The organism is Mesorhizobium sp. P2_E9 (genome assembly GCF_056403815.1).
In genome coordinates this window covers 113,451-227,278 of sequence record NZ_JBFUET010000006.1, presented here as the reverse complement: position 1 = coordinate 227,278, position 113,828 = coordinate 113,451, and the positions used below count along the sequence as shown (strand labels likewise).

Here is a 113,828-nt window from a genome sequence, read left to right as displayed (position 1 = left end):
TCGATCCACAAACCTCGAGCGTGAGCGCGAAAGAGATCAAGGTGGCCGCCAAGGGTGCTGCCACCTTCACCGTCACCGAGGGATTGGAGGCCGGCACGCGCGTCGTCACCGCGGGCGTCCACAGCCTGAGCGAAGGCCAGAAGGTCAAAGTGCCGGAGGGCGGCGTCTGATGAAGGGCTTCAATCTCTCCGACTGGGCGCTCAGCCACCGCTCCATGGTCTGGTATTTCATGCTGGTCTTCGTGGTGGCCGGCATCTTCTCCTACCTCAATCTCGGCCGCGAGGAAGACCCCAACTTCACCATCAAGACGATGATCATCCAAGCCAACTGGCCGGGCGCGTCGGTCAAGGAGACATTGCAACAGGTCACCGATCGCATCGAGAAGAAGCTCGAGGAGCTCGACAGTCTCGACTATACCAAATCCGTCACCACCGCCGGCCAGACCGTCATCTTCGTCAACCTGAAGGACACCACCAAGGCGCGCGATGTCGTGCCGAACTGGATTCAGGTGCGCAACATGGTCAACGACATCAAGGCGCAGTTTCCGCAAGGCGTGCAGGGACCGTTCTTCAATGACCGTTTCGGCGATGTCTACGGCAACATCTACGCCTTCACATCGGACGGGCTGACGCCGCGCCAGCTGCGCGACTATGTCGAGGATGTCAGGACCAGGATCCTGGCCGTGCCGAACGCCGGCAAGGTCGATCTCGTCGGCGCCCAGGACGAAGCCATCTATCTCGAATTCTCGACCCGCCAGATCGCGGCCCTCGGCCTCAACCAGCAGGCGATCGTGGCCAGTCTGCAGGCACAGAACGCCATCACGCCGTCGGGCGTCGTCGAATCCGGCCCCGAGCGCGTCAGCGTGCGCGTCGGCGGCCAGTTCACCTCGGAGGAGAGCCTGCGCGCCATCAATCTGCGCGTCAACGACCGCTTCTTCCGGCTGAGCGACGTAGCAACGATCCGGCGCGGCTATGCCGATCCGCCGACGGCGCTGTTCCGCTTCAACGGCCAGGATGCGATTGGGCTCGCCATCGGTATGAAGCCCAACGCCAATCTGCTCGAATTTGGCGCGGCGCTGGAAAAGGAAATGAAAGCGGTGCTGAGCGACCTACCGGTCGGCGTCGGCGTGCATCTGGTCGCCGACCAGCCTGTCATCGTCGAGGAAGCGGTTTCGGGCTTCACCCGGGCGCTGGCCGAGGCGGTCGCCATCGTGCTCGCGGTGTCCTTCATCAGCCTCGGCATGCGCGCCGGCTTCGTCGTGGCGCTGTCGATCCCGCTGGTTCTGGCCATCACCTTCACGGTCATGGCCTATCTCGGCATCTCGCTGCAGCGCATTTCGCTCGGCGCGCTGATCATCGCGCTCGGCCTGCTGGTCGACGACGCGATGATCGCGGTCGAGATGATGGTGGCGCGGCTGGAGGTCGGCGACAATTTGCGCAAGGCGGCGACGTACGTCTACACCTCGACCGCCTTCCCGATGCTGACCGGCACGTTGGTGACGGTCGCCGGCTTCATCCCAATCGGCCTCAACAACAGCGCCGCCGGCGAATACACCTTCACGCTGTTCGTCGTCATCGCGGTCTCGCTTCTGGTGTCATGGATCGTGGCGGTGCTGTTTGCGCCACTGCTCGGCGTCACCATCCTGCCGGCGACGATGAAGGCAAAGCATCACGACCAGCCCGGCCGCTTCACCGCGCTGTTCCGGCGGGTGCTTGTCGGCTCGGTGCGCCATCACTGGCTGACCATCATCGTCACGGTGCTGTTGTTTGCCGGCTCGATCGCCGGCTTCGGGCTCGTCCAGCAGCAGTTCTTCCCACCGTCGGACCGACCGGAGCTCATCGTCGACTGGAACCTGCCGCAGAACTCGTCGATCACCGAGACGCGCGACCAGATCGAGCGTTTCGAAGGGCGGGCGCTGGCCGGCAACCCCGACATCGACCATTTCTCGTCCTATATCGGCCAGGGCGCGGTGCGCTTCCTGCTCGCCTTCGACGTGCAGCCAGCCAATCCCTATTTCGGCCAGACCGTGATCGTCACCAAGAGCATCGAGGCCCGTAACCGGATCAAGCCGGTGCTGGAGAAATTGTTGCGCGAGGAGTTCGTCGGCACCGACGCCTTCGTCAAGCCGCTCGAACTCGGGCCGCCGGTCGGCCGCCCCGTGCAGTACCGTGTCGGCGGCCCCGACATTCAGATGGTGCGGGAGCTGGCGCAGCAAGTCGCCGGCCTGATCTCGGCCAATGCAAAGCTGGCGGCGCCGACTTTCGACTGGAACGAACCGCAGCGCGTGCTCAAGGTCGATGTGCTGCAAGACAAGGCGCGGCAACTCGGCATCACCTCCTCCGACATCGCCAGCGCGCTGAACAGCACGGTTGGCGGCGCCACCATCACCCAGGTGCGCGACGCCACCTATCTGATCAACGTCATCGCCCGCTCGCGCGAGGCCGAACGCGGTTCGATCGACACGCTGCAGAACTTGCAGCTGCCGACCAGCACTGGCGAGGCGATCCCGCTCGCGGCGGTCGCCAACTTCCGCTACGACCTCGAACAGCCGACTGTGTGGCGGCGCAACCGCATTCCGACGATCACCGTACGCGCCGGGCTGGTTGGCGATGTGCTGCCGGCCACTGTCGTCAACGAGCTGAAGCCATCGGTCGACGCCTTCATCGCCAAGCTGCCGGCCGGCTATTCCGTCCAGACTGCCGGCTCGGTCGAGGAAAGCGCCAAAAGCCAGGGACCGATCGCCGCCGTGGTGCCGCTGATGCTGTTCGTCATGGCGACCATCCTGATGATCCAGCTGCAAAGCTTCCAGCGCCTGTTCCTGGTGGTTGCGGTGGCGCCGCTCGGGCTGATCGGCGTGGTGGCGGCCCTGGTGCCCAGCGGCGCGCCGCTCGGTTTCGTCGCCATCCTCGGCGTGCTGGCCCTGATCGGCATCCTGATCCGCAACTCGGTCATCCTCATCGTGCAGATCGAGGACCTTGTCGCCGAAGGCAAGGACCGCTGGGCGGCCGTCATCGAGGCCACGGAACACCGCATGCGGCCGATCGCGTTGACCGCGGCCGCCGCCAGCCTCGCGCTGATCCCAATCGCGCGCGAAGTGTTCTGGGGGCCGATGGCCTATGCGATGATGGGCGGTATCATCGCCGGAACGGCGATCACGCTATTGTTCCTGCCGGCGCTTTATGTGACGTGGTTCCGGATCAAGGAGCCGAAACCGGTGCAAGATAGCGAAGGCGCACACGGGGAAACGGTGCAGGAAGGTGGGGCAGCCTGAAATCCCTTAACCCGTGCGGACGAACCCCTCGCTGGCCCTGAGCAGGTTGCGCGTATAATCCTCTGTCACCCGGTGAGCGACAAGTTGGGCCGCCGTCAGATTTTCCACCGCCTCGCCGCCCTGCATCACCATCAGCCGCTCGCACATATGGGTGACGATGGCGAGGTCGTGGCTGACCATCAGGAAGGTCAGCTTGCGCCGCCTGCGGACCTCTTCCAACAGGTTGAGCACTTCCGCCTGCACCGAGGCATCGAGCGCCGAGGTCGGCTCGTCGAGCAGCAGGATCGACGGTTCGAGGATCAACGCGCGGGCAATGGCGACGCGTTGGCGCTGGCCACCCGACAATTGGTGCGAGTAGCGGAAGCGGAAACCGTTGCCGAGGCCAACCTCATCGAGCGCCTGCTGGATACGCTTTTCGCCGTCGGCAAAGCCATGGATGGCAAGCGGTTCCTGCAGCAGCCGGTCAACAGTCTGGCGCGGGTGCAGCGAGCCATACGGGTCCTGGAAGACCATCTGCACTTCGCGGTAAAAGGCCTTGTCGCGGCGCGATCCAAGCTTCTTGCCATTGACGGTGATGTTGCCCGACGCGACCGGCGCAAGGCCGGCGATCGCCCTGAGCAGCGTCGATTTGCCGGAACCGGATTCGCCGACCAGGCCGAAGGATTCGCCTGACCTGACTTCGAGGCTGACGCCTTTCAGCGCGCGAAAGCGGTCGAAGATCACTTCCAGCCCGTCGACGGTGATCGCAGCCGTCATGCCGCCCACTCCGGCTTGCGGTCGAGCACCGGCAGAGGATGGCGTTCGAAGCCGATCCTGGGCATGCAGTTGAGCAGGCCGCGCGTGTAGGGGTGCTGGGCCTGGCCGAGTTCGGAGGCCTTGAGCTGCTCGACCACCTTGCCGGCGTACATGACGATGACGCGATCGCAGAAGGACGAGACCAGACGCAGATCATGCGAAATGAAAATCAGCCCCATGCCCCGATCGCTGACCAATTTATCGAGGATGCCGAGCACGTCGAGCTGGACCGTGACGTCGAGCGCCGAGGTCGGCTCGTCGGCGATCATCATTTCCGGTCCGGCGATCAGCATCATGGCGATCATGGCGCGCTGGCCCATGCCGCCGGACACTTCGTGCGGATGCAGGTCGTAGACGCGCTTGGGGTCACGTATCTGCACCGCTTCCAGCATGGCCAGCGCGCGCTCGCGCGCCTCTGCCTTGGAGACTTTCTCATGCGTACGCAGTGTTTCGACGATCTGGCGGCCGATGCTCATCACCGGGTCGAGCGAATATTTCGGATCCTGCAGGATCATGGCGATGCGGTTGCCCCGCAGCGCCCGGCGTTCGCGTGGCGAGATGCCGAGCAGGTCAATGCCGTCGAAGGCCAGTTTCTTGGCCGATATCCTGGCCTGCGGTGGCGTCAGGCCCATGATGGCGCGGCCGGTCTGCGACTTGCCCGAGCCGGACTCGCCGACGATGCCGAGGCGTTCGCGGCCAAGCGAGAAGGAGACACCGCGCACCGCCTCGATCAGCCCGGTGCGGGTGGGGAAGGTGACGCGCAGATCGTCGACGTCGAGAAGTGTCTTCGTCTCCCTGCTCATTGGTCACCACTCCGGGGATCGAGCGCGTCGCGCAGGCCGTCGCCAAGCAGGTTGAAGCCGAGGCTGACGATGAGAATGGCGAAGCCCGGCGCACCGGCCACCCACCATTGGTCGAGGACGAAGCGCCGGCCCGACGCGATCATGGTACCCCATTCGGGCAGCGGCGGCTGCGCGCCGAGGCCGAGGAACCCGAGGCCGGCGGCGGTCAGGATGATGCCGGCCATGTCGAGCGTCACCCTGACGATCAGCGAGGAGATGCAGAGCGGCATGATGTGACGCAGCACGATGCGGAACGGCGAGGCGCCCATCAATTGCACCGCCTTGATGTAATCGGAATTGCGCACCGTCAGCGTTTCCGCGCGGGCAATTCGTGCATAAGGCGGCCACGAGGTGATGGCGATGGCAAGCACGGCGTTCTCGATGCCCGGACCCAGCGCTGCGACAAAGGCCAGCGCCAGGATCAGCTTGGGGAAGGCGAGGAAGATGTCGGTGATGCGCATCAGGATGGCATCGGTCCAGCCGCCGGCATAGCCGGCGACGGTGCCGACCAGCAGGCCGATGGGGGCCGCGATGATGGCGACCAGGATGACCACATAGAGCGTCCAGCGCGAGCCGTAGAGGATGCGCGACAGGATATCGCGACCGAGATCGTCGGTGCCGAACCAGTGTTCGGCGCTCGGCGCCAGCAGCCTTGAATTCTTGAGATCGCCGAATGTCGGCGAATAGGGTGCCAGCACGCCGGCGAGGGCGGCGATGACCAGCAGGGCGATGATGATCAGCAGGCCAACAAAGGCCAGCCGGTTGGCGGAGAAGCGCCGCCACGCGACATAGGCGCGGCCGAGCCTTGCCTGCATGCGCGAGGCCGGCCGCTCGCTGAGCAGCCAGTCGCGACGGCTCTGGATCGCCTCGGCGCTCATGCGGATTTCGTCCTTGGATCGAGCACGCGGTAAAGCAGGTCGGACAGGAGATTGATGCCGATGAACACCGAGCCGATGACGATGGTGCCGCCGAGCACGGCGTTCATGTCGGCGTTCTGCAGCGAGTTGGTGATGTAGAGGCCGATGCCTGGCCAGGAGAAGACGGTCTCCGTCAGCACCGAACCTTCGAGCAGCCCGGCATAGGAAAGCGCGATCACCGTGACCATCGGCACCGCGGCGTTGCGCAACGCGTGTCCCCAGATGATGCGGGTTTCCGACAGGCCCTTGGCACGCGCCGCGACGATGTATTCCTGCGTCAGTTCGTTGAGCATGAACGAGCGCGTCATGCGGCTGATATAGGCGAGCGAAAAATAGCCGAGCAGCGAGGCCGGCAGGATGATGTGCCGGAAGGCGTCGTAAAAGACATCCCACTGACCCTGCATCGCGGAGTCGAGAAGGTAGAAGCCGGTGATCGGCGTGAAGGTGTATTCATAGACGACGTCGAGCCGTGCCGGAAAGGCCACCCATTGCAGCTTGGCGTAGAACAGCACGAGCCCAAGCAGACCGAGCCAGAAGATGGGCACGGAATAACCGATCAGGCCGATGACACGCACGACCTGGTCGATGAGGCTGCCGCGCTTGACCGCGGCCAGCACGCCAAGCGGTACGCCAAACAGCGCGCCGATCAGTGTCCCCAGCGTCGCCAGTTCCGTCGTTGCCGGAAGCGCGCGGCGGATGTCGCTCATGACCGGATTTGTGGTCAGCACCGAGGTGCCGAAATCACCGTTCAGGGCATTTTTCACATAGATGTAGAACTGCTCGATGAGAGGCAGGTCGAGACCCATCTCGCGGCGCGTGCGTTCGACGACATTGAGAGGCGCGCGATCACCGAGCACCGCCAGCACCGGATCGATCGGGATGACCCGGCCAATGAAGAAGGTGACCGCGAGCAGACCAAGATAGGTCGTGACCGCGATGACCAGGAAGCGGCCGATCGCCGATGCAAGGGCGACGGCGCGGGCGCTGCCGCGCCCGCTCTGGTTTTCAACCGCGCTCATGCGGCGCGTCCGACCGCATTATTCCTTGGAGACCGACCCGACGAAATTGGTGTCGAAACTCGGGCCGAGCGCGAGGCCCTTGAGGTTCTTGCGCAGGCCAACCACTTCCAGCTGCTGGTGAATGATCACGAACGGGCTGGTGTCGAGAATCTTCTTCTGCAGATCCTTGTACATGTCGGCGCGTTTGCCAGAATCCTTCTCCAGCAGGGCCGCTTCCGTTTCCTTGGTCAGGTCCGGAATGTCCCAGCTATTGCGCCAGGCGAGGGTGTGCGACTTGCCGGCATCCGAATTATCGGGGTTCGACGCAAACGTCTGGGCATTGGAGTTCGGATCGAAATAATCCTGGCCCCAATTGCCGATATAGATGTCATGATTGCGGGCGCGGTATTTGGTCAGCGTCTGCTTGCCGTCGCCCGGAATAATCTCCAGCTTGATGCCGGCCTGTCCCAGCGTCTGCTGGATCGATTCCGCCATGCCTGTGGTCGGCTGTCCCGTTCGCACGTCCATGGTGACGCTGAAGCCGTCAGGCAGGCCGGCCTTGGCCAGCAGTTCCTTGGCCTTGGCGACATCCAGCTTGAACGGATTGTCGTCCACGGCGCCGAGGTCGCCCTTGGGCAGGAAGGATTGGTGGATCTCGCCGATGCCCTTGAGGATGGTCGTGCTCAGCGCATCGTAGTCGACCAGATATTTGAAGGCCTGTCGTACCTCGGGTTTGGCGAGGTTCGGATTCTTCTGGTTGAGGCTGATGTAATAGACCGTGCCCTTCGGCGCGCTGGTGGTGGTGAGGTCGGCGTTCTTGGCAATGGCGTCGAGATCGTTCGGCTCGAGGTTGCGGGCAACGTCGATGTCGCCGGCTTCGAGCGCCAGGCGCTGGGCGGAGCTTTCCTTCATGTTGCGGTAGATGACGCGGGCGAGCTTGGCCTTCTCGCCGTAATAGTTGTCGTTGCGCTCCATGACGACGGCTTCGTTGGCGCGCCATTCGCGCAGCTTGTAGGCGCCGGAACCGGCATAGCCGGTCTTCAGCCAGGCATTGCCGAAGTCATTGTCCCATTTGTAGTCGGCGCTCGGTGTCACCGCAGCGACGTGTTCCTTGACCAGCTTGGCGTCGACCACCGAGGCGACCGTTGCCGAGAGGCAGTTCAGCACGAAGCTCGGCGCATAGGCCTTGTCGACGGTGAACTGGAAGGTGGCGTCGTCGACGGCCTTGGCCTTTTCGGTGACGTTGTCGCCGCTGATGCCGAACTGACCGATGATGAAGGCCGGGCTCTTGTCCAGCTTGACGGCGCGCTCGAACGAATAGGCGACATCGGCCGCGGTGATCGGGTTGCCCGAGGCGAATTTGAGGCCCGGCTTGAGCTTGAATGTATAGGTCAGGCCGTCATCAGAAACGGTCCAGCTCGCGGCGAGATCCGGCTTGACCTTGGAGGTGTCGCTGAGGTCGAGGCGGACAAGCAGATCATAGGTGTTGCCGGTGACTTCGGCGGTCGACAGCTCGAACGCCTCGCCCGGATCCATGGAGATGATGTCGTCGATCGCGAAGCCTTCGACCAGCGTGTCGGCGGGCGTGACCGCGCCAGCCGGCGCTCCGGCCAGAAGCAGTGCCGACATGGCGGCACCCGCAAGTAGGATGCGGGAGCGTAGAGCAAACTTTTCCATCATCATGGTGATTGTTCCCTGTTTTGTTGTTTGTTGACCTGAGTTCCCGGCTCAGGATTGCAGAACTCTTTTCGGGGCCTAAGGACGGCCCTCCGACCCCCTTACCGTTGCGGTTTTTGTCCAGTTGGTCAACACCATATCCGGCGGCCTCGTGGCCGGCAACGAGCATTTATACGACGACCCATTGGACCAGAATGGCGGCTAGCACGTCGACGCACAGGCTGGCCAATCGAGGCTGTGGAAAGGGAAAATCTGCTAGAGGCTCACCGTTTCGCGGAAACGGCGAACCTCTCTATCTCTTTGTTTTGACGCAATTCCTGACGGAAAACCGTTCACACTTTTCCTGGAATTGCTTTGATTTCAGCGCTATTTCAGCGCGGCGACCAGACCTGTGTCGGGAAAACAGGTCGCAGACTGGCCGTTCTTGGCCTGCCATTTGCCGATCGAGCGGCGGGTCTTGAAGCCGGGCAGGCCGTCGGCGCTGCCGACATCATAGCCCTTGGCTTCCAGCGCTCGTTGCAGGGCGGCAATGTCGGAACGGTGGAGATCGCCGACCGGCCCCCAGCTGCCGGAAAAATTCTGATCGCCATGCGCAATGCGGTCAGCGCCATGGCCGATGAAGAGCGCGTAGAGGTCGCTGGTGTTGTATTCCTTCAGCACGTAGAAATTGGGCGTGGTGATGAAGGCCGGACCACTGCGGCCGGCCGGCATCAAAAGGAAGCCCTCCGCCTTCAGCTCACTCGCCGGAAATGCTTTTCCGCCGACACGGCTGATACCCATCGCCGCCCACTCAGATATCTTCTTGCCTTGATCGGGGCCTTCCAGCGAGCAGGAGACGCCGTCGGGCACGGTCACCTCGAACCCCCAGCCACGGCCCCTCACCCAGCCATAGTGGACGAGATAATTGGCGATCGAGGCGAGCACGTCAGGCGTCGAGTTCCAGATGTCGACGCGGCCGTCGTCGTCGAAATCCACGGCATGCTTGAGGAAGGAGGTCGGCATGAATTGTGGCTGGCCGAGCGCACCGGCCCAGGACGATTTCATCGCGCCGACCGGCGCCAGTCCGCGTTGGACGATTTCCAGCGCTGCAAGCAGCTCAGTGCGGAAAAAATCCTTCTTGGTCGACATGAACGCCTTGGTGCCCAGCACTTCGAAGGCGTCGTAAGGCATCTTCGCCGCGCCGAAGCCGGTCTCGCGGCCCCAGATCGCCAGAACGATCTCGCCGGGCACGCCATAGCGTTTTTCGATTGCGGCCAACGTCTTGGCGTTGGTGGCTTCGCGTGCGCGTCCGCCTGACGTCACCGCACGAACCGTCTTCTCGGCGAAATAGGCGCCGGGCGAGCCGAACTCGGCCTGATGCTGCTTCTGTGGCGTCTTCGGCTTCTCGCCGGGCATGACAAGGTCGGGCAGCTTCACATTGGGTTTTATGCCGTCGAAGGCAGCATCGAAAGTCTGTTTGGAAATGCCTTTGGCTTTGGCCTCGGGCCAGAGGTCATTCTGCAGCCAGGTGCGGAACTGATCGTCGATCTTGGCGGCCGAGGCGGGCGCCGCGAAGACGGCGAGAAGCGTCGCGACAAAGGCGAAGGTGATCGTGCGAAGGAATGCAGTCATTTCAACAAACATCCCCGCCAATCTTGTCAAAACGCCGTCCGCGAGCGCAGCGCCGCGGCAAGCGTGCCCTCATCGAGATAGTCGAGTTCACCGCCGACCGGCACGCCATGCGCCAGCCTTGTCACCTTGATGTCGAAGCCGGACAGCTGGTCGGTGAGATAATGCGCGGTGGTCTGGCCCTCGACCGTGGCGTTGACGGCGATGATGATCTCCTTGACCTCGCCGCCGGCGACGCGGTCGATCAACGAGCGGACGTTGAGCTGGTCGGGGCCGATGCCGTCGAGCGGCGACAGCGTGCCGCCGAGCACATGATAGCGCACGTTCATCGCCGCCGCCCGCTCGAGCGCCCAGAGATCGGAGACGTCCTCGACGACGATAAGGGTGGTAGCGTCGCGGCGCGGGTCGGTGCAGATCATGCAGGGGTCGGATGTATCGACATTGCCGCAGGTCGTGCAGATGCGCACCTTGTCGGCCGCCTCGCCCATGGCGGCGGCGAGCGGCGACAGCAGCTGTTCCTTCTTCTTGATCAGATGAAGGGCGGCGCGCCTGGCCGAACGGGGCCCGAGCCCCGGCACCTTGGCCAGGAGCTGGATCAGGCGTTCGATCTCGGGACCGGCGATTCGCTTGGACATCGCCTTGATCTAGGATTTTTCGGAGCGCTTTGGAACAGTTCCCGTCCACCACGATCCATCATGCTGCCATGGCGGATCGTCGGAACGGATCAGTTGGCTTCGATCGGCCGACCCTGGCTGACGATCATCGCGCCAATGGCGTCGGTGTTCTCAGGCGTCGACTGGAACCCCATCGATGCCTCTTGCGGCTCGCCCTGAACCGATGAGATGACGCGGGTGTTCACTGTGCCGCCGAAACGGGCCGCATCCGGCTCTTCCATCGGCTCCTGCATGGCGACCATCGTCTGCTTCACTGTAACGCGCGCCGACTTTGCCGTCGGCGCCGCGGCTGCGGTCACATAGGTCTGCTGGGTAGGAGCGATTTTGGTCTTGGGCTGACGGGCAGGTTCCACGGAGGCGGTCATAAAGACCTGTTGTGCCGGCGCGGTGCGGGAGGCTTTGGCCGGGCGCACCGGCTCCGCCGAGGCAACCATCGTCACCGGCGCCGCCGGCTTGACCATTTCGGGCGCCGCCGAGGCAATCATCGGCTCGTCAGGCAGCGGCTGCCAGTTGCGGCCGCGCTTTTCGTAGAAGGCATTGCCGCCGGCGACCATGGTGTAGTGCATGTTCTTGTAGGGGAAATGCAAGCCGGCGGTGTGGAAATACATCGTGTTCTTGAGCTTGGCCTTGCGCTCGCCCTTGAGCACGGCATCGGCGGCTTCCTCGACATCGGGCATTGCGCGTGAATTCATCGGCCTGGTCATGACGCCCGGCGCGAACTGCCCGGGTTCACCCACCACGTCACAGATGGTGCTGCCGTGGTTGCCGGAGCGCAAGCGGTTCATCACCACCGTGCCGACGGCGATCATGCCGTCGCGGCTCGAGCGGTTGGATTCGAAGAACATCGCCCTTTCCAGGCACTCCCTGTCCTTCGGCGTGTGGCTGAAGGGCCGGCTGAGGAAACTCGGCGTGATGGCATCGGTCAGGCTGGCGACGGACATGCCATGCGAAGTGGTCTGGCTGCAGGCGGCCAGGAACAGGGGAGACGTGATGACGCCGAGCAACAGCGGCGCCTTCCATCGCGTAACAGTCAACAGGTTACCCTCTCACTTCGATGCCCGCCCCCAGGCTGCGGCAAGAATGAGACACTTTCAGGCAAAATGATGGCCAAAACGTTATTAACCACGTACTGTTGCCCAAAAGGCACAATTTCGAGGCATTCCAGATAGATCGAGCCGTCATTTCACAAAGGCGATGACCGCTCTCTCTTGGTTTCGCCGCAATTGCTTGGGGGAAAACCGCGTCCCGTTTTCCGGGAATCGCTACCGCACGGCCGCAATCGCGGCCGACTGACCCGGCTCGAGTTCCTCGACTGTCTCCGAAAACAGGCCGCGCCTGAGGAACAAAGCCCGCGCATCCCTGGCCGTCGGTGCGATCTTTCCCGGCCAGTCGCTGTCGATGAACTCGGCCTTGGTGAAATCAGGATTTGTTTCGGAGGCCGCCTCGAGGAATTCGGCGATTTCCAGCACGACCGCGCGCTCTCCCTTCGAAAGCGCCGATGTGCCGGCCTCGATCGACGGGCGGTGCACGAAATCCTCGAACAGGTAGAAGTAGCCCTTGATGCCGACGAGATCGACGCCGGCATCGCAGTCGGCAAGAATTTCCAGAATCTCGTAGATCCTGTTGCGGATACGCTGCTCGATCAGTCTTTCGGACGGCTCTTCGGTCATGGGCGCATCGCCGCTGAAGGTTAGAACGGCAGTTTCATTCCCGGCGGGATCGGCAGGCCGGCGGTCAGTGCCTTGGTCTTTTCCTGCATGATCTGCTCGACCTTGACCTTGGCGTCATTGTGGGCGGCGAGGATCAAATCCTCAAGAATTTCGACATCGTCCTCCTTGAACAGAGAAGGGTCGATCTTCAGCGACTTCATCTCGAACTTTCCGGTCAAGGTGACGTTGACCAAGCCGCCACCAGCCTGGCCGGATGCTTCCAGCGTGGCGATCTCGTCCTGCATGGCCTGGAATTTGGCCTGCATTTCCTTCGCCTTGCCCATCAGGCCGAGAAGATCTTTCATGGTCCGATCCTTGGTTCTTGGTTTGTCAGGGTTCTTGGTTTGTCAGGTCTCGTCGTCATCCGCCGGCGGCTCGACCGGCACTTCTGCCTCGGCCGTTTCCGCCTCCGGCGCGTCGGGGATGCGCACGTCGATGATCTTGGCACCGGGAAAGCGCGCCAGGAAGGCGGCAACCGTCGGATCGCTCTTGGCATCGAGGAAGGCGTTTTCGCGCTTGGTCGATTCCATTTCGGCCAGCGTCTGGCCGCCCTCTTCCTTCGACAGCGACACCAGCCAGTTGCGGCCGGTCCAGGCGCGCAGTTTCGTCGTCAGCTCGTTGAGCAGCAGCTTCGGCGCATCGTCGGTCAGGCTGACATCGATGCGGCCGGGCTCGAAGCGCACGGGACGGATGCAGCGCTTGACCAGCACCTTGAAGGCGATGTCGCGCTGCGCGTCGGCAAGCGCAACGATATCGGCCAGCGACCTGACCGGCACCTGCTGCGGCTCGGACACCGGCGCGGGAGGCGCGACGAAGGCGACCGGCGCCGGCGTGGCCTCGACCAAACGCATGGTCTGCGCGCCACCGGGCCCGGATGGCATGCGCGTCTGCGCGACCGCGCTGGCCCCACCGCCATTGCCGTTGCCGGAACCCGCAGGCGCGCCATTCGGGCGCGATGCGCCATTTTGTGCCGGTCCCGCCCCCTCGAGCGATCGCAGCGCCTCGTCCAGCGTCGGCAGGTCGGCGGCATGCGCCAGCCGGATCAGCACCATTTCGGCGGCACTGACGGGCCGGTTGGAGGACTGCACCTCGGGGATGCCCTTGAGCAGCATCTGCCAGGTCCGCGACAGCACCCTGACCGACAGCGCTCTGGCGAAGTCGGCGCCGCGCTCGCGTTCGTCCTGCGACAGCGAAGCGTCGTCCATGGCGGTCGGCACGAAACGCAGCCGGGTGACGAGATGGTTGAACTCGGCAAGATCGGTCAGCACGGCGGCCGGATCGGCGCCGGTGTCGTATTGGGTGCGGAATTCGGCCAGGGCCGCCGCCACGTCGCCCTTCATCACATGTTCGAACAGGTCGACGATGCGGGCGCGGTCGGCCAGGCCCAGCATGGCCCGCACCGCCTCGGCGCTGACGGAGCCTGCGCCGTGCGCAATCGCCTGGTCGAGAATGGAGAGCGAATCGCGGGCGGAGCCTTCCGCCGCGCGCGCAATCATCGCCAGCGCGTCGTCGTCGACTGAAATGCCTTCCTGGCCGGCGATCGAGGAAAGATGCGCGACCAGCGCGCCAGCATCGATGCGTCTGAGGTCAAAACGCTGGCAGCGCGACAGGACGGTGATCGGAACCTTGCGGATTTCAGTGGTGGCGAAGATGAATTTCACGTGCGGAGGCGGCTCCTCCAGCGTTTTCAGCAGGCCGTTGAAGGCCTGTGTCGACAGCATGTGCACTTCGTCGATGATGTAGACTTTGTAGCGGGCCGAGACCGGCGCGTAGCGCACGCGCTCGATAATGTCTCTTATGTCGTCGATGCCGGTGTGCGAGGCGGCGTCCATCTCGATGACGTCGACATGGCGGCCTTCCATGATCGCCTGGCAATGCTCGCCGAGCACGGCAAGGTCGACAGAGGGCTGGTCCACGGTTGGTGTCTTGTAGTTCAGCGCCCGCGCCAGGATGCGCGCCGTGGTGGTCTTGCCGACACCGCGCACGCCGGTCAGCATCCAGGCTTGGGCAATGCGGCCGGTGGCAAAGGCATTGGTGAGGGTGCGCACCATCGGCTCCTGGCCGACCAGCTCGGAAAAATTCGACGGACGGTATTTGCGCGCCAGCACGCGGTAGGCAGCGGACTTTCCATTCTCCAGGCTTTTCGGCCCCGAATTTCCGGCTTCGCTCATTCGCCCGTTAAGCTCCAAAAGGCCGCGCCCAAAGGCGCCGATTCCTGCGCATAGTCTCGCCCGCGCTGCAATGCGTCGTCAATGTCGCGAGGAGGGCCGATGAGGTGGGAGGCTGGAACAATGACCCGTTCCGGGCTCGTTAGGGCTGCTTCCTTCCGGACCTGACCCGGTTGGCGAGTGGATCGTCCACCACCAACCTCCCACCGTCCATATCGGCAATTGCGCGATGAAATGCAAGTGCGCAGGCGATTTGCTGCACCAAACCGTGAGAGCAACAATGATTCGCTTGCAGCCCCCGTGCCGCCGCTCTAGCGTTCATGGGTTTTAAGAAACCAAGAAAAGCAAGGGAAACGCCGATGCTGCCGGGCCTGAAGGCCGGATTCACGCTGGATGCCCGGCTGGAGGCGGACAGCGAGCAGTTGATGTGGCTTGGGCTGTGCGAATTGCGGGTGATGAACGATCGCCGCTGGCCGTGGCTGCTTTTGGTGCCGCAGCGGCCGGGCGCGGAAGAAATCCACGACATGACGCCGCTCGACCAGGCGATGCTGACCTTCGAGACCAATATGGTGGCACAGGCGCTGAAGAAAGTGAGCGGCTGCACCAAGATCAATACCGGCGCGCTCGGCAACATCGTGCGCCAGTTGCATATCCATGTCATCGCCCGGTCCGAAGGCGATCCCGGCTGGCCCGGCCCGGTATGGGGGCACGGCCTGCGCGAGCCCTATCAGCGTTCCGACCTGCGCCGGTTTGCCGAAACGATAAGGGCGGCGCTATAAGCCTTCCCTGAATTCATCCCGAACATGTCCATCCCAAAGCACCAGAGTCCGCATGAGCTTCAGCCTGTTTGACGCGCCCCTGCGCGAGCCAAGCCAGTTCGTCGGCTTTGCCGGCAACACGATCGACCGGCAATCCGAGAACCGCGCCGACGATTCGGTCGACAAGGCACTTGCCGATCCGACGACACGGCTGCTGTTGATGAATGGCGGTCGGCTCCACCTGAAGCTCGACGGCGGCGGCGGCGACCCCTGGTTTAGCGCCGCCGAGAGCGAGCCGTTCAAGCCTTCCTTCGCTGGAGGTGTCCTGCTCGGCTTTTCCGAGCAGGGGCCGGTGCTGGCGGTGCCAGTCGGAATCGACGCCGAACAGCTGCCCGAGACCGTCAAGGCGATCGACTACCGGTCCGTTTACATGCAAGGGCTGATCGACGAAGCGGCGGCCGGCGCGATGGCGCAAGGGGCCGCCTTGCTCGCCTGGCACGCAAGCCACCGTTTCTGCAGCAAATGCGGCACGCAATCGCAGATGCGGGCCGGCGGCTACAAGCGGCATTGCCCGAATTGCGGCACCGAGCATTTTCCGCGCACCGACCCGGTGGCGATCATGCTGACGGCGAGGCGGGAAAAATGCCTGCTCGGGCGCGGCCGGCATTTCGCGCCGGGCATGTATTCGGCACTCGCCGGCTTCATCGAACCGGGCGAGACGATCGAGGCGGCGGTGCGCCGCGAGACGCTGGAGGAAGCCGGAATCCGGCTTGGCCGCGTCGTCTACCATGCCAGCCAGCCCTGGCCGTTCCCCTACTCACTGATGATCGGCTGCTTCGGCGAGCCACTCAATGAGGACATCCAGGCCGACCTCAACGAGTTGGAGGACTGCCGCTGGTTCGGCCGCGACGAGGTGCGCCTGATGCTGGCGCGGGAGCATCCCGACAATCTGGTCACGCCGCCGAAAGGGGCGATCGCGCATCACCTCATCCGCGCCTGGGTCGACAGCGAATAGATACCGAAAGTCATTGCAGGAGAGACAAATGATCCGTCACACCGTCGTCTTCACGCTGAAACATGCACCGCACTCGCTCGACGAAAAGCGATTCCTCGTCGATGCCAAGAAAATCCTCACCGCGATCAAGGGCGTCACGCATTTCGAGCAATTGCGGCAGATCAGCCCCAAGAACGACTATCACTTCGGCTTCTCGATGGAGTTCGCCGACCAGGCCGCCTACACCAGATACAACGACCATCCGGACCATGTCGCCTTCGTGCGTGACCGCTGGGTGCCGGAGGTCGAGAAATTTCTCGAAATCGATTACGTGCCGCTGGGCTCGGTCGTTTAGTCAGCGACTTTCCACTGCTCACGCGACTCGCTGGCCGGATAGACGCCCAAAATCCGCACCTCGCGAGAGAAGAAGCGAAGCTCGTCCAGCGCCAGCTTGACCAGCGGGTCGTCGGGATGGCCCTCGATGTCGGCGTAGAACAGCGTCGCCGTGAAGGCGCCGAGCTGGTAGCTCTCCAGCTTGGTCATGTTGATGCCGTTGGTGGCGAAGCCGCCCATGGCCTTGTAGAGCGCGGCCGGCACGTTGCGGACGCGGAAGATGAAGGTCGTCATCATCTTGACGTCGGCCGAGGCGCGTTCGGCCCATTGCTTGCTCTTGGTCAGGACGACGAAACGGGTGACGTTGGAATCAGTGTCCTCGACATTCTCCTCGATGGTATCGAGCCCATAGAGCGTCGCGGCCAGCGCCGGCGACAGCGCGGCCATGGTGCGATCCTTGACCTCGGAGACCATTTTGGCCGCACCCGCCGTATCGCCGGCGACGACAGCTTTCCAGCCGTTCTTGCGGATGTATTTGCGGCACTGGCCAAGCGCATGGATATGGCTGTGCACGGTCTTGATCTCGTCGCGTTTGACGCCGGGCAGCACCATCAGCTGGAAATGGATCGGCAGGAAATACTCGCCGACTATGTGGAGCTTCGATTCCGGCAGCAGATGATGGATGTCGGCGACGCGCCCGGCGATGGTGTTCTCGATCGGGATCATGGCGAGGTCGGCTTTGTTGGTCTCGACCGCGTTGAAGGCATCCTCGAAGGTCGGGCACGGCAACGGCTCCATCGACGGGAACATGTTGCGGCTGGCGGTGTCGGAATTGGCGCCCGGCTCGCCCTGGAAGGATATTCTGTTGGTCTTTTCAGGCATGTCCGGGTCTCGATTCACGGTATCTCGGTTCGAAGGGATTTCTCAGTTTGCCAGGATCATCCTGGCGCGCTCAAGGTCTTCCGGCGTGTCGACGCCAAGCGGCAGCGACTGGACGATCTCGGCGTCGATGCGCATACCGGCTTCCAGCGCCCGCAACTGCTCCAGCCGTTCGCGGCGTTCCAGCGGCGACGGTCTTAGCGCGACGAAGCGCTCGAGTGCCGCGCGGCGATAGGCGTAGAGGCCGACATGGTGATAGAGCGGCCCCTCGCCCCAAGGTGCTGTGGCGCGGGTGAAATAGAGGGCTCGCAGCCGCGTGGCCGACAGCGGCGAACCGACGATCTTGACGACGTTGGAATTGGTCTTTTCCTCCTCGCGGACGATCTCGACGCCGAGCGTGGCGATATCCACGGCTGCGTCCTCGAACGGCCTGAGCGAGGCGGCGATGATGCCGGGATCGATGGTCGGCAGGTCACCCTGGACATTGACGATCGTTTCGACCTTGTGTCCGGGATCGAGCTCGAGCAGCGCTTCATGGATGCGGTCGGAACCCGACTCGTGGTCGATGCGCGTCATCACCGCCTCGAACCCATGCGCGCGCACCGCTTCGGCGACGCTTTGCGTGTCGGTCGCCACCACCACCCGGCCGAGGCCGGCTTCGGCCGCGCGGCGCGCGACATGGACGATCATCGGCGCGCCGGCAATGTCGGCCAGCGGCTTGCCCGGCAGGCGGGTCGAGGCCATGCGGGCCGGGATCAGGATCAGAGTGGACATCGGTATGGTGAGGCGTTCGAAAAGAGGACAGGGAAAAGTGGCAAAAGGTCTCACTGGCAGCGCCCTTATAGGTGTTGCAACGCCGCAGCAAAAGACCTAGTTTCCGCCCGATTTGACCGGCTCTGGAGGGCAGGTCTCGATACCGACGGACGGAGTGGACGGTTCGGTCCGCCGGAAAAGGGAGCAAGGGGCGTATGGATTCCAACGAAGTCAACAAACTGCTCGCCGGATTGCTTGGAACCGTATTCGTCGTTTTCTCGGTCGGCCTGGTGTCGGACGCGCTGTTTGCCTCGCCGGCTCCTGAAAAGCCCGGCTTCATCATCGAAGCCACGGAGCCCGCCGAAGGCGGCCCGGCCGCACCCGCCGCCGAAGCCAAGCCGATCGCCGATCTGCTGCAGACCGCCAATGTCGAGGCGGGCGCTGCCGTGTTCAAAAAATGCCAGGCCTGCCATTCCGGCGAAAAGGGCGGCCCCAACAAGGTCGGCCCCGATTTGTGGGACCTCGTCGACCGCCCGGTCGCCGAACATGAAGGCTTTGCCTATTCGGCCGGCATGAAGGAATTCTCCAAGGGCGGCACCGAGAAGTGGACCTACGACAACATCAACCACTTCATCACCTCGCCGAAGAAGTTCGTGAAGGGCACGGCCATGGGCTTCGCCGGCCTGCCCAAGGATGAGGACCGCGCCAACGTCATCGCTTATCTGCGCACGCTTTCGGACAATCCCAAGCCGTTGCCGGCACCTGGGGCTGCCGCCGACGCCTCGGCGCCCGCCAAGCCGGCCGATGCAGCCGCTCCGGCAAAGCCCGCTGACGGCGCCGCGCCGGCCAAGCCTGCCGCACCGGCAGCACCAGCTCTCGCGGCTCCGGCCAAATAACCAGATATCATCGCGACGATCTTGAAAAAGCCGGGTTCTGCCCGGCTTTTTTGTTAGGAAAAACGCATATGCGGCGACAAAGCCGCGCATGGCGGTTTTCACGCGCGCCAAATCATCTAGATTGCCCTTCTGGATGATCTGGCACGCATCGCGAAGAGGATAGTGCATGACGGTTGGCCGAACGCTTCTCAAGTCGCTGCTGGCGGCGGCCATGCTGGTAGCGGGGTTGCAGACGACCCGGGCCGACGAGTGGCGCACCACCTCATCGCTGATCGGCGACTCCAAATACGGCGACACTTTCCAGCACTACGACTACGTCAATCCGAACGCACCGAAGGGTGGCAACTACAACTCCGTCGTCCAGGGGACATTCGACAGCTTCAATCCCTACATCGTGCAAGGAGCGCCGGCCGCCGGCTTCCTGCCGTTCGGCGGCGGCCTGCTCTACGACACGCTTATGGACCAGGCGACCGACGAAGGCAGCGTCAGCCACCCGCTGATCGCCGACGCCTACAAATATCCGGCCGACTATTCCTCGGCGACCTACCGGCTGGACCCGCGCGCGAAATGGCATGACGGGCAACCGATCACCGTCGACGACGTGATCTGGTCGTTCCAGGCGCTGAAGGCGAACAGCCCGATGTACAGCCGCTATTTCGAGAACGTCACCGAGGCGGTGGCGATCTCCGACCGCGAGGTCGAATTCCATTTCAGCCAAAAGGGCAACCGCGAACTGCCCAAGATCCTTGGCGACCTCGTCGTTCTGCCCAAGCATTGGTGGGAAGGCACCGACGCCAACGGCAAGAAGCGCGACATCACCAAGGGGACGCTGGAGCCGCCGCTTGGCTCGGCAGCCTACAAGATCGCGAGCTTCAAGCCGGGCTCGGAGATCGTCTGGCAGCGCGTGCCGGATTATTGGGGCGCCAAGCTGCCGGTGAAGATCGGGCGCGAGAATTTCGACACTCAGCGCTTCACCTACATTCTTGACGACAATGCTGCCTGGCAAGCCTTCAAGAAAGGCGGGCTCGACGATATCAAGCCGGAAAACAGCTCGAAGAAGTGGGCGACGTTTTATGATTTCCCGGCGATCAAGGCCGGCGACGTGATCAAGCGGGAATTCAAGACCACTTCGCCGGAGCCGATGCAGGCCTTCATCCTCAACCAGAGGCGGCCGCTGTTCCAGGATCGCCTGGTACGCGAGGCACTGACCTATGCGTACGATTTCGAGACGATGAACCGGACGCTGTTCTTCGGCTTCAACACCCGTACCAGCAGTTACTTCCAGGGCACGGAGCTGGCATCGAGCGGCCTGCCGCAAGGCAAGGAACTGGAAATCCTGGAAAAGTACCGCGACAAGCTGCCGCCCGAGCTTTTCACCCAGGAGTTCAAGCTGCCGGTCTATGACACGCCGCAAGCCGAGCGCAAATATCTGAGGCAGGCGGTCGATCTGTTCGCCAAGGCCGGCTGGGTGATCAAGGGCGGCAAGATGGTCAACGCCAAGACCGGCGAGCCGTTCAAGTTCGAGATCATCGGCTCGAGTGAAACCGACCAGGTCCTTTCCGGCACCTACATCGCCAATCTGCGCAAGATCGGCGTCGATGCGACGCTGCGCATCATCGACCAGAGTCAATACATCAACCGCGTCAACAATTTCGATTACGACGTCATCACCAGCGTGCTGCAGCAATCGGAATCGCCCGGCAACGAGCAACGCGATTTCTGGAGCTCGAAGGCCGCCGACACACCGGGAGCGCGCAACTATTCCGGCATCAAGGATCCGGTTGTCGACGCCCTTGTCGACCGCATCATCTTCGCCACCGACCGCGACGATCTCGTGGCCGTCACCCATGCGCTCGACCGGGTGCTGCTGTGGAACTACTATGCCGTGCCACAATACTATCGTGCGGTGGTGTGGCTCGCCTACTGGAACAAGTTCGGGATTCCGGAAAAGCAGCCAAGCTACCGCGGCGCCGATATCGATTCCTGGTGGATCGACACCGAAAAGGAAAAGGCGCTCGCGGCCAAATACAGGGGTAGCGATTGATGGGGCAGCAGCCGATGCTTTCTCGTCGCGACTTCCTGGCGCTCGGCGCAGCGGCAACCGCGGCCGCGCTGTTGCCGGGCAAAGCTTTCGCCGCCAGCCCGACCGGCGTGAAACTGCACGGGCTGTCGGCCTTCGGCGATCTCAAATACAAGCCGGACTTCACCCATTTCGATTATGTCAATGTCGATGCGCCGCAAGGCGGCACCTTCAATTTCCTGCCGCGCAACTGGGGTGCCAACCAGACGCCGCTGACCTTCAACACGCTGAATTCGTTCGTTCCCAAAGGCGATTCGCCGCAGCGCATGGAGATGTGCTTCGATTCGCTGATGGTGAGAGCGCTCGACGAGCCTGACGCCGTCTACGGGCTGATCGCCGACGGCGTGACGATTTCAGACGACCGCAACGGTTTCACCTTCTCGCTGCGTCCGCAGGCCCGGTTCCATGACGGCACGCCGCTGACGGCCGAAGACGCCGCCTTCACCTTCAAGCTGTTGAAGGACAAGGGCCATCCGGACTATTCGCTGCCGCTGACGCATCTGAACGACGCGATCGCCATCGATGCCCACACGTTGAAGCTTGCCTTCTCCGGCAAGCAGACAACCCGCACCATCCTCAACGTCGTTGCGTTCCCGATCCTGTCGAAGGCTTTCTATACGGCCAACCCGTTCGATTCCTCGCAGATGAACCCGCCACTTGGGTCAAGCGCCTACAAGGTCGGTCGCTGGTCGGCAGGGGCCTGGATCGAATATGAGCGTGTGGCCGACTATTGGGGCAACGACCTGCCGATCAATCGCGGCCAGAACAATTTTCAGCGCATTCGTGTCGAGTTCTACCAGGACCGCAACGTTGCCTTCGAAGCGTTCAAGAAGGGAGAGATCCTCTACAAGGAGGAATTCGTGTCGCGTGTGTGGGCGACGGGCTACGACTTCCCCGCCTTCATTGCCGGCAAGGTGGTGAAGCACGAATTCCCGGCCGAAACGATGCCCTCCATGCAGGCCACCGCGGTCAATCAGCGGCGCGAGCAATTCCGCGACCCGCGGGTGCGGCAAGCGATCGGGCTCTGCTTCGACTTCGAATGGACGCGGCGCAATTTCTTTTACGGCTCCTATGAGCGCTCGCAATCCTGCTTCGAGCAATCCGATTTTCGCGCCGAGGGCGTCCCGTCGCTGCAGGAACTTGCCTTGCTCGAGCCACTACGCGGCCAGATTCCGGCCGAGGCTTTTGGCGAAGCCGTCACACAAGACGTGTCGAACGGCTCCGGTCGCGACCGACAGTTGCTTGGCAAGGCGGCCAAGCTCCTGACTGACGCCGGCTGGAAACGCTCCGGCAATTTCGTCGTGAACGACAAGGGCGGTCGACTGTCGGCAGAGTTCCTTGTCGATGATGAGGTCTTCGAGCAGGTTTACTCGCCCTGGGTGGAAAACATGAAGGCGGTCGGCATCGATGCCTCTATCCGGCTGGTCGACGCCGCGCAATATCAGTTGCGGCAGAATTCGTTCGACTACGACCTCGTCTCGGTTGCGTTCTCATTTCCGGCGACGCCAACCCGAGACGACCTCGAAACCTTCTTCCACTCGCGAACCGCCACCATATCGGGCTCGCGCAACCTGCCGGGCACATCGAACCCGGCCATCGACACGCTGATCGACACCGTTGGCGCCGCCAAGGACCGCGAAAGCCTGACAATTGCCATGCGCGCTCTCGACCGGGTCTTGCGCGCGCGGCGCGATTGGATTCCAAGTTGGTTCCTGGCGAATCACCGAAGCGCCTATTGGGACATGTTCGGCTTTCCCGAGCAGAAACCCGATTTCGGCTTTCCGGTCGAAGCGCTGTGGTGGGTCGACAAGGGCAAGGCGGCAAAAATTGGCAAAGCCTGACATGACCGTTCACGCGGGGCCGGCAGCCTGATGGGCGCCTATATTCTGCGACGCATCCTGCTGATGATCCCGACGCTGTTCGGCATCATGGCAATCTCCTTTGCCGTGATCCAGTTTGCGCCCGGCGGTCCGGTCGAGCAGGTGATTGCCAGCCTGACCAACCAGGGCGGCAGCGATCGCCTCGGCGGCGGCGGTGGCGACGCCGGCACCGGTGGCAATTTCGATGCGGCCGGCGATATCAGTTCGAAATACCGCGGTGCGCAGGGTCTTGATCCCGAGTTCATCAAGAAGCTGGAGAAGCAGTTCGGCTTCGACAAACCGCCGCTCGAACGCTTCGGCATGATGCTGTGGAACTATATCCGGTTCGATTTCGGCGACAGCTATTTCCGCGACATTTCGGTGCTCGACCTGATCCTCGAAAAGATGCCGGTGTCGATCTCGCTCGGCATCTGGATCACCATCCTGTCCTATCTGATCTCGATCCCGCTTGGCATCCGCAAGGCGGTCAAGGATGGCTCGGCGTTCGACATGTGGACCAGCGGCGTCGTCATCATCGGCTATGCCATCCCTGGTTTCCTGTTCGGCATCCTGCTGATGGTGCTGTTTGCCGGCGGCTCGTTCTGGGACTGGTTCCCGTTGCGCGGCATCGTTTCGGACAATTGGGACCAGTTGTCCTGGCCGGACAGGATCGTCGACTATATCTGGCACATGACCTTGCCGCTGACCGCGCTGGTGCTGTCGGCCTTCGCCACAACGACGCTGCTCACCAAGAACTCGTTCCTGGAAGAGATCCGCAAGCAGTATGTGGTGACGGCGCGCGCCAAGGGCCTGTCGGAGCGCAAGGTGCTCTACGGCCATGTCTTCCGGAACGCCATGCTGATTGTCATCGCCGGCTTTCCCGGCGCCTTCATCTCGGCCTTCTTCACCGGCTCGCTGCTGATCGAGAACATCTTCTCGCTCGACGGTCTTGGCCTGCTCGGCTTCAAGTCGGTGTTGGCGCGCGATTATCCGGTCGTGTTCGCCAATCTCTACATCTTCTCGCTGCTTGGGCTGTTCGTCGGATTGCTGTCCGACCTGATGTACACTTGGGTCGATCCGCGCATCGATTTCGAGCGGAGAGACATCTGATGTCCGAAGCCGTTGTCGAGAACACGCCGACACGCGCCAAACGGCCCTGGCTGTCGCCGCTGAACCGCCGGCGCTGGCAGAATTTCAAGGCCAACCGGCGCGGCTACTGGTCGCTGTGGATCTTCCTTATCCTGTTCGGTCTGTCGCTGTTTTCCGAATGGATCGCCAACGACAAGCCGATCCTCGTCTCCTACAAGGGCGAGATCCTGTTTCCGGTGCTGGTCGCCTACCCCGAGGAGAAGTTCGGCGGCTTCTATGCCGTCACCGATTATCGCGACCCGGTCATCCGCGACGAGATCAATGCCAATGGCTGGATGATCTGGCCGCCGATCCGCTACTCCTACCGAACCGTCAACAATGCAATTCCCGATGCCGCTCCTGCAAAGCCGTCCTGGCAATATGATGCGGACCAGCGTTGCAGCCAGTATCCGCAGAAGGCCGCCGATCCCGACTGCATTGTCGGCAACTGGAACTGGCTGGGAACCGACGATCAGGCGCGCGACGTGCTGGCGCGGCTTATCTACGGTTTCAGGATCTCGGTGCTGTTCGGCCTGATCCTGACTGCCGGCTCGTCGCTGATCGGCGTCGCCGCGGGCGCCATGCAGGGTTATTTCGGCGGCTGGACCGATCTTCTGTTTCAGCGCGTCATCGAGATCTGGTCAGCGATCCCGGTGCTCTATTTGCTGCTCATCGTCTCCGCCATCCTGCCGCCCGGCTTCTTCATCCTGCTTGGCCTGATGCTGATCTTCTCCTGGGTGGCGCTGGTCGGGGTGGTGCGGGCCGAGTTCCTGCGCGCCCGCAATTTCGAATATGTCAACGCGGCGCGCGCGCTCGGCGTACCCAACCGCACGATCATGTTCCGGCATCTGTTGCCCAACGCCATGGTGGCGACGCTGACCTTCCTGCCGTTCCTGACCAGTGGTTCGATATCGACGCTGACCTCACTCGACTATCTCGGCTTCGGCCTGCCTCCGGGCTCCCCGTCGCTGGGCGAACTCATGAAGCAGGCGCAGAGCAACCTGAACGCGCCGTGGCTCGGCATTTCCGGCTTCATCGTCGTCTCGCTGATGCTGTCGTTGCTGGTGTTCATCGGCGAGGCCGCGCGCGACGCCTTCGATCCGCGCAAGGCATTCAGATGAGCGAAATTCTGCTCTCTGTCCACGATCTTAGCGTCGCCTTCACCCAAGGCGGCAACCAGTCGATAGCTGTCGATCACATTTCCTTCGACCTCGCCAAGGGCGAGACCGTGGCACTGGTCGGCGAGTCAGGCTCCGGGAAATCGGTGTCGGCGCTGTCGGTGCTGAAGCTCCTGCCCTATCCGACGGCCAGCCACCCCTCGGGAAAGATCCTGTTCCAGGGCGCCGACCTGCTGGCCATGAACGAGAAGCAGTTGCGGCAGGTGCGCGGCAACAAGATCACCATGATCTTCCAGGAGCCGATGACCTCGCTCAATCCGCTGCACACGATCGAGCACCAGATTGTCGAAATCCTGAAGCTGCATCAAGGCATGGCCGACCGCCCGGCCAAGGCACGCACTTTGGCCTTGCTCAAGGAAGTGGGTATCCGCGAGCCGGAAAAACGCCTCGACGCCTATCCGCACCAGCTGTCCGGCGGTCAGCGCCAGCGCGTCATGATCGCCATGGCGCTGGCCAACGAACCGGAACTGCTGATCGCCGACGAGCCGACGACGGCGCTCGACGTCACCGTGCAGGCGCAGATCCTCGAACTGCTGGCGGGGTTGAAAAGCCGCAAGGGCATGTCGATGCTGTTCATCACCCATGATCTCGGCATTGTGCGCAAGATCGCCGACCGGGTCTGCGTGATGACCAAGGGCAAGATCGTCGAGACCGGACCGACCAAGGACATCTTCGCCAACCCGCAGCACGCCTATACCAAGCATTTGCTGGCGGCCGAACCGAAGGGCAAGCCGCCGGCCGCCAACGATGCCGCCAAGCCTGTCATGACAGGCAAGGACATCAAGGTCTGGTTCCCGATCAAGAAGGGGTTTTTCCGAACCACCGTCGATCATGTGAAGGCGGTCGACGGCATCGATGTCACCGTGCGCGCCGGCCAGACGCTGGGCGTGGTCGGCGAATCCGGCTCGGGCAAGACGACGCTCGGCCTGGCGCTGGCGCGGATGATCTCATCGACCGGAAGCATCCAGTTCAACGGCCGCGACATCAACCAGCTCACCTTCAACGCCATGCGACCGCTCAGGCGCGAATTGCAGATCGTGTTTCAGGATCCGTTCGGCTCGCTCAGTCCGCGCATGTCGATAGCCGAAATCATCGAGGAAGGCCTGAAGATCCACGAGCCGAAGCTGTCGCCCGATGAACGCGACGACAAGGTGGCCGCCGTGCTGAAGGAGGTCGGCCTCTATCCGGAGACCCGCAACCGCTACCCGCACGAATTTTCCGGCGGCCAGCGCCAGCGTGTCGCGATCGCACGCGCCATGGTGCTCAACCCGCGCTTCGTCATGCTGGACGAGCCGACATCGGCGCTCGACATGAGCGTGCAGGCGCAGGTCGTCGACCTCTTGCGCAGCCTGCAGGCCAAGCACGACCTCGCCTATCTCTTCATCAGCCATGATCTCAGGGTCATCCGGGCGCTTGCCAACGACGTCATCGTCATGCGCAATGGCAGGATTGTCGAAGCCGGCCCTTCCCAGCAGATTTTTGAAAATCCGCAAACCGACTATACTCGGGCACTGATCTCGGCCGCCTTCAAGATAGAGACGGCGCCGGTCGGCATCGTCAGCGAGTAATTTGCCTAAAGAGGGACTAGACGAACCGCGATGGAAAAAGGCCGTATCCTGCTTGCCGTCACCGGCTTTCATCCGCAGCGCTGGCGCGACCTGTTGTCGGCCGAGCGCGAGGTGGTGCTGGAGCCGGACGGCGCCAAGGATCCGTCGATCACCTATGCGGTGGTGTGGAAGCAGAAACCGAACCTGTTGTCGTCGCTGCCCAATCTGCGCGCCATCTTCTCGATCGGCGCCGGCGTCGACCATATCTTCGCCGACCCCGGCCTGCCCGACGTGCCGATCGTCAGGGTCGTCGCCGACAACCTCACCCAGTACATGACCGAATATGTCGTCTGGCGGGTGCTCGATCATCATCGCCAAGGCCTGCTCTACCGGCAGCAACAGCCCAAGAAGATCTGGCACGAGCCGCCGCAGAGGCCAGCCGGCGACATTTCCGTCGGCATTATGGGGCTAGGCAATCTCGGCCGCGCCGCGGCCTCGGTGCTGCTGTCGCTCGGCTTCGCCGTCAATGGCTGGTCACGCAGCGACCGGCCGATGCAAGGGGTCGCGACCTATTCCGGCGAGGCCGGTTTGATTCCCTTCCTCAAGGCGACCGATATCCTTGTCGTGCTGTTGCCGCTGACGCCGGACACGCAAGGCATCATCAATTACGGCGTGCTGAAGGAATTGCGCAAGCGCAACGGCCTCGGCGGTTCAGTGTTGATCAACGCCGGACGCGGCCGCCTGCAGAAGGACGCCGACATCGTGCGGGCGCTGGACGACGGCACGCTGAAGGAAGCGAGCCTCGACGTGTTCGAGGTCGAACCGCTGCCGAAGACCAGCCCGTTGTGGAACCATCCAAAAGTGTTCGTGACGCCGCACGCGGCGGCGACCTCCGATCCCATGCACCTGGCGCCGACCATGCTGCGCCAGATGGACGCCTTCGAGCGCGGCGAAAAGCTCGACAATCTGGTGGACCGCAAGGCGGGATACTAACCGGGAGTCTTACCTGGCCAGGTCCCACTGCCGGAAGCACTGCTTGATTGCTCTCACGGAGGACAGCCGCAGCTTTGGCAGGTCGAGCTGCTCGAACATCGCCTGGTATCTCTGGCGGTTTTTCGGCGTCGTCACGGCAATATGGCGGATCATGTCCCATTTGACGCTGTCGCGCCCGCCTTCCAAGGCACCGCGCCTCTCCTTCTCGAACAGGGTTCGCCTGAAATAGCGCAGCAAGCTTGCCGGCGTGGAGATATCCAGCAGGATCAATCCCGTCGCCCGCAGAAAGCGTTGCGGCATGCCGACCGAGTAATTTCCATCCATCACCCATCGCTCACCGGCAATCGCAGCGTCATGCAAGGCGATGAATTCGGCCTTTGGACGTGGTTCCCAATCGGTGTTGGGCAGATGATGAAGCAGATCGAGGTGAATGGACTCCAGGCCACGCTTGCGGGCAATCGCGTCGGCCAGGGTCGACTTGCCGCTGTTGGACGGCCCCAGGATGCAAATCCGGTCTCCCAGGTCCGAGAGCTTCATCCGATCGTGCCCTTGCCAGGACATAGCCAGCTGCCCGCGATAAATTCTCGACCAATGATTGTTTTGTATCGTCAACTGGGCAGAGCGAACTTCTTCTTCTGATTGTCCGGCTTACCGCAGTCGCGCCGCTCGATCGACCGGTTCATCGCATCGATGTCGCCTGCCGCCTTGTCGCTATCGCGCTGGGCCTTGGAGCGCATATCGGGCGTGAACGGGCCGAAACCCATTGCGGGATTGTAGAAGGTCGGCTTCGCGGTCACCGGAAGGTTGTTCTGCTGCGCCAACCCGTTGCGCTGCGCCAACAACTGATCGCATGGCACGGTGTCATATTGCAGGGAGGACTCGATGTTGGCGTCCTGCCGCTCGGACATCGAATTGCCGACGCAGCCGGCCGTTGCCAGGCAAGATGCCAAGATCATCATGTTCCAGCGCATCGAATATGCTCCCTCCTGATATTCCGCACGCGCGCCCCGTGTTACCCGCGCACGCGATTCGGGCTTTTTCGCAGCAGAAGCTTCACCGAGACAAGTGGGGCAGTACCCCTTTTGGGGTTGGGAGGATCACCGCATTGGCCCGATCGTGAACGCTTCAGGCTGCGTGGATTTTCCCGGCCACAACGACCAACCCGTCGACCGGTTCCCGACGATCCTGCCGGATCACGGTTGTTTCCAGGGACAGGATCGAAAATCCGTTGGCGGCCAGGATTTCACGCACATAGGTTTCAGAGTGCGCGTAGCGGCGCGATGGCAGCAACACGAAATCGCCACTGCCGCTCAACTTCTCGACGGAAAAGGCGAACAGGCCATCCCCGGCCAGCAAGCCGGCGATCGTCTTCAGCATGCCGTCGAGCGCGCCGACATAGATGAAGACGTCGGCCACTGTCACCAGCGCGGCTTTCGGGCCGGCATAGGAAAAATCCCGCAGATCGGCCTTGGCCAGGAAATCGTAGACGCCCTTGGCCCGTGCCTGTTTCAGCATTCCAGTCGAAATGTCATAGCCCTCCAGCCGGTCGGCAATCGGCCGCAGTCTCTGCCCCATCAGGCCGGTGCCGCAGCCGAGATCGAGCGCCAGCGGGAAGCGACCCGGCCTTGCCGTTCGAATGGCCTGATCCAGCAGCTCAGGCAGCCGGTAACCCAGCCTGTCGACCAGTGATTCATCGAAGCTCCCGGCGTAGTGGTCGAACAATGTCTCGACGAATGCGCTGGGGAGCGCGTCGGACGCCGACGCCTTGCCGATCAATTGCAGGTTCAGCGCTGCACCCTGACGATCCGTCGGATCGAGTTGCAGCGACACCGTCCATGCCTGCGCGGCCAGATCCGATGCACCCGCCGCCTGCTGCATTTCGCCGAGACGAAACCAGCCCATCGCCCATTGCGGCATCAATTCGAGTGCCCCGAGCAGCAATTCAGCCGCAGCGGCGTGATCACCATCGGCATAGAGCATTTCGGCATACTCGGCGCGGCGATCGGCGTTCAAGTCGCCGGACGAGGCCTGAAGCGGTTTCATGTCGTGGGTCCTATCGGCGCATGAGGCCGATGGTGCTGTATGCTGGAGTCAGCAGTCCGTGGCAACAGACTTCCCGTGGCGGAATTATATCCTATCTTGGGAACATGCGCGCCAGCGACCTGCTTCATCCCCGGCCCGAGGGCCTTTATTGCCCGCCGGGCGACTTCTTCATCGACCCGGTGCGGCCGGTGAACCGGGCGCTGATCACGCACGGCCATTCCGACCATGCGCGTTCCGGCCACCGCTCGGTGCTGGCGACGCAGCAGACGCTCGACATTATGGGCTTGCGCTATGGCGAGGATTTTGCCGGAACGACGCAAGCGGCACGGCTCGGCGAGACAATCGTCCTCAATGACGTCGGCGTCAGCTTCCATCCGGCCGGCCATGTGCTGGGTTCGGCGCAGATATCGGTCGAGCATCAGGGCATGCGTATCGTCGCCTCCGGCGACTACAAGAGGCGCAGGGATGCGACCTGCGCGCCGTTCGAGCCGATCCGCTGCGACGTCTTCATTACCGAGGCGACCTTCGGCCTGCCGGTGTTCCGTCATCCACCCGACACCGAAGAGATCGCCCGCCTGCTGAAATCGGCGGCGCAGTTTCCCGAACGCTCGCATCTCGTCGGCGCTTATGCACTGGGCAAGGCGCAGCGGGTGATGCGGCTGTTGCGCGACGCCGGCTATGACAAGCCGCTCTATATCCATGGCGCGCTGGCCAAGCTGAGTGAGTACTATCAGAACCAGGGCATCGACCTGGGCACGTTGGAGCCTGCAACGGTGGAGGGCGGCAAAGGGAATTTTGCCGGCGCCATCGTGGTCGGCCCGCCATCGGCCTTCGCCGATCGCTGGGCGCGGCGCTTCCCAGACCCGATCTCGTGCTTCGCGTCGGGCTGGATGCGCATCCGCCAGCGCGCCAAGCAAGGCGGCGTCGAGCTGCCGCTGATTATCTCGGACCATGCCGACTGGGACGAACTCACCGCCACCATCAAGGAGACCGGCGCCGGGGAAATCTGGGTCACGCATGGCCGCGAGGAAGCGCTGGTGCGCTGGTGCGAGCTGGAAGGCATCGCCGCAAGGCCGCTGCATCTGGTGGGGTACGAGGACGAGGGCGATTGAGGGCATGAACCGCTTCGCCGAACTTCTCGACCGCCTGGTACTGACGCCGTCGCGCAACGGCAAGCTGACGCTGCTGGTCGACTATTTCCGCAGCGTCGAGGATCCGGATCGCGGGCTGGCGCTGGCCGCCATCACCGGGGATCTCAACATAGCGGCGGTCAAGCCGGCGATGTTGCGCATGCTGGTCACCGAACGCATGGACCCGGTGCTGTTCGGCTATTCCTACGACTATGTCGGCGATCTCGCCGAGACGGTGTCGCTGGTCTGGCCGCAAACACCTGGCAAGATCCCCAACCGCGAGCCGACGCTTGGCGAGGTCGTGGCAAAACTGCAGGCGGCAAGCCGTTCCGACGGACCCAAGGTTCTGGTCGGCTTGCTCGACAGCGCCGGCATCTCGGCGCGCTTTGCCATCATCAAGCTGGTCACCGGCGGCCTACGTATCGGCGTCTCGGCTCGGCTCGCCAAACAAGCGCTGGCGGATTTCGGCAAGGTCGACGTCGCCGAAATCGAGGAGCTTTGGCACGGCCTGTCGCCGCCTTACACGGCGCTGTTCGCGTGGCTGGAAGGCAAGGCTGAGAAGCCGCGCAACACGGCGCTGGCGCTGTTCCGTCCGGTGATGCTGTCGAACCCTGTCGGCGACGGCGATCTCGAAAAGCTCGATCCGGCGGACTATGCGGCCGAATGGAAATGGGACGGAATCCGCGTCCAGGCGGTGGCGGAAGGTGGCATCCGCCGGCTCTATTCGCGCACCGGCGACGATGTCTCCGGCGCCTTTCCCGACCTTGCCGACGCCATGGATTTTTCCGCGACGCTCGATGGCGAATTGCTCGTCGGCGACCCACGAGAAGCGACAGGAACCTTCTCGGACCTGCAGCAGCGGCTGAACCGCAAGACGGTGACACTGAGGATGCAGCAGCAATACCCGGCCTTCATGCGCTGCTACGACCTGCTTCAGATCGGCGCCGAAGACCTTCGCGCGTTACCATTCCGGGAACGGCGTGGCCGCCTCGAAGCCTTCGTGAAAACGCTCGACCCGAGCCGTTTCGACCTGTCGCCCTTCGTCGACTTCGCGAACTGGCAGGCGCTCGAGGACCTGCGCCGCGCCCCGCCGCATCCGATCATCGAGGGCGTGATGCTGAAGCGCTGGGATTCGCCCTATGTCGCCGGCCGGCCAAAAGGGCCGTGGTTCAAGTGGAAGCGCGATCCACACACGGTCGACGCGGTGCTGATGTACGCCCAGCGCGGTCATGGCAAGCGCTCGAGTTTTTACTCCGACTACACGTTCGGCGTCTGGTCCGGAGCCGAGGGCGAGGAGGAACTGGTGCCGGTTGGCAAGGCCTATTTCGGCTTCACCGACGAGGAACTGAAGCAGATCGACAAATATGTCAGGGACAACACCGTCGAACGCTTCGGGCCGGTGCGTTCGGTGCGGGCGGATCGTGACAATGGCCTGGTGCTGGAAGTCGCCTTCGAGGGGCTCAACCGTTCGACCCGGCACAAATCCGGCGTCGCCATGCGCTTCCCCCGCATTTCACGGCTGCGCTGGGACAAACCGGCCAACGAGGCCGACCGCATCGAGACGTTGCAGGCACTGCTCGATCGCTAGGTTCTGGCCGACATCCTTACGGCTCGATCGAGACGCGGATCTCGTAGATGTTGACCGCCTTGCCCTGCTTGTCGAAATCGGAATTGACGGCGATGGTTCCGGCCGAGCCCGGATGCTTGTCAGGGAACTGCACGTCGAACAGATATTCATTGCGCTGCTGGCCGACCGCGTAGCGCTTGCGGCCGCAATCGCCGAGGTCGCCGAAATTGCAGTCGACGGAGATTTGGGTGTCCTTGCCGTCCTCGGCACGGGCGATGATATCGAACACGGCATGCTTGCCGGCGAGTTTCTCCAGCACGCCCTGGCCGACATCGAAGGCGACCGCCGAACCGGAAGGGCCGGACTGGATGCGCAGGAACGGACCGCTGTCGTCCTTCATCACCTCGGCCTTGGCATCCGACGGAGCGGCGACATGCGTCGGATCGGTCGGCGAAAACACATTGATCCAGTTGCGTGACTGGTCCGCGGCACCGGGCTTGGCCGGCGCATTGGCGCCATCGGCCGGGGTGAAATCATCGTCTTCGACGGTTGGTGGCGCCACCGGCGGCGCCGTATCGAGCTGTGCCGCCGTCTTGAACACGCCGGTCTGTATGGCGAAGAACACGCCGATTCCGATCGCCGCAAGCAGGGTCACGGTGAAGAAAATGGCGGTCAGCGGCAGGCGGCGTCCGCGAATGCGCCGCTCATCGCGATCGGGCGCCACTTCCGTTGCGGCGCCGGACGGGGCGGGAACCGACATGTCTATGGCCGGCGCACCGGGAAGCGTCGCGTCCGGCATGATGTCGGGAACGACCGGCAGCACACGCGAGCGCGGCGCATCGGATGCAGGCGGCGCGGGCCCGTCGACGGCGACAGCGGATGATGGCGTCTTGTCGCCGATCTCGATCGCGGGCGCCGCAGTGGCCGCAGGCTCGCCCGCCGGGGCGTCGACCTCCAGGCCAACATCCGGCACGGCCGGCAGGAACTCGGATTCGATTTCGGTGATCGTCGCCTGGATCGCCTTGCGGCGCTTGATGGCGACCTCCACGGTCACGCCGGGATTGGCCTGGAGCGCACGGTCAAGCGCGGCAAAGGCCGACCGATAGACCCTCTCGCGGAACGCGCGGTCCTCGGCATGGCCCTTTTCCAAGGCGTTCCGGATCGCTTTTTCGATCGCGTCCAAGCGGGATCCCTCTGCAAATTGCCCAAACTTCCGTGATGGTTAGCCGTAGGCGACCAATCAATCAACGGGCGGGCGCCGCATTCTGCCTCGACGGGCAGTCCAAAGTCCATCTTGGCGATGTTCCGGCAAAACAAAATCGGCATGTGCCGGCGATTATCACACAAACGGAGGTGCGAACCCCTGTTTCGGTGATCGCAGGCGCTCATGCATGATTTGGCAAGTCGCATCTTGAATTCGCCGCCGGTTGAGTCTATCACCCAGCCCATCTTGGAGGCCTCGGCCTCCCGGGCCGCTTTAGCTCAGTTGGTAGAGCACATCATTCGTAATGATGGGGTCAGGTGTTCGAGTCACCTAAGCGGCACCATTTTTCCCACATTCTCGACAGTCTCTGGCATTAAGCTTTGCACCCTCCGAGCGCTATATCGGTGCGCGCCTTGCACTGCGATGCTATGGCGATGTTGCCGGTTGGGGAATTGCTTGCCCTGGTCACGCGGCGCTGCTCTTTTTCAGATTGGCCGAACCCAGTGATCTCCCTTCCTCGGTGATAGCCTCGGCGATGTATTCCCTGAGGTCGCCGACCTCATCTTGAATGTCTTCGGCGGCGATGCCTTCATCCTGCGCATCGGCGATGCATTGGATGGCCAGTTCCTGCGCCACGTCGACCCCGGCGGGGACCTGGGTCGGTTGTTCGACGACATGCTCCTCGATCCAATCCTCCACAAAGTGGCCGGTTCGGTTGACGATGAGGTCGGCGTCTTCGGAAAGGTCCGCCTCGGTTTTCAGATCATCCTTGGTTAATGCCTTCATGGGACTCACACCTCACAATGGACTTGCTTCCAACGTCCACGGGGTGCCAAAAGATGCATTGAGCTGACGAGAAAGTCGCTGTCTGTCGGGTCGAGCCCTCGATCCTAGGGTTTTCAACGCTGTATCGTGGGAACAGGTCTCCCTTCCGCTGCGTTACTGAGCACGCGTCGCACGCGTCGGACGTCGATCCGGGCAAAGGAGGCGGGCCATGAAGGACGAGGCATTCAGCACCCCAGTCAAAGTGCGTCTGAGTGATGGAGCCGAAATCCAGCGATTCGCCTCTGCTCAGGAGGCGGCCAGGGAGGCCTTTGCCGCTCTGGCCGACCACGCAGGCATCCTGATCGAACGTGGCGCCGCGTAAGGTGCCGCCAGTGGCTTCGAAAGCGAAACGGAGCCCGCAGCCGGCCGGCAAGCAATCCTCGTTGATCGACGAAGCAGCGGCCAGTCGTGCCGCGTCAACGACACAGGACAGCAAGGCGACGCTGCGGTTGGAGCATGGCGAGCGTGGACGCGACGCGGCCTGGCCATCACAGATACCTGCGCTCGGCTGGAAGGATATCTTCTGGCGGCTGTGGGAAGAGTTCAACAAGGACCGGGTTCTGCTCGTCGCGGCCGGCGCCACCTTCTACCTGCTGCTGGCACTGTTTCCGGCGCTGGCCGCGTTCATTTCGATCTACGGCTTTGTCGCCGACCCGATTGCGGTTGCCGACCATGTCGCCTATCTCGGCGGATTGCTGCCATCGGGTGGGCTGGACCTCATTCGCGGCCAGTTGCAAGCACTGGCCAGTCAGAAGCCGGGCGCGCTCGGCACCGGTTTCTTCATCGGCCTTGGCATCGCGCTGTGGAGTTCCAACAGCGGTATGAAGGCACTCTTCGATGCGATGAACATCGCCTATGAAGAGCGCGAGAAACGCAGCTTCCTCATGCTCAACGCGATGTCGATCCTGTTTACGGTCGGAGCGCTGCTGATAGGCATCGTGCTGTTGCTGACGGTGGGCGTGGTTCCGGCACTGCTGCGGTATTTCTATCTTGATGCCTGGACGGAAGCGCTTGTCGCGGTGTCTCGGTGGCCGATCCTGATCGGCGCCATGCTGACCGGCATTTCCCTGCTCTATCGCTTCGGGCCGAGCCGCGAACATGCGAAATGGCGTTGGCTGAGCTGGGGCGCCTTGATTGCGACGGTGGCGTGGATTGCGGCATCCTGGCTGTTCTCGTTCTACCTGCAGCATTTTGCCAATTACAACGCCACATACGGGTCGTTGGGCGCGGTTGTCGGCTTGATGATGTGGACCTGGATTTCGGTCATCATCCTCATAGCCGGCGCCGCCATCAATGCGGAGATGGAGCATCAGACCGCCATCGACTCCACCACGGGGCCGGCTCGCCCGATGGGCAAGCGCGGCGCCGTCGTCGCCGACACGTTGGGCAAGATTGCGGATTGACACCTGGCATGATGGATCGCGACGCCGGCGACCCATATCCGCCATTGTCGCGACTCGGCTTTGGTGGGAAACTCGCGGGCCTCAGCATGGGAGGTCCAAATGCCCAACACTTTCAAGACCGGAGACGTCGTCAAGCTGAAGTCGGGAGGGCCGAAGATGACGGTCAGCGACGGCGCTGCTTCCGGCATGTATCTCTGCCACTGGTTCAACCGCGAGGGCGATGTTTGGATCCCGCAACATGCGGGCTTCAAACCGGACCAGCTGGTGGCCGCCGACCCATCGGTGTAGCTCCTGCCCGTTCGCCAAGGGGTGGTGGCCGGCCGGCGTGAATTCGGATGACGCCGATGAGGCGGCGTCGCCGAATCGAATGATCGGCACAGGCGACCGACGGATTTCCCCTGTCGCGGCGTTTAACGGTTGAAGCGTGACCACGGCATGGGCCGTGGCAGATGCGCCAACCGGAGACGCCTGAGCATGATACGCCGTTCGATCCTTGCCGCTGCCTTGAGCCTGCTGACCGTTGCGGCTCTCGCCCAGACGGTGACGCAGCCCCCGGCAACCGCACCCGCTGGCGCGCCGCCAGCCGCCGCCCCCGCCGCGCCAAAGGCCAAGTCCGACATCACGCTGGCCAAGTTCCAGAAGCGGCGGGAGAAGGCGATCATGGCCGCCGACACGGATGGTGACGGCAAGATCAGCCTGCTGGAATGGGAGGCCTTCCGGGCCAAGCGCAACGCCAAGGGCGACGCCGCCAAATCCTTCGCGCGCATCGATTCCAACCATGACGGCTTCATCGATCGCGTCGAGCTCGATGCGTTCTTCGCCAAGCGCTTTGCCAGGCTGGACAAGAATGGCGACGGCGTTCTGGGCGCTGACGAGATGCCAAGCCACAAATCCGCTCCCAAGCCGGAGCAATGACCAAGAGGCCATGACGCGTGATGAATATCGGGAGTGCGCCAGCCGATGAGCGCCGATCCGGACGAGGAGCTGGTTCGTCGGGTCGGCGCCGGCGATCCCGCGGCGGTGCAGGCGCTCGTCGCGCGCAAATTGCCCCGCATCCTTTCGCTTGCCGTGCGCATGCTGGGCGATGCGGCGGAGGCCGAGGACGTCGCGCAGGAAACCTTCCTGCGCATCTGGCGCCATGCCTCGAGCTGGCGGCGCGGCAATGCACGCTTCGACAGCTGGATCCACCGGGTGACGCTCAACCTCTGTTACGACCGGCTGCGCCGGCGCCGCGAGGTGGTGACCGACGATTTGCCGGAGGTGGTCGACCCCACCCCGCTTCCCGATGCACGCGAAGAGCCGCATCGGATCGAGCAGGCCTTGCAGGCAATCGCGCCACGCCAGCGCGAGGCGATCATCCTGGTCTATTATCAGGAGATGTCCAACATAGAAGCGGCCGCAACACTGGAGATCAGCGTCGATGCGTTGGAGAGCCTGCTCTCGCGCGGCCGGCGGGCCTTGCAGATGATCCTGGCCAGAGATGGCGTCCATGACTGAGAAAGGCGCGACCATGAATGGCGCACAGTCACCGCGCCTTGCGGGCGTCCAGCGGGGCTGCCTCGTTTCCAACCCGGGTCGGCACACGGCACCAAAGGGCAAGGGGAAGATAAATGGCTGAAGACATCGAGGACGACCCGGCAATGGACGCCCGACGCTTCGCGGCGCTCGCCGAAGCCTATGGCAGCGATTTGCGGCGCTGGCCGCAGGCGGAGCGCGAAGCCGCCTCCACCTTTGCTTCAAGCGAGACAGGGCAAGCCATTTCGCAAAAGGCCGGCACGCTTGACGCCCTGCTTGACAGCTACAGCGTCCCGCACCCCGGCAAGGCGCTGCATGATACGATCCTGCGGACCGCCGACCTGCACATCGTCCGGCGCCGGCGCCAGCGGTTCTGGTGGCTGGGGCTGGGGCTTGCCGGCATTGGCTTGGCCGGCGCCATCGCCGGACTGGCGCTGGTGACCGTCGTCACGCCCGAGGCTCAGACCGACCATTATGTGCTCGATGCCAATGCGACGGCGTTCGGCGATGCCGGGCCCGAGACGATCGAGGAAGACCTATGAGCACCGGCCGTAACCTCCTCATCGCATCGGTGGTGGCAAACGTCTTCCTGGCCGGTGCGCTTGCCGGCGGCGCCGTCTGGATAAGAAGCGGCAAGCCGGCCCAAGGCTACTCGCTGGAAGCGGCAGGCGGCCGGCTTCCCGACCAGCAGCGGACGCTGTTCCGCAAGGCACTGCGCGAAGTCCGCCGCGAGTCGCGCGACATCATCCTCGACGGCCAGCAGGCCAGGCGCGAGGCGGCGGATCTGCTGCAGCAGCCTGTCCTCGACACGGCGGCGCTGTCGGCCGCCCTGGAGCGGGCCCGCAATGCCGATGTCACCGTGCGCACGCGGCTGGAGCAGCGCATTATCGAGTTCGCGGCGGCGGGTTCCGCCGAGGATCGCAGCGTGTTGGCGGAGGGCCTCGCAAGACGCAGCGGGACACAGCCATCCGCCACGCCAAAAAAATCGCCGTGACGACCGACGGAAAATGCCGGCGGCGCCCGTTTAACGAGATGAAGGGCAGGACCTGCCGGACCGTGTGGTGCGGCAGGTTTTCAACCTCGGACAACTTCGGAGCATGGTCATGAACTCTCTGACAAAATATGCGATCACCGCCGCTCTTGCGGTGACCGGAACGGCGGCGACGGTTGCGGCCTCCTCGGCGATGCCGCAGGCGCCGCTTGCCGCCCCGGCGCTGGTCGAGCACGTCGCCTGGGGTTGCGGCCCCGGCTGGCATCCCAACCCCTGGGGCCGCTGCGTTCCCAATCGCGTTGTTGTCTACCCGCGCTATTACTACAGGCCCGGCCCCGCCTTCTACGTCTGGCATCCGCACCGCCACTGGCATCGCTGGCACCACTGGTAGGATCGCCCGGGCCGGCCGCAGCGCCGGCCCCACGATCTCAGTTGAACAGGCACGAAACGGCTCGAACGGGCTTCCGGCACCGCGCGCAGGAAGCCCAAGCAATGGAGAGCTGACTTGGCTATCCCGGCCTCCGATCCCCCGCCAGATCCAGCTCTCGTTGCTTTCAACCGCTTCGGCCTCGGCGCGAGGCCCGGCGACCGCGACACGATTGCCGGTGACCCGCGCGGCTATCTGAAGGCGGAACTGCGGCAGCCCGACATCGCCCTGATCTCGATTGACGATCCGGCCTATGCCAGCCTACCGGGGAGCACGCCGGCCATCCAAGCCAGCATGGCGGCAAATTTCCAACGCAAGCTCGACCGCGAGCATATGGCCGCAGCTGTGGCACAGCCGGCAATGGCGAGCACCCAGAGCATGCCTGCCCGGAATATGCCCGCCCAGAACATGGCTGCGAAGGCCACATCGGCCCCGATTACGCCTGCCCAAACCGTGCCCCCATCCTCAGCCCCGGCAAAGCCGGCGCCACCAATCGAGGCCACGCTGTTTCGCGCCGAAGCCCAGGCACGCTTCGACAAGGCGCTGCGGGCCGATGCCGGCTTTGTCGAACGTCTCGTCTATTTCTGGTCGAATCATTTCTGCGTTTCCGTGGCGAAGGACAACATCGTGCGCGCGAGCGCCGGTGCCTTCGAACGGGAAGCCATCCGACCCTTCGTGCTCGGCCGTTTTGCCGACATGCTGATGGCGGTCGAGCGGCATCCCGCGATGTTGTTCTATCTCGACAACCAGCAGTCGATCGGCCCGGACTCCCGCGCCGGCAAGAACCGCCAGCGCGGCCTCAACGAGAATCTCGCCCGCGAGATCATGGAACTGCACACGCTGGGCGTCGGCAGCGGCTATACACAAGCCGATGTCACCAGCTTCGCGCGCATCCTGACCGGCTGGACGATGGCAGGACGCGAAGGTCGGCTGGGCGAACCAGGCAGTTCCGTCTTCAACGCCAATGCCCATGAGCCGGGCGATGCGGTGCTGCTGGGCAAGACCTATCCGGCCGGCGGCATGGGCCAGGCCGAGGCGGCACTCAAAGACATCGCCAGCCATCCGGCGACGGCGCAGCACATCGCTACAGAGCTCGCCCGCCATTTCATAGCCGACGACCCGCCGCCGGCGGCGGTCGCGCGTCTGGCCAAGGTTTTCGCCAAGAGCGACGGCAATCTCCGGGCACTGGCGTCGACCCTCATCGACATGCCGGAGGCCTGGTCGACGCCCCTAGCCAAGATGCGCTCGCCCTTCGACTATATCGCCGCCATCCGCCGGGCGGCCGGCCCCGGTCCAGCGACCGATCCCGGCCAGTCGCTCAACTGGCTCAATGCGCTCGGCGAGCCGCTCTGGCAGCCGCCGGGACCGAACGGCTTTTCCGACCAGGCGGACAGCTGGGCCTCGGCCGAAGGCATGAAGATCCGCCTCGACATCGCCTGGCAGGCGGCCCGCCAGGTCAAGGATATCGGTAATCCCGACGACATGCTCGACGCCGTCATCGGCCCTTCCGCCTCGCCGGAGACGCGGCAAGCGATCGCCCGCGCCGAGTCCAAGCAGCAAGGCCTGGCGCTGCTGCTGATGGCGCCCGAATTCCAGAGACGATAGCGGAGCGACAGGTCCGGCGCCGACAACTCCCATGGAGACCAAGTCATGAGCCTGCTGTGTGAAACCCCCTCCCGCCGCGCCGTGCTGATGAGCGGCGGCGCGCTGTTTGCCTGGGCCTATCTGCCGCGTTTCGCCCGCGCCGCCGACAATCGCGATCCGCGCCTGATCGTCATCGTCCTGCGCGGCGCGCTCGACGGCTTGTCGGCGGTCGGTCCGGTCGGCGATCCCGACTATGCCGGCCTGCATGGCGACATCGCTCTCTCGCTCGCCGGTCCGCACGCGGCGCTGCCGCTCGATGGTTTCTTCGCGGTCAATCCGGCGATGCCGGTCTTTGCGCGGCTGTTCAAGGCAAACCAGGCGGCAGTGGTGCATGCGGCCGCGACGGGCTATCGCGAACGCTCGCATTTCGACGGCCAGGACGTGCTGGAAAGCGGTTTCGCCGGCCCGGGTCATGTCGCCACCGGATGGCTCAACCGGGCGCTGGAGAGCCTGCCGGCGGGCGACCGCGTGGCGACGCTTGGCGGGCTGGCCGTCGGCCCGTCGACACCGCTGGTGATCCGCGGTGCTGCCCCCGTGCTCGGCTGGGCGCCGCAATCCCTGCCGGCGCCGGCCGGCGACCTCGCGGCACGGGTTCTCGATCTCTACCAGCATCGCGACCCGGTGCTCGCGGTGGCCCTGCAGAAGGGCCTCGATGCCGACCGCATGGCGCTCGACGACCAGATGGGCGCAAAGTCGATGAAGCCGAAGGGCGGCCTCGACAGCGCCGCCGGCATGCGGCAGGCCGCGCAAGGCGCGGCCAAGCTGATCGCGGCCGATGACGGGCCACGCGTTGCCGCCCTTGCCTTCGACGGCTGGGACACGCATGTCAACGAAGGCGGCGCGACCGGCCGGCTCGCTACGCTGCTCGGTGGCCTCGACGGCGCCTTCGAGGAATTCGAGAAGGGGCTCGGCGAACGCTGGAAGGACACGGCGATCGTCACCATCACCGAGTTCGGGCGCACGGCGCAGATCAACGGCACGGTCGGCACCGATCACGGCACCGGCACGGTGGTGCTGCTCGCCGGCGGCGCGATCAAGGGCGGCCGCATTATCGCCGACTGGCCGGGATTGAAGCCGGCTCAGCTTTACCAACAGCGCGACCTCGCCCCGACCAGCGATGTCAGGGCGGTGCTGAAGGGCCTGCTCGCCGACCAGTTCGGCCTTTCGGCCGCCGTGCTCGGTGAAAAGGTGTTTCCAGAGTCCGCCGCGGTGAAGCCGATGGGGGATCTCATCGCATGAAGAAGACTGGTGGCGTCACAGGGGACGCCACCTCTAGAGCGGTTCGCCGTTTCATKGAAACGGCGAACCGCTCTAACTCTTTGTTTTGACGCAATTCCTGACGGAAAACCGCTCGCACTTTTCCTGGAATTGCTCTAGCGCAAACGCCCACACCGCTTCCAAGGCGGCGCCGCGTCGATCCGCTCCGTGATCACCAGTGGTGATGGTGCCGCCAATGTCCCGGCCCGACTATTATCACACGACGATGGTTGGGCACGCAACGCCTCCACGGGTTCATGTGCCAGCCAGGGCCGCATCTCCAGCCGACACTTTCGGCCTGCAGCGGAGCGGCGCTGGGCTTTGCTACGGGCAGCGCCTGCGAGCCGATGCTCGACAGCATCAACGTGCCTGCTGCGACTGCGATGGGCAAAATGTATCTGGCGAGCATGATCGCGTCCTCTATGGTTCACATTCCCGCGAACAGCATAGCATCGAGCCTGCTGAATGCCGGGTGGGTGGTCCGATCACATATTCGTTAGCGGCAAAGCGTTCGCCAGGCGACGCCGCGACTTTCTGCGCGGCGCCGTCGAGTATTTGGCCTTGATCAAGCGGCCTCGACCTTGCCGAGCGGCGCATCCTCCCCGCGCAGCAGTTTGGTCACGCCGGCGAAGTCGAGCTTGCCGGAGCCGAGCACCGGCACTTTCTGGACGACACGCACTTCGGCAGGCACCATCAGGTCCATGGCGCCATTCGCCTTGGCAAAGCTCAGGAACTCAGCGCGTGTGGCGCCGGGAGCCTCGGTGATGAGAATGAGCTTCTCGCCCTTGCGCGCATCCGGTACGGAAGCAACCGCCGACAACAATCCTTTCCACAATTCGCCAGCCAGCGCCTCGACGGCGGCGAGCGAAATCATCTCGCCACCGATCTTGGCGAAACGCTTGGCGCGGCCGCGAATGGTGATGAAGCCGCCCTCGTCGACCGAGACGACATCGCCAGTGTCATGCCAGCCGTCCGGCAGCGGCTCGAGCACGCCCGGCTTCTCGGCGCGCAGATAGCCAGCCATCACGTTGGGCCCGCGGACATGCAGCCGGCCGCCTTCGTCGACACCAGGCACCGGATCGAGGCGATACTCCATGCCGGGCATGATTTTGCCGACACTGCCGGAACGGTTGTACATCGGTGTGTTGATGGAGATCACCGGTGCGGTCTCGGTGACGCCATAACCTTCCAGGATGCGCACGCCGAACTTTTCCATATAGGTCATGCGCGTCGACGGCTTGACCGGTTCCGCGCCGGCAAAGCAATAGCGTATCGAGCGGAAGTCGTATGGATGCGCGGTGCGCGCATAGCCGCTGAGGAACGTATCGGTGCCGAAGATGATGGTCGCGTTGGAGGCGTAGATCAGTTCCGGCACGAGGCGATAGTGCAGCGGCGATGGGTAGAAATAGACCGGCACGCCCGAAATCAGCGGCAGCACCGTGCCAGCCGTCAAGCCGAAGGAATGGAAGATCGGCAAGACGTTGAACACCTTGTCGCCCGAGTGGAAGTCGATGCGCGAGGCCGCCTGAGCGGCATTGGCCAGGATGTTGCGGTGGGTAAGGACCACGCCCTTCGGGGTGCCCTCCGACCCCGAGGTGAACAGGATCACCGCCGGGTCGGTGGATTTGCGCGGCGCACGCGGCGTCGACTTGCGCAACAGGCCGAGCAGCTTGTCCTTGAGACCGATGGTTTTGCGCAGATCGTCGAGCCAGACGATGTCGACCGAGCGGCTGATTTCCTCGACCACCGCGCCGAGCTTTGCCTGCTCGACGAACGCGCGAGACGTGAGCACAGTCCGGACTTGCGCCGCCTTGCAAGCGGACAGGATGTTGGCAGCGCCAGCGGTGAAGTTGATCATCGCCGGCACCTTGCCGGCCGACATCACGCCAAGCAGCGTCGCGCATGAGCCATTGGCGTTGGGCAGCATGATGCCGAGCGTCTGCTGATCGGCATAAAGGTTCTGGAATTTCTCGCCAAGCACGGCGGCCGCCGTCAGCAGTTTGCCGTAGCTCAGTGAGCCGGTGACCGGATCCTGCACGGCGAGCCGTTTCATGCCGCGTTCATTCGCCGTCAGGATGATCTTTTCCAGCACCGTCTTGTCGATGTCCTGGGTGCGGAAGACGAGATCCGACATCACCTGATAGAGTGCCGCACCCGCCGCGGCGCGACGCTGGCGGCCCTTCAGTTCCTGCGGCACTTCGAGCTTGACCGGCTCCAGAATGGTCACCTTGACCTTCGGGAACAGGCGGCGGCGCACATGCTGCGACGTCAACCGCGAGAACGGGCTTTTCTCCAGCCCATCGATGCGGATCGGCACAACCATCGAGCCGGTCTTGTCGGCGACCATGGCGGCGCCGTCATAGACCTTCATCAGCCCGCCGGTGACGGTGATGCGGCCTTCGGGGAAGATGACAAGTGGATCGCCACCCTGCACGACCTTGATCAGCGTGCGGGTCGACATCGGCTTGGCCGGGTTGAGCGGCAGAGCGCGGGCAAGCTTCATGAATGGCTTCATCCACCAGGCCTGCGCGATGGTGTAGTCGATGGCGAAGACCGGCTCCTCGTCGGTCAGCGTCAGTGCCAGCGGACCGTCGAGGAAGCTGACATGGTTGAGTGCCAGGATCGGCGCCTCGCCGGCCGCCTTGAGGTTTTCCATGCCCTCGACCTCCAGGCGCAGGAAGGCGCGGAACAGGATGGAAACGAAATCGCGGAAAGCATTGGTCGGCAGGAATTTCAGCATCAGCCAGGCAGCAATCGCATTGGCCACGGCGAGACCGAACAGAATGCCGCCGGTCGACACTTTCGTCTGGATCGCGGCGACGAGAATGCCGCCGACGGTCATGAAGCCGGCATTGACGATGCTGACGGCAGCGACGACACGGGCGCGGCGCGCTTCGGGCGACCAGGCCTGCACGGCAGCGAAGGTCGGCACCACGAGGAAGGCGCTGGCGATGGCCATGCCGGCGAGGTCGATCGCGACACGGATCGTGTTTGGCCCGGCGAAGAACAGGCCAAGGGTCTCAGCCTTGGGCGAAGGCTGCATGCTCCAGATGGTCCAGGCCAGATGCAGGCCGAACAGCGCCAGCAGCGCCGTGCCGACAGGTGCCGGCAGAAGCACGATGCGCCCCTGCGACATCCATGCGGCAATGGCGGAGCCAATCGCGATGGAGACGGCAAACACCGCGAGATAGACGGTGACGGCGATCTCGTTGCCGCCGAGCGAATCCTTGATCAGCGTCGGCAGGATCGACAGCACGATGGCGCCGATCAGCCAGAACCATGACGTCATCAGCCCGGCGCGCCAGATCCGTGTGTCGGTTCGCAATTCGCTGACCTGGCGCCAGGTCGAACGAAAGATATTCTTGTCGATGACAAGATCGGGCGCCGCCGAACCGGTGGACGGGATGTAGCGGCTGACGAACCAGCAGCCGACGGCAAGGGCCATCATGATAGGCCCGAAGACCGTGACGCCGATGCCATCGGCCGAAACGACGCCGCCGGCAATGGTGCCGCCGAGGATGGCGGCAAACGTCGCCGACTCGATCCAGGCGTTGGCCTTGGGCAGTTCCTTGCGCTCGAGGTGATCGGGCAGGATGCCGTATTTGATCGGCCCAAACAGCGCCGAGATGACGCCGAACATCAGCAGCGCTGTCATCAGCACAGGGATCGACGACAGCGCGATGCCAACGACCGAGACTCCTGCCGCGGCGATCTCGGCGAATTTCAGCCGGCGCGCGATCAGCGCCTTATCGAAGCGGTCGGCGATCTCGCCGCCAAGGGCTGATAACAACAGGAAGGGGGCCATGAAGACGGCTCCCGCCAAAGTCACCAGCGAAGCCGCCTGACCGGCGGCCAGCGTGAACAGGATCAGGAACACCAGCGTGTTCTTGAGGAAATTGTCGTTGAAGGCGGACAGGAACTGCGTCCAGAACAGAGGCGCAAAGCGCCGGGACAACATCAGATGCGTGTTCATGGCGATTTCCATTTGGCGGGACCCTACGACTGTGCCGGTGGGCCCCGCGGGTTGAAGGCGCTGTTTCAATCTCAGTGATATCAGTGAGCTGATTAAACTTCCTTACTGTACTTGATGCCCATCCATGGCTTTCGGCCGTGAGAAATGAACATCGTTCATAATTGCACTCTATCACATCTTGAACATTGTTCAAGCAGAAAATGAACAGCGTTCACCACGGCCGAAACGGAGCCGGCAGCTGGTGAGCTCTGTCAGGGTCAGGGCGCCCTCAGTGACCGGTTGCCGGATCTGGTCCCAGCGTCGCCACCGTCTTCAGAGCGCCATCGAGCATGTCGCCCTTCTCGTCCTTCAGCGCCGCTTCGCGCAGGCGGCGGATCCAGTCGGCGGCATCGTCGCGGCCCTCGAGCATGGGAAGCGCCGAGAGCACGCGGTCGAATTTCGACTGGGCGCGGACATGGGTGTCACTGTAGCCCTTGATCAGCCGGCGGCAGTTGAGGATTTCGACCGCGAGCGCGTAGTCTTGGGGCACATGGCCGAGCGCCAGCGCGTACCAGCGATCGAGATGGGTCATCTCGACCTTGTGGCGCAGCAGGCTCCGGCGCCAGCGGCGCAGGCCGCCTATGAACCAGAGTGCAGCGAAGCCGGCAAAGCTGTCGGTGCGGATGCGCCGGCCATGGTTGATGCGGCGATCAAGGAAGGCGGCGAGTTTCGGCCGGTTCTCGATATAGCTGCCGAGGCCCGCCGGCAGCGTGCCGCAGAACTCCTCGATGCGCGGATGGAAATATTCGGTCACCTGCAGGATCGAGCCGTCCTTGACGCCGACCTCCTTGCGCACACGCCTGTCGCGCGTCGAGCGCGTCTTCAGGTCGGCGACGCGGATCATGTCGTCATAGCACAGGGCGTTGGCGAGATGCTTGGCGGCAGCAATAGACAGCGCGTGGGCATGGTCGGCGCTCTCCAGCGCGACGGCCTTGTCCAGCCGGTCGAGATACTCCCGCCCATAGGCGATGTCCTGATAATCGACGACCTTTCTCAGACCCCGGAGCGCCATGTCGCGCACGGCCACGGGCATCAGGTCGATACGGGCGGCCAGGGCCTGCCAGCCTTGCAACAGGTTTTGCGGACCGGTCACACGCCCCGCGCCCAGGGCAGATTCGACAATCACCGGCTCTGCCGGCTTTGGTGCAGGTGCCGCCGTGCCACGTGCGCGGTCACAGGCAGCGCCGAAGGCGGCAAGGCTGGCCTTGACGCCACGCCCCCCGGCACCGATCGCCTGCTCATAGCTTTCGCGCGTGAATGGCAGTGCGTCGGAACCGGCCAGCGCGCCAAGCAGGCTGGCCGAAATCATCGAACCGTTGTCGGCGGCGATCTTTTCCATGTCGAAAGCGATGAAGCGTTTGGATGCCGCTTCCGCCGTCGCATGCACCTTGGAAGATGAGGCGCGGCCGTCGCCCGGCTCGATCTTTTCCGACACGGCGGCAATGCGGTGCGAGGAAGCGATCAGCGTCGTGCGTTCCGGCGTGACGAAACCGCGGATGATGGCGCGGCCGGCTTCCATCAATTCGGCGGCGATCAATATATCGACGTCGCCTTGCGACGGTGACAGCGCGAAGACCGGCAGCCGGCCGGTGTCGCGGGCCGTCTCGATATAATAGATCGTGGCGCCGGTGCGTTGTGCCACGCCGGCGACCGAGGTCGATTGCGCGACGTAGCCATTGCGCTCGGCGACATCGGTGATCCAGTCGGCCAATACGCCGCCGCCCTGGCCGCCAACGGCCAGCACGGCAAGCTTTATGACGCGCTCGTCGTCCTGGGCGCCGGGCCGGGCGCGGAATGGCGGGACAGCGTCAAGCATCGGCGAAGGTCAGGCGCCGGCTTTCGCGGCGGCGCTGCAGCAGGCCAATGGTGGCGCGTCGCGCGGATTCGAGGAAGCGGTCCCAGCGGCTCGGATTATGCACGACATCGGCGCGGTAGAAGGAGGGGCACAGCACCGCCGCATCGGCGACCTCGCCGCAATTGCCGCAGCCGACGCAGCTCTGGTCGATACTCGCCACCGGGTCATCGCGCAGCGGATCGTCGAGCGACTTCACCGACAGCGACGGGCAGCCGGAGAGCCGCATGCAGGCATGGTCGCCGGTGCAGATGTCCTCGTCGACGCCGAATTTCGGCTTCACTACCCGCTCGCCACCCTTGATCGCTTTGTCGACCAGTGGCTTTTCGCGGCGCTGCCGGTTGAGCATGCATTCGGACGAGGCGACAATGACCTTCGGCCCCTTCTCCTCCGTCGTCAGCGCCTCGCGCAACGTGTCCTGCATCTTGGTCACGTCATAGGTGCGGTCGACATGGCGCAGCCATTTGACACCCATGCCTTTGACCGCCTCGGTGATCGGATGCTTCGTCGACTTGGTCTTGTTGCCGGCGCGCGACGACAGGATGTCCTGCCCGCCGGTCGCAGCCGAGTAAAAGTTGTCGACGATGACGATGACGCCGTCGTTCTTGTTGAACACCGCATTGCCGATCGACGAGGTCAGGCCGTTGTGCCAGAAGCCGCCATCGCCGACGAAGGAGATCGAGCGGCGCTTGGCGTCGGGTGAGTTGAACGCCGAGGCGGAAGCCGGCCCGAGTCCGTAGCCCATGGTGGTGGCGCCGAGCTCGAAGGGCGGCATGATCGAGAACAGATGGCAGCCGATGTCGGAGGCGATGTGGTGCTTGCCGAGTTCCTGCTCGACCAGCTTCGTCGCGGCAAAGATCGGCCGCTCCGGGCAGCCGATGCAGAAGCCGGGCGGGCGACCGGGCACGACATTGATCAGGTCCGCGGTGTCGACGCCGTCGCCAACTTTGTTGGGGGCGCGCACCTCGCCCGGGAGCAGATGCGGCGCCTCGGCGCGCAGGAAGGTGCCGATGCCGTCGAGCATGACCTGGCCGGTGTATTCGCCGGCCATCGGCAGATACTCCTTGCCGACCAGCCTGGTGCCGCGCCCGGCCTTGTGCAGCATCGCGGCAAAGGCCTGCTCGATGTAATTGGGCTGGCCTTCCTCGACGACGAGCACCGCCTGCTTGCCCTCACAGAAGGTGAGGAACTCATCGTCGATCAGGGGATAGACGGCGTTGAGCACATAGAGTGGCACATCCGTGTCGCCATAGGTGTCGGCGAGTCCGAGCCGCTGCAGCGCGCGGATGACCGAATTGTACATGCCGCCCTGCATGACGATGCCGACCGAGCCATGATCTGAGCCGAAGAACTCGTTGATCTTGTTCTTGCGGATGAAATCGACTGCAGCCGGCCACCGCTTTTGCACCTTTTCCTTCTCGTGCAGGAAGGAGGCCGGCGGCAGCACGATGCGGCCGGTGTCGCGGCGCGGCGCGTCGAGCGCATCGGCCACCGTCATGGGCGGGCGCTTGTTGTCCTTGGCGATGAAATGGCCATGGACGTGGCAGCAGCGGATGCGGACCTGCAGCATCACCGGCGTGTTGGAAATCTCGGACAGCTCGAAACCGTCCTCCACCGCCTTGACGATCGACGGCAGGTTCGGGCGCGGATCGAGCAGCCAGACCTGGCTTTTCATGGCGAAGGCATGGCTGCGCTCCTGCATGATCGAGGAGCCTTCGCCATAGTCCTCGCCGACGATGATCAGCGCGCCGCCGGTGACGCCGCCGGAGGCGAGGTTGGCGAGTGCGTCGGAGGCGACATTGGTGCCGACCGTCGACTTGAAGGTCGCGGCGCCGCGGATCGGGTAATGCACCGAAGCCGCAAGCATGGCGGTGGCGGTCGCTTCCGAGGCGCTCGCCTCGAAATGCACGCCGAGCTCGCCCAGAATGTCCTGCGCGTCGGCCAGAACGTCCATCAGATGGCTGATCGGCGCGCCCTGATAGCCGCCGACATAGCCGACGCCGCATTGCAGCAGCGCCTTGGTGATGGCGAGAATGCCTTCGCCGGCAAACTCTTCGCCGGCGCCGAGGCGGAGTTTTTCGACTTCCTTGGCAAAAGACCGTTCGGCCATTTTTGTCTCCTTCCGTTACCGCCTGGCCCGCTATCGCCTGGCATTGGCGGCGCGTAGGTCTAGATGTCGTGCTTGCGAATGTTCTTCAGCATCTTCAGCAATGTAGCGATCAGTGCCGCGTATTCGGCGTCGTCGATATCGTCGAACATCGCCTCGAACGCGTCATGCATGGCTGGCCAGGCGCGGGTGAACTCGGCGCGGCCTTCGTCGGTCAGGAACACATGGCGGATACGGCTGTCGGTGACGCCCTGCTCGCGCCGCACGAAGCCTTGCCCCTCCAGCGTGTCGAGCGTACGGCTCAAGGTGGACTGCTCGATAACCGTATAGACCGAGAGGTCGTTGACGGTGACGCCGTCGGTGACCGAGAGGACCGCAAGAGTACGCACCTGCGGAATGGTCAGCCCCTGTTTGCGGAAATCGTCGCGCAAGGTGGCGTTGTAGCGGCCCATGATGCGGTTCATCAGATAGGGCGCGAATTGCTGCAGGCCGATCTGGCCGAGGGTCGAAATGCGCTGGCGTTTTTCCGCGACCTTCTGTTCCATCACAGCCTCCCCGCCAGGAGAAAGCCGGAGCCGCCGCCGAGGCCCGCACCCGGATGGGTCGAAGCGCCGATATGGTAGAGGCCCTTGATGCCGGTCTGGTGGTTGCGGCTGGTCTTGAACGGCCGCCACAGGAAGGACTGGTCGATGGTCGAGGAACCGCCATAGGGATCGCCGCCGACCAGATTGATGTTCATCGCTTCGAGATCGGCCGGCGAATAGGCGCGGCGCGCAATTACGCTGTCCTTGAAGCCGTCGATGTGACTGGCGAGGATCGCCTCGGCCCGGTCGGCATAGGCTTCGCGCAGCGCGTCGGTCCATTGCCCGTCAGCGGGCGCCTCAAGCTTGCCGGCGGCATCGCCCTTGATGTGCCGGGGCGCCTCCGGCAGTTGCAGCCACAGGATCGCCTTGCCCGCCGGGCAGCGCGACGGGTCGAGCGCATGCGGCTGGCCGACACAGATGGTGGGCACTTCCGGCAGCATGCCGCGTGCCGCCTCGTTGCAGGCTTTCGACACACCGTCGAGCCCCGGCGTCAGATGCAGCAGCGCCACCTTGTCGAGACCATCGCCGCGCCATACCGGCGGCTTGTCGAGGGCATAGTGGATCTGGAAGTTGCCTTTGCCGTAGCGATATTTCTGCGTCGCCTCGACATCGGCTTTGGCAGCATCCGCGCCGAGCAGCCGGCCATAAAGCTGCGTCGGCGTGACCGAGCAGATGACGCTCTTGTTCGCCGCGATCGTTTCGCCTGAGGCCAGCCGCACGCCGGTCGCGCGGCCATTCGTTTGGACGATCGAGGCGACATCAGCGCCGGTGCGGATTTCGCCGCCGCGTTCCCGAATCAAGGCCTCGAAGGCGGCAAGCAGGTTCTTCGCGCCGCCCTTCACGATCGGCGCGCCAGCGGCTTCCAGCGCGAAGGCGATCACCTTGGCGATCTGGCCGGAGAATGCATCTTCAGGCCCAAGCCCGGCATGCAGCACCCAGGGCGCCCACAGCGCGCGGATGGTTTCGGACCGATAGGTGCTTTCCAACCAGCTACGCGCCGGCACCAAGGCCTCGCCGAGAAAGGCGGCAAGGCCACGCGGGCCACGCCGCCAGGCATCGCCGGCCAGCAGCTTGGCTGTCGGATAGGACCACAGGCTGCCACCGAGCAGGCCGAACAGCAGGCCGGCATCGCGCTCGATGCCGCCGACATCGTCCGCATGCCGGTCGCCGTCACCAGCGGCGATCGCATTGATTGCCGCGACATTGGCGGCGCGGTCGGTGCTGAGCACGGCGTGACTGCCGTCTGGCCGCAGCACGCCGGTCGGCGTGCCGGTGTGGCAGAACTCCAGCCCATGCCGCGCTAGATCGCCTCCCAACGACGCAAAGGCCGGCGAGGTGATGAACAGCACGAAGGTCGTCGCCATCACATCGTGGATGAAGCCGGGCGCAGTGATCTCCTCGGTGCGCATGCAGCCGCCGATGCGGTCGTTGCGTTCGAGGACGAGCACACGCGCCCCTTTGCCGCCAAGCATCGCCGCGCAGACCAGCGCGTTGATGCCGCTGCCGACGATGATGTGATCGGGCTGGCCCACCTCGGCGTGCCTTCGCTTAGCCTTTCGACACCAGCGCCAGCGCGCGGATCGGGCTGCCGGTGCCGTGCTCGATCTTGAGCGGTGCCGCGATCAGGATGGCGCCTTTCGGCGGCAGTTGGTCGAGATTGCAGAGGCTGGCAAGCCCATAGCGGTTGGCCTTGTGCATCAGCGTGTGGGCCGGAAATGGCGGCTCCATGCCGCCGGCCTTGCCGGCATCGGTGCCGATCGTCTCCGAGCCCCAGCCCTTGATATCCTTGCTGATCAGGAACTGGATGGCTTCAGCCGTCGGACCGGGCGTGTGCGGGCCGGTCTCGTTGGCGTTGAGGAACTCGGCTTCCGAACCATTGCGCTTGTACCAGTCGGTGCGCATCACCACCCATTCGCCGGCATTGATCGCGCCATGTTTGGCTTCCCACGCCTTGATGTGGTCGACGGTGAGCAGGAAATCATGGTCGGCGGCAGCTTCCTTCGAGCAGTCGATGACGTTGACCGGGCCGACGAAATTCTGCGCCGGAATGGTGTCGGTGGCGCCATCCGGATAGTCCTTGCCGCTGATCCAATGCTGCGGCGCATCGAAATGGGTGCCCGAATGCTCGCCGAGCTTCAGCCAGTTCCACGCCCACCACGGACCATTCTTGTCATAGCGGGAGATGTTGTGGATCTCGACCTTCGGCGTGTCGACGGCGAGTTCCGGCGGCAGCTTGATCAGGGGCGTGTCGGGACCGAGCGGCGCCGACAGGTCGACCACCTTGATGGCGCCTGAAAGCAGCTGGCCGGCGACTTCGCCGAGGAGTTTTTGGGTATCCATGGTGTCTGTTCCCTCTTTTCGATGATGATCAAGGCTCGTCTCGGCCCTTAATATCCTACTAGACGAAAACATATGCATCTGCAATTATCTTTAAGCATAAAGGAAATGGGAACGGGGCGTGAGCGAGTTCGACGCCATCTTTGTCGGGGCGGGCCACAACAGTCTGGCATGCGCCGCGCATCTGGCGCTCAAAGGCTGGAAAACCGGGATTTTCGAGCGCGGCGCAACAATCGGCGGCGCCGTCCAGACCCGCGAATTCACCCTCCCCGGCTTCCGTCACGATTTCGGCGCGATGAATCTGAGCCTGTTTGCCGGCTCGGCCTTCCACCGGAAATATGCAAATGAATTGAAAGCGCAGGGGCTGGAATTCGCCCCGGTCGCCGACTGTTTCGCCAGCGCCTTTCCGGATGGACGCTGGTTTGGCGTCAGCAACGATCTGGAAAAAACCGCGACACGCATGGCTGCCCTTTCAACCGCCGATGCCGCGACGTGGCGCAGGCTGGTTGCCGCCTTCCCGGCGGAGGCCGAACACCTGTTCCGGCTGCTGGGTTCGCCGATGAGCGCCCGCGCCCTTGTCGGCTCCGCCTGGAACCTGTGGCGCAAGAAGGGCATTGCCGGCGCACTCGACACCGGCCGGCTGCTGCTTTCCTCACCGCGCGCCTGGCTGGAGGAGACTTTCGAGTCGCCGCATGTGCGCGCGACGCTCGCGACCTGGGGCATGCATCTCGATTTCGCCCCTGATATCGCCGGCGGTGCAGTATTCCCCTATCTGGAATCGATGGCCAACCAGAGCTTTGGCATGGTGCTGGGCAAGGGCGGCGCCGATACCATTATCCGCGCTTTGTCGGGCATGGTCACATCGGCCGGTGGCACGATCATCACCGGGGCGGAAGTGGCCGAGATCACGGTTTCCGCCGGCAAGGCGACCGGCGTGCGGCTCGCATCCGGCGAGACGCATACCGCCACCAAGGCGGTCATCGCCGGCGTCGCACCCAAGGCGCTGACCGGCAAGTTGCTGCGGAACGGTTCCGGCGACGCCGGCTTCGACACTGCGATGAAAAAGTTCCGTTATGCGCCGGGCACGATGATGATCCATCTGGCGCTCGACGCCCTGCCAGACTGGCGCGCCGGAGCAGAGTTGCGGCAGTTTGCCTATGTGCATCTGTCGCCGTCACTCGATGCGATGTCGCGTACCTATCAGCAGGCGATGGCCGGCATGCTGCCGGACGAGCCGGTGCTGGTCGTCGGCCAGCCCTCAGCGATCGATCCGTCGCGTGCGCCTCAGGGCAAACATGTGCTGTGGGTGCAGGTGCGCATGCTGCCAGCGGAAATCCTGGGCGATGCCGCCGGCAAGATCGCGCCCGCGCACTGGGACCAGGTCAAGGATGTCTACGCCGACCGCGTGCTCGACATCATCGAGATCTATGCGCCGGGCTTGCGCGCGAAAATCCTCGGCCGTTCGGTGTTCTCGCCGATCGACCTCGAACGCGAGAACCCGAACCTCGTTGGCGGCGACCAGGTCTGCGGCAGCCATCATCTGGCGCAGAACTTTTTGTTCCGCCCGGCACGTGGTTTTGCCGGCTGGAACACACCGGTCGGCAATCTGCATCTCACGGGCGCCGCGACATGGCCGGGCGCCGGCACCGGTGCGGCTTCCGGCTTCATGCTCGCGCAACAGCTTGGCGGGAGGTAGGAGCCGAAGATTTTATCGAGGCTACGAGAGGCAAGGCGCAGCTGCCCACGAAGCCTGAACAAATGAAGTGACATTGCCGCGCGACGAAAACAGAAAACCAACAAGGGGAACGACCATGACAATCAACAGACGCGAATTGCTGGGATACAGTGCCGCGGCACTCGGTGTGGCCGCCGTCGGCCTACCGCAGATCGCCAAGGCGGCCGCCGGCGAACTGACCATCGCCTACAATGTCAACCTGCCGTCCTGGGATCCGACCACCGGCCCCTCGGCTGTCAACCCGACTATCCAGGGTCTCTACCAGTCGGTGTTCGACCAGTTCATCCCGCAAAAGCCGGACCTGTCCTTTGCGCCGGGCCTGCTTACCGAATGGGGCTGGAACGACGACCGGACCAAGGTGACGATGACGGTGCGCGAAGGCGTGAAATGGCATGATGGCTCGCCCTTCACGCCCGAGGACGTCGTCTGGTCGCTGCAGCGCGCGGGCGACGAGAAGACCGGCAACCCGATCCAGTTCGTCTGGAAGAACGTCAACAATTTCAAAATCGACGGCAACAAAATCACCGGCGACGTCGTGCAGTTCGACCCGGTCTATTTCAAGTGGATGTCGTTCTTGACCGGCTACATCCTGCCGAAGGCCTATTACGAGAAGGTGGGCGCCGAAGGTTTCGAGAAGGCGCCGATCGGTACCGGCCCCTACATGGTCGAAAAATTCGAGCGCAACGCCTTCCTGCGGCTGAAGGCCAATCCGAACTATTGGGGCGACAAGCCGGCTTTCGAGAATGTGACGATCAAGTTCGTCACCGATGCGGCAAGCCGTGTCGCCGAAATCGAGTCCGGCTCCTCGCAGGTGACGCTCGAAATTCCGTACGAGGAATATGATCGCCTGATCACCAAGAAGGGGCTTGCCGGCTCGTGCAAGAACGTCTCCGACATCGGCATGATCTTCTTCAACAACAAGGACGCCATGTTGGACAAGAATGTCCGCCAGGCGGCCGTGATGTCGGTGGACAAGGAGCTTCTGGTCAAGCGGCTGCTGCGCGGCTACGGCCAGCCGATCGCGACGCTGGAAACCCCAGAATATGCCGCCTACGATGCGTCGATCAAGGTCGAGCACAATCCGGAAAAGGCCAAGGAACTGCTCGCCGCTTCCGGCTATTCGCCGAAGAAGCCGGCCAAGATCACCATCCAGACCACCAAGGGCTTCAAGCCCAAGGACTACGAGATGGTGCAGGCGATCGTCGGCATGTGGCGCAAGGTCGGCATCGAGGCGACGATCGAGGTCTACGAGATCGCCAAGCACTATGAGCTGCGTGCCGCCCACAAGCTGGCGCCTGCGGCATTCTACAACTGGGGCAACGCCATCGGCGATCCGACCACCTCGACCGGTTTCGCCATGTTCGGCCCGTCGCCGCACTCGTCGTGGAAGACCGACGACCTCGACGCCAAGATCGGCCCGCTGTGGGGCGAGAAGGACGAGGCCAAGCGCATCGCCGGCTGGAAAGAGGTCGACAAATACATCGCCGAGCAGGCCTATGTGCTGCCGCTGCTGCAGTTCGCCCAGCCGATCGTGCATGCCAAGGGTGTCAACGTGGTCCAGCATATTTCCGGTGCGCTGCTGCCGGCCCTGATGACCCCGGCCTGATATCGGCCCGGAATTGCCGCGCGCCGTCGTCAGTGGCGGCGCGCATTTCCATCGGGCATACGAGCCCACGGGCTCCCGCAAAGATTTACATGCTCCTGCAACGATTCCTGATCCGTCTTCTGACGATGCTGATCACGCTGTTCGGCGTGGCCGTCGTCGTCTTCGTCGTGATCCGCGTCGCGCCCGGCGATCCGATCGCCATGATGCTGCCGCCCGGCGCGACGGATGCCGACATTGCCCGACTGCGCGCACTCTACGGGCTCGACAAGACCATCGTGCAGCAATTCTTCATCTGGCTGTCCGGCGTTATCAGGGGCGATTTCGGCACCTCGATCTCGCTCAGACAAGACGTGCTCGGCCTGGTCTTCAACCGGCTGCCGGCAACGCTGGAACTGGCCATCGTCGCGCTGATCATGGCGGTGGCCCTCGGCGGCACGACGGCGATCCTCGGCGCGCGCGAACGCGGCACGGCGGTCGAGGCCGGCATCGACATCGCCAGTGGTGCCACCCTTTCCATTCCCGATTTCCTGTGGGGCCTGGTGTTGATCCTTTTGTTCGGCGTGCTGGTGCCGATCTTCGACATTTCCGGCCGCGTGTCGCCGCAGCTCGACCTGCCCTTCGTCACTCAGTTCTACCTGTTCGAGAGCATTTTACGCCTGCGCCTCGACCTGACCTGGGATCTGCTGAAGCACATGCTGATGCCGGCGCTGGCGCTGGCGCTGCCGCTGGCGGCGATCATCTCGCAGCTGTTGAAACAGTCGCTTAAGGAAGTGCTCGACCTCGACTATGTCGTGCTGGCGCGGGTCAAGGGCTTTTCCGAGACACAGGTCATCCTGCGCGAGGCGCTGAGGAACGCCGCTCTCCCGACGCTGACCCTGGTTGGCGTGCAGTTCACCTTCCTCATCGGCGGCACGGTCATCGTCGAGCGGCTGTTTTCCTATGAAGGGCTCGGCAACATGGCGATCGATGCCGTCATCAACCGCGACCTGCCGCTGATTCAGGGCATCGTGCTGGTCTTCGCGCTGCTGTTCGTGCTGATCAACCTTGCCGTCGACATGATGTATGCGCTGCTCAATCCGAGGCTGCGACATGGATAGAGCTTCAAGACGCGGATTAAGCCCCAGGCTGTGGCTGGCCGGCGGCTGGCTGCTGCTGGCGCTGCTGGCGGCGATCTTCGCACCGCTGGTCGCGCCGCAGGATCCGCTGGCGCAGGATCTGATGCTGGAGCGGCTGCCGCCGTTCTGGATTGATGGTGCCGAGCCCGGCTATTGGCTAGGCACCGACAGCCTCGGCCGTGACTTGCTCTCCCGCCTGATCTTCGGCGGCCGCATCGCCTTCATCGTCGCCTTTGCCGCGGCAATCGCCGCCTGCCTAGTCGGCTCGACGCTCGGGCTGATCGCCGGCTATTTCGGTGGCTGGGCCGACCGCATCATTTCGCGCGTCGTCGACATCTGGATGGCGTTTCCGCCCGTGCTGTTCGCCATCCTGCTGGTTGCCGTGCTCGGCACCGGCTTGAGCTCCGTCATCCTTGCGATTGCCATCATCGACTGGACGCGGTTCTGCCGGGTGATCCGCGCCGAAGCGATGGGCCAGTCGCGCATGGACTATGTCGAGAATGCCCGCATCGCCGGCTATGGCCGCATCGGCATCATGCTGCGCGAAGTGCTGCCCAATGTGGTGCCGTCGATCGTGGCGCTGCTGTCCCTGGAGATGGGCATCGCCGTCATCGTCGAGGCGATCCTGTCCTTCGTCAATCTGTCGATCTCGACCGACGATCCGACCTGGGGCAGCATCATCGCCGAGGGCCGGCTGTCGATCCACCAGGCCTGGTGGGTGCTGGTGTTTCCGCTGATCACGCTGATCCTCACCGTGCTGTCGTTCAGCCAGTTCGGCGAGGCGCTGAAGGCGCGCTTCGACCCGGTGCTGCGATGAGCGCCTGTCTCGACATCGCCAATCTCAGCGCCGTGCTGCCGAACGGCGCCCGCGTGCTGCGCTCGGTGTCGCTCTCGGTGCAGCCCGGCGAGGTGCGCGCGCTGGTCGGCGAGAGCGGCGCCGGCAAGACGATGATCGGCAAGGCTGTGCTTGGCGTCCTGCCGTCCAGCGTGCGCATCGTCGAAGGCGATATGAGGCTTGAGGGCGAAGACCTCGGCAAGCTGCAGCCCAAGGCACGGCGCACGCTGATCGGTGCCCGCACGGCGCTGATCCCGCAGGATCCTCTGACCGCGCTCAACCCGTCGCGCCGCATCGGTCCGCAAATGACCGACCGGCTTATCCGCATTCTCGGCTGGAGCGGCGAGAAGGCGGATAAGCGTGTCCGGCAATTGCTGGACGAGGTGCAGATCCGCGACCCCGATCGCGTGCTCAGAAGCTATCCGCACGAGCTGTCCGGTGGCATGCGGCAGCGCGTGCTAATCGCCGCCGCCTTCGCCGCCGAACCACGGCTGATCGTTGCTGACGAGCCGACCACGGCACTCGACGTCACCGTTCAGAAGCAGATCCTGCGCCTAATCTCAGCGTTGCAGCGCGAGCATGGGACGGCGATCCTGTTCGTCACCCATGATCTCGGCGTCGTCGCCAAGATCAGCCAGAAGGTCTCGGTGCTCTATGCCGGCAAGGTGGTGGAAGAGGCCGAGACGGCTGCTCTCTTCGCCGCGCCGCAGCATCCCTATACGCGGGCGCTGATGGCCGCGACGCCGCGCTACACCGACCCGTTCGCCTCGTTGAAGCCAGTCGACGATGCCGTGCTGGCCGGGCTCGCCGCCGAGATCGCTGCCGCCGACCAAGCCTGGAGGCGGCCGCATGGCTGAGCCGCTCATTTCCGTGCGCGGACTAAAGGTCGCGCTGCCAGACATGACACGCAAGCCGCTGATCGGCCGCGCGCCTTTGGCCCAGATTCTGAAGGGGCTCGATTTCGACCTACCCAAGGGATCGGTGACCGGCATTGTCGGCGAATCCGGTTCCGGCAAATCGACGCTCGGCCGTGCCTTGGTCCGCCTGCTGGAGCCCAGCGCCGGCAGCGTCACTTTCGATGGCCGTGATATCACGCATCTATCGGAGGCGGATTTGCGGCCATTGCGCCGCGATATGCAGATGATCTTCCAGGATCCGATGTCGTCGCTCAACCCGCGCCGCACCATTGCCAGCATCATCGCGGCGCCGCTGAAGCTGAATGGCCTTGGCGACAATTTGAAGGCGCGCGTCGCAGAGGCCCTACAGCGCGTCGGCCTGCCGCAAAGCTTCGCCAGCCGCTACCGCCACGAATTGTCGGGCGGCCAGCGCCAGCGCGTCGGCATTGCGCGCGCACTGGCGCTGTCGCCGAAATTCGTGCTGGCCGACGAGATCGTCTCCGGCCTCGACGTATCGACGCAGGCGCAGATCCTCACCCTGCTGGAAAAGCTGGCGGCGGAGATGGGTCTGACGGTCGCCTTCATCAGCCATGATCTGTCGGTCATCCGGCGGTTGTGCCGGCAAGTCATCGTCATGCGCGAAGGAGTCATCGTCGAGGCCAGCGCCACCGACGCTTTGTTCGGCAACCCACAACAGGGCTACACACGCGATCTGATCTCGGCCATTCCGCTGCCCGAAATCGACGCCGGCTGGCTGGATATCCCTTCCGCCGCCAAGCCGCCGACATGAATGCATACGCATGCCGAAAAGCGGGTTTCGGACATGCGACCGCAAAGACCCAGGTCCCGCCAATGGAGAGGACTGACATGAAGGCGATACTTCGAAATGCAACGCTCGCCGCCGCTGTCCTTGGCAGCGCCGGCATGGCCTCGGCAGATTCGATCCCAGGCATGCGTGGGCACGATCATACCGGCATCACGGTTCCCGACATGAAGCAGGCGGTCGACTTCTTCACGGAAGTGGTCGGCTGCAAGAAGGCGATGTCGTTCGGCCCGTTCGCCGACGACAAGGGCACCTTCATGCAGGATCTGCTGGGCGTCGATCCCAAGGCTGTCATCGAGCAGGTCACCATGGTTCGTTGCGGCTATGGATCGAATATCGAGCTGTTCAAATACACCGCGCCCGACCAGAAGGATTTGACGCCAAAGAACAGCGACATTGGCGGCTTCCACATCGCCCTCTATGTCGACGACGTCGCCGCCGCGAAGGCCTATCTCGACGGCAAGGGCGTCAAGACGCGCATGGGGCCTTTGCCGGTCAAGGAAGGGCCGGCCGCCGGCCAGACCATTCTCTATTTCCAGGCGCCCTGGGGACTGCAACTGGAAGCCATCAGCTATCCCGACGGCATGGCCTATGAGAAGGGTGCCGAGACGGTGCTGTGGAGCCCGAAAAACCCGGAAAAGTGACATCAGGCGCGCGCTTGCGGGACGACACGCAAGCGCGCTGCCCGATGTCCGGATAATGATTTCGACATAAAACTTTAAGCTTGAAATATCCAGCCGCCGGCGCGATACTCGACGATGCAGCAAGCGAAGAGGAGATCGCAGACATGAAGGTTGCGGTTCTCGGCGGCGGACCAGCCGGCCTCTACTTTGCCATTTCGATGAAGCTGAGGGACGCGGCGCATGATGTGACGGTGTTCGAGCGCAACCGCGCCGACGACACGTTCGGCTGGGGCGTCGTGCTGTCGGCCGAAACGCTCGAGAATCTCGCTAAAAATGATCCGGTCAGCGCCGTCTGGATCAAGAAGCATTTTGCCTATTGGGATGACATCGCCGTCATCCATGACGGCGTGCGCACGGTCTCGTCAGGCCACGGCTTCTGCGGCATCGGCCGCAAGCGGCTGCTGGTCCTGCTGCAGCGCCGTGCTCGCGAGCTCGGCGTCAAGCTGATGTTCGAGACCGATATCGCCGACCCCAAGCCCTATATGGAAACGCATGATCTGGTCGTCGCCGCCGATGGCCTGAACTCCCGGGCGCGCAACACCTTCGTCGATGTCTTCAAACCCGACATCGACACCCGCAAATGCAAGTTCGTCTGGCTCGGCACGAACCAGAAATTCGACGACGCCTTCACCTTCATCTTCGAGAAGACCGAGCATGGCTGGGTGTGGGCGCATGCCTACCAGTTCGACAGCGAGACCGCGACCTTCATCGTCGAGTGCAGCGAACAAACCTGGGCTGCCTTCGGCTTCGGCGCGATGTCGCAGCAGGAATCCATCGCCGTCTGCGAGCGCATCTTCGAAAAACATCTCGGCGGCCATGCGCTGATGACCAATGCCAACCACATCAGGGGTTCGGCCTGGATCAACTTCCCGCGTGTGCTGTGCGAGCGCTGGTCGTACAAGAATTTGGCGCTGATGGGCGACGCGGCGGCATCGGCGCATTTCTCGATCGGGTCCGGCACCAAGCTGGCACTGGAAAGCGCGGTGGCGCTGGCCGAGTATGTCGAGACCGAGCCGGATCTCGAAGCCGCCTTCCGTAGATATGAGGATGCGCGCCGCACCGAGGTGCTGAAGCTGCAATCGGCGGCGCGCAATTCGCTCGAATGGTTCGAGGAGGTCGAGCGTTATCTCGGGCTCGATCCGGTGCAGTTCAACTATTCGCTGCTGACCCGTTCGCAGCGCATCAGCCACGAGAATCTGCGGCTGCGCGATGCCGAATGGCTGGGTGGTGCGGAGGAGTGGTTCCAGCGCCAGGCGGGCGCCGGCGGCAACAGGCTGCGCCGGGCGCCGATGTTCGCGCCATTCAAGTTGCGTGACCTCAGGCTCAACAACCGCGTCGTCGTCTCGCCGATGGCGCAATACAAGGCCGTCGACGGCTGCCCGACCGACTGGCACTTCACCCACTATGCCGAGCGCGCCAAGGGCGGCGCCGGGCTCATCTATATCGAGATGACCTGCGTCAGCCCCGAAGGGCGCATCACACCGGGCTGTCCAGGCTTCTACGCGCCTGAGCACGAGGTGGCGTGGAAGCGGCTGGTCGATTTCGTCCACGCCGAGACCGAGGCGAAGATCTGCGCGCAGATCGGACACTCCGGCGCCAAGGGCTCGACCCGGCTTGGCTGGGAAGGCACGGACGTGCCGCTCGCATCCGGCAACTGGCCCATCATGGCGGCATCGGCGGTCGCGTGGTCGCCGCAGAACCAGGTGCCGAAGGCGATGGACCGCGCCGACATGGATTTGGTGCGCGACCAGTTCGTGGCCTCGGCCGAGATGGCCGACCGCTGCGGCTTCGACATGCTGGAGATCCATGCCGCACATGGCTATCTCCTGTCGTCCTTCATCACGCCGGTCACCAACCGGCGCACGGATGACTATGGCGGTTCGCTGGACAATCGCATGCGCTATCCGCTCGAAATCTTCCGCGCGGTGCGCGCCGCCTGGCCGGCAGGCAAGCCGATCTCGATGCGCATTTCGGCCAATGACTGGGTCGGCATCGAAGGCGTCACACCGGCCGACGCGGTCGAGATTGCAAAGCTGTTGCATGAGGCCGGCGTCGACATCTGCGACGTCTCGGCAGGGCAAACTTCGGCGCTGGCCAAGCCGGTCTATGGCCGCATGTTCCAGACGCCGTTTTCCGACCGCATCCGCAACGAGGTCGGCATGGCGACGATGGCGGTCGGCAACATCTATGAGCCGGACCATGTCAATTCGATCCTGATGGCCGGCCGCGCCGATCTGGTGGCGCTGGCGCGGCCGCATCTGGCCGACCCCTACTGGACGCTGCATGCCGCCGTCACACTCGGCGACCGTGGCGTGAAGTGGCCGGATCCGTATCTGCCCGGGCGCGACCAACTCTACCGGCTGGCTGAGCGCGACGCTGCGGCGGGGCTGAAAGTATGACGGCCGCCACAACGATCTCCGGCAAGCATGCGCTGGTCACCGGCGGCGGCTCCGGAGTCGGCCGGGCCATCGCGCTGGCGCTGGCGGGCGCGGGTATCGACGTGACCATCTGTGGTCGCCGCGAGGCTGAGCTTGCCAAGATGACCGGCGAAAGCGACCGCATCTTCGCCATTGCCGCCGATGTCACCAATGAGGCGGCGATGGCCTCGCTTTACCAGACGGCGGAAGCCGCGCGCGGCCCCTTCGACATCATCGTCGCCAATGCCGGCACGGCCGGCAGCACGCCGGCGCACAAGACCACGCTTGCCGACTGGCAGCGGACGCTCGACGTCAATTTGACCGGCGCCTTCCTGACGGTAAAGCCGGCGCTGGCCGGCATGGCCGCGCGGAAATCGGGGCGGATCGTGTTCATCGCCTCGACGGCCGGGCTGAAAGGCTACGCTTACGTGGCGCCTTACGTCGCTGCCAAGCACGGCGTCGTCGGCCTGATGCGGGCTCTTGCCGCCGAGACGGCGAAATCCGGCGTCACCGTCAACGCGGTGTGCCCGGGGTTTGTGGAAACCGACATGCTGGAAGAGTCCATCCAGCGCATCATCGAAAAGACCGGCCGCTCGGCCGGAGAGGCGCGAACAAGCCTCGCCTCGACCAACCCGCAGGGCCGCTTTATCCAGCCGCAGGAAGTTGCCGCCGCCGTGCTGTGGCTGTGCGGCGATGCGGCAGCATCGATCACCGGACAGGCAATCTCGATCTCAGGAGGCGAAACATGGTAGCCGGCCCCCTGCCCGCGCCGTCAGGACCCGGCAAGGACCGCTTGCGTCTGTGGATCAGGCTGCTGCGCGCCTCGCGCACCATCGAAGCCGAACTGCGCGAGCGCTTGAAGAAAGAATTCGATACGACGCTGCCGCGCTTCGACGTGATGGCGGCCCTCTACCGCGTGCCGGAAGGCATGCTGATGAGCGACCTGTCGCGCTTCCTGCTGGTCTCCAACGGCAATGTCACCGGCATTGTCGACCGGCTGGTGTCGGAGGGATTGGTCGCCCGCGCGCGCCGCAATGGCGACCGCCGCACGTCCATGGTGCGGCTGACCGAGGAAGGCACCAAGTCCTTTGCCACCATTGCCGCGGCGCATGAGGGCTGGATCGGCGAATTGCTGGGCAAGGTGAGCGAAGAGGATGCCCGCCGGCTGACCGGCATGCTGACCTCGTTCCGCAGCAACTGGGAGGGACGCGAATGACCGCGATGGCCAACCTCAAGCCGAAGCATTTCCTGTGGGAGGTCGAAGGCCGGATCGCCAAGGTCCGGCTCGACCGGCCGGAGCGCAAGAACCCGCTGACCTTCGACAGCTATGCTGAACTCCGCGACACATTCCGCGACCTCGTCTATGCCGACGATGTCGACGCCGTGGTGTTCCTGTCCAATGGCGGCAATTTCTGCTCCGGCGGCGATGTCCACGACATTATCGGCCCGCTGGTCAAGATGGACATGAAGCAGCTTCTGGCCTTCACCCGCATGACCGGCGATTTCGTCAAGGCGATGCTGAATTGCGGCAAGCCGATCATTGCGGCGGTCGACGGTGTCGCGGTCGGCGCCGGCGCCATCATCGCCATGAGCTCCGACATCCGCATCGCCACGCCGGAAGCCAAGACCGCCTTCCTGTTCACCCGCGTGGGCCTCGCCGGCTGCGACATGGGCGCCTGCGCGATCCTGCCGCGCATCATCGGCCAGGGCCGCGCCGCCGAACTGCTCTACACCGGCCGCACCATGACGGCTGCCGAAGGCGAGCGCTGGGGTTTCTACAACCGGCTGGTCGATGCGGCGGCGCTCGAGGCCGACGCGCTCGACATGGCGGCGCGCATCGTCTCCGGTCCGACCTTCGCCCACGGCATCACCAAGACGCAGCTCAACCAGGAATGGTCGATGGGTCTCGACCAGGCGATCGAGGCGGAAGCGCAGGCGCAAGCGATCTGCATGCAGACGCGCGATTTCGAGCGCGCCTACAAGGCGTTCGTGGCCAAGGAAAAGCCGGTGTTCGAGGGCAATTGATGGCTGACAAGAGTTTCCTCAACTGGCCGTTCTTCGAAGACCGTCATCGCGAACTGGCCGAGGACCTGGAGGCATGGTGCGCACGCAACCTGCCGGTCGATCACCACGATGTCGATAGTGCTTGCCGTGAGCTGGTGGCGAAGCTTGGCCGGGACGGCTGGCTGAAGCCGACGGCGCTCGACACCGACAATCCGGCAGCGCTCGATGTGCGCACTCTGTGCATCACGCGCGAGACGCTCGCGCGCCATGACGGGCTCGCCGACTTCGCCTTCGCCATGCAAGGGCTCGGCACCGGCGCGCTCAGCCTGTTCGGCACACCGGAGCAGCAGCAATGGCTGGCAAGGACGCGCGCCGGCAAAGCGATTTCGGCTTTTGCCCTGTCGGAGCCGCGCTCGGGATCGGATGTCGCCAACACCGAAATGACGGCGACCCGTGACGGCGACAGCTATGTTCTCACCGGCGAAAAGACCTGGATCTCCAATGGCGGCATCGCCGATCTTTATATCGTCTTTGCTCGCACCGGCGAGGCACCGGGGGCCAAGGGGCTTTCCGCCTTTGTCGTGCCTGGTGACGTCAAGGGCCTTGGCATTGCCGAGCGCCTCGAAGTGATCGCGCCGCATCCGCTGGCGCGGCTTTCCTTCGACCAGGTCCGCCTGCCTGCTTCGGCCCTGGTCGGCAAGCCCGGAGACGGATTTCGTATCGCCATGTCGGTGCTCGACGTATTCCGCTCGACCGTCGGGGCGGCAGCGCTCGGCTTCGCCCGCCGCGCGCTGGACGAAAGCATTAGCAGAGTGGCCGAGCGCAAGCTGTTCGGCGCGCCGATGGGAGAGTTGCAGATGGTGCAGGGCCATATCGCCGACATGGCGCTCGACGTCGATGCGGCGGCGCTGCTGGTCTACCGCGCAGCCTGGACCAAGGACATGGGCGCCGCCCGCGTCACCCGAGAGGCGGCGATGGCCAAGCTGTTCGCCACCGACAAGGCGCAAGAGGTGATCGACAAGGCCGTGCAACTGCATGGCGGCGACGGCGTCCGCAAAGGCCATATCGTCGAGAGACTGTATCGCGAGATCCGCGCGCTGCGCATCTATGAGGGCGCTTCCGACGTGCAGAAGGTGGTCATCGCGGGGCAAGTGATGGGCGCTGCCTGATGGTGAAAATTTGACGGGCATTCGATTTTGAGACTTTGGTTTTTGGGAATACCGGGAGGCTAGAAATGCACGAGATTCTACAGCCGGAAGGCTGGGCCAAGCCGGTCGGCTACGCCAATGGCGTGGCGGCGCGTGGGCGGCTCATCTTCGTCGGCGGACAGGTCGGCTGGAACGGGCAGTGCCAGTTCGAAACCGACGACTTTGTCGGTCAGGTCCGGCAGACGCTCGAGAACATCGTGGCGGTGCTGGCCGAGGCCGGCGCCACACCGCAGCACATCACCTCGATGACCTGGTATTTCACCGACAAGGCCGAGTACCTCGCCAATCTCAGGGGGATCGGCGAGGCCTATCGCGAAGTGATCGGCCGACATTTTCCGGCAATGGCCGCCATGCAGGTGGTGGCATTGGTCGAGGACCGCGCCAAGGTGGAGATCCAGGCCACCGCCGTCATTCCAGACGAACTCGTTCGTCCGGAATAAAGAATTCGTTGCTCGCGGAATAATTTATGCGCGCAGGCCTGCTTGCTTCAAAATCGGCAGCACGCGGTCGCAGAAATAGGGCAACTCCCTGGTGTAATTGACGAAGGACAGCGCGATGCCCTGATAGCCGTGCCCGGCAATGGCGGCCATGTCGGCGGCGATGGTTTCCGGCGTTCCGATCAGCGGATAGGTGCCGGCACCGCCGGCGAAGCGCTGGCGGTAGCGGTCATAGGCATGCGGGTCGTGCGACTGCGAGAATTCCTTCTTGCCGGCCATGTGGGCATCGACCGCGTCGTGGTCGGCCATATCGACGGCATAGCGGGTGTAGTAAGCCTGCGCCTCTTCCATCGTCGGGCGGCAGACGACATGCGCCACGGTGTAGACACCGACGTCCCGGCCGACCTTGTCGGCGCGCTCGCGGATGTCGGCGACATGCTTGCCGGCATCGCTCATCTCGGAAAAGGTGGTGAACAGGTAATCACACCGGGCGGCGGCGAAATCGCGGCCCGGCCCGCCGAACGCGGCGTTCATGGTCACCGGTCGCGGGATCTGCAGGCTGGCCGGCCGGCTGACGGCCTCCTTAAGGCGATAATAGGTGCCTTCATAGTCGAGAGGCTCGGCCGACGCATAAAGCTTTTCGAGGATTTCGATCCATTCAGCCGCCTGGTCATAACCCTTCTCAACGAGCGGCGTGCCGAACATACCGAATTCCTTCGGGTTCCAGCCGCAGACGATGTTGAGGCCGGCTCGGCCCTGGCTGATGTGGTCGACCGTCGCCAGCGCCTTGGCGGCATAGAGCGGATGCACCAGCGGCACGTGCACGGTCATGAACAGGCCGATCTGTTCGGTGGCCACGGCAAGAGCCGCCGCCCAGGTGAAGGTTTCGAACGACCATTCGCGCACCTTGTTGCGGCCGCCAAAGCCTCGCCAGCGGGCGATCGGCAGCATGAACTCCAGCCCGGCGCGGTCGGCGATTTGCGCCGCCGTCAGATTGTCCTGCCAGCTTGCCGTCCAGCGCTCCGGCACATCGGTGATGGCAAGCCCGCCATCGGCGTTGGTCGAAAAGACCCCGAGTTTCAGTTTGTTGGAGCCGTGCAAGGGATGTGGTTTGTTCATGTCGCGACCTCCCGGCGAAGATCGCACGCTACGGCTCCACGAAAATATTTCAAGCATGAAATAGCTTCGCCTTGCGATGGTTTGCCGATATGAATTCGGCGGAATGAGAAAGGGATGGGCATGAGCGAATTCCGCCAGAAATGCATCGGCAAGGCAAACCTCGTCGGTTCCTTCGCCGCCATTCCGCATCCCGTCGCGGTTGAAGTGATGGCGCAGGCCGGCCTCGATTTCCTCTGCATCGACTGGGAGCATGCCCAGATTTCGCGCGACATGATCGAGACCATGGTGCGCGCGGCCGACGTCCATCGCGTGCCGGCGATGGTGCGCGTTCCCGGCCATGCGCCGGAAGCCATCCAGGCGGCTTTGGACAGCGGCGCGCAAGGCGTGCTGGTGCCGCGCGTCTCGACCGCCGCCCAGGCGGCGATGGCGGTGAAAGCCTCGCGCTATCCGCCGCTCGGCGAGCGCGGCGTCGGACCCGGCCGGGCCGCCGGCTACGGCTATCGCATTCCCGAATATCTTGCCGGTGCCAACGACAGAACCGTCGTCGCGGTCCAGGTCGAGACATCTGAGGGGCTCGCCAACATCGACGCGATCGCGGGTGTCGACGGCGTCGATTTGATCTTCGTCGGCCCCGGCGACCTTTCGGTGTCGATCGATGCGATCGGACCGCAAGGCGCCGACAAGCTCAATACGGCGATCCGGACGATCATCGGCGCGACGATCGCACATGGAAAAACTGCCGGCATATTTTGCGCCAGCCCACAGACTGTCAGCCGCTGGGCAGCCATCGGCGCGAATTTCTTCGTGCTGGCCAGCGACACGATGTTTCTTGGCGCCGGCGCCGCGGCCAACGCCGCCGCCGCGCGCGAGGAATTGGCATAGACGACCAGGCAAAAAGCGTATCGCGAGAGCAACAGGCCGGCCAAGCTTTTTAAGCTTAAAACTTTCGCCTTGAAAAGCGTCCCACTTTGGATAAGCATTCAAAATCGATGGCGACTGCCGTGCCGGAGGGGGTTGCCGGCCAGTCCATCGTGGTGTTCGGGTGGGAGGGGTTCAGTCCTTGACGTTCATGCTGCCCCAGTCGTCGTCCAGCGCGCGCTGTGCTTTCGATGGCGTGCGCGGCCAGATCCGCGACCTGCACACCGAAAACATTGCCACCGCGCACATCGTTGCGCCCATGAATTGACGCCCCGCTGGGAGGTGGGACGGCAAGAAACCGTGCGGGGCCAGCCCCGTCCGATCAACAACCAGAGGGAATACCCCAGAGGGAACTCCAATGAAGCTCAACCGCCGTAATCTCATGCTTCTTGCCGCTGCCATCGGCATCGCCGCCGGCCCTGCCACGGCTCACGCCGCCGATGTGCTCAATGTCGGCGCCTACCCGACCAATCCGCCCTTCGAATACAAGAACGAGAGCGGCACTTTCGAGGGCTTTGAAGTCGACATCGTCAACGAAGCGGCCAAGCGCATCGGCATGACCACCGACATCGCCGATCTTGGCTTCCAGGCGCTGTTCGCCGCCACCACGTCGAAGCGCATCGACGTCGCCATCTCGTCGATCACCATCACGGCGGAGCGGCTGAAGTCGCAGTCCTTCACCCAGCCCTATTATGATTCCGACATGGGCATCGCCACCAAGACCGACAGCGCTGTTAACACCGAGGCCGACCTCAAAGGCAAGATCGTCGGCGTGCTGTCCGGCTCGACCGGCGAGACCTGGGTCAAGGCACATCAGGAAGCCGACGGCTTCAGCGACGTGAAGGGTTATGACACGCAGCAGAACCTGCTGCTCGACCTCAGCGCCGGCCGCGTCGATGCCGCTGTCAGCGACATTCCGGGCATGGAATATTCCTTCACCAAGATGAAGGATTTGAAGGTCAAGGAGCGCATCAAGACCGGCGAACAGTACGGGCTGATGATGACCAAGGACCATCCGCTGCTCGGCAAGCTCAACGACGCGCTGACCGCGATGAAGAAGGACGGCACGCTGGCCGCGATCCACAAGAAGTGGTTCGGCAGTGACGCGCCGGCCGATTCCTCGACGGTGAAGGAAATGCCGCTGCCGAAGGCCTGAGTGGCGATGCACTGAAATCGTGCCGGCTTTTCCAGGCCGGCACGATTCATTTCGCGCTCCAGCGCCTGCTGCCGCACAGACCGCCTCACCGTAGGCGACGTCGTTTGGTTTTAATTTGAGCACCCTTTGCTCTGGCGTCGCGGGACACAAAACAGTTCGGGAACGCTCCCATGTCGCTGATCGACACCTTCTTCAATCCCGATGTCATCATGTCCAGCCTGCCGGCGCTGCTGCGCGGTTTCCTGAACACGCTGCTGCTCGGCATACTGAGCATCGGCATCGGCATTCCCATCGGCCTGGGGATCAGCCTGGTGCGGCTCTATGCGCCGAAGCCGCTGCGCTGGCTGGCGGTCGGCTATACCGACATTTTTCGCGCCCTGCCGGTGCTGGTCGTGCTGATCCTGATCTATTACGCGCTGCCTTTCCTCGGCATCCGCCTGTCGTCCTGGGCGTCCGCGGTGACGGCGTTTGCCTTCATCATGTCGGCCTATTCGGCGGAAGTGTTCCGTTCCGGCATAGAGAGCATTCCGAAAGGCCAGTTCGAGGCGTCGCAGGCGCTTGGCCTGCCGTTCCTTTTGACCTTGCGCAAGGTGGTGCTGCCACAGGCGATCCGTGTGGTCATCCCGCCGATGACCAGCAACTGCGTCTCCATGTTCAAGGACACCTCGCTCGCCTCGACCGTGGCGCTGCCGGAACTCTTGAAGGAGGCGACCAACGCGCAGTCGCTCTACGCCAACCCCTCGCCGCTGATCGGCGCGGCGCTGGTCTATCTCATCTTCCTCTGGCCGATGGTCCGCCTCGTCAGCCTGCTTGAAGACCGCTTCAAGACCGAGAAGACGCGCTGACCTCGCCAACCAATCCACTCGCCCAAGTCCTTTGTAGGAGCCTACCCCGTGAACAAGCATCAACCCGACACAGCGAACGCCTCGGCGTTCCCCGTCGACACCATCCGCGCCATGTTTCCCGCCCTGCAGCGGGCCGGCGATTTTATCTTCTTGGACAATGCCGCCGGCGCGCAGATCCCGCAGAGCGTGCTCGACGCGGTGACCAACCATCTGGTTTCGCACAATGTGCAGCGCGGCGGCCGCTATGGCCGCAGCGTCACCGTCGACCAGTCGGTCGCTGATGCCCGGACAAGCGTGGCACTGCTGATCAACGCTTATAGTCCGGCGGAAATCTGCTTCGGCATGAACGCCACCTCGTTCATCCGCCTGGTCAGCCTCGGCATTGGCCAGATGCTTGCCAGAGATTCACAGGGGGAGCGCGACGAGATCGTCATCACCGACATGGACCATGACGCCAACATCGCGACATGGCTGGCGCTTGAATCCGCCGGCGCCAAATTCAAGTGGTGGCGCATGCGCGAGGACGGCAATCTGCATGTGGATGATCTCCGCCCGCTAGTGTCCGATCGCACCCGTCTTGTGGCCTGCACGGTGACGGCACACTCGATCGGCTCGATCGTCGATGTCGCTTCGGTGGCAGAGATCGCGCACGCGGCTGGCGCGGAAGTGTTTCTCGACTGCGTGCATTACGGGCCGCACGGGCTGATCGACGTGCAGGCATGGGATTGCGACTACCTTGTCTGCTCCGGCTACAAGAATTTCTCGCCGCATATGGGCTTCCTCTGGGGGCGCTTCGAGACGCTGAAGCGGCTGCCGACTTTTCGCGAGGATTTCATTCCGGACGAACCGCCCTACAAGGTCGAGGCCGGCACCTTCATCTATGAGAACGTGTCGGGCATGGATGCCGCCGTGCAGTATCTGGAACTGATTGGCCGCAATCTGGCGCCCTCCAACAACCGCTCGCGGCGCGAAAACATCGTCGCCGGCATGGGCGCCATCCGCGACTATGAACTGCTACTGGCGCGCGAGATGCTTGGCGTGCTGAAAGGTTGCGGCGCGACCATCTATGGCGTTGCCGACGAGGCGCGCATCAACGAGCGCGTGCCGACCTTCTGCTTCAACATCGGCAAGCTCTCACCGCAGCGCATCGTCGAGGAAATGGCCGAGATGCAGATCGGCATCCGCGACGGCCATATGTACGCGCCGCGGCTGATGAAGCGCCTCAACCTGTCGATGGACAGCGGCGCCATCCGCGCCTCGCTGGTGCATTACAACACGGTCGAGGAAATCCACCGCTTCGGCGAGGCGCTGCGGGCGATTATCGCCAAACTGTCGTGACATGACTGGTCTTGGCGACGCCGATGATGAGAGCATGAACGGGGCGACATCTCTTGTTGTCCTCAGCGAACCCACGGCAGAGGACATTGTCGCCCTGGAAGATGGCCTTTATGGCTTCAACGTCGCTGCGACCGGCGTCGATGATGGCCGCTATTTGTCGATCTTCCTGAAGACGAATGACGGGACGATCTACGCAGGTCTGCACGGGCACAGTTGGGCGGGCGTATGCGAAATCAAGACGCTGTGGATCGCCGACAGCGAGCGCGGCAAAGGCCTCGGCTCACGCCTCCTTGCAGCCGCAGAACGGGAGGCTCGGCGGCGCGGGTGCCATGTCATCCATCTCGCGTCCTTCACCTTCCAGGCGCCGGACTTCTATGAAAAGCATGGATTTCAGCGGCTGGTGCAACTCGAGGACTTTCCGCGCGGCCACGCCAATGTCCTGCTCGCAAAAACGCTGATGCCTGAGGCGCCGGTCTAGAGCGTTTCACCGTTTCATGGAAACGGCGAACCGCTCCAACTCTTTGTTTTGACGCAATTCCCAAGGGAAAGCGCTACGCGCTTTTCCCGGGAAAACCGCTCACACTTTTCCTGGAATTGCTCTTGCTTGCCCTCGCCAGAAGGCAGCGACGTCCCGAGTCAGGCCGCCGCCTTCTTCTTGGCCAGTCTCGCCTTGATCGAGGCGACGTCGGCGCGCGGTGTCGCGGCGAACAATGTCCTGGTGTAGCTGTGCTTGGGATCTGAAAAGACCTCTTCGCGCGAGCCATATTCGACCGCCTCGCCGAAATACATCACCATCACATCGTCGGCGATGTAGCGCACCACGGACAGATCGTGGCTGATGAAGACATAGGTCAGCTGGAATTCGTCCTGCAGGTCGGCGAGCAGGTTGAGCACCTGCGCCTGAACTGACAGATCGAGAGCCGAGACCGGCTCGTCCAGCACCAGCAGGCTCGGGTTCAACATCAGCGCGCGGGCGATGGCGATGCGCTGGCGTTGGCCGCCCGAGAACATATGCGGGTAGCGATTGTAATGCTCCGGTCCGAGGCCGACCTTCTTCAGCATCTTCATGGCGAGATCGCGCCGTTCCTCGGCCGACTTGTCGGTGTTGATCAAAAGCGGCTCGCCGAGAACGTCGCCGATCTTCTGGCGTGGGTTCAGCGACCCGTAGGGGTTCTGGAAGACGATCTGCACCTTGCGGCGCATCTCCTTGGAGAGCGCATTTTTAGCGATGTCGACCTTGTTGCCGTCGATGAACAATTCACCCGAAGTCGCCGGATCGATCAGCGTGATGATACGCGCGAGCGTGGACTTGCCGCAGCCCGATTCGCCGACGATGGCCAGCGTCTTGCCCTTCTCGACACTGAAGGACACGCCCTTCACCGCATGCACGGTGCGCGCGCCGCGGAACAGCCCGCCGCCGACATGGTAGTCGCGCTTGATGTCCTTGCCTTCGACAACAATGGTCATGCGCTGGCTCCGGAAGGCGCCGGCTCGAACAGCATGTCGGAGACGGTCGGCAGCCTGTCGCCGACGGCATTTTCGGGCAGCGCCGAAAGCAGCGCGCGCGTGTAGTTGCTCTTCGGCGATTCGAACAGCGACAGCACGTCGGCCTCTTCCATCTTGCGGCCCTTGTACTGGACGATGACGCGGTCGGCGGTCTCCGCCACCACGCCCATATTGTGGGTGATCATGATCAGGCCCATGCCGTATTTGGCCTGCAGCGAGACCAGCAGGTCGAGGATCTGCTTCTGGATGGTGACGTCCAATGCGGTCGTCGGCTCGTCGGCGATCAGGAGCTTCGGATTGCAGGCAATGGCGATGGCGATCATGACGCGCTGGCACTGGCCGCCCGACATCTGATGCGGGAACGAGTTCAGCCGTTCCGCCGGTTCGGCAATACCGACCTGCTGCAGAAGCTCGATGGCGCGCGCCCGGCGCTGGGCCTTGTCCATGCCCATGTGGAAGCGCAGCACTTCCTCGATCTGGAAGCCGACTGTGAAGCAGGGATTGAGGCTGGCCATCGGCTCCTGGAAGATCATCGACATGTCCTTGCCGACGATCTTGCGCCGCTCGGCAGGGCCCAGTTTCAGGAGATCGCGCCCGCCAAAGCTCATCTTGTCGGCGGTGACCTTGGCCGTCCACGGCAACAGGCCCATCACGGCCAGCATCGACACCGACTTGCCGGAGCCGGATTCGCCAACGATGGCGAGCACCTCGCGTTCGTCGACATGGAGCGAGACGCCATCGACGGCGCGGAACGGACCGGCCGCGGTCTGGAATTCGACGGCGAGGTTCTGGATGTCGAGCAACGCCATCATGACCTCCTGAGCTTGGGATCGAGCGCGTCGCGCAGGCCGTCGCCGACAAGGTTGATGGCGAGCACGGTGATCAGGATGGCAAGGCCGGGGAAGGTGACGACCCACCAGGCGCGCAGGATGAATTCGCGCGCCGAGGCGAGCATGGTTCCCCATTCGGGCGTCGGCGGCTGGGCGCCGAGACCAAGGAAACCGAGCGCTGCCGCTTCAAGAATGGCGTTGGAGAACGACAAGGTCGCCTGGACGATCAGCGGCGCCAGGCAATTGGGCAAGATGGTGCGAAGCATCAGCCTGATATGGCCGGCGCCGGCGACCTTGGCGGCGACGACATATTCACGGCTATTCTCCGCCATGACGGCGGCGCGCACCAGCCGGGCGAAATGCGGCTGCAGGACGAGCGCGATGGCCAGCATCGCATTGAACAGGCCAGGGCCGAGGATGGTGACCATCACCAGCGCCAGCAACAGCGACGGGAAGGCCAGGATGAGGTCCATGACGCGCATGATCGCCACGTCGACCCAGCCGCGGAAATAGCCGGCCAGCAGGCCGAGCGTGATGCCGCCGGTGAGCGCCAGCGTGACCACGACCGCGCCGATCAGCAGCGAGAAGCGCGCGCCGTAGAGCAGGCGCGAGAGGATGTCGCGCCCGACAGGATCGGTGCCGAGCAGATATCGTGTCGAGCCGCCGTCCTGCCAGGCCGGAGGCCGCAGGAATGCGGTCTTGTCCTGGATGTCGGGTGCATAGGGAGCCAACAGAGGGGCAAACAGCGCCGCCAATACCAGCAGGATGAAGACGAACAGGCCGATGACGGCGCCGCGGTTCACCGAGAAATAATACCAAAAGGTCCTGAGACCGGTGAGGCGATCCGCGCTGCCGGCAGCCATCGGGGCGATTTCGGTCGACTGGCTCATCACGCCGCCCTTATGCGTGGGTTGATAACGGCATAGAGTACATCGACGATCAGGTTCACGGCCATGACGATAAGGGCGATCAAGAGCAGGCCAGACTGCACGACAACATAGTCGCGCTTGGATATGGATTCGACCATCCACCTGCCGATGCCCGGCCAAGAGAAGATCGTTTCGGTAAGGATAGCGCCGGCAAGCAGCGTGCTGACCTGCAGGCCGATGGTGGTGACCACCGGGATGAGTGCATTGCGCAGAGCATGCACACCGATGACTCTGGCCGACGAAAGCCCTTTGGCTCGGGCAGTCCGCACATAGTCTTCGCCCAGCACCTCGAGCATGGCGGAGCGCGTCTGGCGCGCTATCACAGCCAGCGGAATGGTGCCGAGCACAATTGTCGGCAGCACCAGATGGCGCAATACCGAGCGAAATGCATCCCATTTGCCGTAGAGCAAGGTGTCGATGGTCATGAAGCCGGTGATCGGCTTGAAGAAGTACTGCAGGTCGATGCGGCCGTTAACCGGCGTCCAGCCGAGATAGCCGGAGAAGAAGATGATCAGCAGCAGGCCCCACCAGAAGATCGGCATGGAATAGCCGACGAGCGCCGTGCCCATCAGCGACTGGTCGAACCACGAGCCACGCTTGATTGCCGCGAAGATGCCGGCCGGAATGCCGAGCACCATGGCGAAAATCATGGCGAAGAATGACAGTTCCAGCGTCGCCGGGAAGAGCGTCTTGAACTCTTCGAGCACCGGGCGTTTGGACGAAATCGAGACGCCGAAATCGCCAGTCACGACCTCCCCGACATAGCGTGCATATTGCTGCCAGATCGGCAGGTTGTAGCCGAACTGCTCCTTGAGCTCTTCGTAGCGCGCCGGCGCCACGCCGTGTTCGCCGGCCATGGCAAGGATAGGATCGCCGGGCAGCAGCCTGACGAAGGCGAAGGCGCAGATCGTGATGCCGACAAGCGTCGGGATCAAAAGTGCAATTCGGTGGAGGATATATTTGAGCATGATGTAGGGGGGCGGCGCTTCATTGCGCCGCCCCGCTCTATAGTCTTATTCGGCCTTGTCAACGCCGTCGAAGCGGTGAATGCCGAGCGGGTCCATCATGAAACCGCTGACATTCTTGCGCACGACTGCGTAGACTTGGCTATGCGCCAGCAGGAAGGCCGGAGCCTGCTTCTGGAAGACGACCTGCGCCTCTCCATAGAGCTTGGCGCGCTCGGCCTGGTCGCTGGTCTTCTTGGCCTTCTGGATCAGGTCTTCGAAGTCCTTGTCGCACCAGCTCGAGTAGTTCGACACGCCGATGGCGGAGCAGGCGAACAGGGTGGCGAAGAAGTTGTCCGGATCGCCATTGTCGCCGGTCCAGCCGATCTGGAAGGCGCCTGGACGGTCCTTCTTCTTGCCTTCCGAGCGATACTTGGTCCACTCGTAGTTGACGATCTCGGCCTTGACGCCGACCTTGGCCCAGTCGGCCTGGATCAGTTCGGCGGCGCGCTGGAAGTTCGGGTTGTAGGGACGAACGCGATCGGAAGCCCAGAGCTGGATTTCCGTGAGCCCGGCAGCGGCCAACACCTTCTTGGCTGCATCCGGATCGTAGGCGTCGGACTTCACATCCTTGTTCCACGACCACATGGTCGGCGGGATCAGGTTTTCCGCGGGCGTTGCGCCGGCATCCTGGAACAGCGACTTGATCAGCGATTCCCGGTCGATCGCCTGGTTGAGTGCATGGCGCACCTCAGGCTTGTCGAGCGGCGGGATGGTGGTGTTGTAGCTCATATAGCCGATGTTCAGGCCGGCCTGATCCATCAGGGTCACGTCCTTGTTGGCCTTGATGGTGGCGATGTCGGCCGGGTTCGGATAGGGCGCGATGTCGCATTCGCCGGCAAGCACCTTCTGGATGCGGGCGGTCGCGTCAGGCGTGATGGCGAAGACGAGATCGTCGATCTTCTCCTTGCCCTTGAAGTAGTCGGGGTTGGCCGCGTAGCGAATGACCGAATCCAGCTGGTAGTCGACGAACTGGAACGGACCCGTGCCGATCGGCTTGGTGGAGAAATCGGCCATCTTGCCGTCCTTCGCCAGCTGGTCGGCATATTCCTTCGACACGATCGAGGCGAAATCCATGCCGAGGTTGGCCAGCATCGGCGCGTTCGGCTCGGTCAGAGTCAGCTTGACCGTCAGGTCGTCGACCTTTTCCCACTTGGCGACGTATTTCGGCATGTCCATGCCGGTGTAGTAGTCCCAGGTCAGGTTGGGCAGATACTTGTCGCTGTTCCAGGGGTTTTCCTTGTTGAACTGGCGATCGAAGGAGAAGACGACGTCGTCGGCGTTGAGGTCGCGCGTCGGCTTGAAATAGTCGGTGGTCTGGAACTTCACGCCCGGATGCAGGTGGAACGTGTAGACCAGGCCGTCGTCGGAAATTTCCCACTTGTCGGCGAGGCCGGGCTCGACCTCGGTGCCGCCATGCTTGAATTCGACAAGACGCGAATAGACGGTACGCGACGAGGCATCGAAATCATTGCCGCCGGTCGTGGTACCCGGATCAAAATTGGCAGGCGACGCTTCCGAGCAATAGACAAGCGTCTTTGCATTGGCCATGCCGCCCAGGACGCTTGCGGCCAGCAACGCGGCCGCAAAAGCGAGTTTCTTTTTCATTGAGCACTCCCTGATGTTCTTCCAAGCCCCTCTATCAGGCTCGCGAAGCGCGCATATAAGCACCGTTTTTACGGCTTTGGAACACCCCGTTTGCTTACCCCTCGGGAAGCAGGAAAAAAATCCGCGATTTTGCTAAATGGCAGAAAAAATTAGCAGTTTTTTCCATTCACAATATTATTAACGACCGCATTTTTTTATTGATCTGGCATCTGGCGACATCAATGCCGCGTCCGGTCTTCATCCCGCCACGGATGTGGAAGAGACCGGTTCCAAGTGTCGCCGGCGGGGAAGATTTTCGACGCCAAATCTTTCGGCGCCTTGCCGCAAGGGCAAGACTTGCACCGCCGCCGATAGAGGCAATACATAGATGGATATGCTGGCGGCAGCGGAGGACGTCTCTGTCATTCGGAGGCGGGCGCGGCACAGGCGACCAAGAAACGGGCGAACAAGAATTGCTAGGGAGGAACGGGTGGCAAAAGCATCTAAGGCGCCGGTGAAAGCATCTGCCAAGGCAGTCTCGAAACCAGCCGCCGCCGACGGTCAAGGTAAAGCTGCTGCCAAGGCCGCGACCGCCAAGACAGACGCAAAGCCTGCCAAGCCGGCACCTGCGACAAAGGCAGCAGCCACAGCCAAGGCCGTCGCGAAGCCGGCGGCGAAAGCCGCCCCGACAAAGACTTCTCCCACGAAGGCTGGGGCAACGAGGGCCGCATCGCCGGCAAAGGCAGCGCCGACATCGAAACCGGCGCCGGCCGCCACCAAGCAGCTGCCGAAGGCACTCACGGAACTTGCCGCCGGCCTGCCCGAAAAGCCATGGCTCAAGAGCTATCCGAAAAACGTCCCGGCCGAAATCGGTGTGTTGCCCTACAGTTCGATCGGCGATTTCCTGGTCGGCGCCTGCAAGCAATTTTCCGCCCGGCCGGCCTTCACCTGCATGGACAAGTCCATCAGCTACGCCGATGTCGAGCAGCTGTCGGCGGCCTTCGGTGCTTATCTGCAATCGAAGGGGCTGCAAAAGGGTGCGCGCGTCGCCCTGATGATGCCCAACGTTCTGCAATATCCGGTGGCGATGATGGGCGTCCTGCGCGCCGGTTATGTCGTGGTGAACATCAATCCGCTGTACACGCCGCGCGAGCTGGAGCACCAGCTCAAGGATTCCGGCGCACAAGCCATCGTCATTCTGGAAAACTTTGCCAACACCTTGCAGGCGGTCATCGCCAGGACCGCGGTCAAGCATGTCGTGGTGGCGGCTATGGGCGACATGCTCGGCCTCAAGGGCACGATCGTCAACTTCGTGGTGCGCCGCGTGAAGAAGATGGTGCCGGCATGGTCACTGCCCGGGCATGTCAAGTTCAACGCGGCGATGAAGGCCGGAGCCGGCCTTGGCTTAAAGCCGGCCAAGGTCGCGGCCGACGATGTCGCCTTCCTGCAATATACGGGCGGCACCACGGGCGTGTCGAAGGGCGCCACGCTGCTGCACAGCAATGTACTCTCCAATGTCGCGCAGAACGCACAGTGGATGGAAGACGCCTACACGATCAAGCCGAAACCCGCGCACCCGAACTTCATCTGCGCGCTGCCGCTCTATCATATCTTCGCCCTGACGGTGAACGCACTGATGGGCATGCAGCAAGGCGCCCGCAACGTGCTCATTCCCAACCCGCGCGATATTCCAGGCTTCGTCAAGGAACTGGCAAAATATCCGATCCACATCTTTCCGGGCCTCAACACGCTGTTCAACGCGCTGCTCAACAATGAGGACTTCCGCAAACTCGACTTCAAGCCGCTGGTGCTGACACTGGGCGGCGGCATGGCGGTGCAAAAGGGCGTCGCCGAACGCTGGAAGGCATTGACCGGTTGCCCTGTCACTGAAGGCTACGGCCTCTCGGAAACCTCGCCGGTGGCCACCGCCAACAAGTTCAGTTCCGGCGACTTCACCGGCACGATCGGCCTGCCGCTGCCGTCGACGGAAATCGCCATCCGCGACGACGACGGCAACAATTTGCCGCTCGGCGAGGTCGGCGAAATCTGCATCCGGGGACCGCAGGTGATGGCGGGCTACTGGAACCGGCCTGACGAGACCGCCAAGGTGATGACCAAGGACGGCTACTTCAAGTCCGGCGATATGGGCTTCATGGACGAGCGCGGCTACACCAAGATCGTCGACCGCAAGAAGGACATGATCCTGGTCTCGGGCTTCAACGTCTATCCGAACGAGCTCGAAGAGGTCGTGGCCATGCATCCGGGCGTGCTGGAAGTGGCGGCGATCGGCGTGCCAGACGAGCATTCGGGCGAAGTACCGAAGCTGTTCATCGTCAAGAAGGACCCGGCCCTGACCGCTGAAGCCATCACCGCTTTTTGCCGCGAGAACCTGACCGGCTACAAGCGGCCCAAATATATCGAGTTCAGGACCGAATTGCCGAAGACACCGGTCGGCAAGATCCTGCGGCGGGCGCTGCGCGAATAGGGACTATCTTGGATAACGATCTTGCCGGCGATAGTGGGCCGGATCAGGGATTGCGCCTCGACCCAGCGGAATTCATCAAGGCGAACATGCGCCTTGTCCGGGCGCCCGCGCTTCCCGAAATCCGTTTTTACACGGCCCATCCGGGCAGCGGATTGAGGCGGCTCGTCGATCCTGAACACGATGATGATGCCGACGAGGGAACGCCCGAACCACAGCCGCCTTACTGGGCCTATGCCTGGGCCGGCGGCACCGTGCTCGCGCGCTACATCCTCGACCATCCAGTGAGCGTGGCGGGCCGCCGCGTGCTGGACCTGGGAGCTGGCTCCGGCGTTGTCGGGATTGCCGCCGCGAAGGCCGGGGCGCGTGAGGTGATCGCCGCCGAGATCGACCGCAATGGCGTCGCCGCGATCGGCCTCAATGCCGCGGCGAACGGTGTCTCCATAACCGTTTTCGGAGACGACATCACGAAAGGTCCGCCACCGGCGGTCGACCTCGTGCTCGCCGGCGATGTCTTCTACGGGCAGGACGTCACTGAGCGCGTCATGCCTTTTCTCGACCGCTGCCTCGCCGCCGGCATCGAGGTGCTGGTCGGCGATCCGGGCCGGGCCTATCTGCCGCGCTCGCGGTTGCGCCTGCTTGCCGAATACACGGTGCCGGATTTCGGCGACGCGAAAGACGCAGCCCCAAGGCCGAGCGGCGTCTTTCGCTTCGAGACCAAAGCTGGCGGTTAGAGCAATTCCAGGAAAAGTGTGAACGGTTTTCCGTCCGGAATTGCGTCAAAACAACGAGTCTAGACCGTCTCCCGAACTCGCGCCGAAAGAAAGTCCGGCAGGTCGGCAACCGAATCCAGGATGACGTCGGCGATCTCGGCCAGCGATTCGCGCGTGCCAGTGCCGGAGAGAACGCCGACCGCGAGGCCGCAGCCGCCGGCGCGCGCCATTTCGAGATCGTGTCTGTTGTCGCCGACCATGGCGATCTCCGACGCTCTCAGGCCGGTAAGGTCGCAAAAAGCCTGTATGGTGTCGGGCGCCGGTTTGGGATTGGCCACCGCGTCGTAACCGTAGGCGGCGTCGAACAGCTGCGCCACGCCCAGCGTGACCAAGGTCTTTTCCGCACCGCTGGTCGAATCATTGGTTGCGACGCCAAGCCGGTAGGATCTTTTGTGCAGCGCCGCCAATGTGTCGACGATGCCCGGCAGCGCCACCGCCATCGTCGAGCCTTGCACCGAGGTGATCTCGTTGAAGCGGGCGACCGCCAGCATCTGGTCTTCGTCGGACAGACGCGGGAACCACAGTTCGACGACGTCCATGTTGGTACCCGAGGCAAAGATCGAGTCGGGCTTGAAGCGGCGGTTGGCGAAATCGAAGCCGGCAGCCGCAAGCAGCCTGTCGGCCTTCCAGCGATCGCCGTCGGATGCATCCATGGCCATGAAGTCGGCGACGCCGAGCCAGGTCGCGTTGAAGTCGACAAGTGTCCCGTCCTTGTCGAACAATATCCCCTTGATGTCTGCCAAACTTTTCACTCCGAACTACGCAATTGGTGGATGTATCCCACAAGGCCAGCCGTCGATGCGTCCCGCTTGGCGGCACTTTCCTTGCCCTCAACGACAGGCAAAAGGCCCGTCGCCAGTTCCTTGCCCAACTCGACGCCCCACTGGTCGAAGGAATTGATGTTGAACAGCGTGCCCTCGACGAAGACGCGGTGCTCATAGAGCGCGATCAGCCGGCCAAAGGTGTGCGGGTCGAGCTTGCGATAGAGGATGGTCACCGAAGGCCGGTTGCCGGAGAAAACGCGATGCGGCGCTATCTTGTCGACATCGGCCGGCTTCATGCCCTTGGCCAGCATCTGCGCGCGCGCCTCGTCCAGCGTGCGGCCCTTCATCAGGGCTTCCGACTGCGCCAGGCAATTGGCGAGCAGCAAATCATGCTGGTGCTTGAGCTCCGGCTCATGGCCGACGGCCGCCGCAAGAAACTCGACCGGGATGAAATCGGTGCCCTGGTGCAGGAGCTGGAAGAAGGCGTGCTGGCCATTGGTGCCGGGCTCGCCCCAGACCAGCGGCCCGGTCGGCGTCGTCACCGGCGTGCCGTCGAGAGTGACGCCCTTGCCGTTCGATTCCATGTCGAGCTGCTGCAGATAGGCCGGCAGCCGGGACAGGCGCTGATCGTAGGGGATGACCGCGCGCGCCGGATAGCCGCAGATCACGCGATGCCACCAGCCGACCAGCCCCAGCAGCGCCGGCAAGTTCCCGGCAATCGGCGCGGTGCGGAAATGCTCGTCCATTTCGTGGGCGCCATCGAGGAAGGCGCGAAAATTCCTGGGACCGACGGCGATCATGACGGGCAGGCCGATCGCGCCCCAGACCGAATAGCGGCCGCCGACCCAATCCCAGAAGCCGAAGACGCGATCCGGCTCGATGCCGAACTTGGCCACAAGGTCGAGTGCCGTCGAGACGGCGGCGAAATGCTTGCCTACCGCCTGCTTGCCGAGCGCCTTCTGCACCCAGTCGCGCGCCGTCTGCGCATTGGTCATCGTCTCGACCGTGGTGAAGGTCTTGGAGGCGATGATGAACAGGGTGGTTTCGGCGGACAGGCCCTTCAGCGTGTCATGGATATGGGCGCCGTCGATGTTGGAGACATAGTGCGCGCGCGGCCCGTCATGATAGGGGGCGAGCGCCAGCGTCGCCATGGCCGGGCCGAGGTCGGAGCCGCCAATGCCGATGTTGACGATGTCGGTGATCTTCTTGCCGGTGGCACCTAGCGCCTTGCCGGAGCGGATGGCATCGGCAAAGGCGCCCATCGCGTCGAGCACGGAAAGGACATCCGCCTTGACGTCCTGGCCATCGACCGTGACACCCTTGCCGCTGAGATTGCGCAGCGCCGTGTGCAGCACGGCCCGGTCTTCGGTGATGTTGATCTTCTTGCCGGCGAACATGGCGGCGCGGCGGCCCTCGAGATCGGCGGCGCCAGCGAGCTTTTCCAGCAAGTCCATGGTGGTCGCGTCGACGGCGCATTTCGACCAGTCGAGCAACAAATTGTCGTCGGTGGCGGAGAATGTCTGGAACCGCTTCGGATCGGCGGCGAAGGCCTGGCGCATGCTGGCAGGTGCCGCGGCGCGATGGTCGCGCAAGGCGGCAAGCTGTTTCTGGAAGGCTGACTTATCCACTGGCGGGTAGCTCCTGGCGTTTTGGATGCACCATATCAGACCGGATGTTTCCGGCGCGTGTCGTCGCGGCACAACTATTGAGCCGAACTCCGTGCGGTCAATACGCGGCGATGCCGCATTGCATCACGATGCGATGACACAATGTGTCGCTCAGGGAGGTTGCAGCGCCCGATTTCGGCCGGAAGGATCACTGGCATAAATCCCAAAGATCAGAAAAATTGATTGGCGCAACCCCTTGTGCCACCGTTACATTCGACTGGTCCAGCCAAGCGAAAAAAGTTGGCCATCGAGGAACATCTTCCATGCCACAGAGAAACGACACGGCGATATGGTCCGGCCTGTTCCGGATTTCGGCTGAATCCGGCCAGACCCTGCAGGCGCAGATCCGCCAAGCCATCGTGGCCGCCATTCTCGACCGTCAGATTGCCGCTTCGATGCCCCTTCCCTCCTGCCGGATCCTGGCCGAAAAACTCGGCGTGGCACGCGGCACGGTGGTGCTGGCTTTCCAGCAGCTCGTCGACCAGGGGTTTCTGGTGGCGCGCGAGCGGCGTGGCCACTTCGTCAATCCCGACGTGCTGGCGACACCGGCCAAGCCGCACCAGAAGGCGCCCGACCAGGCCAACGAGATCGACTGGAAGGCACGCCGGCAGATCGCCGCCAGCGACATGCCGCCGCCGGCCAAGCACGAGAACTGGATCAAGTCGTCCTATCCGTTCGTCTACGGTCAGTTCGACCCGGCGCTGTTTCCGACCGCCGAGTGGCGCGAGTGCAACCGCATGGCGCTGGCCGTGCTCGAAATCCGCAACTGGGCGTCCGACATGGTCGACCGTGACGATCCGCTCTTGATCGAGCAGATCCAGGCGCGGCTGCTGCCTCGGCGCGGCATCTTCGCCAATCCAGACGAGATCATCGTCACGCTTGGCGCCCAGAACGCGCTCTACATGCTGGCGACGCTGCTGATGACCAAGGGCTCCAAGGTGGCGATGGAAGATCCCGGCTATCCCGATGCGCGCTCGATCTTCCGGCTTGCGGGCGCCGAGATCCAGCCGGTGCCAGTCGACCAGTCCGGCATCGTAACCTCTTCTATCCCCAATGATTCCGGCTTCGTGTTCGTCACGCCCAGCCATCATTGCCCGACCATGGTGCCGCTCTCGGCGGAGCGGCGGCAGGATCTTCTGGCGCGCGCCAACCGGCACAACCAGATCATCATCGAGGACGGCTATGACAGCCAGCTTCTCGACGAGGCGCCGCAGCAGGCATTGAAGAGCCTCGATCGTTCCGGCCGCGTCGTCTATGTCGGCTCGATGTCGAAGACGCTGGCTCCCGGCCTGCGGCTTGGCTACATCGTCGCCTCGGCTGGACTGATCTCCGAGCTCAGGGCACTGCGCCGTTTCATGCTGCGCCACCCGCCGGCGAACAACCAGCGCGCCGTCGCATTGTTCCTGTCGCTCGGCCATCACGAAGCGCTGGTGCGGCGTCTGTCGAGCGCCTTCGACGAGCGGCGCAAGCGTCTGGTCCATGCGATTTCCGCCTTCCTGCCGGAATGGCGCTCGACCGACTCGGCCGGCGGCACGTCGCTCTGGCTCGAGGGGCCACGCGGCACCGATTCCCGCGGTTTGGCCGAGGCCGCCGCCTCGCGCAGCGTCATCATCGAGCCGGGGGACCGCTTCTTCGACCGCACCGAAAAGCCTTCGCGTTTCATGCGGTTGGGCATTTCATCGATCGCGCTGCAGCACATCGAGCCCGGCATCCGCGAACTGGCCACGGCCGCTGGACGCCGGCCCGCCGCCGCCTGATCCCCTTTACCGGAGCCACCAGCAGTGGCTCCGGCTCCTTTAGCTCTGGCACATGCAACCGGACAGGCTGGCCCATAGGCTGTGCCAATGCCGGCGGCATAGTCGTGGCATAAAGGGGAAGAAGCAGCCGATGGTGGACCAACCGCCGCCCTGTTTCCGAGAGAAGGTGGAGTGTCTCCATGTCAGTGGTTCTTGAAAAGCAGGATGCGGCGGCGGATCAGCGCTCGCGCCGCTCCGGTGGACGCGAAGCGCGTCGCGCCATGCGGGCAGCGCCCCTGGCTGACGACATCAAGCCGGTGCGCGCCGGCCTCGAGGGCGGCAGCTACGGACCGCTGAAGCACAACGACCAGGAACGCATCCACGAGGCGGTTCTGACGCTGCTGGAGACCGTCGGCTTCGCCAATGCCATCCCCTCCTGCATCGACGCGCTGACCAAGGCCGGCGCCACCTATGGCGATGATGGCCGTATCCGTTTCCCGCGCGCGCTGGTGCTCGACACGATCAAGAAGGCGGCACGCAATTTCACCCTGCACGGCCAGGACCCGAAACACGACATGTTGATCCAGGGCAAGCGCGTGCATTACGGCACGGCCGGCGCCGCGGTCCATCTGGTCGATGTCGAGAAGCGCGAATACCGCGAATCGCTGCTGCAGGACATCTATGACGCGGCCCGCCTCGTCGAGGGGCTCGACAACATCCATTTCTTCCAGCGGCCGATGGTGCCGCGCGACATTCCCGATCCGCTCGAAATGGACTTCAACACGCTCTATGCCTGCGTGATGGGCACGTCCAAACATGTCGGCACCTCGTTCACGGTGCGCGAGAACGTGCAGCCGGCGCTCGAAATGCTCTATGCCATTGCCGGCGGCGAGGAGAATTTCCGCGCCCGGCCGTTCGTGTCGAACTCGAACTGCTTCGTCGTGCCGCCGATGAAATTCGCCGAGGACGCCTGCGGCGTGCTCGAAGCCTGCGTCGAGGGCGGCATCCCGATCCTGCTGCTTTCGGCCGGCCAGGCCGGCGCGACCGCTCCGGCGGCGATTGCCGGTGCCGTGGTGCAGGCCGTGGCCGAAGTGCTGGCCGGTCTGGTCTATGTCAACGCCATCAAGCCGGGACATCCGGCGATCTTCGGCACCTGGCCGTTCGTGTCGGATCTGCGGACCGGCGCCATGTCGGGCGGCTCGGCCGAGCAAGCGGTGCTGACCGCTGCCTGTGCGCAGATGGCGCAATTCTACGATCTGCCGGGCGGCTCAGCCGCCGGCATGACGGATTCGAAACTGCCCGACATCCAGTCCGGCTACGAAAAAGGCATCACCGACGTGATGGCCGGCCTTGCCGGGCTCAACCTCGTCTATGAATCCGCCGGCATGCATGCCTCGCTGCTCGGCTTCTGCCTAGAAAGCCTGATCATCGACAATGACATGCTCGGCCATTGCCTGCGCTGTGTGCGCGGCATCGAAGTGTCAGACGAATCGCTGTCGATCGACACCATCGCAGAGGTCTGCCTTAATGGCCCGGGCCACTATCTCGGCAACGAGCAGACGCTCAGGCTGATGCAGACCGAATATTTCTATCCGGCCGTCGGCGACCGGTTTTCGCCGAAGGAATGGAACGAGAAGGGCCGGCCCGACATCTTGCAGCGCGCGATCATCGAGAAGAAGCGCGTGCTTGCCGAGCGTTTCCCGCGCCATGTGCCAAAACTGCTCGACGACAAATTGCGCACCCGCTTCGGCGACATGATCAAGCTGCCGCGGGCCAATATGGGCGGGTAGGCCCGATTCTCGTCAGTCTGCGCCCAGCCCGTAGCGCTCGACGACCTCGGCATTGATCAGCTTGGCGTGCAGCGCCATCAGTACGATTTGCGCATCGAAACTGTCGCCGGCCTCGACCGCGGCCTCGATACGGCGCTCCACGTCCTGCCGCTGCTGCAAACCGTGGGAGCGGTCGAAGGTTTCCGGTCCGGCAATGCAATAGCTGAACAGCCGCGCCACGTCCGGATAGGCCTGGCTGGGCGGCTCGTCCGGCCAATGGTCCTTCATCAGATTGACGATGGTGAGTTTTACCCCCTCCGGCACAAGGGCAGGATGCAGGTCGGCGCCGCGCAGGGCGTCGTCCAGCTGCCTGAGATCACCCGAGCGTCCGAACATGCCGAGGAAGCCGAGTGAAGAGCGTCGTTGCGCCATGATGTTCCAATCCGTTTTTCAACCACTTAAGTGGTCGGCAAGCGGAATACAAAGGCGGGCGGTCTTTGTTTTATGCATGTCGTTCTCCCAAAACCGAGTTCACTTTTGGGCGACATGCATTAGCCACCTACCGCCAACAGCAAAACACCAGCCAGAGCCGATCCGGCGAGCGTTGGCAGCATGCCGATCTTGAGCTTCAGGATGGCGATCATCGCGGCACAGGAAAGCAGCGCAGCGCGCCAGTCGATCGACGAGAGCACCGGCATAGTCATGCCGAGGCTTATTGCGTGCACCTCACGGAAAACGACGTGCAAGGCAAACCACAGAGCGAGATTCATGATGACGCCGACAACTGCGGCGGTGATCGCGCCGAGCGCGGCCGACAAGGCCCTGTTGCCGCGCAGGGCCTCGATATAGGGCGCGCCAAGGAATATCCAGAAGAAGCACGGCGTGAACGTCACCCACAAGGTCAGCAGCGCTCCAAGCGATCCGGCAAGCAACGGGTTCAGTGAACCGGAGTGACGGAAGGCAGCGATGAAGCCGACAAACTGCAACACCAGGATGAGCGGGCCAGGCGTGGTCTCGGCAAGCCCGAGACCATCGACCATTTCACCGGGGGCCAACCAGCCAAAGGACTGGACGGCTGCCTGCGCGACATAGGCCAGCACCGCATAGGCGCCACCGAAGGTGACGACCGCCATCAGGCTGAAGAACCGGCCTATCTCGGTCCACACACTGGCAGAACCGGTAAACCACCAGATGAGCAGAACAGGCCCGAGCCAGATCGGCAGCCAGATCGCGATAGTGCGCGGTGCATGCCATCTGGTCGGTTTGACATGGCTCAGCTCACCGCGCTCGAACATCAGGTCGACTGCCCCCTTGATGTCGGCAACATCGCCCTTGCCATGCGCGGAGCCGGAAAACAGGCCGGGAGCAATGCGGTCTCCCAGCCATCCTGTCAGGCCCGCCAGCAGGATGATCAGCGGAAACGGCACATTCAACGCATAGATGGCGATGAAGGCGGCAACCGCGATCAGCACCATGGCCGGGTTTTTCAGGGCGCGCCGTCCGATGCGGATCACCGCCTCGATGACGATGGCAAGCACCGCCGCCTTCACGCCGAGGAAAAGCGCCTCGACGAGCGGTATGTCGCCATAGAGCATATAGAGGCTGCTCAAGATCAGCATGACGAGCGCGCCGGGCACGACGAACAGGATGCCGGCAACAAGGCCACCGAGTGTCTTGTGCAACAGCCAGCCGATATAGATGGCGAGTTGCTGGGCTTCCGGGCCGGGCAGCAACATGCAGTAGTTCAGCGCATGCAGGAAACGCTGTTCACCGATCCAGCGCCGCTCCTCCACCAATTCCCTATGCATCAAGGCGATCTGACCGGCCGGCCCGCCAAAGCTGAGCAGCCCGATCTTCGCCCAGACCTTCACGGCTTCGGCAAAGGTCGGCGCAGCCGGCGCCTCGACGTTCCCCGACCTATGTGCAGGCACAACAGCGCTCATGACGATTTACCTGCAGCGGGCCAGTTGTGCGTTTCCTCGGTGGCGTCGCGGCACCAGCGGAAGAACGCATCGTAGAGCAGCATGCCTGCTTCCAGTTGCTCCAAATCGTCGCGAAACATCCGCGACAGGCCAAGCGAGGCAGCCAGAAAGCCGGCGGCCTGAGGCACAAGGTCGAGGCTTGCGGTGTCGGCCGCGCGCACGATCACGGCAAGGCGATCGAGCGCTATGGATTCCAGCCCGAACTCTTCGATCATCGTATCGAAGGTGCAGCGATCGCCGCGATGGCTCCAGAACACAGTGTCGATGTCGAAAGGCACGGCCTTGAAGCGGTCGGCCACGGCAGGCACCTCAGACGCCTCGACAAACAGGAAGACGGCGTGCGGATCGACGAAACGCCGGATCAGCCAGGGGCAAGCGATGCGGTCGACCTTCGGGCGGGACCGCGTCACCCACACGGTGCGGCCTTTTTCGTCGCGCCCCGGCATGTTGTCGGTGCGGACCAAAAGCCCATTTGCGTCGCGCCAGGCTTCGAAGCCGCCTTCGAGAGATTCAGCGGAAATTCCTTCGTGCCGCAGCCATGCGGCCACGCCTTGTGAGAGTTTTTGACCTTTCTGACAGACGATCGAAACTTGCCTGCCGGCAAATTCGGGTCCCCAAGTCGAAACGGTTTTGAAATCACGCCGGCATGACGCCGGCAGCAGGCGCGGATCGGCGTCGAAATCCTCATCGATGCGAACATCGATGATGACAGGCGCGCCCGGCAGGCCGACCAGACGGGACAGTTGCGATACGGTGATAGCGGTTGTTGACGGCATGGCGTCCACCTCCTGATAGAGAAGCTTGGACGCGAACGTTGGGCTGACGCCTCACGGGGTCGTCGCGATGCACCCCTTGGTCATGATCGTGGATTTGTTGGCCGCGCTTGTCAAGGACGACAAAAGGCGGCTTGATCCGGATCAAGCCGCCTTTTGTCGGTAATGTAAGTACTTGCGCACAGATACTGCCCCTGAGGACAATCAGTGATTGTCCCTGGGAACGCCGCTGGTGTGGGCGACATCCTGGTATTTCACCGCCGGCTTCAGCACCATTCCCTGGTCGAACTGGTCGACCATACCGCGTTGGATTTCTTGCCACGGTGTCTGGTGCTTGGGATAGTGATAGCCGCCATTGTCCTCCAGCGCCGCGCGCCGCTTGGCGATCTCGTCGTCGCTGACCAGGATGTTGGCGGTGCCCTTCCTGAGATCGATGCGGACGCGGTCGCCTGTCTTGAGCAGCGCCAGGCCGCCGCCTATTGCGGCTTCCGGCGAGGCGTTGAGGATCGACGGCGAGCCCGACGTACCCGACTGGCGTCCATCGCCGATGCAGGCCAGCGCGTGAATGCCCTTCTTGATGAGATAGGCCGGCGGCTGCATGTTGACGACCTCGGCACCGCCGGGATAGCCGACCGGGCCGGCCCCGCGCATGAACAGGATCGTGTGCTCGTCGATGCCTTGCGCCGGATCGTCGATGCGGGCGTGGTAATCCTCGGGGCCGTCGAAGACCATGGCGTTGCCTTCGAAAGCTTCCGGATCCTTCGGGTTGGACAGATAGCGCTCGCGGAATTCCGGCGAGATGCCGCTCATCTTCATGATCGCCGAATCGAACAAATTGCCCTTCAGGTTGATGAAGCCGGCATTGGCCTTCAGCGGCTCAGCAACGGTGCGGATGACATCGGTATTCTCGTTGGCGACCCCCTTGCAATTGTCGCCGATCGACTTGCCATTGACGGTCATGGCTTCGGGATAAGGCAGCAGTCCCGCCTTCATCAGTTCGGCAACCACCGCGGGCACGCCGCCTGCATGATGGTAGTCTTCGCCAAGATACTCGCCCGACGGCTGCAAATTGACGATGAGCGGCACTTTGAGGCCAATCGCCTGCCAGTCGTCATTGTCGAGCGGCACGCCGAGATGGCGGGCAATGGCGTTGAGATGGATGGGCGCGTTGGTGGAGCCGCCGATCGCCGAATTGACGACGATGGCGTTCTCGAAGGCCTTACGCGTCATGATGTCCGACGGTTTCAGGTCCTCATGCACCATGTCGACGATGCGTTTTCCCGTCTCGTAGGCGATCTGGCCGCGCTCGCGGTAGGGCGCCGGGATGGCGGCCGATCCGGGTAGCTGCATGCCGAGCGCCTCGGCCAGCGAATTCATCGTGGTGGCGGTGCCCATGGTGTTGCAGTAGCCGGTGGAGGGCGCCGAGGAGGCGACGATGTCCATGAACTCGTCGTAGCCGATCTCGCCGGCGGACAGGCGCTGGCGCGATTCCCAGACGATGGTGCCGGACCCGGTGCGCTTGCCCTTGTGCCAGCCGTTCAGCATCGGGCCGACCGACAGCGCGATGGCCGGAATGTTGACCGTGGCCGCCGCCATCAAAAGCGCCGGCGTCGTCTTGTCGCAACCGATGGTCAGCACGACGCCGTCGAGCGGATAGCCGTAGAGCACTTCGACCAGGCTGAGATAGGCAAGGTTGCGGTCAAGTGCGGCGGTCGGGCGCTTGCCGGTCTCCTGGATCGGATGGCAGGGGAACTCGAAGGGAATGCCGCCCATCGAGACAATGCCTTCGCGCACGCGCTTGGCGAGCTCGATATGGTGCCGATTGCAAGGCGACAGATCCGAGCCGGTCTGGGCGATGCCGATCAACGGCTTGCCCGACATCAGCTCGGCGCGGGTCAGCCCGTAATTCAGGTAGCGCTCCAGATAGAGCGCCGTCATTCCTGGATTGTCGGGGTTGTCGAACCACTCCTGCGAGCGAAATTTTTTCTTCTTGGTGGGGGCGCCGGCCATCACGATCTCCGTATTTGTATGACAAATCGATATGACAACGCGCGGATGCAGGCAAGGGGCAGGCGCGATCTGAATCGGGACTTTGGTGCGATAGACACGCACCCAGCCGTGCGTTAGGCCTTTGGGCAGTCTTTGTCCGGGAGGTTTTCATGGCTTTGGTGATCGAAGGCGAGGAGCGCATTGCCGCACCCCTGCAAAAAGTGTGGGAAGCGCTGAACGATCCCGAGGTTTTGAAGGCGACCATTCCCGGCTGCCAGAGCCTCGAGATGCAGTCACCGACCGAAATGACGGCGACGGTGGTGTTGAAGATCGGGCCGATCAAGGCGACCTTCAACGGCGAAGTGACGCTGAAGAACCTGAAGCCGCCGCACTCCTACACCATCCAGGGCGAAGGCAAGGGCGGCATTGCAGGCTTTGCAAAGGGCGGCGCCGACGTGACGCTGACCGAGGATGGGCCTGACGCCACGGTGCTCAAATATGCCGCCAAGGCCGATGTCGGCGGCAAGATCGCCCAGCTCGGCAGCCGGCTGATCGAATCGACGTCGAAGAAACTGGCCGGGCAGTTCTTTGCGAGCTTCGGCAAGAAGGTCGGCGGCTGACCCTCCCGCTGAAGGACTACTCGAAGACGATGCTCGGCACCGCCGCTTCGGCCGCGCCGCGTTCCTCATTGACCCTGTCCCAGACCTTGGCGGCGATGTCGCGATAGGTTTTCGCCGTGGCGCTGTCGGGCTTCGAGACAACAACCGGCTCACCGGCATCCGAGCTTTCGCGGATGCCCATTTCCAGCGGCACTTCGCCGAGGAAGGTGACGCCGAGGCGTTCAGCTTCACGGCGCGCGCCGCCATGGCCGAAAATGTCGTAGCGCTTGCCGGTGTCAGGGGCGATGAAGTAGCTCATGTTCTCGACAATGCCGAGCAGCGGCACGTCGACCTTCTTGAACATGTTGAGGCCCTTGCGGGCATCGATCAGCGCCAGGTCCTGCGGCGTCGAGACGATAACGGCGCCGGCCAGCGGCACCTGCTGCGCCATGGTCAGCTGGGCGTCGCCAGTGCCGGGCGGCATGTCGACGACGAGCACGTCGAGCCGGCCCCATTCGACCTCGCGCAGCATCTGCGTCAGCGCCGACATCACCATCGGGCCGCGCCAGATCATCGGCGTCTCCTCATCGACGAGGAAACCCATCGACATCACCTTGAGGCCGTAATTCTCCATCGGTTTCAGGATCTTGCCGTCAACCGTCTGCGGCCGGCCATGGATGTTGAGCAGCTTCGGCATGGACGGGCCGTAGATGTCGGCGTCGAGCACGCCGACACGCAAACCGTTGGCGGCAAGGCCAAGCGCGATGTTGACGGCGGTGGTCGACTTGCCGACGCCACCCTTGCCGGAAGCAACCGCAATGATCGCCTCGATGCCGGGTACGCCGCGCTTGCCCTGGCTGTGCGAAGCGGGGGCGTGCGGGGCGGGGCGCGGGGCTGCGGCGGCGGGAGGCGGGGCCGGCCTGGGCGCGGGGCGTGATGGGACCGGCGCCTCCATGCCGCCGCCCTTTTTCTCCGCCGTCAGCGCCACCACGGCGCCGGCGACACCGGGGATCGCCTTGACGACGCGCTCGGCGGCGGCGCGCAGCGGTTCCATCTCCTGCGCGCGTGCCGCAGGAACAGTGATCGAGAAGAACACTTTCGAATCGGCGATGAAAATCTCGGAAACCATGCCGAGGTCGACGATGTTGCCGGTGAAATCCGGCCCATTGACCGTCTTCAGGCGCTCGGTGACGATTTCCTTGGTGACGGACATGGCAGTTTTTCCTTACGCAGCTTGCGCCTGAGATAATGCAGTTCCCCGACAGAACCAAGCCGTGGACCAATGGTCGCCTCGGCGCACCCGTAAAAACGACGGGGTCTTGTCGGACTTCATCGCCGCCAAACGTCTTCCAGATGATCGAATGCCGGTGCTGCCAGCAATTGGGCCAGCCGGTAGTCGTCAAACAACCGAAGCGGCCTATTTCAAGGACCATCACGGAACCGACGATCAAAGAAGGAGGCGACCATGCTCGCAAACAGTAACGCAACGGCCAATCTGGCGGTGAAAGACCTGGCGAAGGCCAGGGCCTTTTATGAGGGAACACTTGGCCTGAAACAGGTGCACGACGAGGGCGGCGAACTGATCGTCTACAAAAGTGGCGACACCGCCATCAACGTCTATCATTCGCAATTTGCCGGAACCAACAAGGCAACGGCGGTGACCTGGATGGTTGGCGACGAGATCGACAATGTGGTCAAGGCACTGAAGTCCAAAGGCGTCACCTTCGAGCATTACGACATGCCCGGCCTCACGCTGGAGGGCGATGTCCATGTCGGCCACGGGATGAAGGTCGCATGGTTCAAGGATCCCGACGGGAACATCCTGAACCTCGTGGACAGGTAGACAATATCGCGGTTGGTGGCGTCCTGCGCCGGAATGCCGTCTCACCCAGCCAGTTTGACGGCAAGATAGGTGAGAGCCGAATTGGGCGGCAGGCCCGGTCAATCGAAAGCGAGCTCCAGACGCCTTTCGGCCTGGGCGACGACCCGGCATTTCGCCTCGAAGCGATCCGCCCTGATGGCGAGTACAAACTGGCCGGGAATGCCGGCGATGTTCGAAACATCGATGGTGGCGCCATGCTCGCCGAGGCTGCGAACCGTGCAGTCGATGGTCGACATGCGGGCGTTGAAGACGATCTGGCCGGCCTTGAGCACCCTGCGCCGCGGCCGCGCCTGATCGCCCACGGGGGGATTCCACGCCGTGGTCCGGTTGCGGCCGGCGTGTTTCGAGCGATACATGGCCGCATCAGCGCGCTCAATCAGCTCTTGCAAATTGCCGGTCGCCGCATCGAACGCGGCGACACCGAAGCTCGCGGTGACCCGTATTTCATCCGTGCCGTGCGCAAGCCGCATGGCCTCGATGGTGCCGCGCAGCCGCTCGGCGGATTCAAGCGCGCCGTTGCGGCCGGCGTAGAGAAGCACCGCGAATTCCTCGCCGCCGACGCGTCCGAATATGTCGACGTCCCGCAAGGTGGCGCTGCATTGCCGGGCCACTCCAGCCAGAACCTTGTCGCCAGCGGCATGCCCGAAATGGTCGTTGACCGATTTGAAATGGTCGACATCGAAGACAATGCAGGAGAAGTCGAAGCGCTGGCGCTGCGCAAGCGCGAATGCCTTATTACCCTGATCGATGAAGGCCCGCCGCGACAGCACGCCGGTCAGTGCATCGGTGGAGGCATGCTGGCGCAGTTCCAGCTCGTCCATGGCAAGATCGGCGAAATCCTGGAGGATTGCGATGTCGCGGCCGCTGAATTCCCGCGGCGTGTACCCGATCGCGCAGACACTGCCGATGTTGTGGCCGTCTCGGCTTCGCAATGGCACGCCTGCATAGAAGCGGATATGCGGATCGTTCCTGACCATGGGATTGTCGGCGAAACGGGGATCCTTCGTCGCGTCGGCGACAATCAGGGGCTCTTCCTGAAGGATCGTGTGCTGGCAGAATGTCGCCTTGCGTTCGACTTCGTTGACCGCCAGGCCCTCGCACGCCTTGTACCATTGGCGGTGCCCGTCAATGACCGAGATGATGGCGATCGGGACATCGAAGACAGTCTTGATCAAGCGCGTAACGCGGTCGAACGACGCTTCGCGCGGCGTGTCCAGAATATCGAAGCGCTCGACGGCCCGGAGCCGCGCGGCCTCGCGCAAATCGTCGGCGGAGACTGCTTGCATTTCCGGCGGATGCTCCTGGAGCATACGAACCACCTATCTTCGGCGCCCCTGCCGCGATGCTCGCATCGACCATATGGCAAGCCAAATATTATCAATTGGTTATTGGCTGTTGCCACCACCGGCCGCCTCATCCACGATGATTAACGAGCGGCTGTGCGCAGGCACGCGGAAAGGGCTCGCGGCATGATCGACAAACTCGAATTCTTCATCGCGCTGGCCAAGGAAGAGCATTTCGGCCGGGCGGCGGAAGCGTGCGGCGTCACCCAGCCGACCCTGTCGGCCGGCATCAAGCAGCTTGAGGGGCAGCTCGGCGTCATGCTGGTCAATCGCGGGTCGCGGTTCCAGGGGCTGACGCCGGAGGGCAAGCAGGTGCTGGTCTGGGCGCGCCGCATTGTCGGCGATTCAAGGGCCATGCGCGAGGAGATGCGCGCGGCGCGCCACGGCCTTTCCGGCCGCATCCGCATTGCCGCCATCCCGACCGCACTGGCCATGGTGGCGCGGCTGACGACGCCGTTTCGCGAAAAGCATCCAGGCGTCACCTTCTCGGTTCTGTCGCGAACCTCGATCGAAGTCTTGTCGCTGCTCGGCAATTTCGACATCGACGCCGGCATCACCTATCTCGACAATGAGCCGCTCGGGCGGGTGACCAGCGTGCCGCTCTATGATGAGCGCTATCAGCTGATCACGGCGGTCGGAAACCCCTATTCCGACCGCGACAAAGTGACATGGGCCGAGATCAGCCAGTTGCCGCTCTGCCTGCTGACGCGGGACATGCAGAACCGTCGCATCATCGACCAGCATCTGGCCGAGGCCGGCGTGCAGGTGCGGCCGACGCTCGAATCCAATTCGATGATCGTGCTGTTCTCGCATATCCACACCGGCAAATGGTCGTCGATCATGCCGCTCAACCTCGCGGAAACGTTCGGCTTTTCCGAGCCGATCCGGGCCATTCCGATCGTCGAGCCGGACGCCAGCCACACGGTCGGCCTGGTGGCCACGCCGCGCGAGCCGCACACGCCGCTGGTGCAGGCGCTGCTGGACGAGGCAATGGCGCTGGCAGACGATTTCCGCACCCATCGCTAGGGTAGACAAGGCGGCTGGGCGTCCTTGATAGAAGATTTCTATCAAGCAACGGATCAGCTTTATTGATTTCGCGGGTTTCCTCTGTTTTTGTAACGACTTAGCGCTAGAACGCTACCTATCAGGGAGGGCGCTGCATGACGATGCAGCCTGCAAGTACCGAGATCGCATCGCGCACGGCGGCGATTATCCAAGAGCTGAAAGGCCTCGAAGGCCCGCTGCTGCCGATCCTGCACGAGATCCAGGAAGAATTCGGCCATGTGCCGCAGGCAGCAGTGCCGGTGATCGCCGATGGGCTGAACCTCTCCAGGGCCGAGGTGCACGGCGTCGTCACCTTCTATCACGATTTCCGTGCCCGGCCGGCCGGCCGGCATGTTCTCAAGCTCTGCCAGGCCGAGGCCTGTCAGTCGATGGGTTCGGATGCCGTCGCCGCCAAGATCAAGCAGTTGCTGGGCATCGGTTTCCACGAGACCACCCGCGACGGATCGGTTACGCTCGAGCCGGTCTATTGCCTTGGGCTTTGCGCCTGTTCGCCGTCGGCGATGCTCGACGGCGAGGTGATCGGGCGGCTCGATGACGACAAGATCGACGAGATCCTTGCCGAGGTGCGCTCATGATCCCCCGCATCTACATTCCCGGCGATTCCGGCGCGCTGGCGCTCGGTGCCGAAAAGGTCGCCAAGGCTGTTCGCGCGGAGCTCGCCGAGCGTGGCATCGAGGCCAAGATCGTCCGCAACGGATCGCGCGGCGCCTATTTCCTCGAGCCGATGGTCGAAGTGGCGACCGCCAACGGTCGTGTCGCCTACGGACCGGTCAAGCCTTCCGACGTCAAGAGCTTGTTCGACAGCGGCTTCCTCACCGGTGGCCACCACAAGCGCTGGCTGGGCTCGCCGGACAAGATCCCCTTCCTGGCCAAGCAGACCAGGTTGACCTTTGCCCGCTGCGGCATCAACGATCCGCTGTCGCTCGACGCCTACAAATCGCTTGGCGGGCTCAAGGGCCTGCAGAATGCGGTGGCCATGGCGCCGGCGGACGTTGTTAAACAGGTAACGGAATCGGGCCTGCGCGGCCGCGGCGGCGCCGGCTTCCCGACCGGCATCAAGTGGAAGACCGTGCTCGATACGACGTCCGAGCGCAAATACATCGTCTGCAACGCCGACGAGGGCGACAGCGCGACTTTCGCCGACCGCATGATCATGGAAGGCGACCCCTTCGTGCTGATCGAGGGCATGACGATCGCCGGCATCGCCACCGGCGCGACCAAGGGCTTCGTCTATATCCGCTCGGAATATCCGCATGCGGTGGCAACAATGAACAAGGCCGTCGAAATCGCCCGCAAGGCCGGCGTGCTCGGCCTCAATGTGCTGGGCTCGCCCAACGCCTTCGACATGGAAATCCGCGTCGGCGCCGGCGCCTATGTCTGCGGCGAGGAAACCTCGCTGCTCAACAGCCTCGAGGGCAAGCGCGGCGTGGTGCGCGCCAAGCCGCCGCTGCCGGCGATCCAAGGTCTATTCGGCAAGCCGACGGTGATCAACAACGTCATCTCGCTGGCTTCCGTCCCGATCATCATGGACAAGGGTGCCGCCTTCTACAAGGATTTCGGCATGGGCCGTTCGCGCGGCACGATCCCGATCCAGATCGCCGGCAATGTCAGGAATGGTGGCCTGTTCGAGACCGCTTTTGGCCTGACGCTCGGCGAAATCGTCGATGACATCGGCGGCGGTACTTCCACCGGTCGCCCCGTGAAAGCAGTACAGGTCGGCGGTCCGCTCGGCGCTTATTTCCCGCGCGCTCTGTTCGACACGCCGTTCGACTACGAAGAATTCGCCAAGCGTGACGGTCTGATCGGTCATGCCGGCATCACCGTGTTCGACGACACCGCCGACATGCTGAAGCAGGCGCGCTTTGCCATGGAATTCTGCGCCATCGAAAGTTGCGGCAAGTGCACGCCCTGCCGCATCGGCTCGACGCGCGGAGTGGAGACTATCGACAGGCTTGCCGCCGGCATCGAACCGGAAAAGAACCTCGCTCTGGTCACCGACCTCTGCAACACGATGAAGTTCGGATCGCTGTGTGCGCTGGGCGGCTTCACGCCCTACCCGGTGATGAGTTCGATCACGCATTTCCCTGAAGATTTCAAGCCCGCGCCGGCGCGCGTGGCTGCTGAATAGGAGCTGGCAGATGAACATCAAGGCCGACTTCCCGACACTCATCGAAGAACTCGACTACGGAACCCCGGAATCGAGGGCGCAAAAGCAGGTCACGCTGGTCGTCGACGGCCGCAACATCACGGTGCCGGAAGGCACCTCGATCATGCGCGCGGCGATGGAAGGTGGGGTCGAGATTCCAAAACTCTGCGCCACCGATATGCTGGACTCGTTCGGCTCCTGCCGTGTCTGCCTGGTCGAGATCGAAGGACGCGGCGGCACGCCGGCGTCCTGCACGACACCAGTGGGCGAAGGCATGGTGGTGCGCACGCAGTCCGACCGGCTCGACGCTATCCGCCGCGGCGTCATGGAGCTTTACGTCTCCGACCATCCAACCGGCTGGAACGAGAAGGCCGGCACCGGCGCCAGCGAATTCGACACGGTGGCGAAGTCGGTGGGCCTCACCGAGAACCGTTACGGCGTCGAGGGCCGCAACCACGTCAAGCAGGAAGATGGCGTCGCGCCCGGCCATGGCTCGCTGGCGGTCGACTACATCGCCCGCGACGAATCCAATCCCTATTTCACCTATGATCCGGCGCAGTGCATCGTCTGCTCACGCTGCGTGCGGGCGTGCGAGGAGGTGCAGGGCACCTTCGCGCTGACCATCGAGGGCCGCGGTTTCGAATCGCGCATGGTCGCCGGCATGCATGAGGACTTCATCGCTTCCGAATGCGTGTCCTGCGGCGCCTGCGTGCAGGCCTGCCCGACCGATGCGCTGCGCGAGAAGACGGTGCTCGAAAAGGGCATGCCGGAACGCTCGGCCGTCACCACCTGCGCCTATTGCGGTGTCGGCTGCTCGTTCAAGGCCGAGGTGAAGGATGACGAAGTCATCCGCATGATGCCGTACAAGGACGGCAAGGCGAACCACGGCCATAGCTGCGTCAAGGGCCGCTTCGCCTATGGCTACGCCACCCACAAGGACCGCATCCTGTCGCCGATGATCCGCGAGAAGATTTCCGACCCGTGGCGCGAGGTGAGCTGGGAAGAGGCGATCGCCCACACGGCCAAGGAATTCCGCCGCATCCAGTATCAGTACGGCCGCACCTCGATCGGCGGCATCACCTCCTCGCGCTGCACGAACGAGGAGACCTATCTCGTCCAGAAGCTGGTGCGGCAGGGCTTCCGCAACAACAATGTCGACACCTGCGCGCGCGTCTGCCATTCGCCGACCGGCTACGGGCTCGGCCAGACCTACGGCACCTCGGCCGGCACGCAGGATTTCGACTCGGTCGAATTCACCGACGTCGCCGTCGTCATCGGCGCCAATCCGGTGTCCGCCCATCCGGTGTTCGCCTCGCGGCTGAAGAAGCGGCTGCGCCAAGGCGCCAAGCTGATCGTGCTCGATCCGCGCCGCACCGAGATGGTCAAGTCGGCGCATGTCGAGGCCGACTATCACCTGCCGCTGAAGCCCGGCACCAACGTGGCGGTGCTGACGTCGCTGGCGCATGTCATCGTCACCGAGGGGCTTTTCGATGAAGCCTTCATCCGTGAACGCTGCGACTGGACGGAGTTCCAAGACTGGGCCTCGTTCGTCGCTTTGCCGGAGAACAGCCCCGAGGTCGTCGGCAAGCTTTCCGGCGTCGACCCGGAGCTGATCCGGGGTGCCGCGCGGCTCTACGCCAAGGGCGGCAATGGCGCGATCTACTACGGCCTCGGCGTCACCGAGCACAGCCAGGGCTCGACCACCGTTATGGCGATCGCCAACCTCGCCATGGCCACCGGCAATATCGGCCGGCCGGGCGTCGGCGTGAACCCGCTGCGCGGCCAGAATAATGTGCAGGGCTCGTGCGACATGGGCTCCTTCCCGCACGAACTGCCCGGCTATCGCCACATCTCCGGCGAAGCCGTGCGCGATATCTATGAAAGCCTGTGGGGCGTGAAGCTGGACGACGAACCCGGCCTGCGCATCCCCAACATGCTCGATGCCGCCGTCGACGGCTCCTTCAAGGGCATCTACATCCAGGGCGAGGACATCCTGCAGTCCGATCCCGACACCAAGCATGTCGCGGGCGGTCTCGCCGCCATGGAATGCGTGGTCGTGCACGATCTCTTCCTCAACGAGACGGCAAACTACGCGCATGTCTTCCTGCCGGGCTCGACCTTCCTGGAAAAAGACGGAACCTTCACCAATGCCGAGCGCCGCATCAACATGGTGCGCAAGGTGCTGGAGCCGAAGGCGCGATACGCCGACTGGGAAGCGACGCAGGAGCTAGCCCGCGCGATCGGGCTTGACTGGAACTACCAGCATCCCTCCGAGATCATGGACGAGATCGCCAAGACGACGCCAAGCTTCTCCGGCGTCTCCTTCGATCTGCTCGATCGTGTCGGATCCGTGCAGTGGCCCTGCAACGAGAAGGCCCCGCTCGGCACGCCGATCATGCATATTGACGGTTTCGTGCGCGGCAAGGGCAAGTTCATCCGCACCGAATATGTGGCGACCGACGAGAGGACCGGGCCGCGCTTCCCGCTGCTTTTGACCACCGGCCGCATCCTCAGCCAGTACAATGTCGGTGCGCAGACAAGGCGCACCGAGAACGTCATGTGGCACTCGGAAGACCGGCTGGAGATCCATCCGCACGACGCCGAAAACCGCGGGCTGCGCGACGGCGACTGGGTGCGGCTGACCAGCCGTTCGGGCGAGACGACGCTGCGCGCGCTGATCACCGACCGGGTGTCGCCGGGCGTGGTCTACACAACGTTCCACCATCCCGACACGCAGGCCAACGTCATCACCACCGACTTCTCCGACTGGGCGACGAACTGTCCGGAGTACAAAGTCACGGCGGTGCAGGTCGGCGCCTCCAATGGTCCGTCGGACTGGCAGCGCGAGTACGACGAGCAGGCCAGGAACAGCCGCCGTATCGCCTCGCTGCAGGCAGCGGAGTAGTCTTGGCCGCGCGCCGCAAAGCAACGACTGAGATATCGCGGCTGGCGCACCGCGCCAGCGGCACGGCTGCGGCCAACCGCATGGTGCCGGAGGAGACGCCGGTGGCGTTCTCGTTTGCCGGCACCACCCATGCGGTGATGATGGCGAGCCCCGCCGATTTCGAGGATTTCGCGCTCGGCTTCTCGCTGACCGAAGGCATCATCGCTTCCCCTGAAGAGATCGAGGCGATCGAGGTCGAAGACCATGGCGCCGGCATCGACATTCAGATCCGACTGAAGGACCTCGCCAACACACGCTTCGAGGCGCGGCGGCGCAGGCTGGCCGGGCCGGTTGGCTGCGGGCTATGCGGCATCGAATCCATCGAGGAAGCGATGCGGTCGGTCGATGCCGTTGGTGCGTCAAAACTTACGCTTGATGCCGATGATATCGTGCGTTCCGTCAAGCTCCTGTCCAAGGTACAGCCACTGCATCAGGAAACCGGAGCCGTGCACGCCGCTGGCTTCTACATCCCCGGCAAGGGCGTCGTCATGGCGCGCGAGGATGTCGGCCGCCACAATGCGCTGGACAAATTGGCTGGCGCGTTGGCGAAAGTCGGCATCGATGGCACGTCGGGCGCCGTCGTGGTGACGTCGCGCGTGTCGGTCGAGATGGTGCAGAAGACGGCGGCTATCGGTTCTGCCTTCATCATCGCCGTCTCGGCGCCGACCGCGCTTGCCATCCGCACGGCCGATGAGGCCGGCATGACGCTGGTGGCGCTGGTGCGCGGCGATGATTTCGATGTTTTCACCCACCCCGAGCGGGTGGTTTTGGGAGTTGCCCAGCATGTCGCATGACGAAGACCACATCACCAGCACCAGCGAAAAGCTGGTGCGCATGGCCAACCAGATCGCGGCCTTTTTCCACTCCAAGTCGCGCGAGGAAGGGATTGCCGGCGTCGCCGAGCACATCAACAAATTCTGGGAACCGAGGATGCGGCGGCAGTTCTTCGAACTGCTGGACAGCGGCGAAGGCTTCGACGAACTCGTCGTGGCTGCATCGGCCAGGATCAAGCGGCCGATCACACCAGCCGAGGCCGATCTCAAGCTCGGGCTCAAGCCCTCCCCGGCAGACGTCGCCGCGTCGCAAGAGTAGCCGCAGCCGGCCGCGCGGGCTTATTCCTCTCCGCTAAAGTTTGAGCTGCCGCAATCGACGCTGCTCTGCTATGTTTGACGATCAGAAATCGTCAGGCCGGGCGGAAGAAACCTCGTGAGGCCGATCGAGACCCGATATGCCCTCAGTGGCGAGGTGCGGATCGCCTATCAGGTGGTCGGCCAGGGATCGTTCGATCTCGTCTTCGTGCCGGGCTTCATTTCCAATCTCGACCTGCATTGGGAAGACGAAGGCTATTCCAGGCTCTTGAAGCGGCTTTCGGCGTTCTCGCGGCTGATCCTGTTCGACAAACGCGGCACCGGCCTTTCCGACCGTGTCGATGCGCAAAACCTGCCCAGTCTTGAAACCCGCATGGACGATGTGCGCGCGGTGATGGACGCCACCGGCAGCGGTCGTGCCGCCCTGCTTGGCGCGTCCGAAGGCGCGCCTATGGCAATGCTGTTCGCGGCCACCTATCCCGAGCGGACGCGGGCGCTGGCGCTCTATGGTGGCTACGCGCATTTCCACAAATGGGTGATGCCGCCCGACCGCCTCGATGCCTTCATCGCCACGGCCGACACGGCCTGGGGCACGGGGGCCACCTTGCCCAATTTCGCGCCGGGCCGGGTCGACGACCCGCATTTCACTCAGTGGTGGGCACGTTTCGAGCGACTATCGGCGAGCCCGACGGCAGCAGCAGCCTTGGCACGTATGAACGCGGAAATCGACGTGCGTGGGATACTTTCGGCAATCAACGCACCGACGCTGCTCATCCATCGCCGCAACGATGCGCGGGTCGATCCCGACGCCAGCCGTTTCCTGGCCAAGAAAATCCCGAATGCGCGGCTGGTCGAGATTCCCGGGCGCGATCATCCGATCTGGACCGGCGACGTCGACCGGGTCGCAGACCTGATCGAGGAATTCCTGACCGGTGAGCGCGCCGTCGCCGAAGCGGATCGCGTGCTGGCGGCCCTTCTGGTGACGCGCATCTACGATACGACGCGGATGGGCGACCGCATGTGGAGCGAACGCAGCGAGCGCTTCCAGGAAACCTGGCGGTCGCTGGTCGGGCGCCATGGCGGCCGCGCGCTGGGTACGCAGGGCGAAATGATGATTTCGCGCTTCGATGGGCCGGCGCGCGCCATACGCTGCGCCGCGGCACTGCGCGAGGCGGCACAGGGCATCGGCGTGGCCAGCGCGCAGGGGGCGCATGTCGGTGAGATCGAACTGCGCGGGCCGCCGGTGGGACTGACGGCGCGGGCGACGATGCAACTTGCCGCGCACGCCAGCCGAGGCGACATCCTCGCTTCGCGGCTGGTCGCCGATCTGGCAACCGGCTCGGGCCTGCATTTCGAAGACGCCGGCCGGGTCACGCTGGACGATCTGGACGAGCCGATGGCGCTGGTGCGGGCAATGTCGGAACAGCATCTGGAGCCCGACTGCCGCGCCAGGACCAAAACAACCGAACCGGCCGTGCTGACGGCGAGGGAAAGCGAGGTGGTGAGCCTGATTGCCGACGGCAAGAGCAATGCCGCGATTGCCGCCGAACTCAGGCTGAGCGAGCACACGGTCAAGCGCCACGTTGCCAACATACTGCTCAAGCTCGACCTGCCGTCGCGAGCAGCGGCGGCGGCATTTTCCGCCAGGCACACTGGCCCGGACGGGCCATGAGAGCCATGGCCCGTCCGGGCGAAGCGGCCAGGCCGACGTAAGCGCTATCAATTCCCCCATGCAGGCCAGGCGGATATCGCCTCTGCCGGCGCTGCGAACGGAGGATGAAATGCTCAAGTCAAAGCGGAACGTCAGATCACTGGTGATCGCAGCAAGCATTGGCGCGCTGTTCACGATTACTCCCGCAAAGGCCGAGGATGCCTCGGCAACGGCCGCCTACAAGGACATCCAGGCAACGCTCGGCTCGGTGCCGGACATGTTCAAGACCTTGCCTGATGGCGCTATCGCCGGCGCCTGGGCTGAAATCAAGGGCGTCCAGCTCAATCCGAAAACCGCCCTGGACGGCAAGACCAAGGAATTGATGGGCCTTGCCGTCGCCTCACAGATCCCTTGCCAATATTGCATCTACTTCCACACCGAGGCGGCCAAGCTCAATGGCGCCAGCGACGAGGAAATCAAGGAGACGATCGCGATGGCGGCGATCGTGCGCCACTGGTCGACGATCCTCAACGGCAGCCAGGTCGATCTCGCCACTTTCAAGAAGCAGACCGACGACGTCTTCGCTGCCGTCAAGGCGAAGTCGCAGTGAACGACACTGCCCGTCGATAAGCGCCGGGCCGACTTCCGAACATCAACCGCCCGAAAACGGGCACATGGAGGATAAAATGCTGACCAAGACCCAAGTGGTGGATGGCGCGGCTATCAAGAAGGCGATCGAGGGCCGCGACGGCAAGATGCTGTCGAGCTTCTATGCCGACGACGCGGTGGTGCGGGTGATCGACCGCAACAACCCGCCGAGCAAGCCGCGCGAAGTCCGCGGGCGCGCGGCGATCGCCATCTTCTGGGACGACATCTGCAGCCGGGCGATGACCCACAAGGTCGACACCACGATCGCCGATGGCGACAGCCTCGCCTTCACCCAGGCCTGCGCCTATCCGGACGGCACGAAAGTGTTCGCCGCGGCAATGCTGGAGCTGAAGAACGGGCGCATTGCACGGCAGACCGTCGTGCAGGCCTGGGACGAGTAGATCAACCGCGGCCGCGGCCTAAGCGGCAAACTGGAGGAGAAGAAGATGTTCAGCGCCAGATGGCAGATCGATGCCAAGTTCGGGCATAAGCAGACCGTGCTTGACCTGTTGAAGAAATGGGAACGCGAGATCGGCTCGCAGGTCGGCCTCGCCGAGCTGAAGTTCCAGATCATGACGGGATCGATCGGCGCCCGGGAAGCGACGGTCGAGTCCCACCACCAGGTCGAAAGCCTGGCCCAGCTGGAGGCGATGTTCGCCAAGATCGGCAAGATCGACGCCCACGCCAAATGGGGCAAGGAGATGGAGCCCTATGTCGTGTCGGGCTCCAGCCTGTGGAACATCTATCGCATCGTCGAATAGCGACTCTTCTCCCCGTTTACGGGAAGAAGATGCCGGCAGGCAGAATGAGGGGCGGAGCCAGCCTCCGCAAGGTTTGCGCCGCCCCTCATCCGGCCCTTCGGGCCACCTTCTCCCTGTGAACGGGGAGAAGGGAAGATGCTACCCATGTGCCACCATAACGTGCCGCACGGCGGTATAGTCTTCCAGCGCATACAGCGACATGTCCTTGCCGTAGCCGGACTGTTTCAAACCACCATGCGGCATCTCGTTGGTCAGCATGAAATGGGTGTTGATCCAGGTGCAGCCATATTGCAGGCGGGCTGCGGTTGCCATGGCGCGCGACACGTCCTTGGTCCACACCGATGACGCCAGGCCATAGTCACTGTCATTGGCCCAGTTCACCGCCTCGTCGACTTCCGAGAAGCGGGTGATCGAGACGACCGGGCCGAAGACTTCGCGGCGCACGATCTCGTCCTCCTGCAAGGCGCCGGCAATGACGGTGGGCTGGTAGTAGAAGCCGGAGCCCTCGCCCGGCTTGCCGCCGGTGGTGATCTCGATGTGCTTCAATTCCGCGGCGCGCTCGACGAAGCTCGAGACGCGGTCGCGCTGGCGGCGCGAGATCAGCGGGCCGATCTCGTTCTCGGTGTCGTCCGGCTGGTTGTACCTGATGGTCGAGACGGCCGATGAAAGGTCGGCGACGAGCTTGTCGTAGATCTTCTTGCCGGCATAGATGCGGCAGGCTGCGGTGCAGTCCTGGCCGGCATTGTAGTAGCCGAAGGCGCGCAACCCGTTGACGACGGCACCGAGGTCGGCGTCGTCGAAGACGATGACCGGCGCCTTGCCGCCAAGCTCGAGATGCGTGCGCTTGACCGATTTGGCGGCGGCCTGCAGCACCTTCTTGCCGGTGGCGACGTCACCGGTGATCGAGATCATGTTGACCTTGGGGTGGTTGATCAGCGTGTTGCCGACGCTGTCGCCGCGGCCAAGCACGACATTGACGACGCCTTCGGGCAGGACATCGGCGAGGATATTCGCCAGCTTCAGCGACGTCAGCGGCGTCTGCTCCGACGGTTTGAAGACAACGGTATTGCCGCCGGCGATCGCCGGCGCCAGCTTCCAGGCCATCATCATCAGCGGATAGTTCCACGGCGCGATCGAGGCGACGATGCCGATCGGGTCGCGCCGCACCATCGAGGTGTGGCCGGGCAGATATTCGCCGGCGACAACGCCCGGCATCGAGCGGACAGCGCCGGCGAAGAAGCGGTAGCAGTCGACGATCGCCGGGATTTCGTCATTGAGCACGGCATTGATCGGCTTGCCGCAGTTCAGCGCTTCGAGTGCCGCGAACTCTTTCGCTTCGGCTTCGATGCGGTCGGCGATCTTCAAGAGGTAGCCAGAGCGCTGCGCCGGCGTGGTGCGCGACCACAAGACGAACGCTTGTTCGGCGGCAATGACCGCCGCCTCGATCTGCGCCTGGCTGGCCTCGGGCAGGTTGAGAATGGTCGCCCCTGTCTTCGGATTGAGGATCGGCTCTTCGGCTTCTGTGCCCTTCTCGAATTTCGAGCCGATCAGCATCTGGGTGTCCATGGAAGTCTCTCCCTTGAGATTATTTGCCCGAACCGGCGATCTGGTCACCGTCGCGGGTCAGGTAATAGGCAAACAGGATCGGCAGCAGCGTCACCAGCACGACGACCATGGCCACGACATTGGTGACCGGACGTTGGCGCGGACGGATCAGTTCCTCCAGCATCCAGATCGGCACCGTCTGCTGCTGGCCGGCGGTGAAGGTGGTGACGATGACTTCGTCGAACGAAAGGGCAAAGGCCAGCATACCGCCGGCCAGCAGTGCCGTGGCGATGTTGGGCAGCACGACATGCCGGAAGGTCTGGAAGCCGTCGGCGCCGAGATCCATCGAGGCCTCGATCATCGAGCCCGAGGTGCGGCGGAAGCGGGCCACCGCGTTGTTGTAGACGACGACGACGCAGAAGGTGGCGTGGCCGAGCACGATCGTCCAGAACGAGAACGGGATTTCGGCCAGCGAAAAAGCCGAGCGCAGGGCGATGCCGGTGATGATGCCGGGCAGCGCGATCGGCAGGATGACCAGCAGCGAGATGGTCTCGCGGCCGAAGAACTTTGTCCGCGACACCGCCGCTGAACAGAGCGTGCCGAGGATCAGCGCAATCGCCGTCGAGATGGCGGCGACGCGCACCGACAGCGACAGCGCTTCCCACACGTCAGGCCGGTTCCAGGTGACGGCGAACCACTGGGTGGTCAGCCCTGGCGGCGGCCAGACGAAGCTCTTCTCCTCCGTGGTGAAGGCGTAGACGAAGATCAGCAGGATCGGCAGATGCAGAAACAGCAGGCCACAGGCGGCGGCGATCTTCAGCGAAAGAGGCGCGGACTGGCCACCATCAGAGCGCATCGAAGGCCCCCATGCGCTTGGCACCCCAGAGGTAGAAACCCATGATGACGATGGGCACGACGGTGAAGGCGGCGGCGAGCGGGATGTTGCCGGCGGTGCCCTGCTGCGAATAGACCGCCTGGCCGATGAACAGCCGTGAGGTGCCGATGATCTGCGGGATGATGTAGTCGCCCAATGTCAGCGAGAAGGTGAAGATCGAGCCGGCGACGATGCCGGGCAACGCCAGCGGAAACAGCACGTTGCGGAACGTCTGGCCTGGCGAAGCACCGAGATCGGACGAGGCCTCGACCAGATTGCCGGGCACGCGCTCGAGGGCTGCCTGAACCGGCAGGATCATGAAGGGCAGCCAGACATAGACGAAGACGATGAAGGTGCCGGTGAACGACACCGACAGCGAGTTGCCGCCGACGACCGGCAGCGACAGCCAGGCATCGAGCAGCCACAGCAAGTGCAGCTTGGCAAGCAGCCAGGTCAAAATGCCTTCCTTGGCGAGGATCAGCTTCCAGGCGTAGATCTTGACCAGATAGCTCGACCACAGCGGCAGCATGACGCCGAGATAGAATAGCGCCTTCCAGCGCCCCCGCGCATCGCGCGCCGCGTAGTAGGCGATCGGGAAGGCGACGATGGCCGAGGCCAGCGTGACCAGTGCCGCCATCGTCACCGTGCGCAGGATGATGTCGAGATTGGCGGCCTGGAGCAGATCGCCATAGGTCTTCAGCGTGAACTGACGGTTGATGAGGCCGGAATACTCATCGATGGAGAAGAAGCTCTGTGCCAGGAGCGCGAACAGCGAGCCGATATAGACGATGCCAAGCCATAGCACCGGCGGCAGCAGCATGAGCAGGAGCAGGAGTTGCGGCCGGCGCCAGAACAGGTCCGACAGCGCGCCGCGCATGCCGCCGCTGCCGGGCAGGATGGCGGGGGCCGTGGCGCGCGGCATGGTGGCGTCAAGGCTCATGCCGGCTCGTCCATCAGATGCAGGTGCTCGCGGTTGAAGGTCAGCACCACCGCCTCGCCTTCCGCCGGCAGGGTCGTGCCGGCCGGCACGATGGCGTGCAGCTTGAGCCCATCGGCATCGAGTGCCAGCCTGGTGGTGGCGCCGAGATAATTGGTCGAGACAAGGCGCGCGGCGACACCTTCGCCGCTAGCGGCGCGGCCGACGCGAATGGATTCGGGACGCAAGCTGCCCCAGCGATGCTGGCCGGAATAACGCTGGACGAAGTCCGGCGGCAGCACGTTGGAGGAACCGACGAAATCGGCGACGAAGCGTGTCTTCGGCCGCTGATAAATGTCCTCCGGCGTGCCGATCTGCATTATCCTGCCATCGTTGAAAACGGCGACGCGATCCGCCATCGACAGTGCTTCGCCCTGGTCGTGGGTGACGAAGACGAAGGTGATGCCGAGCGCCTTCTGCAGCGACTTCAACTCCTCCTGCATGTTTTCGCGCAGCTTGAGGTCGAGCGCGCCGAGCGGCTCGTCGAGCAGCAGCACCTTGGGCTGGTTGACCAGAGCGCGGGCGAGCGCGACGCGCTGGCGCTGGCCACCGGAAAGCTGGCCGGGGCGGCGGGCGCCGTAGCCGGGCAGCCGCACCAGCGACAGCGCTTCCTCGGCCGCCTTGTGCCGTCCGGCCTTGCCGACGCCCTTGACCATCAGCCCATAGGCGACGTTGTCGAGCACATTGAGATGCGGGAACAGCGCATAGTCCTGGAAGACGGTGTTGACGTTGCGGCGATAGGGCGGCACGCCCTCAGCGCGTTCGCCAAAGATCGAGATCGAACCCGCCGTCGGCTGCTCGAAGCCGGCGATGAGGCGGAGGCATGTCGTCTTGCCCGAGCCGGACGGCCCGAGCATGGCAAAGAACTCGCCCGGGGCAATGTCGAGATCGACCGCGTCGACAGCGCGAACGCTGCCGAAATGGCGCGAGACTTTCTGGAAGGAGACGGCGGAGGTCATGGGCTGTCAGTCTGTTTTTGCCGGATCAAACAAGGACGAATTCACGCGCCGCTTCACCTCCCCCTCGATGGTGAGGTCGCGGCGAAGCCGCGGGTGGGGGGCGATGGCGCGGACCTGTCGCACCGGCCCCACCCCAACGTTGCGTGTCGACCCTCTCCACAAGGGAGAGGGTAATGGCGTTACCGTCCGCCGATGACGCCGATATAGTCCGACACCCAGCGGTAGTAAGGCACGCACTGGTCGTTCTGGGTGACGCATTTCGAGACCGGCGTCTTCCAGAACTTGATCTTGTCGAAATTGTCGTAGCCGTTGGTCTTGCAGCCTTCCTCGCCGAGCAGTTCATTGCCCTTGCACGCGGCGGGCACGACCGGCAGCGAGCCGAACCAGGCCGAGACATCGCCCTGCACCTTCGGTGACAGCGAATGCTCAAGCCACATATAGGCGCAGTTCGGGTGCGCAGCGTCGGCTTCCATCATGGTGGTGTCGGCCCAGCCGGTGACGCCTTCTTCCGGCACGGTCGAGGCGACCGGCTTCTTGGCGGCGACCAGTGTATTGACCTGATACGGCCACGAGCCCGAGGCGACGACGCCTTCATTCTGGAAATCGTCGACCTGGATGGCGGCGTCATGCCAGTAACGGCCGACCAGCGTACGCTGGACGCGCAGCAGGTCGAGTGCCGCCTTGTACTGGTCCTCGTTCAGCTCGTAGGGGTCCTTGATGCCGAGTTCCGGCTTGTGGAACATCAGATAGTTGGCCGCATCGGCAATGTGGATCGGCCCGTCATAGGCCTGGACGCGCCCCTTGTTGGACTTGCCGTCGGGCAGCTTCATCTCTTCGAAGACGACGTTCCAGCTCTTGGGCGCTTCCTTGAACACTTCGGTGTTGTACATCAGGATGTTGGGGCCCCACTGATAGGGAACGCCATAGTGGACCTTGTCGACGGTGAACCAGGGCGCGTCCTTCAGCCGGTCGTCGACCGCCTTCCAGCTCGGGACGAGATCGGTGTTGATCGGCTGCACGCGCTTGCCGGCGACGAGCCGCAGCGAGGCATCGCCCGAAGCCGTGACGAGGTCGAAGCCGCCCTCGTTCATCAGCGAGACCATCTCGTCCGAGGTGTTGGCGGTCTTGACGTTGACCTTGCAGCCGCTCTCCTTCTCGAAGGCGGTGACCCAGTCATAGCCCTTGTCGGTCTCGCCGCGCTCGATATAGCCAGGCCAGGCAACGATGTTGACCTGGCCTTCGCCTTTGCCGAGTTCCTTGACCTGGGCGATGGCCTGCCCCGAGAAGGTCAGCGCGACGGTCAGCGCAGTGCATGACTTCAGGAATGAATTCATCATCGATCTCCCATTTTGGCGCATGGCCCCCGAAAACCGCTCCGGTTTTCGCCAGGTCACGCGCGGACTGTAAAATTGCCGGTTCGTCCTGTGGACTTGACGTCGCTCTTGTGGCGGCTTTGGTCCCTGAAACGGAAGGTGCTTGGAAAATTCCGGTTTCGCAAATTCATTTATCAGAAAGGCGATATCGGTTTTTCCGATAGCTAGACGCCGCTTTAAGCAAGCGCCGTCACCAGCCAGCAGGCGGCATTGAAGCGAGCCTCGCCGTCCTCCACGAAAGGCGCGAACGCAGCAGGCAACACCGTAGTGATTTTTTCGGCGGTTGCCCGGTCAACCTCCCGCAGCGCGGCGCCGACCGTCCCTAGCCGGGTGACAAACGTCATCAGATCGCGTTGGGCGATCCGACACGGGACGTCCGCCTGTTCGACTTCGATTGAAGCCCAGCCGCTCGCTTCCAGGATCCGCTTCACCTTGGCGCCGTCGGCAAAGGCAAACTGACCCGGCGCATCAGGGTCTGGCGCCGGTGCGGGCGGCAGGAAAGGCGCAGCCGCTCGCGCAGCGGTCGTCATGAAATCATTCTCGAGCGGACCGCGCCAAGCAACAAAGGCGAGTTTGCCCTGGCGCCTTGGGGCCTTTCTTATGTTGGTGAACGCGGCCACGGGATCATCGAAGAACATGATGCCAAAGCGCGAGATAGCAGCGTCGAAGTGCCCGGATTCGAACGCAAACGCCTGGGCATCGCCCACTTCAAAACTTGCGTTTGCTACGTCTTCCACCCTCGTGCGCTCCGTCGCCAGGGCGACAAGCGGCTGCGAGATGTCGAGCCCCACACAATTTCCGTCGTTGCCCACGCGGCGCGCCATCGCCAGGGTGGTGGCGCCGGCACCGCAGCCGATGTCCAGGACATTGCCCCCTTCCCCGGGATAGCCGGCATCGACCACCAGCCGCTCGAACGGCGCCAGTACCTCGTCGAGGATCGGCTGCATCTCGACCCAGGCCTTTCCGCTGGCGTCGTTCCAGAGCGCGGCTTGGCGTGTGTTTGGCGGCGCGGATTGCGGCATAACGGACCTCGCTTTCGTGTTGCTCTCACCGATCGTCGCGAGCACTCTACGAGTTCAAGCCGACTTGAGGTCAAGCATGAAAGATATGGACATTGCCGAAGTGTCGCGCCGCACCGGCGTGCCCGCCTCGACACTTCGCTACTACGAGGAGAAGGGCCTCATCGCATCGATCGGCCGTCGCGGCCAGCGCCGCCTGTTCGACCCTGCCGTCCTGGACCGGCTCGCCTTGATCGCGCTCGGACGCGCCGGTGGATTCGCACTGGGCGAGATTTCCTCGATGCTGACGCCCGATGGCCTACCGAAAATGGATCGAGGGCGCCTGGATGCCAAGGCGAACGAACTGGACCAAATCATCCAACGCCTGACGGCGATCCGAGAGGCTTTGCGTCACGCTGCCCAATGTCCGGCCGCCCGGCCGATGGAATGTCCAACGTTCCGCCGCGCCGTCAGGCTTGCCGGTGCCGGCCGCTTCGAGGTTGCTCCGATCGGGCCGTTCAAGGCGGAGGCGGTTTTCGTCACGAGGCGCAAGCGCAGGACTGGCCACGTCAGCCTGGAGTAGGCCACACTGGAGCATTTCACCGTTTCACGGAGACGGCGAACCGCTCTAATTCTTTGTTTTGACCCAATTCCCTAGGGAAAGCGCTACGCGCTTTTCCGGGGAAAACCGTTTCAGACTTTTCCTGAAATTGCTCTAGCGGCGGACCGTGCGCTGCGACTGGGCAAGGCCGATGAAATCGCGCGCGGCTTGCGGAAGGCCGGAGCCGCGGCGCCAGACCATGCCGACCTGCACCACCGGCAAGGAGCCGGAAATATCGCGCGATTCGATGCGGTCGCCTTCCAGCGACCATGGCCGGTAGACGAGGTCGGGCAAAAGCGCCACGCCGGCGCCGGTGGCGACCAGGCTGCGCACCGCTTCGACCGAGCGGGTGCGGAAGGCGACATGCGGCTTGGCGCCGATCGCCGTCAGCAGTTTTCCGGTGTTCTCCTCGATCTCGTCGACGGTCAGCATGATCAGCGGCTCGCCAGCAATGTCGCCAATGCTGATGATGTCGGCGCCGGCGAGCGAATGGC

106 protein-coding genes, 1 tRNA gene and 1 other RNA gene (2 of these 108 cut by a window edge) are annotated in these 113,828 nt (G+C 63.5%); 61 read left to right on the top strand and 47 right to left on the bottom strand.

Going from position 1 to position 113,828, the window contains the following annotated elements; genetic code table 11:
- Together AC1D05_RS13020 and AC1D05_RS13015 are read left to right on the top strand one after the other, a co-directional pair.
- Positions 1-170, top strand: partial view of an efflux RND transporter periplasmic adaptor subunit gene (locus AC1D05_RS13020; protein ID WP_477441106.1) — the 3' end only. 907 nt of this gene lie to the left of the window's left edge; 170 of the gene's 1,077 nt are visible here — the last part of the coding sequence; the start codon falls outside the window, past its left edge; its stop codon occupies positions 168-170.
- Positions 170-3,271 carry an efflux RND transporter permease subunit gene (locus AC1D05_RS13015; RefSeq protein ID WP_477441105.1) on the top strand — a complete coding sequence of 1,034 codons (3,102 nt, stop codon included), beginning with the start codon at positions 170-172 and terminating at the stop codon, positions 3,269-3,271. Before AC1D05_RS13020 ends, AC1D05_RS13015 begins: the two co-directional genes overlap by 1 nt.
- 6 nt (positions 3,272-3,277) lie before the next feature.
- Here AC1D05_RS13015 and AC1D05_RS13010 read toward each other — a convergent pair whose 3' ends face one another.
- The 12 genes from AC1D05_RS13010 to ffs form a co-directional block, all read right to left on the bottom strand.
- Complete coding sequence (locus tag AC1D05_RS13010; protein ID WP_477441104.1) at positions 3,278-4,027, bottom strand: ABC transporter ATP-binding protein; 750 nt, start codon at positions 4,025-4,027, stop codon at positions 3,278-3,280.
- Positions 4,024-4,869 (bottom strand): ABC transporter ATP-binding protein, encoded by an 846-nt coding sequence (locus AC1D05_RS13005; protein WP_477441103.1) that lies wholly within the window; start codon positions 4,867-4,869, stop codon positions 4,024-4,026. The genes AC1D05_RS13010 and AC1D05_RS13005 overlap by 4 nt, the downstream gene beginning before the upstream one ends.
- Positions 4,866-5,786, bottom strand: a complete 921-nt coding sequence (gene nikC, locus AC1D05_RS13000; protein ID WP_202351714.1) for a nickel transporter permease — start codon at positions 5,784-5,786, stop codon at positions 4,866-4,868. The genes AC1D05_RS13005 and nikC overlap by 4 nt, the downstream gene beginning before the upstream one ends.
- On the bottom strand, positions 5,783-6,844 hold the full coding sequence (locus tag AC1D05_RS12995) for an ABC transporter permease (protein WP_477441102.1): 1,062 nt from the start codon (positions 6,842-6,844) through the stop codon (positions 5,783-5,785). The genes nikC and AC1D05_RS12995 overlap by 4 nt, the downstream gene beginning before the upstream one ends.
- Before the next feature lie 18 nt (positions 6,845-6,862).
- Positions 6,863-8,506, bottom strand: coding sequence for an ABC transporter substrate-binding protein (locus tag AC1D05_RS12990; protein ID WP_477441101.1), 1,644 nt, complete (start codon positions 8,504-8,506; stop codon positions 6,863-6,865).
- A gap of 360 nt (positions 8,507-8,866) precedes the next feature.
- Positions 8,867-10,111 carry a lytic murein transglycosylase gene (locus AC1D05_RS12985; protein WP_477441100.1) on the bottom strand — a complete coding sequence of 415 codons (1,245 nt, stop codon included), beginning with the start codon at positions 10,109-10,111 and terminating at the stop codon, positions 8,867-8,869.
- A 26-nt stretch (positions 10,112-10,137) separates the two neighbouring features.
- Positions 10,138-10,743 carry a recombination mediator RecR gene (recR, locus tag AC1D05_RS12980; RefSeq protein WP_027043568.1) on the bottom strand — a complete coding sequence of 202 codons (606 nt, stop codon included), beginning with the start codon at positions 10,741-10,743 and terminating at the stop codon, positions 10,138-10,140.
- A gap of 89 nt (positions 10,744-10,832) precedes the next feature.
- Positions 10,833-11,816: a cell wall hydrolase gene (locus AC1D05_RS12975; RefSeq protein ID WP_477441099.1), complete on the bottom strand. Its 984-nt coding sequence runs from the start codon at positions 11,814-11,816 to the stop codon at positions 10,833-10,835.
- A gap of 228 nt (positions 11,817-12,044) precedes the next feature.
- A complete protein-coding gene (locus AC1D05_RS12970; RefSeq protein ID WP_477441098.1) occupies positions 12,045-12,452 on the bottom strand; it encodes a hypothetical protein in 408 nt (135 codons plus the stop codon).
- Between the two features lie 20 nt (positions 12,453-12,472).
- On the bottom strand, positions 12,473-12,796 hold the full coding sequence (locus AC1D05_RS12965) for a YbaB/EbfC family nucleoid-associated protein (protein ID WP_027043571.1): 324 nt from the start codon (positions 12,794-12,796) through the stop codon (positions 12,473-12,475).
- Positions 12,797-12,838: 42 nt separating this feature from the next.
- Entirely contained in the window at positions 12,839-14,662 is a 1,824-nt protein-coding gene (locus AC1D05_RS12960; protein ID WP_477441097.1) for a DNA polymerase III subunit gamma/tau, read from the bottom strand.
- A gap of 104 nt (positions 14,663-14,766) precedes the next feature.
- Positions 14,767-14,863: signal recognition particle sRNA small type (gene ffs, locus AC1D05_RS12955), an RNA gene on the bottom strand.
- A 155-nt stretch (positions 14,864-15,018) separates the two neighbouring features.
- Between ffs and AC1D05_RS12950 the strand changes: the two genes are divergently transcribed.
- Genes AC1D05_RS12950 through AC1D05_RS12940 form a run of 3 tightly spaced genes read left to right on the top strand, consistent with a single transcriptional unit; the run spans position 15,019 to position 16,766 of the window.
- Complete coding sequence (locus AC1D05_RS12950; RefSeq protein ID WP_477441096.1) at positions 15,019-15,438, top strand: HIT domain-containing protein; 420 nt, start codon at positions 15,019-15,021, stop codon at positions 15,436-15,438.
- Positions 15,439-15,490: 52 nt separating this feature from the next.
- Positions 15,491-16,432, top strand: coding sequence for an NAD(+) diphosphatase (gene nudC, locus AC1D05_RS12945; protein WP_477441095.1), 942 nt, complete (start codon positions 15,491-15,493; stop codon positions 16,430-16,432).
- 28 nt (positions 16,433-16,460) lie between these two features.
- A complete protein-coding gene (locus AC1D05_RS12940) occupies positions 16,461-16,766 on the top strand; it encodes a Dabb family protein (protein WP_477441094.1) in 306 nt (101 codons plus the stop codon).
- On the opposite strand, the gene AC1D05_RS12935 is transcribed toward AC1D05_RS12940, so the two are convergent.
- Together AC1D05_RS12935 and AC1D05_RS12930 are read right to left on the bottom strand one after the other, a co-directional pair.
- A complete protein-coding gene (locus AC1D05_RS12935; protein WP_477441093.1) occupies positions 16,763-17,626 on the bottom strand; it encodes a prephenate dehydratase in 864 nt (287 codons plus the stop codon). The genes AC1D05_RS12940 and AC1D05_RS12935 overlap by 4 nt on opposite strands.
- Before the next feature lie 42 nt (positions 17,627-17,668).
- Positions 17,669-18,397 carry a 3-deoxy-manno-octulosonate cytidylyltransferase gene (locus AC1D05_RS12930; RefSeq protein WP_477441092.1) on the bottom strand — a complete coding sequence of 243 codons (729 nt, stop codon included), beginning with the start codon at positions 18,395-18,397 and terminating at the stop codon, positions 17,669-17,671.
- A gap of 194 nt (positions 18,398-18,591) precedes the next feature.
- Between AC1D05_RS12930 and AC1D05_RS12925 the strand changes: the two genes are divergently transcribed.
- The 7 genes from AC1D05_RS12925 (at position 18,592) to AC1D05_RS12895 (ending at position 28,057) form a co-directional block, all read left to right on the top strand.
- The gene (locus AC1D05_RS12925) at positions 18,592-19,272 is read left to right on the top strand and encodes a c-type cytochrome (protein ID WP_477441091.1); all 681 of its coding nucleotides are present in this window, start codon (positions 18,592-18,594) and stop codon (positions 19,270-19,272) included.
- Positions 19,273-19,438: 166 nt separating this feature from the next.
- A complete protein-coding gene (locus tag AC1D05_RS12920) occupies positions 19,439-21,316 on the top strand; it encodes an extracellular solute-binding protein (protein WP_477441090.1) in 1,878 nt (625 codons plus the stop codon).
- A gap of 14 nt (positions 21,317-21,330) precedes the next feature.
- Positions 21,331-23,193, top strand: a complete 1,863-nt coding sequence (locus AC1D05_RS12915) for an extracellular solute-binding protein (protein WP_477441089.1) — start codon at positions 21,331-21,333, stop codon at positions 23,191-23,193.
- Positions 23,194-23,223: 30 nt separating this feature from the next.
- Positions 23,224-24,321, top strand: a complete 1,098-nt coding sequence (locus tag AC1D05_RS12910) for a microcin C ABC transporter permease YejB (RefSeq protein WP_477441088.1) — start codon at positions 23,224-23,226, stop codon at positions 24,319-24,321.
- On the top strand, positions 24,321-25,460 hold the full coding sequence (locus AC1D05_RS12905; RefSeq protein WP_477441087.1) for an ABC transporter permease: 1,140 nt from the start codon (positions 24,321-24,323) through the stop codon (positions 25,458-25,460). Before AC1D05_RS12910 ends, AC1D05_RS12905 begins: the two co-directional genes overlap by 1 nt.
- Positions 25,457-27,085, top strand: a complete 1,629-nt coding sequence (locus tag AC1D05_RS12900) for an ABC transporter ATP-binding protein (RefSeq protein WP_477441086.1) — start codon at positions 25,457-25,459, stop codon at positions 27,083-27,085. The genes AC1D05_RS12905 and AC1D05_RS12900 overlap by 4 nt, the downstream gene beginning before the upstream one ends.
- A gap of 30 nt (positions 27,086-27,115) precedes the next feature.
- The gene (locus tag AC1D05_RS12895; protein WP_477441085.1) at positions 27,116-28,057 is read left to right on the top strand and encodes a 2-hydroxyacid dehydrogenase; all 942 of its coding nucleotides are present in this window, start codon (positions 27,116-27,118) and stop codon (positions 28,055-28,057) included.
- 9 nt (positions 28,058-28,066) lie between these two features.
- Here AC1D05_RS12895 and AC1D05_RS12890 read toward each other — a convergent pair whose 3' ends face one another.
- From AC1D05_RS12890 to AC1D05_RS12880, 3 genes are all read right to left on the bottom strand, one after another.
- Positions 28,067-28,594: a P-loop NTPase family protein gene (locus AC1D05_RS12890; RefSeq protein WP_477441084.1), complete on the bottom strand. Its 528-nt coding sequence runs from the start codon at positions 28,592-28,594 to the stop codon at positions 28,067-28,069.
- Positions 28,595-28,665: 71 nt separating this feature from the next.
- The gene (locus AC1D05_RS12885) at positions 28,666-28,965 is read right to left on the bottom strand and encodes a hypothetical protein (RefSeq protein WP_477441083.1); all 300 of its coding nucleotides are present in this window, start codon (positions 28,963-28,965) and stop codon (positions 28,666-28,668) included.
- A 217-nt stretch (positions 28,966-29,182) separates the two neighbouring features.
- The gene (locus AC1D05_RS12880; RefSeq protein ID WP_477441082.1) at positions 29,183-30,100 is read right to left on the bottom strand and encodes a class I SAM-dependent DNA methyltransferase; all 918 of its coding nucleotides are present in this window, start codon (positions 30,098-30,100) and stop codon (positions 29,183-29,185) included.
- A gap of 104 nt (positions 30,101-30,204) precedes the next feature.
- Between AC1D05_RS12880 and AC1D05_RS12875 the strand changes: the two genes are divergently transcribed.
- Both AC1D05_RS12875 and AC1D05_RS12870 read left to right on the top strand, forming a co-directional pair.
- On the top strand, positions 30,205-31,212 hold the full coding sequence (locus AC1D05_RS12875) for a ligase-associated DNA damage response exonuclease (protein ID WP_477441081.1): 1,008 nt from the start codon (positions 30,205-30,207) through the stop codon (positions 31,210-31,212).
- Between the two features lie 4 nt (positions 31,213-31,216).
- A complete protein-coding gene (locus AC1D05_RS12870) occupies positions 31,217-32,818 on the top strand; it encodes a cisplatin damage response ATP-dependent DNA ligase (protein WP_477441080.1) in 1,602 nt (533 codons plus the stop codon).
- A gap of 16 nt (positions 32,819-32,834) precedes the next feature.
- On the opposite strand, the gene AC1D05_RS12865 is transcribed toward AC1D05_RS12870, so the two are convergent.
- The gene (locus tag AC1D05_RS12865) at positions 32,835-33,980 is read right to left on the bottom strand and encodes a hypothetical protein (protein ID WP_477441079.1); all 1,146 of its coding nucleotides are present in this window, start codon (positions 33,978-33,980) and stop codon (positions 32,835-32,837) included.
- Between the two features lie 288 nt (positions 33,981-34,268).
- Between AC1D05_RS12865 and AC1D05_RS12860 the strand changes: the two genes are divergently transcribed.
- Positions 34,269-34,344 (top strand) — tRNA-Thr (locus tag AC1D05_RS12860).
- Positions 34,345-34,466: 122 nt separating this feature from the next.
- On the opposite strand, the gene AC1D05_RS12855 is transcribed toward AC1D05_RS12860, so the two are convergent.
- Positions 34,467-34,787 carry a hypothetical protein gene (locus tag AC1D05_RS12855; protein WP_477441078.1) on the bottom strand — a complete coding sequence of 107 codons (321 nt, stop codon included), beginning with the start codon at positions 34,785-34,787 and terminating at the stop codon, positions 34,467-34,469.
- Positions 34,788-34,995: 208 nt separating this feature from the next.
- Here AC1D05_RS12855 and AC1D05_RS12850 point away from each other — a divergent pair, with 208 nt between their 5' ends.
- From AC1D05_RS12850 to AC1D05_RS12805, 10 genes are all read left to right on the top strand, one after another.
- On the top strand, positions 34,996-35,148 hold the full coding sequence (locus AC1D05_RS12850) for a hypothetical protein (protein WP_477441077.1): 153 nt from the start codon (positions 34,996-34,998) through the stop codon (positions 35,146-35,148).
- 10 nt (positions 35,149-35,158) lie between these two features.
- Entirely contained in the window at positions 35,159-36,229 is a 1,071-nt protein-coding gene (locus AC1D05_RS12845) for a YihY/virulence factor BrkB family protein (RefSeq protein ID WP_477441076.1), read from the top strand.
- Positions 36,230-36,328: 99 nt separating this feature from the next.
- Positions 36,329-36,517 (top strand): YodC family protein, encoded by a 189-nt coding sequence (locus AC1D05_RS12840; protein ID WP_477441075.1) that lies wholly within the window; start codon positions 36,329-36,331, stop codon positions 36,515-36,517.
- A 186-nt stretch (positions 36,518-36,703) separates the two neighbouring features.
- Positions 36,704-37,144 carry an EF-hand domain-containing protein gene (locus AC1D05_RS12835; RefSeq protein WP_477441074.1) on the top strand — a complete coding sequence of 147 codons (441 nt, stop codon included), beginning with the start codon at positions 36,704-36,706 and terminating at the stop codon, positions 37,142-37,144.
- A gap of 45 nt (positions 37,145-37,189) precedes the next feature.
- Positions 37,190-37,726, top strand: a complete 537-nt coding sequence (locus tag AC1D05_RS12830; RefSeq protein ID WP_477441073.1) for an RNA polymerase sigma factor — start codon at positions 37,190-37,192, stop codon at positions 37,724-37,726.
- A gap of 113 nt (positions 37,727-37,839) precedes the next feature.
- A complete protein-coding gene (locus tag AC1D05_RS12825) occupies positions 37,840-38,286 on the top strand; it encodes a hypothetical protein (protein WP_477441072.1) in 447 nt (148 codons plus the stop codon).
- Positions 38,283-38,738 carry a periplasmic heavy metal sensor gene (locus AC1D05_RS12820; protein WP_477441071.1) on the top strand — a complete coding sequence of 152 codons (456 nt, stop codon included), beginning with the start codon at positions 38,283-38,285 and terminating at the stop codon, positions 38,736-38,738. Before AC1D05_RS12825 ends, AC1D05_RS12820 begins: the two co-directional genes overlap by 4 nt.
- A gap of 109 nt (positions 38,739-38,847) precedes the next feature.
- On the top strand, positions 38,848-39,126 hold the full coding sequence (locus AC1D05_RS12815) for a GCG_CRPN prefix-to-repeats domain-containing protein (protein WP_477441070.1): 279 nt from the start codon (positions 38,848-38,850) through the stop codon (positions 39,124-39,126).
- A 114-nt stretch (positions 39,127-39,240) separates the two neighbouring features.
- Positions 39,241-40,767 (top strand): DUF1800 domain-containing protein, encoded by a 1,527-nt coding sequence (locus tag AC1D05_RS12810; protein WP_477441069.1) that lies wholly within the window; start codon positions 39,241-39,243, stop codon positions 40,765-40,767.
- 45 nt (positions 40,768-40,812) lie between these two features.
- Entirely contained in the window at positions 40,813-42,045 is a 1,233-nt protein-coding gene (locus tag AC1D05_RS12805; protein WP_477441068.1) for a DUF1501 domain-containing protein, read from the top strand.
- A gap of 190 nt (positions 42,046-42,235) precedes the next feature.
- Here AC1D05_RS12805 and AC1D05_RS12800 read toward each other — a convergent pair whose 3' ends face one another.
- From AC1D05_RS12800 to AC1D05_RS12770, 7 genes are all read right to left on the bottom strand, one after another.
- Complete coding sequence (locus AC1D05_RS12800) at positions 42,236-42,472, bottom strand: GCG_CRPN prefix-to-repeats domain-containing protein (RefSeq protein WP_477441067.1); 237 nt, start codon at positions 42,470-42,472, stop codon at positions 42,236-42,238.
- A 156-nt stretch (positions 42,473-42,628) separates the two neighbouring features.
- Positions 42,629-46,036: an acyl-[ACP]--phospholipid O-acyltransferase gene (locus AC1D05_RS12795; RefSeq protein WP_477441066.1), complete on the bottom strand. Its 3,408-nt coding sequence runs from the start codon at positions 46,034-46,036 to the stop codon at positions 42,629-42,631.
- Between the two features lie 268 nt (positions 46,037-46,304).
- Positions 46,305-47,891, bottom strand: a complete 1,587-nt coding sequence (locus AC1D05_RS12790; RefSeq protein WP_477441065.1) for an indolepyruvate oxidoreductase subunit beta family protein — start codon at positions 47,889-47,891, stop codon at positions 46,305-46,307.
- Positions 47,884-50,037, bottom strand: coding sequence for a thiamine pyrophosphate-dependent enzyme (locus tag AC1D05_RS12785; RefSeq protein WP_477441064.1), 2,154 nt, complete (start codon positions 50,035-50,037; stop codon positions 47,884-47,886). The genes AC1D05_RS12790 and AC1D05_RS12785 overlap by 8 nt, the downstream gene beginning before the upstream one ends.
- 59 nt (positions 50,038-50,096) lie before the next feature.
- Complete coding sequence (locus AC1D05_RS12780; RefSeq protein ID WP_095771765.1) at positions 50,097-50,579, bottom strand: MarR family winged helix-turn-helix transcriptional regulator; 483 nt, start codon at positions 50,577-50,579, stop codon at positions 50,097-50,099.
- On the bottom strand, positions 50,579-52,150 hold the full coding sequence (locus AC1D05_RS12775; protein WP_477441063.1) for a phytoene desaturase family protein: 1,572 nt from the start codon (positions 52,148-52,150) through the stop codon (positions 50,579-50,581). The genes AC1D05_RS12780 and AC1D05_RS12775 overlap by 1 nt, the downstream gene beginning before the upstream one ends.
- A 16-nt stretch (positions 52,151-52,166) precedes the next feature.
- Positions 52,167-52,958: a cyclase family protein gene (locus AC1D05_RS12770; RefSeq protein ID WP_127373568.1), complete on the bottom strand. Its 792-nt coding sequence runs from the start codon at positions 52,956-52,958 to the stop codon at positions 52,167-52,169.
- A 118-nt stretch (positions 52,959-53,076) separates the two neighbouring features.
- Between AC1D05_RS12770 and AC1D05_RS12765 the strand changes: the two genes are divergently transcribed.
- The 13 genes from AC1D05_RS12765 to AC1D05_RS12705 all read left to right on the top strand — a co-directional run bounded on the left by AC1D05_RS12765 (position 53,077) and on the right by AC1D05_RS12705 (position 66,717).
- Entirely contained in the window at positions 53,077-54,651 is a 1,575-nt protein-coding gene (locus tag AC1D05_RS12765; RefSeq protein WP_477441062.1) for a phytoene desaturase family protein, read from the top strand.
- 115 nt (positions 54,652-54,766) lie between these two features.
- Positions 54,767-56,296 carry an ABC transporter substrate-binding protein gene (locus tag AC1D05_RS12760; RefSeq protein ID WP_477441061.1) on the top strand — a complete coding sequence of 510 codons (1,530 nt, stop codon included), beginning with the start codon at positions 54,767-54,769 and terminating at the stop codon, positions 56,294-56,296.
- Between the two features lie 89 nt (positions 56,297-56,385).
- A complete protein-coding gene (locus AC1D05_RS12755; RefSeq protein WP_477441060.1) occupies positions 56,386-57,393 on the top strand; it encodes an ABC transporter permease in 1,008 nt (335 codons plus the stop codon).
- On the top strand, positions 57,359-58,228 hold the full coding sequence (locus tag AC1D05_RS12750) for an ABC transporter permease (protein WP_477441059.1): 870 nt from the start codon (positions 57,359-57,361) through the stop codon (positions 58,226-58,228). The genes AC1D05_RS12755 and AC1D05_RS12750 overlap by 35 nt, the downstream gene beginning before the upstream one ends.
- Complete coding sequence (locus tag AC1D05_RS12745; protein WP_477441058.1) at positions 58,225-59,103, top strand: ABC transporter ATP-binding protein; 879 nt, start codon at positions 58,225-58,227, stop codon at positions 59,101-59,103. The genes AC1D05_RS12750 and AC1D05_RS12745 overlap by 4 nt, the downstream gene beginning before the upstream one ends.
- Entirely contained in the window at positions 59,096-59,932 is an 837-nt protein-coding gene (locus tag AC1D05_RS12740) for an ATP-binding cassette domain-containing protein (protein WP_477441057.1), read from the top strand. Before AC1D05_RS12745 ends, AC1D05_RS12740 begins: the two co-directional genes overlap by 8 nt.
- Positions 59,933-60,009: 77 nt before the next feature.
- Positions 60,010-60,609 carry a VOC family protein gene (locus AC1D05_RS12735; RefSeq protein WP_477441056.1) on the top strand — a complete coding sequence of 200 codons (600 nt, stop codon included), beginning with the start codon at positions 60,010-60,012 and terminating at the stop codon, positions 60,607-60,609.
- Between the two features lie 143 nt (positions 60,610-60,752).
- Positions 60,753-63,047: a bifunctional salicylyl-CoA 5-hydroxylase/oxidoreductase gene (locus tag AC1D05_RS12730; RefSeq protein WP_477441055.1), complete on the top strand. Its 2,295-nt coding sequence runs from the start codon at positions 60,753-60,755 to the stop codon at positions 63,045-63,047.
- Positions 63,044-63,817 carry an SDR family NAD(P)-dependent oxidoreductase gene (locus AC1D05_RS12725; protein ID WP_477441054.1) on the top strand — a complete coding sequence of 258 codons (774 nt, stop codon included), beginning with the start codon at positions 63,044-63,046 and terminating at the stop codon, positions 63,815-63,817. Before AC1D05_RS12730 ends, AC1D05_RS12725 begins: the two co-directional genes overlap by 4 nt.
- Positions 63,811-64,281: a MarR family winged helix-turn-helix transcriptional regulator gene (locus AC1D05_RS12720; protein ID WP_010913223.1), complete on the top strand. Its 471-nt coding sequence runs from the start codon at positions 63,811-63,813 to the stop codon at positions 64,279-64,281. The genes AC1D05_RS12725 and AC1D05_RS12720 overlap by 7 nt, the downstream gene beginning before the upstream one ends.
- A complete protein-coding gene (locus tag AC1D05_RS12715) occupies positions 64,278-65,090 on the top strand; it encodes an enoyl-CoA hydratase family protein (protein WP_096453202.1) in 813 nt (270 codons plus the stop codon). The genes AC1D05_RS12720 and AC1D05_RS12715 overlap by 4 nt, the downstream gene beginning before the upstream one ends.
- Positions 65,090-66,238, top strand: coding sequence for an acyl-CoA dehydrogenase family protein (locus tag AC1D05_RS12710; RefSeq protein ID WP_477441053.1), 1,149 nt, complete (start codon positions 65,090-65,092; stop codon positions 66,236-66,238). Before AC1D05_RS12715 ends, AC1D05_RS12710 begins: the two co-directional genes overlap by 1 nt.
- Positions 66,239-66,303: 65 nt before the next feature.
- Positions 66,304-66,717 (top strand): RidA family protein, encoded by a 414-nt coding sequence (locus AC1D05_RS12705; RefSeq protein ID WP_477441052.1) that lies wholly within the window; start codon positions 66,304-66,306, stop codon positions 66,715-66,717.
- 24 nt (positions 66,718-66,741) lie between these two features.
- Here the strand turns inward: AC1D05_RS12705 and AC1D05_RS12700 are convergent, their stop codons facing one another.
- On the bottom strand, positions 66,742-67,833 hold the full coding sequence (locus AC1D05_RS12700) for an LLM class flavin-dependent oxidoreductase (protein WP_477441051.1): 1,092 nt from the start codon (positions 67,831-67,833) through the stop codon (positions 66,742-66,744).
- A gap of 120 nt (positions 67,834-67,953) precedes the next feature.
- Between AC1D05_RS12700 and AC1D05_RS12695 the strand changes: the two genes are divergently transcribed.
- The 6 genes from AC1D05_RS12695 (at position 67,954) to AC1D05_RS12670 (ending at position 72,568) form a co-directional block, all read left to right on the top strand.
- A complete protein-coding gene (locus AC1D05_RS12695; protein ID WP_477441050.1) occupies positions 67,954-68,715 on the top strand; it encodes an HpcH/HpaI aldolase family protein in 762 nt (253 codons plus the stop codon).
- A 178-nt stretch (positions 68,716-68,893) separates the two neighbouring features.
- Positions 68,894-69,019: a hypothetical protein gene (locus AC1D05_RS12690; protein WP_477441049.1), complete on the top strand. Its 126-nt coding sequence runs from the start codon at positions 68,894-68,896 to the stop codon at positions 69,017-69,019.
- 90 nt (positions 69,020-69,109) lie between these two features.
- Positions 69,110-69,907, top strand: coding sequence for an ABC transporter substrate-binding protein (locus AC1D05_RS12685; protein WP_477441048.1), 798 nt, complete (start codon positions 69,110-69,112; stop codon positions 69,905-69,907).
- A gap of 170 nt (positions 69,908-70,077) precedes the next feature.
- Entirely contained in the window at positions 70,078-70,752 is a 675-nt protein-coding gene (locus tag AC1D05_RS12680; RefSeq protein WP_027032891.1) for an amino acid ABC transporter permease, read from the top strand.
- Positions 70,753-70,800: 48 nt separating this feature from the next.
- Positions 70,801-72,090: a cysteine desulfurase-like protein gene (locus tag AC1D05_RS12675; protein WP_477441047.1), complete on the top strand. Its 1,290-nt coding sequence runs from the start codon at positions 70,801-70,803 to the stop codon at positions 72,088-72,090.
- 34 nt (positions 72,091-72,124) lie between these two features.
- Positions 72,125-72,568, top strand: a complete 444-nt coding sequence (locus AC1D05_RS12670) for a GNAT family N-acetyltransferase (protein WP_477441046.1) — start codon at positions 72,125-72,127, stop codon at positions 72,566-72,568.
- Between the two features lie 158 nt (positions 72,569-72,726).
- Here AC1D05_RS12670 and AC1D05_RS12665 read toward each other — a convergent pair whose 3' ends face one another.
- Genes AC1D05_RS12665 through AC1D05_RS12645 form a run of 5 tightly spaced genes read right to left on the bottom strand, consistent with a single transcriptional unit; the run spans position 72,727 to position 77,967 of the window.
- The gene (locus AC1D05_RS12665; protein WP_477441045.1) at positions 72,727-73,557 is read right to left on the bottom strand and encodes a dipeptide ABC transporter ATP-binding protein; all 831 of its coding nucleotides are present in this window, start codon (positions 73,555-73,557) and stop codon (positions 72,727-72,729) included.
- Entirely contained in the window at positions 73,554-74,405 is an 852-nt protein-coding gene (locus AC1D05_RS12660; protein ID WP_477441194.1) for an ABC transporter ATP-binding protein, read from the bottom strand. Before AC1D05_RS12660 ends, AC1D05_RS12665 begins: the two co-directional genes overlap by 4 nt.
- Positions 74,405-75,316 (bottom strand): ABC transporter permease subunit, encoded by a 912-nt coding sequence (locus tag AC1D05_RS12655; protein ID WP_477441044.1) that lies wholly within the window; start codon positions 75,314-75,316, stop codon positions 74,405-74,407. The genes AC1D05_RS12660 and AC1D05_RS12655 overlap by 1 nt, the downstream gene beginning before the upstream one ends.
- Positions 75,316-76,323 carry an ABC transporter permease subunit gene (locus AC1D05_RS12650; protein WP_027043625.1) on the bottom strand — a complete coding sequence of 336 codons (1,008 nt, stop codon included), beginning with the start codon at positions 76,321-76,323 and terminating at the stop codon, positions 75,316-75,318. The genes AC1D05_RS12655 and AC1D05_RS12650 overlap by 1 nt, the downstream gene beginning before the upstream one ends.
- Positions 76,324-76,368: 45 nt before the next feature.
- On the bottom strand, positions 76,369-77,967 hold the full coding sequence (locus AC1D05_RS12645) for an ABC transporter substrate-binding protein (protein WP_477441043.1): 1,599 nt from the start codon (positions 77,965-77,967) through the stop codon (positions 76,369-76,371).
- A gap of 469 nt (positions 77,968-78,436) precedes the next feature.
- Here AC1D05_RS12645 and AC1D05_RS12640 point away from each other — a divergent pair, with 469 nt between their 5' ends.
- Positions 78,437-80,431, top strand: a complete 1,995-nt coding sequence (locus tag AC1D05_RS12640; RefSeq protein ID WP_477441042.1) for a long-chain-fatty-acid--CoA ligase — start codon at positions 78,437-78,439, stop codon at positions 80,429-80,431.
- Between the two features lie 8 nt (positions 80,432-80,439).
- A complete protein-coding gene (locus tag AC1D05_RS12635) occupies positions 80,440-81,162 on the top strand; it encodes a class I SAM-dependent methyltransferase (protein ID WP_477441041.1) in 723 nt (240 codons plus the stop codon).
- A 59-nt stretch (positions 81,163-81,221) separates the two neighbouring features.
- On the opposite strand, the gene AC1D05_RS12630 is transcribed toward AC1D05_RS12635, so the two are convergent.
- Positions 81,222-81,944: an HAD family hydrolase gene (locus tag AC1D05_RS12630; protein ID WP_477441040.1), complete on the bottom strand. Its 723-nt coding sequence runs from the start codon at positions 81,942-81,944 to the stop codon at positions 81,222-81,224.
- A gap of 5 nt (positions 81,945-81,949) precedes the next feature.
- Entirely contained in the window at positions 81,950-83,593 is a 1,644-nt protein-coding gene (gene pgi, locus AC1D05_RS12625; RefSeq protein WP_477441039.1) for a glucose-6-phosphate isomerase, read from the bottom strand.
- A gap of 302 nt (positions 83,594-83,895) precedes the next feature.
- Here pgi and pdxR point away from each other — a divergent pair, with 302 nt between their 5' ends.
- Both pdxR and AC1D05_RS12615 read left to right on the top strand, forming a co-directional pair.
- On the top strand, positions 83,896-85,389 hold the full coding sequence (gene pdxR / locus AC1D05_RS12620; protein WP_172220119.1) for a MocR-like pyridoxine biosynthesis transcription factor PdxR: 1,494 nt from the start codon (positions 83,896-83,898) through the stop codon (positions 85,387-85,389).
- 179 nt (positions 85,390-85,568) lie between these two features.
- On the top strand, positions 85,569-87,158 hold the full coding sequence (locus AC1D05_RS12615; protein WP_477441038.1) for a trimethylamine methyltransferase family protein: 1,590 nt from the start codon (positions 85,569-85,571) through the stop codon (positions 87,156-87,158).
- 12 nt (positions 87,159-87,170) lie between these two features.
- Here AC1D05_RS12615 and AC1D05_RS12610 read toward each other — a convergent pair whose 3' ends face one another.
- The 4 genes from AC1D05_RS12610 to AC1D05_RS12595 form a co-directional block, all read right to left on the bottom strand.
- Positions 87,171-87,569, bottom strand: a complete 399-nt coding sequence (locus tag AC1D05_RS12610; RefSeq protein WP_477441037.1) for a hypothetical protein — start codon at positions 87,567-87,569, stop codon at positions 87,171-87,173.
- A gap of 119 nt (positions 87,570-87,688) precedes the next feature.
- The gene (gene chrA / locus AC1D05_RS12605; protein WP_477441036.1) at positions 87,689-89,080 is read right to left on the bottom strand and encodes a chromate efflux transporter; all 1,392 of its coding nucleotides are present in this window, start codon (positions 89,078-89,080) and stop codon (positions 87,689-87,691) included.
- Positions 89,077-89,895, bottom strand: coding sequence for a chromate resistance protein ChrB domain-containing protein (locus tag AC1D05_RS12600; RefSeq protein ID WP_477441035.1), 819 nt, complete (start codon positions 89,893-89,895; stop codon positions 89,077-89,079). The genes chrA and AC1D05_RS12600 overlap by 4 nt, the downstream gene beginning before the upstream one ends.
- Positions 89,896-90,096: 201 nt before the next feature.
- Positions 90,097-91,902 (bottom strand): IlvD/Edd family dehydratase, encoded by a 1,806-nt coding sequence (locus AC1D05_RS12595; protein WP_477441034.1) that lies wholly within the window; start codon positions 91,900-91,902, stop codon positions 90,097-90,099.
- Between the two features lie 149 nt (positions 91,903-92,051).
- Between AC1D05_RS12595 and AC1D05_RS12590 the strand changes: the two genes are divergently transcribed.
- Complete coding sequence (locus tag AC1D05_RS12590; protein ID WP_477441033.1) at positions 92,052-92,501, top strand: SRPBCC family protein; 450 nt, start codon at positions 92,052-92,054, stop codon at positions 92,499-92,501.
- 16 nt (positions 92,502-92,517) lie between these two features.
- Here AC1D05_RS12590 and AC1D05_RS12585 read toward each other — a convergent pair whose 3' ends face one another.
- Entirely contained in the window at positions 92,518-93,693 is a 1,176-nt protein-coding gene (locus AC1D05_RS12585) for an Mrp/NBP35 family ATP-binding protein (protein WP_477441032.1), read from the bottom strand.
- 252 nt (positions 93,694-93,945) lie between these two features.
- Between AC1D05_RS12585 and AC1D05_RS12580 the strand changes: the two genes are divergently transcribed.
- Positions 93,946-94,323: a VOC family protein gene (locus tag AC1D05_RS12580; protein WP_477441031.1), complete on the top strand. Its 378-nt coding sequence runs from the start codon at positions 93,946-93,948 to the stop codon at positions 94,321-94,323.
- A 98-nt stretch (positions 94,324-94,421) separates the two neighbouring features.
- On the opposite strand, the gene AC1D05_RS12575 is transcribed toward AC1D05_RS12580, so the two are convergent.
- On the bottom strand, positions 94,422-95,648 hold the full coding sequence (locus tag AC1D05_RS12575; protein WP_477441030.1) for a sensor domain-containing diguanylate cyclase: 1,227 nt from the start codon (positions 95,646-95,648) through the stop codon (positions 94,422-94,424).
- A gap of 183 nt (positions 95,649-95,831) precedes the next feature.
- On the opposite strand from AC1D05_RS12575, the gene AC1D05_RS12570 reads away from it, so the two are divergent.
- The 10 genes from AC1D05_RS12570 (at position 95,832) to AC1D05_RS12525 (ending at position 106,008) form a co-directional block, all read left to right on the top strand.
- Entirely contained in the window at positions 95,832-96,731 is a 900-nt protein-coding gene (locus tag AC1D05_RS12570; RefSeq protein ID WP_477441029.1) for a LysR family transcriptional regulator, read from the top strand.
- 134 nt (positions 96,732-96,865) lie between these two features.
- Entirely contained in the window at positions 96,866-97,345 is a 480-nt protein-coding gene (locus AC1D05_RS12565) for a formate dehydrogenase subunit gamma (protein ID WP_477441028.1), read from the top strand.
- A complete protein-coding gene (locus AC1D05_RS12560; protein ID WP_477441027.1) occupies positions 97,342-98,898 on the top strand; it encodes a formate dehydrogenase beta subunit in 1,557 nt (518 codons plus the stop codon). Before AC1D05_RS12565 ends, AC1D05_RS12560 begins: the two co-directional genes overlap by 4 nt.
- Before the next feature lie 10 nt (positions 98,899-98,908).
- Positions 98,909-101,821 carry a formate dehydrogenase subunit alpha gene (fdhF, locus tag AC1D05_RS12555; RefSeq protein ID WP_477441026.1) on the top strand — a complete coding sequence of 971 codons (2,913 nt, stop codon included), beginning with the start codon at positions 98,909-98,911 and terminating at the stop codon, positions 101,819-101,821.
- A gap of 2 nt (positions 101,822-101,823) precedes the next feature.
- Positions 101,824-102,654, top strand: coding sequence for a formate dehydrogenase accessory sulfurtransferase FdhD (gene fdhD, locus AC1D05_RS12550; RefSeq protein ID WP_477441025.1), 831 nt, complete (start codon positions 101,824-101,826; stop codon positions 102,652-102,654).
- Positions 102,644-102,952, top strand: coding sequence for a formate dehydrogenase subunit delta (locus AC1D05_RS12545; RefSeq protein ID WP_477441024.1), 309 nt, complete (start codon positions 102,644-102,646; stop codon positions 102,950-102,952). Before fdhD ends, AC1D05_RS12545 begins: the two co-directional genes overlap by 11 nt.
- Before the next feature lie 114 nt (positions 102,953-103,066).
- Positions 103,067-104,620 (top strand): alpha/beta fold hydrolase, encoded by a 1,554-nt coding sequence (locus AC1D05_RS12540; protein ID WP_477441023.1) that lies wholly within the window; start codon positions 103,067-103,069, stop codon positions 104,618-104,620.
- 109 nt (positions 104,621-104,729) lie between these two features.
- The gene (locus tag AC1D05_RS12535; protein ID WP_477441022.1) at positions 104,730-105,209 is read left to right on the top strand and encodes a carboxymuconolactone decarboxylase family protein; all 480 of its coding nucleotides are present in this window, start codon (positions 104,730-104,732) and stop codon (positions 105,207-105,209) included.
- A gap of 76 nt (positions 105,210-105,285) precedes the next feature.
- Complete coding sequence (locus AC1D05_RS12530) at positions 105,286-105,648, top strand: nuclear transport factor 2 family protein (protein ID WP_477441021.1); 363 nt, start codon at positions 105,286-105,288, stop codon at positions 105,646-105,648.
- A gap of 45 nt (positions 105,649-105,693) precedes the next feature.
- Positions 105,694-106,008 carry a hypothetical protein gene (locus AC1D05_RS12525; protein WP_477441020.1) on the top strand — a complete coding sequence of 105 codons (315 nt, stop codon included), beginning with the start codon at positions 105,694-105,696 and terminating at the stop codon, positions 106,006-106,008.
- A 138-nt stretch (positions 106,009-106,146) separates the two neighbouring features.
- On the opposite strand, the gene AC1D05_RS12520 is transcribed toward AC1D05_RS12525, so the two are convergent.
- From AC1D05_RS12520 to AC1D05_RS12495, 6 genes are all read right to left on the bottom strand, one after another.
- Positions 106,147-107,574: a gamma-aminobutyraldehyde dehydrogenase gene (locus tag AC1D05_RS12520; RefSeq protein WP_477441019.1), complete on the bottom strand. Its 1,428-nt coding sequence runs from the start codon at positions 107,572-107,574 to the stop codon at positions 106,147-106,149.
- 19 nt (positions 107,575-107,593) lie between these two features.
- Positions 107,594-108,409, bottom strand: a complete 816-nt coding sequence (locus AC1D05_RS12515) for an ABC transporter permease (protein ID WP_477441018.1) — start codon at positions 108,407-108,409, stop codon at positions 107,594-107,596.
- On the bottom strand, positions 108,399-109,349 hold the full coding sequence (locus AC1D05_RS12510; RefSeq protein WP_477441193.1) for an ABC transporter permease: 951 nt from the start codon (positions 109,347-109,349) through the stop codon (positions 108,399-108,401). Before AC1D05_RS12510 ends, AC1D05_RS12515 begins: the two co-directional genes overlap by 11 nt.
- 14 nt (positions 109,350-109,363) lie before the next feature.
- Positions 109,364-110,362, bottom strand: coding sequence for an ABC transporter ATP-binding protein (locus tag AC1D05_RS12505; protein WP_477441017.1), 999 nt, complete (start codon positions 110,360-110,362; stop codon positions 109,364-109,366).
- Between the two features lie 179 nt (positions 110,363-110,541).
- Positions 110,542-111,696 carry an ABC transporter substrate-binding protein gene (locus tag AC1D05_RS12500; RefSeq protein WP_477441192.1) on the bottom strand — a complete coding sequence of 385 codons (1,155 nt, stop codon included), beginning with the start codon at positions 111,694-111,696 and terminating at the stop codon, positions 110,542-110,544.
- A 215-nt stretch (positions 111,697-111,911) separates the two neighbouring features.
- A complete protein-coding gene (locus AC1D05_RS12495) occupies positions 111,912-112,802 on the bottom strand; it encodes a class I SAM-dependent methyltransferase (RefSeq protein WP_477441016.1) in 891 nt (296 codons plus the stop codon).
- A gap of 31 nt (positions 112,803-112,833) precedes the next feature.
- Between AC1D05_RS12495 and AC1D05_RS12490 the strand changes: the two genes are divergently transcribed.
- Positions 112,834-113,316, top strand: coding sequence for a helix-turn-helix domain-containing protein (locus tag AC1D05_RS12490; protein ID WP_477441015.1), 483 nt, complete (start codon positions 112,834-112,836; stop codon positions 113,314-113,316).
- Between the two features lie 132 nt (positions 113,317-113,448).
- Here the strand turns inward: AC1D05_RS12490 and AC1D05_RS12485 are convergent, their stop codons facing one another.
- Positions 113,449-113,828 carry the final stretch of a LysR family transcriptional regulator gene (locus AC1D05_RS12485; RefSeq protein WP_477441014.1) on the bottom strand. Its footprint extends 526 nt past the window's final position, so the window shows 380 of its 906 coding nt (coding positions 527-906); the start codon falls outside the window, past its right edge; it ends in the stop codon at positions 113,449-113,451.

Bases quoted from the DNA above. Each gene is read 5' to 3' on its own strand.
- AC1D05_RS13015 (WP_477441105.1), top strand. From the start codon at position 170: ATGAAGGGCTTCAATCTCTCCGACTGGGCGCTCAGCCACCGCTCCATG.
- AC1D05_RS13010 (WP_477441104.1), bottom strand. From the start codon at position 4,027: ATGACGGCTGCGATCACCGTCGACGGGCTGGAAGTGATCTTCGACCGC.
- AC1D05_RS13005 (WP_477441103.1), bottom strand. From the start codon at position 4,869: ATGAGCAGGGAGACGAAGACACTTCTCGACGTCGACGATCTGCGCGTC.
- nikC (WP_202351714.1), bottom strand. From the start codon at position 5,786: ATGAGCGCCGAGGCGATCCAGAGCCGTCGCGACTGGCTGCTCAGCGAG.
- AC1D05_RS12995 (WP_477441102.1), bottom strand. From the start codon at position 6,844: ATGAGCGCGGTTGAAAACCAGAGCGGGCGCGGCAGCGCCCGCGCCGTC.
- AC1D05_RS12990 (WP_477441101.1), bottom strand. From the start codon at position 8,506: ATGATGATGGAAAAGTTTGCTCTACGCTCCCGCATCCTACTTGCGGGT.
- AC1D05_RS12985 (WP_477441100.1), bottom strand. From the start codon at position 10,111: ATGACTGCATTCCTTCGCACGATCACCTTCGCCTTTGTCGCGACGCTT.
- recR (WP_027043568.1), bottom strand. From the start codon at position 10,743: ATGTCCAAGCGAATCGCCGGTCCCGAGATCGAACGCCTGATCCAGCTC.
- AC1D05_RS12970 (WP_477441098.1), bottom strand. From the start codon at position 12,452: ATGACCGAAGAGCCGTCCGAAAGACTGATCGAGCAGCGTATCCGCAAC.
- AC1D05_RS12965 (WP_027043571.1), bottom strand. From the start codon at position 12,796: ATGAAAGATCTTCTCGGCCTGATGGGCAAGGCGAAGGAAATGCAGGCC.
- AC1D05_RS12960 (WP_477441097.1), bottom strand. From the start codon at position 14,662: ATGAGCGAAGCCGGAAATTCGGGGCCGAAAAGCCTGGAGAATGGAAAG.
- AC1D05_RS12950 (WP_477441096.1), top strand. From the start codon at position 15,019: ATGCTGCCGGGCCTGAAGGCCGGATTCACGCTGGATGCCCGGCTGGAG.
- nudC (WP_477441095.1), top strand. From the start codon at position 15,491: ATGAGCTTCAGCCTGTTTGACGCGCCCCTGCGCGAGCCAAGCCAGTTC.
- AC1D05_RS12940 (WP_477441094.1), top strand. From the start codon at position 16,461: ATGATCCGTCACACCGTCGTCTTCACGCTGAAACATGCACCGCACTCG.
- AC1D05_RS12935 (WP_477441093.1), bottom strand. From the start codon at position 17,626: ATGCCTGAAAAGACCAACAGAATATCCTTCCAGGGCGAGCCGGGCGCC.
- AC1D05_RS12930 (WP_477441092.1), bottom strand. From the start codon at position 18,397: ATGTCCACTCTGATCCTGATCCCGGCCCGCATGGCCTCGACCCGCCTG.
- AC1D05_RS12925 (WP_477441091.1), top strand. From the start codon at position 18,592: ATGGATTCCAACGAAGTCAACAAACTGCTCGCCGGATTGCTTGGAACC.
- AC1D05_RS12920 (WP_477441090.1), top strand. From the start codon at position 19,439: ATGACGGTTGGCCGAACGCTTCTCAAGTCGCTGCTGGCGGCGGCCATG.
- AC1D05_RS12915 (WP_477441089.1), top strand. From the start codon at position 21,331: ATGCTTTCTCGTCGCGACTTCCTGGCGCTCGGCGCAGCGGCAACCGCG.
- AC1D05_RS12910 (WP_477441088.1), top strand. From the start codon at position 23,224: ATGGGCGCCTATATTCTGCGACGCATCCTGCTGATGATCCCGACGCTG.
- AC1D05_RS12905 (WP_477441087.1), top strand. From the start codon at position 24,321: ATGTCCGAAGCCGTTGTCGAGAACACGCCGACACGCGCCAAACGGCCC.
- AC1D05_RS12900 (WP_477441086.1), top strand. From the start codon at position 25,457: ATGAGCGAAATTCTGCTCTCTGTCCACGATCTTAGCGTCGCCTTCACC.
- AC1D05_RS12895 (WP_477441085.1), top strand. From the start codon at position 27,116: ATGGAAAAAGGCCGTATCCTGCTTGCCGTCACCGGCTTTCATCCGCAG.
- AC1D05_RS12890 (WP_477441084.1), bottom strand. From the start codon at position 28,594: ATGAAGCTCTCGGACCTGGGAGACCGGATTTGCATCCTGGGGCCGTCC.
- AC1D05_RS12885 (WP_477441083.1), bottom strand. From the start codon at position 28,965: ATGTCCGAGCGGCAGGACGCCAACATCGAGTCCTCCCTGCAATATGAC.
- AC1D05_RS12880 (WP_477441082.1), bottom strand. From the start codon at position 30,100: ATGAAACCGCTTCAGGCCTCGTCCGGCGACTTGAACGCCGATCGCCGC.
- AC1D05_RS12875 (WP_477441081.1), top strand. From the start codon at position 30,205: ATGCGCGCCAGCGACCTGCTTCATCCCCGGCCCGAGGGCCTTTATTGC.
- AC1D05_RS12870 (WP_477441080.1), top strand. From the start codon at position 31,217: ATGAACCGCTTCGCCGAACTTCTCGACCGCCTGGTACTGACGCCGTCG.
- AC1D05_RS12855 (WP_477441078.1), bottom strand. From the start codon at position 34,787: ATGAAGGCATTAACCAAGGATGATCTGAAAACCGAGGCGGACCTTTCC.
- AC1D05_RS12850 (WP_477441077.1), top strand. From the start codon at position 34,996: ATGAAGGACGAGGCATTCAGCACCCCAGTCAAAGTGCGTCTGAGTGAT.
- AC1D05_RS12840 (WP_477441075.1), top strand. From the start codon at position 36,329: ATGCCCAACACTTTCAAGACCGGAGACGTCGTCAAGCTGAAGTCGGGA.
- AC1D05_RS12835 (WP_477441074.1), top strand. From the start codon at position 36,704: ATGATACGCCGTTCGATCCTTGCCGCTGCCTTGAGCCTGCTGACCGTT.
- AC1D05_RS12830 (WP_477441073.1), top strand. From the start codon at position 37,190: ATGAGCGCCGATCCGGACGAGGAGCTGGTTCGTCGGGTCGGCGCCGGC.
- AC1D05_RS12825 (WP_477441072.1), top strand. From the start codon at position 37,840: ATGGCTGAAGACATCGAGGACGACCCGGCAATGGACGCCCGACGCTTC.
- AC1D05_RS12820 (WP_477441071.1), top strand. From the start codon at position 38,283: ATGAGCACCGGCCGTAACCTCCTCATCGCATCGGTGGTGGCAAACGTC.
- AC1D05_RS12815 (WP_477441070.1), top strand. From the start codon at position 38,848: ATGAACTCTCTGACAAAATATGCGATCACCGCCGCTCTTGCGGTGACC.
- AC1D05_RS12805 (WP_477441068.1), top strand. From the start codon at position 40,813: ATGAGCCTGCTGTGTGAAACCCCCTCCCGCCGCGCCGTGCTGATGAGC.
- AC1D05_RS12800 (WP_477441067.1), bottom strand. From the start codon at position 42,472: ATGCTCGCCAGATACATTTTGCCCATCGCAGTCGCAGCAGGCACGTTG.
- AC1D05_RS12795 (WP_477441066.1), bottom strand. From the start codon at position 46,036: ATGAACACGCATCTGATGTTGTCCCGGCGCTTTGCGCCTCTGTTCTGG.
- AC1D05_RS12790 (WP_477441065.1), bottom strand. From the start codon at position 47,891: ATGCTTGACGCTGTCCCGCCATTCCGCGCCCGGCCCGGCGCCCAGGAC.
- AC1D05_RS12785 (WP_477441064.1), bottom strand. From the start codon at position 50,037: ATGGCCGAACGGTCTTTTGCCAAGGAAGTCGAAAAACTCCGCCTCGGC.
- AC1D05_RS12780 (WP_095771765.1), bottom strand. From the start codon at position 50,579: ATGGAACAGAAGGTCGCGGAAAAACGCCAGCGCATTTCGACCCTCGGC.
- AC1D05_RS12770 (WP_127373568.1), bottom strand. From the start codon at position 52,958: ATGGATACCCAAAAACTCCTCGGCGAAGTCGCCGGCCAGCTGCTTTCA.
- AC1D05_RS12760 (WP_477441061.1), top strand. From the start codon at position 54,767: ATGACAATCAACAGACGCGAATTGCTGGGATACAGTGCCGCGGCACTC.
- AC1D05_RS12755 (WP_477441060.1), top strand. From the start codon at position 56,386: ATGCTCCTGCAACGATTCCTGATCCGTCTTCTGACGATGCTGATCACG.
- AC1D05_RS12750 (WP_477441059.1), top strand. From the start codon at position 57,359: ATGCGCTGCTCAATCCGAGGCTGCGACATGGATAGAGCTTCAAGACGC.
- AC1D05_RS12745 (WP_477441058.1), top strand. From the start codon at position 58,225: ATGAGCGCCTGTCTCGACATCGCCAATCTCAGCGCCGTGCTGCCGAAC.
- AC1D05_RS12740 (WP_477441057.1), top strand. From the start codon at position 59,096: ATGGCTGAGCCGCTCATTTCCGTGCGCGGACTAAAGGTCGCGCTGCCA.
- AC1D05_RS12735 (WP_477441056.1), top strand. From the start codon at position 60,010: ATGAAGGCGATACTTCGAAATGCAACGCTCGCCGCCGCTGTCCTTGGC.
- AC1D05_RS12730 (WP_477441055.1), top strand. From the start codon at position 60,753: ATGAAGGTTGCGGTTCTCGGCGGCGGACCAGCCGGCCTCTACTTTGCC.
- AC1D05_RS12725 (WP_477441054.1), top strand. From the start codon at position 63,044: ATGACGGCCGCCACAACGATCTCCGGCAAGCATGCGCTGGTCACCGGC.
- AC1D05_RS12720 (WP_010913223.1), top strand. From the start codon at position 63,811: ATGGTAGCCGGCCCCCTGCCCGCGCCGTCAGGACCCGGCAAGGACCGC.
- AC1D05_RS12715 (WP_096453202.1), top strand. From the start codon at position 64,278: ATGACCGCGATGGCCAACCTCAAGCCGAAGCATTTCCTGTGGGAGGTC.
- AC1D05_RS12710 (WP_477441053.1), top strand. From the start codon at position 65,090: ATGGCTGACAAGAGTTTCCTCAACTGGCCGTTCTTCGAAGACCGTCAT.
- AC1D05_RS12705 (WP_477441052.1), top strand. From the start codon at position 66,304: ATGCACGAGATTCTACAGCCGGAAGGCTGGGCCAAGCCGGTCGGCTAC.
- AC1D05_RS12700 (WP_477441051.1), bottom strand. From the start codon at position 67,833: ATGAACAAACCACATCCCTTGCACGGCTCCAACAAACTGAAACTCGGG.
- AC1D05_RS12695 (WP_477441050.1), top strand. From the start codon at position 67,954: ATGAGCGAATTCCGCCAGAAATGCATCGGCAAGGCAAACCTCGTCGGT.
- AC1D05_RS12685 (WP_477441048.1), top strand. From the start codon at position 69,110: ATGAAGCTCAACCGCCGTAATCTCATGCTTCTTGCCGCTGCCATCGGC.
- AC1D05_RS12680 (WP_027032891.1), top strand. From the start codon at position 70,078: ATGTCGCTGATCGACACCTTCTTCAATCCCGATGTCATCATGTCCAGC.
- AC1D05_RS12670 (WP_477441046.1), top strand. From the start codon at position 72,125: ATGAACGGGGCGACATCTCTTGTTGTCCTCAGCGAACCCACGGCAGAG.
- AC1D05_RS12665 (WP_477441045.1), bottom strand. From the start codon at position 73,557: ATGACCATTGTTGTCGAAGGCAAGGACATCAAGCGCGACTACCATGTC.
- AC1D05_RS12660 (WP_477441194.1), bottom strand. From the start codon at position 74,405: ATGGCGTTGCTCGACATCCAGAACCTCGCCGTCGAATTCCAGACCGCG.
- AC1D05_RS12655 (WP_477441044.1), bottom strand. From the start codon at position 75,316: ATGAGCCAGTCGACCGAAATCGCCCCGATGGCTGCCGGCAGCGCGGAT.
- AC1D05_RS12650 (WP_027043625.1), bottom strand. From the start codon at position 76,323: ATGCTCAAATATATCCTCCACCGAATTGCACTTTTGATCCCGACGCTT.
- AC1D05_RS12645 (WP_477441043.1), bottom strand. From the start codon at position 77,967: ATGAAAAAGAAACTCGCTTTTGCGGCCGCGTTGCTGGCCGCAAGCGTC.
- pdxR (WP_172220119.1), top strand. From the start codon at position 83,896: ATGCCACAGAGAAACGACACGGCGATATGGTCCGGCCTGTTCCGGATT.
- AC1D05_RS12615 (WP_477441038.1), top strand. From the start codon at position 85,569: ATGTCAGTGGTTCTTGAAAAGCAGGATGCGGCGGCGGATCAGCGCTCG.
- AC1D05_RS12610 (WP_477441037.1), bottom strand. From the start codon at position 87,569: ATGGCGCAACGACGCTCTTCACTCGGCTTCCTCGGCATGTTCGGACGC.
- chrA (WP_477441036.1), bottom strand. From the start codon at position 89,080: ATGAGCGCTGTTGTGCCTGCACATAGGTCGGGGAACGTCGAGGCGCCG.
- AC1D05_RS12600 (WP_477441035.1), bottom strand. From the start codon at position 89,895: ATGCCGTCAACAACCGCTATCACCGTATCGCAACTGTCCCGTCTGGTC.
- AC1D05_RS12595 (WP_477441034.1), bottom strand. From the start codon at position 91,902: ATGGCCGGCGCCCCCACCAAGAAGAAAAAATTTCGCTCGCAGGAGTGG.
- AC1D05_RS12590 (WP_477441033.1), top strand. From the start codon at position 92,052: ATGGCTTTGGTGATCGAAGGCGAGGAGCGCATTGCCGCACCCCTGCAA.
- AC1D05_RS12585 (WP_477441032.1), bottom strand. From the start codon at position 93,693: ATGTCCGTCACCAAGGAAATCGTCACCGAGCGCCTGAAGACGGTCAAT.
- AC1D05_RS12580 (WP_477441031.1), top strand. From the start codon at position 93,946: ATGCTCGCAAACAGTAACGCAACGGCCAATCTGGCGGTGAAAGACCTG.
- AC1D05_RS12575 (WP_477441030.1), bottom strand. From the start codon at position 95,648: ATGCAAGCAGTCTCCGCCGACGATTTGCGCGAGGCCGCGCGGCTCCGG.
- AC1D05_RS12570 (WP_477441029.1), top strand. From the start codon at position 95,832: ATGATCGACAAACTCGAATTCTTCATCGCGCTGGCCAAGGAAGAGCAT.
- AC1D05_RS12565 (WP_477441028.1), top strand. From the start codon at position 96,866: ATGACGATGCAGCCTGCAAGTACCGAGATCGCATCGCGCACGGCGGCG.
- AC1D05_RS12560 (WP_477441027.1), top strand. From the start codon at position 97,342: ATGATCCCCCGCATCTACATTCCCGGCGATTCCGGCGCGCTGGCGCTC.
- fdhF (WP_477441026.1), top strand. From the start codon at position 98,909: ATGAACATCAAGGCCGACTTCCCGACACTCATCGAAGAACTCGACTAC.
- AC1D05_RS12545 (WP_477441024.1), top strand. From the start codon at position 102,644: ATGTCGCATGACGAAGACCACATCACCAGCACCAGCGAAAAGCTGGTG.
- AC1D05_RS12535 (WP_477441022.1), top strand. From the start codon at position 104,730: ATGCTCAAGTCAAAGCGGAACGTCAGATCACTGGTGATCGCAGCAAGC.
- AC1D05_RS12530 (WP_477441021.1), top strand. From the start codon at position 105,286: ATGCTGACCAAGACCCAAGTGGTGGATGGCGCGGCTATCAAGAAGGCG.
- AC1D05_RS12525 (WP_477441020.1), top strand. From the start codon at position 105,694: ATGTTCAGCGCCAGATGGCAGATCGATGCCAAGTTCGGGCATAAGCAG.
- AC1D05_RS12520 (WP_477441019.1), bottom strand. From the start codon at position 107,574: ATGGACACCCAGATGCTGATCGGCTCGAAATTCGAGAAGGGCACAGAA.
- AC1D05_RS12515 (WP_477441018.1), bottom strand. From the start codon at position 108,409: ATGCGCTCTGATGGTGGCCAGTCCGCGCCTCTTTCGCTGAAGATCGCC.
- AC1D05_RS12510 (WP_477441193.1), bottom strand. From the start codon at position 109,349: ATGCCGCGCGCCACGGCCCCCGCCATCCTGCCCGGCAGCGGCGGCATG.
- AC1D05_RS12505 (WP_477441017.1), bottom strand. From the start codon at position 110,362: ATGACCTCCGCCGTCTCCTTCCAGAAAGTCTCGCGCCATTTCGGCAGC.
- AC1D05_RS12500 (WP_477441192.1), bottom strand. From the start codon at position 111,696: ATGAATTCATTCCTGAAGTCATGCACTGCGCTGACCGTCGCGCTGACC.
- AC1D05_RS12490 (WP_477441015.1), top strand. From the start codon at position 112,834: ATGAAAGATATGGACATTGCCGAAGTGTCGCGCCGCACCGGCGTGCCC.